Below are 112,464 nucleotides of genomic sequence, written 5' to 3' on the forward strand. Positions count from 1 at the left end.
CACCAGGGCGAGGATCGACAGCCCGTAGGGGATCATCAGGAAGATCTGGTAGGGCACCACGCCCTGCGCCACGTGCTGCAGGCGCAGCTGGTAGGCGTCGAACAGGGCGAAGAGCAGCGCGCCGAGCAGGGCCCGCCCCGGCCGCCAGGACGAGAACACCACCAGGGCGATGCACACCCAGCCGCGGCCCTGGATCATGGTCGGGAAGAAGCTGTTGAAGGCGCAGAGCGTCAGGTAGGCGCCGCCCACGCCCATCAAGGCGCTGCCGAACACCACGGCGCCGATGCGGATCCTGGTGGGATCGATGCCCTGAGCCTCGGCGGCGTGCGGGTTCTCGCCGACCATGCGCACCGCCAGCCCCAGCGGCGTGCGGGCGAGGACATAGGCCAGCACAGCCACCAGGGCGAGGCCGAGATAGGTCGGCGGCGTCTGCGAGAACAGGGCCTCGCCGAGGAAGGGGATGTCGGAGAGGCCGGGAACGGCGATCGGCTTGAACGGCTCGATCGTCGGCGGCGTCGAGATGCCAGGCAGCGCCAGGCGATAGACATAATAGGTCAGGCTGGAGGCGAGCAGGGTGATGCCGAGCCCGGTCACGTGCTGCGACAGGCCGAGCGGCACGGTGAGCACGGCGTGCAGCAGGCCGAACACGGCCCCGCCCAGCGCCGCGGCGACGAGGCCGAGCCAGAGGTCGCCGCCCTGGTAGACCGTCATCCAGCCGACCATGGCGCCGAGCGTCATGATGCCCTCGATGCCGAGGTTGAGCACGCCGGCCCGCTCGCAGATCAGGGCGCCGAGCGTGCCGAACAGCAGCGGCGTGGCGATGCGCAGCACCGCGGCCCAGAGGCTGGCGGAAAGGAAGATCTCCAGCGCGTCGGTCATCGGCGGATCCGGTAGCTCGTGAGGAAGACGGCCAGGAGCATCGACAGGAGCGACAGCGAGACGATGACGTCGGCGATGTAGCTGGGAATGCCGAGCGCGCGGCTCATGCCGTCGGCGCCGACGAAGACCGTGGCGACGAACAGGGCGCTGGCGACGACGCCGATCGGATGCAGGCCGGCCAGCATGGCGATGACCACGCCGGAATAGCCGTAGCCGGGCGACAGATCCGTGGTGACATAGCCCTTGAGGCCCATCACCTCGATCGCGCCGGCCAGCCCGGCGAGCGCGCCGGAGAGGCAGGCGACCTTGAGCAGCGTGCGCGTCATCGGCACGCCGGCGAAGCGCGCCCCCTCCGGGTTGAGGCCGGCGGCCCGCGCCTCGAAGCCGAACACGGTGCGCGCCTGGACCAGCCAGATCGTCAGGGCGGCGCCGACGGCCACCAGCAGGCCGATATGCAGCCGCGTTCGCGGCACCAGCTTGGGCAGCCGCGCCTCCGCCACCACCGGCCGGGATTGCGGCCAGCCGAAGGCCGTCGGATCCTTCAGCGGCCCTTCGATCATCATCGACACGAAGAGCAGGACGATGAAGTTGAGCAGGAGCGTCGTCACCACCTCGTCGACGCCGAAGCGCAGCCGCAGTGCCACCGGCCCCAGCAGCAGCAGCGCGCCCGCCCCGGCGCCGAGCAGCATCACGGCCGGAATCAGCAGCGGCGCGGGCAAGGCCAGGCCGGAGGCCGAGCCGAACGCCGCCGCGGTGATTGCGCCGAGGTAGAACTGGCCCTCGCCGCCGATGTTCCACAGCCGCGCCCGGAAGGCGACCGCGGCGGCCAGGCCGGTGAGGATCAGCGGCGAGCAGCGCGTCAGCGTCTCGGTGATCGACAGCTGCGAGCCGAAGGCGCCGATGAAGAGCCGCCGATAGGCCTCGAGCACGTTGGCGCCGGTCACGGCGATCAGCGCCGAGGCGATCAACAGCGACACGGCGACGGCGGCGAGAGGCGCCGCCAGCGCCACGGCAAGCGGCACGTGGGCGCGGCGTTCAAAGCGCATGGCGGCGCTCCGCCGGTTGGCGACGGCCGGATCGACGGCCCCGCAGGCTCCCACTCCTCATGTCGCCCTCGCCTCCACGCCGTCCCAGACACCCGCCATCATCAGCCCGATCGCCCGCTGGTCGGCCTCCTCGCTGCGCACCGGCGGCGATAGCCGGCCCTTGACGATGGCCTGGATGCGATCGGCCAGGGCCGCGACCTCGTCGAGGTCCTCGGAGATCAGCAGCACGGCGGCGCCGGCTGTGCGCGCCGCCAGGATCTCGCCATGCACCGCGGCAATGGCGCCCTCGTCGAGGCCGCGCGTCGGCTGGTTGGCGATCAGAATCTTCGGTCCCATCGCGAGATTGCGGCCGAGGATGAGCTTCTGCATGTTGCCGCCGGACAGGAGGCGGATGCGCGTCTCCGGCACGGCGCCGCGAACGTCGAAGCGGGCGATGACGTCGCGGGCAAAGGCGATCGCCGCGCCGCGGCGCACGAAGCCCGCGCGGGAGAAGCGCGGCGAGCGCACTCGCTCCAGCACGGCGTTCTCCCAGACCGACAATTCGCCGATCGTGCCCTGGGCGTGACGGTCCTCGGGCACGCGCCCGACGCCGGCGGCGACGAAGCCGCGCGGATCGGCGGCGGCAACGGCCCCGCCGAACATCTCGAAGCGGCCGCCCTCCGGCGCCTCCAGGCCGGCGACCAGGCGGCCGAGCGAGGCCTGGCCGTTGCCGGCGACGCCGACGATGCCGAGCACCTCGCCCTCGTGCAGGGAAAAGCTCGCCTGGTCGAGCGCACCTCGTCCACGGCCGAGGCTGACCTCCTCGGCCCGCATCACCGCCTTGCCCGGCGCCCGGCGCTCGCGCACCGGCCGGGTGACGCGGCGGCCGACCATCAGCTCGGCGAGCTCGCCCCGAGAGGTCTCGGCCGTGCGCCGTTCGGCCACGACCTTGCCGCCGCGCAGCACCACGACCCGGTCGGCGGCCCCCATCACCTCGTGCAGCTTGTGCGAGATGAAGATCACCGACAGGCCCTGGCCGGTCATCACCCGCAGGGTCCGGAACAGCGTCTCGGCTTCCAGCGTGGTCAGCACCGCCGTCGGCTCGTCCAGGATCAGGATGCGCGCATCGCGATAGAGCGACTTCAGGATCTCGACGCGCTGGCGCTCGCCGACCGAGAGATCGGCCACGCGCGCGTCCGGGTCCACGACCAGGCCGAAGCGCCCGGCCAGGGCCGCGAGCTTGGCCCGCCCACCACGCCGATTGGAGGAAAGGCGGCCGAGCGGCTCGGTGCCGAGCATGATGTTGTCGAGCACGGTGAGGTTGCCGGCCAGGGTGAAATGCTGGTGCACCATGCCGATGCCGGCCTCGATCGCCGCACGCGGCCTGCCCGGCGGCAGCACCGTGCCGAAGGCGGTGACCGTGCCGGCATCGGCGGCGTAGTGACCGAACAGGATGTTCATCAGCGTGGTCTTGCCGGCACCGTTCTCGCCGAGCAGCGCCAGCACCTCGCCCTCCGCCAGGGTCAGGCTGATGTCGTCATTGGCAGTGAGCGCCCCGAAGCGCTTGGTGATGCCGGAGAGGTCGAGGACGGTGGCGGCGCTCATAGGGGCATTCCTGCGACCGGATGGGCGAAACTCCAAGGCTCGGCGGCTTCCAGGCCGGCGGCAAGCTGCAGCAGCAGCCCGTCGCTGCCGATCGGACCGAGGAGCTGGACGGGCAACGCGAAGCCGTCGCGGTCGAGCCCGTGCGGCACGGTCAGCGCCGGGAGGCCCGCGACATTGGCAAGGCCCGCATAGGGGGCGAAGCCTTGCATGCGCCGCCAGTGGCCGTCGACGTCGCCGTGGTCGAGCGGGAAGGCGCCGAGCCGCGGCGGCGGGCCGGACAGCATCGGCGTCAGCAGCACGTCGACCTTGTCGAACAGCAGCCATGCCCGGTGCGCCGTCAGCGCCGCCCGGCGATCGGCGGCAAACAGCGCCGTCGCCGGCAGGGCGCGGCCGCGTTCGGCCACGGCACGCGACAGGGGCTCGATCTCGTCGTCGGTCACCGCGGGTTCGAGCGCGTCGAGCCAGACGGCGAGGCCTGCGGACAGGATGGTCGGGATGATCTCGGCCGACGCGGCGAGGAGGCCGGCGAAGAGATCGGGCGCCAGCGGCACGATGCGATGGCCGGCTGCCGCCAGCACCTCGCCGGCCCGGGCGACGGCCGCCTGCCGCTCGTCGGCGACGGTAAGGCCGGGAGCGCCGGTGACGACGCCGATCCGCAGCCGGCCGGGCGGCTCGTCGAACCCCTCCTCCAGATCCGGGTCAGCGAACGGGCCGAAGCCCAGGCCCGCGACCGCCCGCAGCGCCGCGGCGGTGTCGCGCAGCGATCGGCTCACCACCAGTTCGCCCGCAAGGCCCATCAGGTGGTTGCCGAAGGCGGGTCCCCCCGGCGTGGCGCCGCGCGAAGGCTTGAGGCCGACGAGGCCGCAGCAGGCCGCCGGCACCCGGATCGAGCCGGCGGCGTCAGTGGCATGGGCGAGCGCGACCAGGCCGGCGGCGACGGCCGCGGCGGCGCCGCCGGACGAGCCGCCCGGGCTGCGCGCGGGATCGAGCGGGTGCCGGGCGATCGGCCCGACGGCCGGCTCGCTGGAGAGCGCCAGGCCGAATTCCGGTGTGGTGGTCAGGCCGAAGGGCACGAGCCCGCCCGCCTTGAAGCGCCGGGCAAGATCCGAGTCGCCGCCCGGCCCGGCGATGCGCCCGGCGATGGCGCGCGAGCCCGCCGCCGGCGGCAGGCCGGCGGCGGCGTTGCCGAGATCCTTCATCAGGAAGGGCACGCCGGCGAAAGGCTGCAGGGTGAAGCGCCGCGAACGGGCGGCCAGCCCCATGTCGATCATCGCGGCCCGCGAGAGGGCGAGGGCCGGCTCGATGCGGCAGACCGCGCCGAGGCCGTCGGCCGCCACCGCCGCCAGGCTCGCCTCGAGCGTGGCGAGCGCCGAGGTTTCGCCGCGCCGGATCGCATCGGCCAGGGCGGTGGCGTCGGAGCGCGTCGAAGGGAGGGATGCAGCGGCCATGGGCTCACGGGAATCGGGCGACACCCGGGCAGGATACCGGGTGCCGCAGGCACGACGTTCAGAAATCATGCGTCGGCGCAGCGGCTCGGGCACCTGTCCCCGGCCATCCCGCCGACGGGCGCAGCGTCCGTCCGGTGAGCGCGGACGGACGCCGGTTGCGCCTTACTTCGGCTCGTTGTCGTCGATCGGCACGGTGAAGGACCCGTCCTTGATCGCCTTGCGCTTGGCCTCCATCGCCGTCACCGCCTCGGCCGGCACCATGTCCGCCACGAAGGCGATGTCGTTGCCGCCATGCTTCATGAAGGAATAGGGGCTGTAGTCCTTGCCGACCGGCTTACCGGCCGTGACGTCGGCCAGGGCCGCGTCGAGGATCGGGCGATAGTTCCACATCGCATTGGCGAACACGACGCCGGGATAGCGCGGCGAATAGTCGATCAGCGAGCCGATGGCGAGCTTGCCGCGCTCCTTGGCGGCGTCGGCCGTGCCGATGCGCTCGCCGAACAGGATGTCGGCGCCGGCATCGATCTGCGCCAGCCCCGCTTCCTTGGCCTTGGCCGGATCGAACCAGGTGCCGATGAAGCCGATCAGGAACTTCTGGTTCGGCTTGACCTCGCTGACGCCGAGGCGGAAGGCGTTGATCAGCCGGTTGACCTCCGGGATCGGATAGCCGCCGACCGAGCCGTAGACGCCGGTCTTGCTGAGATGGGCGGCCAGCATGCCGGTGAGATAGGCCGCCTCATGGTTCCACGTGCCGACCGTGCCGAGGTTGTCGCCCTGCGGGCCGCCGCTCGAGCCGACCATGAAGGCGGTGTCGGGATAGTCGGCCGCGACCTGGCGCGCCTCCTGCTCGACCGCATAGATCTCGCCGACGATCAGCTTGGCGCCCTGGTCGGCATATTCGCGCATGGCCCGGGCATAGTCGGTGCCCGAGACGTTCTCGGAAAAGACGTACTCGATCTTGCCCTCCTGGGCGGCGTCCTGCAGTGCCTTGTGCAGCCGCGAGTTCCAGGCGTTCTCGACGGGCGAGGCGTGAATGCACGCCACCTTGATCGGCGCGGCGGCGGCGACGCCCGGCAGGCCGAGCGACACCGCGCCCGCGGCGGCCGACCCGGCCAGGAAGCCGCGGCGGGAAAGCTTGAACGACATGATTGGGATCCCCTGCTGTTTTTTGTCCGTCCGATCAAAAAATGACGTCGCAGATTGGAACTTGTCAAGGATGGGACACGCCTCCTACCCCGCGAGGAATGCGGTGGATCCCGCGCGGGACAGGCGCGGCATTGTCTCGCGCCGGCCGGTGAGACTGTGACTGGATGCAAGCCAATCGCATCAGGAGGCCGGCATGACGCGGAGCTTCAGGATCGGCGACCACTTCGAACGATTCATCGACGAGCCGCTGGAAAGCGGCCGCTTCAAGAACGCCGGCGAGGTTGTCCGGGCAGGCCTGCCCCTGCTCGAAGAGCAGAACCGGTTGCATCAGCTGCAGGTCGAAGACATCGAACACTCCATAAGCCGGAGCCGCGCCGAGGGCTCAACCGCTCCTGCAGACCAGGTTTTTGAAAAGGTCGAGGCCAGGATCAGGCGCATGGCCGGCTGACATGGCTGCCTGCAGGTCTTCCGACCTGGCCGAGTCCGATTTGACGGAGATCGTACTCTTCATCGCTTCCGAAAGCCCATCCCTCGCCCTTTAGAAATGACTGAAGCTGCCGGAGGCGAAGCGTCTCTCCCGGCCCGCCCCGTCGCGGAACGAGGCGCCGGCCCGCCCCGCCACGACGGTGCCGATGCGCGTCACCGCAACCCCGGCCGCCCTCGCCTGCTCCTCGAAAGCGGCGCAGCGCTCAGGCGGCACGGCGCAGAGGATCTCGTAGTCGTCGCCCCCGGTGAGCGCCCGTTCGAACAGGCCGGGCTCGCCCGCGATGGCGGTGCGGACCGGCTCGGACAGCGGCACGGCGGCGAGTTCGATCTCGGCGCCGGCTCCCGAGGCGCGCAGCAGCTTCCGGAGGTCGCCGACGAAGCCGTCGGAGACGTCCATCGACGCCGAGGCATGGGCCAGCACGGCCGGCGCCAGCGCCACGCGCGGCTGCGGCAGGCGGTAGCGCAGCACCAGGGCCTCACGCATCGGTTGCGGCAGGGTGGAGACCGCCGCCTCGTTCCGGCGCACCGCCAGGCCGAGCGCCCCGTCGCCGATGGTGCCGGAGACATAGAGCGCGTCGCCGGGCCTGGCGCCGCCGCGGCGCGGGATGCGGGGCGACGGCACCAGCCCGAAAGCGGTGACGGCGATGGTCAGCGGCCCGGACGTCCGCACCGTGTCGCCGCCGAGCAGCGCGAAGCCAAAGGCCTCCACGTCCCGCGCGAGGCCGGCGGCGAAGCCCGCCAGCCAGTCTTCGGTCCAGTCGTCGGGCAGCGCCAGGCTCAGCGTGAAGGCGTACGGCGCGGCGCCCTTGGCCGCCAGATCCGACAGGTTGACGCGCAGGGCCTTGGCCGCCACCGTCTCCGGCGGGTCGTCGGGCAGGAAATGCATGGACGAGACCAGCGCATCCGCCGTCACCACCAGGCTGGCGCCGTCCGGCGGCGTCAGCACCGCCGCGTCGTCGCGCAGTCCATCGGCGCCCGGCAACGTCGCCAGCGGCGCGAAATAGCGTGCGATCAGGTCGTCCTCGGAAGAACGGGTCAAGGCCGCCGCCTCGGTCGAGGCATGGCGGCGGACGCGGTATCAAGCGCGACGCCGGCCGCTCCCCTCCCCCTTGTGGGGAGGGGTAGGGGGTGGGGGTCGTGCAGAAGCAGCCTCATCCTCAACCACTTGGCATCAGCATGGCGCGCCACCGCCCCGAACCGGTGGCGACAGCCGGATGGAACGAGCCTCATCTCGATGGACCCCCACCCCTTACCCCTCCCCACAAGGGGGAGGGGATCGGCCGACGGCGCACCAAGAACACGTCGGCGCCCCTCCGGCCGCCTCACGCCTTGATGAAATCCTCCGGCCGGTCCACCCGGGCGATCCGGTCGAGCACGGCGTTGACCATGCCGGCCTCGTCGCGGTCCAGGAAGGCGTGGGCGACGTCGACATACTCGCTGATCGTCACCCGCGGCGGCACGTCGTGGCGCTCGGCCAGCTCATAGGCGCCGGCGCGCAGGATGGCGCGCAGGATGGCCTCGATGCGCTTCAGCGGCCAGCCTTCGGCCAGCGCCTGGTCGATCTTCGGGTCGATGCTGCGCTGTTCGCGCACGACGCCGCCGACGATGTCGCGGAAGAAGGCGGCCTCGGCCGGCTTGTACTCGTCGCCTTCGACCTCCCGGCCGATCCAGTGCGCCTCGAACTCGGCGAGCACGTCGGCGACGCCGGCGCCGGCGATCTCCATCTGGTAGAGGGCCTGGACGGCCGCCAGGCGCGCGGCGGCCCGCTTCTCGGCGCGGCTCATTCGCTCACCCCATGGAGACGGCGTTTCAGCGCAACCATGTGCAGTGCCGCCTCGGCCGCGCCGCCGCCCTTGTTCATCTCGGAGATGCTGGCGCGCACCCGTGCCTGCTCGTCGTTCTCGACGGTGAGGATGCCGTTGCCGAGCGGCAGGCCGCGCGCCACGGAGATGTCCATCAGCGCCCGGGCGCTCTCCTCCGACACGATCTCGTAATGCGTCGTCTCGCCGCGCACCACGCAGCCGAGCGTCACCACGCCGTCGTAGGGCCGGCCGCGGGCCGCGGCGGCGTCGAGGGCGATCACCACGGCCGCGGGGATCTCCAGGGCGCCGGGCACCGTGACGAGGTCGAAGCTGGCGCCGGCCGCCCGGATGGCGCCGGTTGCGCCGCCCAGCAGGCTGTCGGCGACCTCGTCATAGTAGCGCGCCTCGACCACGAGGATATGCGGGGCGGACGGCCCGCCGAACTCGGCGGTGGCGGTATCGGCGGAACGGCGGGGACCGGCCATGGGAAAACCTCTGTCTCTCCACGCAGCATGTCCGAGCCCCCATGGGAGGGCCCCGGCATGCGGCGACATTTCGAATTCGCGGTTTCAGTAGCCCGCGTCACGCGTGTCCGCAAGCCGTGCGGCATAACGCGCCATGGTGTCGACCTCGATGTTCACCCGGTCGCCCGCCCTGGCCTGCCCCCAGGTGGTGACGGCCAGGGTATGCGGGATCAGCGTCACCGAGAACACGTCGTCCTCGACCCCGTTGACGGTCAGCGACGTGCCGTTCAGCGCCACCGAGCCCTTTTCGGCGATGAACTTGGCCAGGGCCTTCGGCGCCCGGAACAGGAAGCGCGCCGTGCCGTCCTGATCCTCGCGCGAGACGATCTCGGCGACGCCGTCGACATGGCCCGAGACGATGTGGCCGCCGAGCTCGTCGCCGATCCGCAGCGCCCGCTCCAGATTGACCCGCAGGCCCGGCCGCCAGGCGCCGAGCGTGGTGCGATCGATCGTCTCGGACGAGGCGTCGACGGTAAAGAGGGTTGCGGTGTTGCCGCGGGCGGCCAGGGTCGTCACCGTCAGGCAGATGCCGGCATTGGCGATCGAGGCGCCGATCGGGATCGAGTCGATCGGATAGGAACAGGCGATGGCGATGCGCTTGGTCGCGCCCAGATCCTCGATCGAGACCACCTCGCCCACATCGGTGATGATTCCGGTAAACATGGTCAGCTCCTGCGCAGAATGGTGACGGTGTCGCGCCCCGCGGCGCGTCTTTCAAGTCGGGCCAGGCGTGCGGCCAGCGCCGCCCGCGTGTCCGGCGCGAAACCGGCTATGCCCTCGCCGATCGGTTCGGGCGCGGTGAAGAGCACGGCGACGTCGACGTAGTCGGAGGCGATCAGGCTCTGCGCCAGGGTCGGACCGCCTTCGACGAACAGCCGCGTCACGCCGCGTGCGCCGAGCAGCCGCAGGGCGGCGGCGAGATCGAGGCCGTCGGCCTTGCGCGCCACCCGCATCACCTCGACGCCGCGCCCGGCCAGGGCGATCTCCGGCTCCACCGGCGCATTTTCCGCGGCCATGATCCATAAGGGCACCTGCCTGGCGGACTGGACGAGCTTGGAGTCGGGCGGCAGGCGCAGGCCGGCGTCGAACACCAGCCGCACCGGCGAGGCCGCCTCCAGGCCCGGCAGGCGCACGGTCAGCAGCGGATCATCGTTCAGGGCCGTGCCGATGCCGACGGCGATCACGTCCGACTGGGCGCGCATGAGATGCACCCGCGCGCTTGCCTCCGGGCCGGTGATGCGCACCGGCCGGCCGCCCGGCCCGGCGACCTTGCCGTCGCAGGAGAGCGCCGTCTTCAGGATCACCGCCGGCCGGCCGCGGATGACGCGGGAGAAATGGCCGAGATGCGCATCGCGCGCCGCCTCCTCGCACACCCGCTCCGTCACCGCCAGGCCGTAGGAGCGCAGCATGCCGTAGCCGCGCCCCGAGACGCGCGGGTCGGGATCGCGGATCGCGCCGACCACCCGGGCGACGCCGGCCCGGGCCAGGGCGTCGGCGCAGGGGCCGGTCCGGCCGAAATGGGAACACGGCTCCAGCGTGACATAGGCGGTCGCGCCCCTGGCCAGCGCCCCGGCCCGGGCCAGCGCGTGGGTCTCGGCATGAGGCCGCCCACCCGGCTGGGTCCAGCCGCGCGCCACCACATAGGGGCCGCCGCCGTCGTCGCGGACGATGACGCAGCCCACCGCCGGGTTGGGCCAGGTGCTGCCGAGGCCGCGCCGGCCGATGGCCAGCGCCATCTGCATGAAGCGCTGGTCGAGAGCGGGATCGGCACTCATCGGGGCGTTGCCGGGCGGACGGAGCTCCGCCCGAAACGGAAGGAGGCGCAAAAGGCCTTCTCCGCGGAGCGGGGAAGGTGGAGAAGGCTTCCGGCGCCCGATTCTGCTTCGGGCGCGGATGCTGGCGGCGTCGCGGTGAGATCGGAGGCGTGGTGTCCCGCACGACCGCAAGCAAAGCCGACAGGCACAGCCTCGGCCACACCCTCACTCGTCCAGCGAAGCGCCCTTGGCCTCGTCGGTCGACAGATTCCCCAGGAACGCCTCAAAATCCCTTGCCTCGCGAAAATTCCGGTAGACCGACGCGAAGCGGACATAAGCGATGTCGTCGAGGTTTTTGAGCCCCTCCATCACCAATTCACCGATCTGTTCGGAGGTGACCTCGTTCTCGCCCAGGCTCTCGATCTGGCGGACCAGGCCGTTGACCAGCCGCTCGATCCGCTCCTCCGTCACCGGGCGCTTGCGCAGGGCGACCTCGACCGAGCGCTGCAGCTTGTCGCGCTCGAACGGCACCTTGCGCCCCGAGCGCTTGACCACGGTCAGCTCGCGCAGTTGCACCCGCTCGAAGGTGGTGAAGCGGCCGCCGCAATCGGGGCAGACGCGGCGGCGGCGGATCGAGGTCGCGTCTTCGGTCGGGCGGCTGTCCTTGACCTGGGTTTCCAGACCGCCGCAATAGGGGCATTTCATGCCACAACCTCATGCCGATGCCCAAGCAGCTTCTCGTGGCTCTCGCCACGATTGATTTTGCATTTTTCAATGCAAAATCAATGCTGCTCAGGCTCACAAGTGTAAGCGGGTCCGGGAGAACCTGCTCAGGCGCAGCCTCCGGCGCAGGGCTGTGCCGAGGACCGCCTCGACAAAGCGTTACGAGGCTTTCCCGACTCAGTAAATCGGGAAGCGCGCCGTCAGGGCGTTGACCTTGCCGCGCACCGACGCCTCGACCGCGCCGTTGCCGTCCGGGCCGTTCTTGGCCAGGCCTTCCAGCGCCTCGGTGATGAAGTCGCCGACGGCCTGGAACTCCTTGACGCCGAAGCCGCGCGAGGTCGCCGCCGGGCTGCCCAGGCGCACGCCGGAGGTCACCATCGGCTTCTGCGGGTCGTAGGGGATGCCGTTCTTGTTGCAGGTGATGTGCGCCCGCTCCAGGGCCTTCTCGGCGATGTTGCCGGTCAGGCCCTTCGGACGCAGATCCACCAGCATCAGGTGGTTGTCGGTGCCGCCGGTGACGATGTCGAAGCCGTTGGCCTTGAGGTTGGCGGCGAGCGCCTTGGCGTTCTCCACCACGTCCGCGGCGTAGCGCTTGAACTCGGGCCGCAGCGCCTCGCCGAAGGCCACGGCCTTGGCGGCGATCACGTGCATCAGCGGGCCGCCCTGCAGGCCGGGGAACACGGCCGAGTTGATCTTCTTGGCCAGTTCCTCGTCATTGGTCAGGATCAGGCCGCCGCGCGGGCCGCGCAGGGTCTTGTGGGTGGTCGAGGTCGCCACATGCGCGTGCGGGAACGGCGAGGGATGGGCGCCGCCCGCCACGAGCCCGGCGAAATGGGCCATGTCGACGACGAAATAGGCCCCGACCGCATCGGCGATCTGGCGGAAGCGGGCGAAGTCCCAATGGCGCGAATAGCCCGAGCCGCCGGCGATGATGATCTTCGGCTTGTGCTCGTGGGCGAGGCGCTCGACCTCGTCCATGTCGACGCGCTGGTCGTCCGGACGCACGGTGTAGGGCACGACGTTGAACCAGCGGCCCGACATGTTGACGGCCGAGCCGTGGGTGAGATGGCCGCCGGCGTTGAGGTTGAGGCCCATGAAGGTCTCGCCCGGCTTCATCAGCGCCAGGAACACGCCCTGGTTGGCCTGGCTGCCGGAATTGGGCTGGACGTTGGCGAACTTGCAGTCGAACAGCTTGCAGACCCGCTCGATCGCCAGCTTCTCGGCGATGTCGACGAACTCGCAGCCGCCATAGTAGCGCTTGCCCGGATAACCCTCGGCATATTTGTTGGTCATGATCGAGCCCTGCGCCTCCAGCACGGCGCCGGACACGATGTTCTCCGAGGCGATCAGCTCGATATGGTCGCGCAGCCGGCCGAGCTCGAGGTCGATCGCCTTGGCGATCTCCGGGTCGGCGGCGCTCAGCGGCGCGGCGAAGAAGCTGTTCGACAGGGCGGCGGTGGCGCTGGGCATGGGCGGGAAGGCCTCCGGGGGGATCAGGCGCGCGGGATCGGGCGATGCGGTCCCCTCCCCCACGACGAGGACGCATGCAACCCATGCGGCGATAGCATGACGCGCCCCCGCGCGGAAAGGTGCACAACGTCGCGCCCTGTCCGCGGCGCGACGCCTGGACGGCGAAGGCCCGCCGATGCGGGCGGGCCTTCGGGAATCCTTGCAGGCGCAGCGGCCAGCTCTCAGCCTTCGTCGGTCTTGGTCACCACCGACAGCGACTGGTAGCCGTCCTTGTCGTAGACGTCGTCGCGGAACTGGACCATGCCCTCGGGGGTGGCCCAAGCGGTGATGTAGGTCCAGTAGGTCGGCAGCTTCTGCACCGGCTGGGCGTCCTGGCGGGCGCCGGAGCGGATGACCTCGTCGATCTTGTCGCGGGTGTAGGGCGTGCCCTGCAGGATCCAGGCAACGAGATCGCGCACGTTCTGCACGCGGGCGCAGCCGGAGGAGTCGAAGCGGAACTCCGAGCCGAACACCGACTTGTAGGGCGTGTCGTGCATGTAGACGCCATACTCGTTGGCGATGTTGATGCGCACCGTGCCGAGCGAGTTGCCGAAGCCGGGATCCTGGCGGAAGCGCATGCGCGTCGCCTCGTCGGTGTTCCAGTTCACCTGCTCGGACTGGATCTCCTCGCCGGTCGGCGTGAAGATGCGGATGTGGTGATCGCGCAGGTAGTTCGGCTCCGACTGCATCTTCGGGATCAGATCCTTCTTGATGATCGAGAGCGGCACCGTCCAGAACGGGTTGAAGTTGATGTTCTGCACATAGGTCGACATCACCGGCGACTGGCGGTCCGGCTTGCCGATGACGGTGTTGTGGCGGGATTCGACCACCCCGTTGTTGACGGCCTCGAGCTCGGTGGCCGGGATGTTCATCATGATGTAGCGGGAACCGAGGTTGCCGCCCATGGCGCGCAGCCGCACCAGGTTGAGGTCGAGCTGCTTCTGGCGGACCTCGACGGGGATCGCCATGGCGGCGCGGGACGTCGGTCCGATGACGCCGCTGGGCAGGATGCCGTGGCGGGCCTGGAAGCGGCGGACGGCGCCGTCGACATAGCTGTCGAACGTGTCCGAGCCGGCGAGCGAGGGGGCAAGATCGCCGGTGACGATCAGGCGCTGACGCAGCGCCACCACGTCGGGCGAGCGCGAGCCGAGCTTGAGCCGTCCCTTGCCGCTCACCGGCTGCCAGCCGCCGCGGGCGGCGATGTCGGCATATTGCTGGATGGCGTTCTCGGTCGCCTGCACCGTGTAGGGCGAGAAGGTCGGCGAGGCGCTCTTGGCCACCGAGATCGACCGGGCGGCGCTGTCATAGCGCTCGCGCATCTCCATCTGTCCGAGGCCGACGTCCTGCGCCAGCGCTCCGCGCGCGAATGCCGCCCCGGCGGCCCCGGCCGCCAGTCCGGTCAGGAGGGTGCGGCGTGAAATCTCGGACATGGTCGATCGGTTCCTACGGTCGGTCGCGGTTGATCGGAACGCGGCTGGTGCCGTCCCACGCGAAAAGCCAAAGCCTTCGGCTCCGTGCCGACTAGCACGCGCGTGGTTAACGAACAACAAGCGAACATCCCGCGCCTTTCGCGCTCGCAGCATCGTGATCGCAGCGCCTCGGGCCTCATCAGGATCGGCGGAGATCGCGGCAAAAACTGGACGAGGCACTGTCTCCCCTGCCCTGTCGGCAGGAGTTCGGCCACACCGTTGCCGAAAGGCAACGCTCAGGGCCGACGCCAAATGGTATCGAGGCTGTCCTGCAGCAGGCGAAGGAGGTCCCGATCGATGCAGCCGCACGCAACCGAGCTCTTCCTGCACATCCGCGTGGTCCTGGGCATCCTTCTCGGCCTCAGCATCTCACGCCTGCTGACCGGCGTGGCGCGCTTCGTCCAGCATCCGGGCCAGCAGCCGGTCTATCCCGTGCACCTGGCCTGGGTGGCCTCGATCCTGCTGACGCTGCTTCATTTCTGGTGGTGGGAATTCGCGCTCTACCAGCTGAGCTATTGGACCTTCCCGGTCTACGCCTTCCTGATCGTCTACATCATCCTGCTGTTCCTGCTCTGCACGCTGCTGTTCCCCGACAACATCGCAGAGTATACCGGCTACGAGGATTTCTTCATCTCGCGCCGCAAATGGTTCTTCTCCATCCTGGCGCTGACCTATCTGTTCGACTTCATCGACACGCTGCTGAAGGGCCGGGCGCATACTGCCTTGTTCGGTGACGAGTACCTGATCCGCCTGCCCGCCTATATCATCCTCTGCGCCGTGGCGATCTGGACGCCGAACCGGCGCTTCCACGCCGCCTTCGTCATCAGCAGCCTGATCTACCAGATCTCCTGGATCGCGCGCCTGTTCTATACCGTGACCTGAAGCGTCTTGCGATTTGACGGAACCGCGTCAAGCCGCAAGGGCGCGTCGAAACAAGGCGTTCGAACAAAGCGCGTTTCCACCGAAACGCGCTTTGTTCCAGCTGGGGCTGGTCAGCCGCCGCGCCTGCCGGCGAAGCGCAGGCCGACGCCGACGAGAAGGAAGACGCCGCCGAGGGCGCCGGCCAGCCCGGCGAAGAACCAGCGTCCGTGCAGGCCGTCGATGACGGCGTCGGTCGGCCTCAACGGATCATAGACGACACTGACCGCGTCCCCCTGGTGGAAGAACAAGCTGCGCACCAGGCTGGTGAAGCGCACCACCTCGCCCTTCTCCGTGGTGAAGGAGACGCGCGGCCGGTCGCCGGCGTCGATCAGGGTGCCGGAAGCGCTCGCGGTGCGGCTGCTGCGCAGTTCCGTGGCCGCCAGCGCCCCGGCGAGGACCAGCCCGGCAATGCCGAGCACAGAGAACACCCGTCCGATGATGCCGAGGGCCCGAGGCCCGCGCACGCGAGAGAAGGTCGGCATGGTATCGCGGCCCGATATCGTCCTGGGCCGCCTCTATAGCGGCGCCCCGCGGCAAGCGGAAGCCGCCGCACAGGCGAAACCCCGGCGACCTTGCGGTCGCCGGGGTTTCGGGCGGGCTGACATTAGAGCCGATAGCGGATCTGGTCGGTCCAGAAGCGCTCCAGGCGGACGAGCGCCAGGTTCATGCGGCGGAAATCCTCCGAGCCGACGCCGCCGACCGTCTCGATCGACAGGATGTGCTTGTCATAGAGGTCCTGGATGATCTTGTGCACCTCGGCGCCCTTGTCGGTGAGGCTGATGCGCACCGAGCGCCGGTCCATGCGCGAACGGGCGTGGTGCAGGAAGCCCATCTCCACCAGCTTCTTCAGGTTGTAGGAGACGTTGGAGCCGAGGTAATAGCCGCGGGTGCGCAGTTCACCGGCGGTCAACTCGCTGTCGCCGATATTGTAGAGCAGGAGCGCCTGCACCGCGTTGATGTCGGAGCGGCTGCGGCGATCGAATTCGTCCTTGATGACATCGAGCAGCCGGCGATGCAGGCGCTCGACCAGGTGGAGAGACTCCAAGTAGAGGGGACGAACTTCTCCGAGCTTCACCTGTCGATCCGACTGCTCTGCAACCTTCTTCACTGTGTTCATGTCCGACGCCTTCTTTTACTATTTTGTGTCCGCGGCCCTGTTTCCGCGTTACGATGGAAGCATCATATCGACATGTTATAAAAAGCCGCTTAAATCTCAAGATGAACACAAGGTATATTTTTCTAGGTGAATCAAAAGTACCGGAAAGATTCGATTCAGCTTAACAAAATCGGCCCGGATTGCTTCAAATGCCGAATATCCCGCGCCGTGACGGGGCCGGGGACCACCCGGAAAACCGTCGATGCGCCAAGGAGATGGCCGCAACGACCCGGCAGCGGGACAAGGCCGACGCGACAGCGGCGCAACGACCCTGCCCGGGGCATCGAAGGCGCCGGAGGCGCCGGCCCGCGAGCCACGCCGGACCGGCGCGCCCCGCCCGCCGCGAAGCCGCGACGAGCGGGATAGCGGCAAATTGTGTTGACGTGGCGGCCTGCCCGGCCGGTCAGTCCGTCGTCTCGGCGCGCGAGGCCAGATAGGTCAGCCCAAGATAAACCGCCACCAGCACGGCGACCACCACGGCGAAAGCGCGCTGCGGCCCGAACACGTCCGGCATCAGGAGGTCGATCAGCAGATGCGCCAGGGCGGCGATCAGCCAGATCACGCCGCCCCAGGCCGAGGCCATCCACAGCCCGACCGCGGCGACCAGGTCGAACACGGCGAAGAACACCGTGGCGGCCCGCGTCATGGTCGGCATGCCCAGGAACAGCGTCTGCTCGCCCTCGCCGATGCCGAGCACGATCGACCAGTGCATCAGCCCCTTGGCCAGCCACAGCACCGCCAGGGCTCGCATGAACCAGACGAGATATTCGCCGAAGGGAATACCGCCGCCATTCTCGCTCTCTGTCTCGGTCATGGCGAATCCTCCGGCTGGGTAACGCGCTCCCACATAGGACGAGGCCGGGCCCGGTTGCAAAAGCCGCGCCGTGCCGTGCGACACCGCTGCGCATGCGAGTTGGCTGCATGTCTGGAACAGTTCGAATATGCTAAGCTTGGAACTCCGGAAAGTCATGAGGACGGCATGGTCTCGCGCATCACTCCCTTCGAACGCCCCGACGCGAAGTCGAGCCATGCCGAGACCCACCGCCTGTCCCTGACCGAGCGCCCGCGCCGCAATCGCAAGTCCGAATGGGCCCGCCGGCTGGTACGCGAGACCGTGCTCACCGCCGACGACCTGATCTGGCCGATCTTCCTGACCGAGGGCAGCGAACGCATCCCGGTCGGCGCCATGCCCGGCGTCGACCGGCTGACCGTCGACATGGCCGTGGCCGAGGCCGAGCGGGCGGCCGGGCTCGGCATCCCGGTGCTGGCGGTCTTCCCCTATACCGACCCGGCCCTGCGCGACGCCACCGGCAGCGAGGCGCTGAACGCCCAGAACCTGGTCTGCAAGGCCTGCCGGGCGATCAAGGCGGCGGTGCCGGAGATCGGCCTGCTCACCGATGTCGCGCTCGACCCCTACACCTCGCACGGCCATGACGGCCTGCTGCACGAGGGCGTCATCCTCAACGACGAGACCGTGGCGGTGCTGGTGCGCCAGGCCCTGACCCAGGCCGCGGCCGGCGCCGACATCGTCGCGCCCTCGGACATGATGGACGGGCGCGTCGGCGCAATCCGCGAGGCCCTCGACGCCGCCGGCCATGCCGACGTGCAGATCATGGCCTACACCGCCAAATACGCCTCGGCCTTCTACGGCCCGTTCCGCGAGGCGGTAGGCTCGTCGGGCACGCTGAAGGGCGACAAGCGTACCTACCAGATGGACTATGCCAATTCCGACGAGGCGGTCCGCGAGGCCGAGCTGGATCTGGCCGAGGGCGCCGACATGATCATGGTCAAGCCCGGCCTGCCCTATCTCGACATCGTCGCCCGGCTGAAGAGCACCTTCGGCCGGCCGACCTTCGCCTACCAGGTGTCGGGCGAATATTCGATGATCATGGCCGCGGCGCGGAACGGCTGGCTCGACGGCGAGAAGGCGATGGTCGAGAGCCTGCACGCCTTCAAGCGCGCCGGGGCCGACGGCATCCTGACCTATTTCGCCCCGAGGATGGCCGAGCTCCTGAAGAAGGGCTGACGGCAGCCGCCGCCTCACGCCTCCGGCGCGGACCTCGGCCGGTCGATATGGCCGAGGTCGCGGCCGGGATCGAGCCGGTCGCGCACCAGTTGCTTCAGCGCCTTCGAATCCGGGAAGCCGCCGTCGCGCTTGCGCTCCCAGATCGTCTCGCCGTCATAGTCGATGCGGAAGGCCCCGCCGGTGGCGGGGACGAGCGCCACCTCGCCGAGGTCGCCGGCGAAGGTGGAGAGCAGTTCCTGCGCCATCCAGGCCGAGCGCAGCAGCCACTGGCATTGGCAGCAATAAATGATGGCGATGCGAGGCTTGCCGGCCGGCTCGGTCATGATCCCGTCTCCCTGATCGCGGCACGCATAGGCTCTCGCCCGCCTTGCCGGCAAGCGTGGCCGGGCTTCAGTCGACGGAATAGGTCACCCTGCCGTCCGGCAGCTTCCTCCACGTGTACATCACGTAGTCCGCCGTCGTGCGGTCACCCTTCCTGTCATAGGCGATATCGCCCAGCACGGTCTTGAACACCTTGCCCGAATGCATGGCTCTGGCCAGCAGCCTGGGATTGGTCGACTTGGCCGCCTCGGCGGCCTGCGCCATGACCTGCACCGCGGCGTAGGCGTAGAGCGTGTAGCCCTCGGGGTCGATCCCCCTGGCCTCGAAGGCCTTGACCACCTCGGCCGCCGCCGGGTTCCTGCGCGGATCGGGGCCGAAGGACATCAGCGTGCCGACGACGCCGTCGCCGCCGACGGTGGCGAACGTGTCGGAGGTGATGCCGTCGCCCGACATCATCACCGTCTCGAGGCACCTGTCGCGCATCTGGCGGACGATCAGGCCGCCTTCGGTGGAAAGGCCGCCCCACATCAGGAGGTCGGCGCCCGACGCCTTGATCTTCGAGACCAGCGCCGAATAGTCCTTCCCGCCGGGGGCGACGCCCGCATACAGCACCTCCTTCACGCCCGCGGCGCGAAGGGACCACCTGGCAGCGGCGGCGATGCCCTCGCCATACGGGGTCTTGTCGTGAACCACCGCGATCTTCTTGTCCTTGAAATGCGCGATCGCATAGTCCGCCCATACCCGGCCCTGCTGGTCGTCGCGGCTGCAGGTGCGGAAGGCGTTCCACAAGCCGCGCTCCGTGACGAACGGATTGGTCGAGGCCGGAGTGACCAGGAGGATACCGTGCTTGGCATAGACATCGGAGGCCGGGATGGTGACGCCGGAGTTGAAGTGGCCGACCACCAGGGTGACATGGTCGCCGACGAATTTCCTGGCGACCGACAGGCCCTGCTTCGGGTCGAAGGCGTCGTCGCCTGTCTCCAGCACGATCTTGCGACCGAGGATGCCGCCTTCGGTATTGACGTCGGCCACGGCCTGCTCGGCGCCGGTCCTGAGCTGGGCGCCGAAGGCCGCACTGGGACCGGTCATCGGGCCGGCAACCCCCATCCTGATCTGCGCATCGGCGCCACCGGCCGCGCCGAACACCAGGCCAAGCGCGACGGCAATGCCCGCCGCGATATCACGCAGAGACATCAAATAACCCCCATAGATGGAATTGGCGGTTTGCAAGGACAGGACCTTGAGCTACTCAATGACCGGCAATTGGCTTTTTGATGGCTGGCGTAGCGCACCCATGACACAGGCAGCCCCCTCGCGTGCCGGCTCCCTGCCGCTGATCGGCAGCGAGATCGCCTTCGACTTCACCAACACCGCCTCGGCGCGGGGCGACGAGACGCAGCAGGAGCATCTGCGCAGCGCCGCCGACGTCATCGCCTGGGCGCGCCATGCCGGCATCCTCTCCCCGGCCGACGGCGAGGCGGCGGCGCGAATGGTCGCGGCCGACGCCGGCCTCGCCGGGCGCCTGCTCGAGCGCTCGCTCGCCCTGCGCGAGGCGATCCACCGGACGGGAGTGGCCATCTGGTCGGGCCGCGAGCCGACGCCGGCGGATCGCGACGCGCTCACCGCCGCCCATGCCGCCAGCCTGGCGCGCGCCAGGCTGGCGCCGCGCCGCGGCGGCTTCGCCTGGACCTGGGCCGTGGCCGACGCCCCGGTCGAGGCGATCCTCGGGCCGATCGCCCTGTCGGTCCTGACGCTTCTCACCCGATCCGACCTGTCGCGCGTCAAGCAGTGCCAGGGCGAGCATTGCGGCTGGCTGTTCTTCGACGTCACCAAGAACAAGGGCCGCCGCTGGTGCGAGATGGAGGTCTGCGGCAACCGGGCCAAGCAGCGGGCATTGCGGGAACGGACGCGGACGCGGCCGAAAGCCGAGGCCGTGGACTGACCGCCCCTCGCCGCCCCCGCCCTCCGATGCTATCGGGTTGCATGCTGCGCCGCCTCGCCTGCCTGATCCTCGTCCTGATGCTGGGTGGCTGCAGCATGGTGCTCGACGGCGACCAGGTCCGCGTCTGCCGCCAGGCCCTGCCGGCGGTCAACCCCGATGCGACGGCGATCACGCTGCTGCGCATCGACCCGGCGCCGGCGCCCTACGCGATCCGGCTCGACTACCGCGTCGCCGAGGGCGGCGCCGAACGGCGGCGCTTCGTCCTGTGCGGCTTCGCCGGCGACGGCTTCGCCCTCGACCGCAACACGCTGGCCCGCTTCGCCACCGAGGCCGGCCCCTACTCGCCGATCAAGCTGTACATCCTCAACCGCTACTGGCTGCAGAAGACGGCGCTGGCCACCGCGGCCGACCCGGGCCCGGGCCTGTCGGCCACGCCGCTCATCCTCGTTCCGACCGCCCTCGCCTATCTGATCCAGGCGCTCGCCAACAGCCTGCCGAACACGGCGATGATGATGCTGATCGCCACGGCCTACGCCCTGGTCTACGGGCTGGTCGGGCGCATCAACCTCGCCTTCGGCGAGCTGGCGGCGCTCGGGGCCTATGGCGCGGTGATCGGCGCGCTGCTCGTCACCCAGTCCGGCATCGCATCGATCGCCGTCGGCCTCGCGGCGGCCGCCGTCGTCGGCGTCGGCGTGGCCGCCCTGCACGGCTGGGTGATCGAACGGCTGGTCTTCACCCCTCTCGCCTTCGGCCGCGGCCAGAGCATCCTGGTGGCGACGCTGGCGCTCGCCATCGTGCTGCAGGACTACATGCTCCTCACCCAGGGCGCCCAGAGCCGCTGGGTCCCGCCCCTGCTCACCGCCGCCATCGCGCTGGCCGGCGCTCCGGGCTTCACGGCCACCGCCACGCCGATGCAGCTGATCGTCGCCGCGATCGCCGGCGCGCTGGCTCTGGTGCTGGTCATGGCCATGCGCTTCAGCGGGTTCGGCCGCCGCTGGCGCGCCACGGCCGACGACGCGGGCATGGCCGGCCTTCTCGGCATTTCGCCCAGGGCCGTGCTCGGCCAGACCTTCGTGCTGGCCACGGCCCTGGCCGGCGCCGGCGGTTTCATCATGACCGTCTATTACGGCGGCGCCGGCTTTGCCTCGGGCACGATGATCGGGCTCAAGGCGCTGGTGGCCGCGGTGGTCGGCGGCATCGGCTCGATCGGCGGCGCCCTGCTCGGCGGCCTCGCCATCGGCCTGTTCGAGGCGCTCTGGTCGGCCTACCTGCCGATCGAGCAGCGCGACCTCGCCGTGCTCTGCCTGCTCTCCCTGGTGCTGGCGCTAAGGCCGCAAGGCATTTTCGGCCTGGGCGAGGACCGGTCGCGCCAGGCCTAGAAAGGGGTGAGACGGCACGGCCGGCGACCACGTTCCATCTTCCGGCGCAGGGCCAGCGGTGGTAGCTTTGCGCGTCATCGGCGGAGGCTGTTGTTGAGCATCGAGATCCGCGACTCTCCGCAGTTTTACCTGACTGCGCCGACGCCCTGCCCCTACATCAAGGGCAAGCAGGAACGGAAGGTTTTCACCCATCTGGTCGGCGAGCGGGCGGTGCGGCTCAACGACCTGCTCACCCATGGCGGCTTCCGGCGCTCGCAGACCATCGCCTACCGGCCCGCCTGCGAGAGCTGCCGGGCCTGCGTATCGGTGCGGGTGCCGGTGGCGGACTTCGCCTGGGGCCGGACCTTCCGCCGCACCCTGCGCGACAACGCCGACGTGATATCGGAGATGCGGGCGGCGACGCCGACCTCCGAGCAATATTCCACCTTCCGCGCCTATCTCGACGCCCGCCACGCCGATGGCGGCATGGCCGACATGACCGTGCTCGACTACGCCATGATGGTCGAGGACACGCACGTCACCAGCCGCCTGATCGAATACCGCCTCTCCGGGGCCGACTTGGCGCTGAACCGGCGTGGCGAAGGCCCGCTGATCGCCGTCTCGCTGACCGACATCCTCGCCGACGGCCTGTCGATGGTCTACTCCTTCTACGAGCCGGGCGAGGCCGATCGCAGCATCGGCACCTTCATGATCCTCGACCACATCCGCCGGGCGCAGGCCATGGACCTGCCCTATGTCTATCTCGGCTACTGGGTCGATGGCTCGAAGAAGATGGCCTACAAGGCCCGCTTCCTCCCGCAGGAACGCCTGGGCCCGAAGGGCTGGGACCGGGTGGAGAAGTAGGCGCGGGCTGTCGCCGCGGCCGGGAGCCGGTGGCGGGCAAGGCGCCGCCCTCTCGGGCGCGTCGCCCGCGAAACGGTCAGGCGCCCTTCCCCGTCCCTAAAGCGTTTTGCGAGTTGACGGAATCGCGTCAAGTCGCAAAGACGCGTCGAAACAAGGAGTTGGAGCAAAGCGCGTTTCCATCAAAACGCGCTTTGCTCTAGAACCGGTTGTTCTTCGGGAAGCCCTTCGGCGGCAGGCGGCCGGCGTCGGCGCGATTGCCCTTCCAGTCGGTCAGCTCGGTCACCGTCCAGGTGCGGCCGGAGGTGTCGGTCCAGGTCAGGCCCTGGGCCAGCGTGAACACCCGGGCGTCGGAGAGGCCGCCGTCCTTGTACTTCTGCAGGCGGACGCCGCGCCCGCGCGCCATTTCCGGCACCTGGTGCAGCGGGAACACCACCAGCTTGCGGTTCTCGCCGATCACCGCCACCGTGTCTCCCTGGGCCGGCACGATCAGCCGCGCCTCGGCCGGCGGATCGACGTTGAGCACCGCCTTGCCCTTGCGGGTGTTGGCCAGCAGTTCGTCCTCGGGCACGACGAAGCCGCGCCCATCCGTCGCCGCCACCAGGAACTTGCGGCCGCCGGCATAGGGGAAGACGCTGACCACGTCCGCGCCCTCGTCGAGATCGACCATCAGGCGGATCGGCTCGCCGCCGCTGCGCCCGCCCGGCAGCTTGGAAGCCTCCAGCGTGTAGGCCTTGCCGTTGGTGGCGAACACCAGGAGACGTGCCGTCGTCTCGGTGAAGAAGGACAGCTTCAGCCGGTCGTCGCCCTTGAAGGACAGGGTCGACAGGTCGGCCAGATGGCCCTTCATCGCCCGGATCCAGCCCTTCTCCGACACCACGACGGTGACGGGCTCGCGCTCGACCATGGCCTCCGTCACGGTGGCAAGGTCGATCGAGCCGGCCTTGGAGGCATCGATGGTGGTGCGGCGCTTGCCGAGCTTCGTCTCCGGCCCGTAGGCCTTGGCGATCTCGCCGACCTGCCAGGCGACGGTCTTCCACTGCCTGGCCTCGGAGGCCAGCAGCTTCTCGATGTCGTCCTTCTCCTTGGAGAGCGCATCGTGCTCGCGCCGCAGCTCCATCTCCTCCAGCTTGCGCAGATTGCGCAGCCGCATGTTGAGGATGGCCTCGGCCTGGTTCTCGGTGAGCTCGAAGGCCTTCATCAATTCGGCCTTGGGCTCGTCCTCGTAGCGGATGATGCGGATCACCTCGTCGAGGTTGAGATAGGCGATGATGTAGCCGGCCAGCACCTCCAGCCGCTTCTCGATCGCGGCGAGGCGGTGGCGGGAGCGGCGCTGCAGCACCTCGCGGCGATGGTCGAGCCATTGCCGCAGCGCCTCGCCGAGCGAGAGCACCCGCGGCACCGTGCCGCCGACCAGCACGTTCATGTTGAGCGGGATGCGGCTTTCCAGCTCGGAGAGCTTGAACAGGCTCTCCATCATCACCGCCTCGTCGACATTGCGCGACTTCGGCTCGATGACGACGCGCACGTCCTCGGCCGACTCGTCGCGCACGTCGGCGACCAGCGGCAGCTTGCGCTCGTTGAGCAGCTCGGCCAGCTTCTCGATCAGGCGGCTCTTCTGCACGAGGTAGGGGATTTCGGTAACGACCACCACCCAGGTGCCGCGGCCGAGGTCCTCCTTGTGCCAGCGCGCCCTCACGCGGAAGCCGCCGCGGCCGGTCGCGTAGCTCTCCTCGATCGAGGCGGGCGTGTCGATGACGATACCGCCGGTCGGAAAGTCCGGCCCCTGCACGAAGCGCATGAGGTCGGCGGTGGAGGCCTTCGGGTTCTCGATCAGGTGCAGCGCCGCCTGGCACAGCTCATAGGCGTTCTGCGGCGGGATCGAGGTCGCCATGCCGACGGCGATGCCCTGCGAGCCGTTGGCGAGCAGGTTGGGGAAGGCGCCCGGCAGCACCGACGGCTCGCGGGTCTGGCCGTCATAGTTCGGGCGGAAGTCGACGGCGTCCTCGTCGATCCCTTCCAGGATCAGGCCGGAGACGGCCGTCATCCTGGCTTCGGTGTAGCGGTAGGCCGCCGGGTTGTCGCCGTCGATGTTGCCGAAATTGCCCTGGCCGTCGACCAGCGGGTAGCGCGTCGAGAAATCCTGCGCGAGGCGCACCAGCGCGTCGTAGATCGCCTGGTCGCCGTGCGGATGGAACGAGCCCATCACGTCGCCGACGATCTTGGCGCATTTCTTGAAGGCGGCCGTCGGATCGAGCCGCAGCAGCTGCATCCCGTACAGGATGCGCCGGTGCACCGGCTTCAGGCCGTCGCGCGCATCCGGCAGCGCCCGGTGCATGATGGTCGAGAGCGCATAGGCGAGATAGCGCTCTTCCAGCGCCTCGCGCAGGTTGACGCTCTCGATATTGCCGCCAGACGGGGGAGATTCAGCCTCATCCATGGCAGCGGCTTACGGAAAAAGCCGGATCGGGGCAAGGGGATGTGGCCACGCCCTGCCATGCCGCCAGGCGGACTCTCCCGAACCGGGTTGCGCCGCACGGATCGGGGCGGCACCGGATTGGCATTGAAATACAGGTTCGGTCGCCGCGAAGCCGCTCAGGGTCCCTCCGGGCCGGTCCAGCCGAAAGCGTTGTGGCCGAGGCGCGGCAGCGTGCCGTAATAGCTCGGCCGCGCCAGGCCGTAGCCGGAACCGACATAGCTGGGATCGCACAGCGAGTTGGTGGCGCGGATCGGCGCGCCGGGCGGGTTGAGCCGGCGCCATTCCGCCAGGCAGGGGTCGTATTCCGCGCCCCGGCCCCGGCGGCGCCAGGCCTCGAAGTCTTCGCCATACGCCCCCGCATCGTCGCCGCTGCCCGCAGCGGGCAGGTCGGCGGCCGCGGCCGGCACGGTGGCCAGCAGCAGCGCGGCGAGGACGAGGCGGCGGGACATGCTGATTCTCCCCACGGGTGCAAGGAATCTGCTCCGAAAGGGTAAACAGTTCCTTGCCGCCCGTGCCTCGGAGCCTGCTCCGGCGACTACCGGGTCGGCTCTCAGCCCTTCTCCGCCGCGGCGATCAGCGCCTGCCGGCCCGCCGGCATGTCCAGCCCGCGCGGGCCGAACACGTCGCGCTGCAGGAAATGGCCGGTTAGGCGGTAGGCCCCGGCGACGTCGCCCGGCCGCGGCTCGCCCATGCCGCGCAGGAAGGCGGGCAACGGCAGCAGCCGGTCGCCCCAGGCCGCGCCGGCGGTCCGGCTCACCGCCCGGCCGGAGCGCGGCGAGACATAGACGAGCTCCTGCGTCGAGCCGGTGACGGCGCAGGCCGACAGATCCAGCCCGAAGCCGAGTTCGCCCAGCATCTCCAGTTCGAGCCGAGCCACCAGGGCCGGAGCCAGGGCCTCGTCCGCCAGAAGCCCCATCATCTCCTCCAGCGCCTCGTGCAGCGCCGGATGCGGATCGCGCTCGGGCAGCAGGCGCACCAGCGCGGCGACATGGGTCACCGCATAGAGCGCCAGCCGCGAGGACAGGAAACGGGCGGCGTGCAGCGTCAGCCCTTCCACGGCGTAGTGGCCGAGATGCTCGTCGATGCGAGCCCGCCAGACGAGCCGCACCGCATTGCCCGGCTGCAGGACGGGCTGCATGGTCCGCGAGCGCCCGCCGCGCACGACGCCGAGATGGCGGCCATGGTCGCGCGTCATCGCTTCCAGGATCACGCTGGTCTCGCCGTGGCGGCGGACACCGAGCACGAAGCCGTCGTCGGTCCATTCCATGGTCCCGACATAGCGCAGGCCGGCGACGAAGGGGAGCCTGAAGCGAGGCCCTTCCCCTCGCCCGGCGTTGGGGCCACTATGCCGGCAAAGGGAGGACAACCATGCTCAAGGACCTCGAAGGCAAGGGCGTTCTGATCACCGGCGCCAGTTCCGGCATCGGCGCGGCGCTGGCCAAGGGCTTCGCCTGCCACGGCGCCGCGGTCGCCATCCACTACAACAGCGGCGCGGAGGAGGCTCAGGCCGTCGCCGACGCCGTCGCGCACAAGGGCGGCAAGGCGGTGCTGGTGCAGGGCGACCTCAGCCGGCCCGGGGAGGCGCGCCGCGTCGTCGACGAAGCGGCGCAGGCGCTCGGGCGGCTCGACGTGCTCGTCAACAATGCCGGCTCGCTGATCCGGCGCGTGCCCTTCGCCGAGCTCGACGCCGATACTTACGACAAGGCCTTGAATCTGAATGTGAGGGCGGTGATCGAAGGCTCGCAGGCCGCGATCCCCTACCTGGAGGAGCAGGGCGGCGGCACCATCATCAATGTCGGCTCGATCGCCGGCAATGACGGCGGCGGCCCGGGCTCGGGGCACTATGCCGCGGCCAAGGCCTACATCCACAACATCACCCGCTCGATGGCCAAGGAGCTCGCCTCGCGCGGCATCCGCGTCAACGCCCTCGCTCCCGGCGTGATCGCCACGCCCTTCCACGCCGCCACGCCGGCCGAGCGCATGGAAGTGATGCGCAAGGCCGTGCAGCTCGGCCGCATCGGCACGCCGGAGGACTGCGTCGGCCCGGTGCTGTTCCTGGCCTCCTCGACGATGAGCGGCTACGTCACCGGTCAGATCCTGCACGTGAACGGCGGCCAGTTGATGCCGTGAGGCGGAATCGATCCGTCGGCATGTCGCCGCAAGCGGCTGACCTGTGGGACTTTTCCCCTCACCACCTCGCCTGGAGCGCCTCCAGGCCGTGGAAATGATAGGCATCGCGGTAGCGCGGCCGTTCGGCCAGCAGCAGCCCCGGCAGGCGCGCGAACAGGGCCGGCAGCGCCGCCTGCAGCTCCAGGCGCGCCAGCGGCGCGCCGATGCAGAAATGGATGCCGCCGCCGAAGCTGACATGCGGCGGCTTCGGGCGCTCCGGCCAGAGCCGATGAGGATCGGGGAAACGGCTGGGATCGCGGTTGGCTGCGCCGAGCATCAGGCCGACCTTGTCGCCGCGGGCGAGGCGGATGTCGCCGATCTCCAGATCCTCCAGGGCATAGCGCGTGAACAGATGCAGCGGCGCGTCGAAGCGCAGCAGCTCCTCCACCGCCGCCTCGGTCGCCTCCGCGGTGGCGAACACCGTCGCCGGGTCGAGCCCCGCCTCCAGGACGGCCTTCACCCCGTTGCCGATCGCATGCACCGTCGCCTCATGCCCGGCGTTGAGCAGCAGGATGCAGGTGGTGATCAACTCATCCTCGCTGAGCCGGTCGCCCGCCGCTTCGGCTGCGATCAGGTGGCTGATCAGGTCGTCGGCCGGACGCGAGCGGCGCTGTGCGACATAGTCGCGCAGAAAGGCGACGAAGTCCTGCGTCGCAGCCACGGCCGCGTCCTCGTCGGCGCGGGTACGGCCGAACTGGTACATCGCCACCATCCGGTGCGACCAGTCGAGCAGGCTCGGCGCCATGTCGGTCGGCACGCCCAGGAGCTCGGCGATCAGGGTCACCGGGATGGGCGTGGCGAAGGCCTCGATCAGGTCCGCCTCGCCGGCCGCCGCGAAGCCGTCGATCAGCTCGTGCGCCAGCGCCTCGATGCGCGGCCGCAGCCGCTCCACCTGCCGCGACACGAAGGCGCGGTTGACCAGGGTGCGCAGCCGCGTATGCGCCGGCGGCTCCAGCTCGAGCATGGAATGCGCCTCGACCGCATAGAACGGCGCCGTATGCGCCGGCGGCTCGGGCCAGCCGAGCTCGGCCCGCGTCGCCACATGCAGCGCGTCGCGGCCGAAGCGCCGGTCGCGGAACAGCGCCGCGACGTCGTCATGGGCGCTGAAGCACCAGAAGCCGTAATCCTCCCAGAAGAAGACCGGCGCGGCGGCGCGAATGGCGTCATAGGCCGGATAGGGGTCCTGGACGAATCCCGCATCGGTCGGGCTGAGGCGGACCCGGCGGGCGGCGGCGTCGATGGCAAGGGAAACAGGCAGCGGCATGGCAGCTGCATAGGCCGGCGGGGCGGATAAGTCGATGGATCATCGCCGGCCAAGGCGTGGTCCGGCCCCCGCGCCATGCGGAACCGCCGCTCCGCCGACGGATCTTGTTCGATGGACCGTCGGGTCAATAGATTGCCCGGTCCCGAAGGGAGCAAACCCGATGTATCAGGGCCTGGATTCGAACATCGACGTCCGGCTGTTGCGCGCCACCTATCTCCTGCTGCGCGAGCGCAACGTCTCGCGGGTCGCCGCGTTGCTCGGCCACAGCCAGCCGGCGGTCAGCCTCAGCCTCAAGCGGGCCCGCACCGTGTTCGGCGATCCCCTGCTGGTGCGCTCGGGCCAGTGCTGGGTGCCGACCGACCGCGGCCGCGACATCCAGGTGCTGCTCGAGTCCATCCTCGGCCAGCTCTCCGACGCCACCAGGCCGGGCAAGGAATTCGATCCGGCCACCGCGCAGATCGCGATGCGGGTGGCGACCATGAACTGCTTCGGCGCCTTCCTCATCCCGGCGGTCGTCGCCAGCCTGCGGCGCGAGGCCCCGGGCGTCTCGGTCGATTTCTTCGCGCCGAACGACCGGACGGACCTGGCCTGCGAACTGGCGGAGCGGACCGATCTCGTGATCGGCAGCTGGCCGGCGCCGCCCGGCAGCCTGCGGTCCAGCGCCCTGCTGCAATGCGGACTTGCCTGCGTGATGCACAAGCGCCACCCGCTGGCGCGCCTCGCCCGGATCGGCCTCGGCGAATACATGACCCATGACCACGTCTCGCCGACGCCGATCGCCAATGCGGCCTACAGCCCCATCGACGCTCCGCTGGCGCAACTGGGCCTGCGCCGCCGCGTGGCGGTGACCGTGCCCGAATACGCCCAGATCCCGGAGTTGCTGCGCCGGACCGACCTGGTCTTCAGCACCGCCAAGCCCTATGCCGACTACATCGCCGAAACGGCGGGATATGGCGAGCTGACCGTGGTTCCGGCTCCCAGCGAGTTCGGCGAGATGCATCTCTACATGCAATGGCACGAGCGCTCGCACGGCAGCCGGCCCAATCAATGGCTGCGCGGCATGATCCGGCGGGAGGCCCGGCGCTTCGACCACTCGCTGCACGGTCTCGCCCATGAGGGCAATCGCAAGGAGGCCGCCGCCGACACCATAAGCCCGGCGATATACTCACCATAACCCGCCATAAGCTTCCCCTCCGGTCCAGCGCCCCCCATAGTGGCGCCAGCCCGAGATCACGATCCGGAACGGCGGCGGGCAGGGAGGGCACGGCGGCATCCGCAAGGCCGGCTGCCGGCTCGAGCATCGCCACGGCCTCCTGTCCGCCGCCGTTCCCGCCGAGCCGACGATGACCGACACCGGATACCTCACCCTCGAGACCCTGAGCGCCGGCTATGGCGGCGCGCTCGCCGTCGACCGGCTGTCCCTGACGATCGGCAAAGGGGAGCTCCTGTCGCTGCTCGGCCCCTCGGGGTGCGGCAAGTCGACCACGCTGCGCATGATCGCCGGCTTCGTCCCCACGACCGGCGGCCGCGTGCTGCTGAACGGCCGCGACGTGACGCATGCCAAGCCATACCGGCGCAACATCGGCGTGGTGTTCCAGTCCTACGCGCTGTTCCCGCACCTGACGGCGCTGGACAATGTCGGCTTCGGCCTGCGGATGCGCCGTCTGCCGAAGCAGGCCTGGCGCGCCCGGGCCCAAGCGGCGCTGGAGACGGTCGGCCTCGGCGGCCTTGCCACGCGCTATCCCTCGCAGCTCTCCGGCGGCCAGCAGCAGCGCGTGGCGCTCGCCCGGGCGCTGGTGGTCGAGCCGGAGGTGCTGCTGCTCGACGAGCCGCTGTCCAATCTCGACGCCAATCTGCGCGCCGACATGCGCAACGAGATCCGGGCGCTGCAGCAGCGCCTCGGCATCACCACCATCTTCGTGACGCATGACCAGCAGGAGGCGCTGGCGATCTCGGACCGCATCGCGGTAATGGACAAGGGCATCGTCCGCGAGCTCGGCACGCCGCGGCAACTGTGCGACGCTCCGGCCTCGGAATTCTCGGCGGCCTTCCTCGGCGCGCGCACCGTGCTCGAGGGCATGGTCCTCGACGGCGTGTTCCGTGCCCCGGGACTGGTATGCGACCGGGCGCCGGCCGGCGCCAGGCGTCTGGTGCTGCGCGCCTCCCGCCTGCGCCTGTCGGACCAGCAGCAGGGGCCGCTGCGGGTCGCCGGCACGCTGGCGGCCGCCGCCTATCTCGGCGAGACCTTCGAGGTCGACCTGCAATGCGAGGCGGGCCCCATCCGCGTGATCCTGCCGTCGGACACGCCGCCCCCGCCCGTCGGAGCCGCCTGCAACATCGTCGCGCTGCCGGGCGGCGCCACCTTCATCTGACAGGAGTGCAAGCCGTGACCCTATCGCGCAGGACCTTCAACACGCTGGCGCTCGGCGCCGGCCTGGCCGCCCCGATGCATTTCATCCGTCCCGCCTTCGCCCAGCCCAAGCCCGGCGACGAGCTGGTGGTCGGCATCTGGGGCGGCGCGCAGGAGCGCATCGTCCGCGAGCATGTGGAAAAGCCCCTGGTCGAGAAGTACGGCTGCAAGGTCAGCTACGTCCTGGGCAACACGCTGGAGCGGCGCGCGCGGGCCTATGCCGAGCGCGGCCGGCCGAGCTTCGACGTCATCTACCTCAACATCTACGAGAGCCGGGAGGCCATGGCGGCCGGCGTGACCCAGGCGCCGACGCCGGCCGTCGCCCAATACGAGAACCTCTACGACATCGCCAGGATCGGCGGCTACGGCGTGGCCTTCAATCCCTGCACCATCGTCTATGACGGCCGCAAGGCGAAGAAGCCGGTCACCTCCTGGAAGGACATGTGGAACGAGGAGTGGAAGGGCCGCATCAGCTGGCCCGAGGGCCTCGGCACCGAAGGCATCGCCGCCCTGATGATGACGGCGCGCGCCTTCGGCGGCACCGAGAAGGACTTCGACATGGTCATCGAGAAGGTGAAGGAGTTGAAGCCGTTCGCCGCCATCCATTCGAACCAGGCCCAGCTCTACGACATGTTCGACCAGGGCATCTGCGACCTGTCGGTGGAGTTCGCCAGCTTCACCCGCAAATATGCGGAGACCAAGAACTCCAACATCGTCATCGCCGACCCGGTCGAAGGACAGGCCGTCGCCATGAACGTGGCCTGCATCACCGAGGGGACCAAGAACCAGGTCCTGGCGCAGGAATGGATCAACCTGCACCTGTCCGAGCCCTGCATGCTCGCCTTCGCGCGCGAGATCTACTACTCGCCCACCGTGCGCAACATCGCCATTCCCGACGACCTGAAGGGCAAGGTCCTGACCGGCGACGGCATCGGCAAGATGGTCGATTTCGACTGGAACTACATCAACGCCAACCGCTCGGCCTGGCAGCGCAAGGTCGATCGGGAGATCGCGGGATGACGGGCTGGAAGGGGCCGGCGCTGGCGGCGCCGGTAACGCTCTGGCTGCTGCTCACCTTCGCCACGCCGCTCGCGGTGGTCGTCCTGCTCTCGCTGCATGCGGGGGCCGATCCCTTCGCGCCGCTGATCGAGGCGCCGTCGCTGGAGCAGTTCACGCTGATCGCCGACGACGGCTTCTATTTCCGCGTCCTGGCGGAGACGGTCCTGCTCGGCCTGGCCGTCACGGTGATCTCGGCCCTGCTGGGCTATCCCCTCGCCTATTGGCTGGCGCGGATGCCGGTGCGCTGGCGCGCGCTCGCCTTCGCGGTCATCCTCATCCCGCTTTTGACGAACGTCGTCGTCCGCTCGCTCGGCGTCATGCTGCTGCTCTCGCCCGACGGGCTGATCAACGACGTGCTCAAGCTCTTCTGGCTGCCGACGGCCAGGACGATGCTGTTCACACCCGGCGCCGTCATCGTCGGCCTGGCGCAGGTGTTCATGCCCTTCATGGTGATCGCGCTCTACGACAGCATGCAGAGCACCTCGCCGCGCATCCACGAAGCGGCGGAGAGCCTGGGCGCCGGCCCGGCGGTCCGCTTCCTCGCCGTCGACCTGCCGCTCTCGCTGCCGGGGCTGCGGTCCGGCGCCGTCATCGTCTTCCTGATGTCGACCACCGCCTATGTCTCGGCCACGCTGCTGGGCGGCAAGAAGGTGCTGGTCATCGGCATGCTGGTGATGCAGGAGGCAGTCGCCAATCTCAACGCCCCGCTTGCCTCGGCCCTGGCCATCATCGTGACCGCGACGGGCCTCCTGTTCGTCGCCCTCTGCACCTGGGGCCTGAACCGGCTGATGCCATGGCGCTCCGGCGTGCCGAGCGAGCCCGTCACCCTGCCCTCATGGGCGATCACGCTGGTCGAAGCGGTCGGGCCGACGCTGTCGCGGCTGCTGCTGGCAGCCAGCATCGGCCTGCTGCTGCTGCCGCTCGGCCTGGTCCTCGTCCAGAGCTTCAACGACGTGCCGCTGGCGACCGCCGCCGGGTTCCGCGGCTTCACGACGAAGTGGTACGAGCAGGTGCTGTTCGGCGGCACCTACACGGAAGCGTTCCTGGTCTCGGCCGAGCTGGCCCTGGCGTCGGTGGCGGTCGCCCTGCTGCTCGCCCTGCCGGCGGCCTTCGCCCTGGCCCGCTATCCCTTCCCCGGCCGCGGCGTCCTGCTGCTGTTCTGGCTGCTGCCCCTCTCGCTGCCCCAGATCGCCATCGGCGTCGGCATGCTCAAGCTGCTCCAGATCTATTTCGCCGTCCCCGCCTTCCTCGGCCTGGTCGGCATCCACGTCGTCATCATCCTGCCCTTCGTCATCGCCCTGCTGACGACGTCGGTGCAGGCGCTCGACCGGGCCCAGGAGGAGGCGGCGGACAGCCTGGGAGCCGGGCCGATGCGGCGCTTCGCGCTGGTGACGCTGCCGGCGCTCGCTCCCGGCCTGTTCGCGGCCGGCGTCATCGGCTTCCTGATGAGCTTCGGCGAGGTGACGGTGACCAGCTTCCTGACCACCGCGCGCATGACCACCCTGCCCGTCCGGATCTATTCGGAGGCGACCACGATGCTGGAGCCGACGGCGCACGCCATCTCCGCCCTGCTGATCGTCGTCACCGTCGCGACGCTGTGGCTGGTGGGACAGGTGGTGCGGCTGGACAAGCTCTATGCCCGCTAGAGCAAAGCGCGTTTTGGTGGAAACGCTCGTTGCTCTAACTTCTTGTTTCGGCGCGTCTTTGCGACTTGACGCGATTCCGTCAAGTCGCAAAACGCTTTAGCACCGCGCCTCCGACCTCCGCGTCCGATCGCCGTGTCGGGAACGGGGCACAAGACATTGAATCCGCGAGGGGCCGGCCGGATCGCCCCCGACCGCCCATCGTCACGAGGAGAGGACATGAAGCACTTCTGGTCCGACTACACCAGCGAGGCGTTCTCCAGGCTGGACCGCAGCCGGCTGATCGCGGTCCTGCCCGTCGGCGCCACCGAGCAGCACGGCCCGCACCTGCCGCTCTCGGTCGACGCCACGGTGGTCGGCGGCATCGTCGAGCGCATCGCCCGCAAGCTCCCCGACGACAGCCCGGTCCTGTTCCTGCCGCGCCAGTCGATCGGCAAGAGCAACGAGCATGCGCGCTATCCCGGCACGCTGACCCATTCGGCCCAGACCCTGATCGCCATGTGGTGCGAGATCGGCGCCTGCGTCGCCGCCGCCGGCGTGCGCAAGATGGTGCTGCTGAACAGCCATGGCGGCAATGTCAGCACGATGGACGTGGTCGCACGCGAATTGCGCGTGCGCCACGACATGCTGGTCTTCTCCGTCAGCTGGTTCGGGCTCGGCATGCCGGACGGGCTCTACTCCGACTTCGAGCTGCGGCACGGCATCCATGCCGGCGACATGGAGACCTCGGTCATGCTGGCGCTGGACCCGCCCAATGTGGTGATGGAGCGCGCCGAGGACTTCCACCCCGCCATGGCCGATTGGGAAGCGCAGTTCCGGCACGTCTCCCTTGCCGGCGGCGCCAAGCCGGGCTGGCAGGCGCAGGACGTGAACCCTGCCGGCGCCTGCGGCAACGCCACGCTCGCCACCGCCGAGAAAGGCGAGAAGACGCTGGACCACGCCGTCGACCGGTTGATCGAGCTGTTCGCCGAGATCGAGCGCTTCCCCCTGTCGTCGCTGGACAACCGGCCCGCCTGGTAGAGGCAGCCCGTCTTCCCCAACCCCGCTTGCGGCAGCCAGACCATGACACAGTCGATCAACCCCACGACGATCCACCCGCCCTTCGGGCGCTATTCCCACGGCATCAAGGCGGTGGGCCAGGGTGTCCTCGTCACCTCCGGCCAGCTCGGCCTGGCGCCTGACGGCAGCGTGCCGGCCGACGCCGGCGAGCAGGCCCGCCTCTGCCTGGAGAGCATCGCCGCGATCCTGCGCGAGGGCGGCCTGTCGCTCGCCCATGTCGTGCGCCTCAACGCCTTCGTCACCGACCGCAGGCACATGCCGGCCTATATGAAGGCCCGGGACGAGGCCCTGGCGGACTGCCCGGTCAAGCCTGCCTCCACCCTGGTGATCGTCGCCGGCCTGAGCCGTCCGGAATTCGTGGTCGAGGTCGAGGCGACCGCCGTCTACTGATCGCGCGGTCCCAAGGGGTTGCGCGCCGCTCGACGGGAGATTAAGAGCCGACGCACGGCCCCGGAAAGCCTTCTCCGCGCCCTTTCCCGCTCCGGACAGGCGACCGCTCCCCTCGCAACGACCTCCGTTTCGCGTACAAGACCATGCCCGCCATCAACGCCCTTCTCGTCGACACCGCCACCCCGCCTATCCCCGAGGCGCAGGGCTGGGCGCGCGCCTATGGCGGCGGGGCCGGGCCGCTGATCGACCTGTCGCAGGCCGTGCCGGGCTACCCGCCGCATGCGCAGATGCTGGCGCGCCTCGCCGAGGCGGCGGGCAAGGCCGCCAACGCCTCCTACGGTCCGATCGAGGGCGACATGGTGCTGCGCGAGGCCTACGCCGCCCATGTCAACGGACACTACGGCAGCGACGTCGCGCCGGGCGAGGTGGCGATCACCACCGGCTGCAACCAGGCCTTCTTCGTCGCGGCCCTGGCCGTGGCCAAGGCGGGCGAGGCGATCCTGCTGCCGAGCCCCTGGTACTTCAACCACAAGATGACCCTCGACATGCTCGGCATCGAGGCGCGGCCCCTGCCCTGCGCCGCCGATGCCGGCTTCGTGCCGGACCCGGCCGAGGCCGAACGGCTGGTCGACGGACGCACCCGCGCCATCGTCCTGGTCACGCCCAACAACCCCACCGGCGCGGTCTATCCGCCGCAGACCATCGCCGCCTTCGCCGAGCTCTGTCGCCGGCGCGGCCTTGCCCTCATCCTCGACGAGACCTATCGCGACTTCATCGCCGGCCGGCCGCATCAGCTGATGGCCGATCCGTCCTGGCGTGACACGCTGATCGGGCTCTACTCCTTCTCCAAGGCCTATTGCATTCCCGGCCATCGCCTCGGCGCGCTGGTGGCGGAGCCGGCGGCGATGGCGCAGATCTCCAAGATCCTCGACACGCTGCAGATCTGCGCCCCGCGCGTGGCGCAGGCCCCGGTCGCCTGGGCGCTGACCGGCCTCGCCGGCTGGCGGGAGGCCAACCGCATCGAGATCGAGCGCCGCGCCGCCGCCTTCACGGCCGCCTTCGCCGGCGTCAACGGCTGGCGCGTCGATTCCATCGGCAGCTACTTCGCCTTCCTGCGCCACCCCTTCGCCGGCCGCCGCTCGGCCGAGGTGGTCAAGGCGCTGGTCGAGGACGCCGGCGTGCTCTGCCTGCCCGGCCCCTATTTCGGCCCCGGCCTGGAGACGCATATGCGCATCGCCTTCGCCAATGCCGGGGTCGAGGCGCTGCAGCAGCTCAGGGCGCGGTTCGCCGCGGCCTCGGCCTGATTATCCCGACGACCCGCCCGGATCGGGCTCTAATGCCCTGGTTCCGAGCCTTGATAGGACGCAAAATCGATGTGATCGCGCCCGACCTCCGCTCTCAATTCCGGCGGAAGCGATGCGAGCGCCTTCGCGACCAGATCCGGTCCGTCCGGCGTCTCCGCCCAGTCGATCCACCAGGCCGAGTCGTAGTCGGTGCCGATAAAAGCGTTGGTGCTGGTAGAATATACGGCCGGCTCATGGAGCGGCAAATCGGCGGGAACCTTGCTCAACTCAACCTGTTCGCCGGTCTCGATATCATAGGCGGCTGCCGTTCCTCCAAGACTGACGGAGAGATGCTTTCCATCGGCATCATAGGCGGGATGGCTGCCGAATTGCGAGCTCTCGATGACTTTCTTCTTCGTCGCCCTGTTCCATAGCGTCAAGGGGGCTGGAATGCCGATGCTTCGGCCGCCGGAATCGCAGAAAATATTCGTCACGCGTTGATTCGAGAGCGACGCGACGGGCTCGAACTTTGCTTCGGCCAGGTGGAAGACGCCCAGCACGCCCCGGTTGGCCTGCTGGTCGTAGATCGTCATGCAAAGCTCGTTGGACGATCCGAACGTGACACTATAGGTCGTGAACGGCGACATGGCCGTTCCGGAGGCCTTCGAAAGGGCCTTCTGCGATACCGTGGCGGACAGCCGGCCCGTCGACGCATCCAGGATCTTGATGGGATTGCTCCCGCCATCCGGGATGGCAAGATATCGGCCGTCCGCGCTGAAGCTCGGACGCCAGCCCTCGAGATTGGCGGCAGCGCCGAGAACCGTGTTGCTTCGAGCGAGCTTGGTCTGGAAAAGCCTGGCGCCCGTCTGCGCGGCCCATCCCAGCACCGTGCCGTTGTCGTACAGCACAAGCATCGCGCCGTTCGGAGCAAAGGCCATCTTGGCGAACAGGTTGGCGTTGGCCAATGCGGCGATCTTTTCCTGCCGCGAGATCGACCAGAGTTCCAGAGCCCCGTTGCTGCCATCGAGGCTGCGGATGGTCGCGACTGCATCGCCGCGGGAGAAGGCCGCCGATTGAAGAGCCGTCTCCAACGGCAGACGCGCAAACTTGGCCCGCTCGGCCTCATAGAGCGCGAGATAGGCGTCGTGGAACAGCGCCAGGTCATCCCGGCTGGGATTGACGGGCAGCCCCTTGATCGCCGCCGCCATGGCGTTGGCCTTGTCACCCTTTTCGAGGAAATCGGCCGCCCGCTTGGCCCAATTCTGCGACAGGGACCGCGCCTCCTCGGATGTCAGGCCTCCATTGAGCTTGAGCTCCTCCGTCAGGGACGACTTCGTCCAGGGCGTCTGTTCCCACTGCGTCTCCTCGCCCACCGACTTCGTCACGTCGCTCATGACGTGCTGGATCGAGTAGCCAGGCGTCCCGATCACCTTGATGAAAGCCGACGTGAAGGGACTGTGCTCGCCCGTTCCGTCGAGCGCCACGGCGTTCGGAGACGTCGCATAGGCGACGAGGAGGCCATGCACCTGCGGTTTCTGGGGTCCGGCATTCGGCGCCGGCGTATCGACGCGCGCGAGGCCGCGCCCGGTGGACACGGACAACCCCTGCTGACCGTTGCCGGCCATCGGATTGTTGCGACAGGCATCGAGAAAGACGAGGGTGGCCGCGACCCGCTTCTGGGCTTCGGTCACGACCGGCTGGATGGAGACGAGACCCGACTGCAGATCCGTGACCTTGGCGTCGGTCGCGACGAGGAAGTTCTCGTCGTTGATCTGGATGCCGTGACCGGAATAGTAGATCAGGCCGATTGCCGCGCCGCTCATCCCGTCCAACCCCTTCGCCAGGCATTCGGCGAGGGCGCTGCGGCCGGCGTCGGTGATGAGGAATGCCTCGAACCCCAGATCCGACAGGCCCCTGGCCACTGCGACCGCATCGTTCGCAGGATTGGGAAGCGCCGGGATGCCGGCGCCATAGGCCCCGTTGCCGACGATGATCGCGACACGCCTGGTGTTCGAAGGGGCCCCCGGAAGATGCTGGCAGACCCCTTGCCGGGCCGAGGGGGATGGTGTCGCGGCCTGGGCGCTCGTGCCGAGCGGAAGAACCGAGCCCTGTAGCCAGATGACCAGCAAAAACAATACGATCCGAGGGAGTCTGGTCATGGCCGGCCTGTCTGCTCGAGTGCGGTTGGCTCTGGAATGCGACCTCAATTCAGCAGTTCGTCGAAGACGGCGCGGGCCCCCCTATTCCGGCCGGCTGCGGCCTCTCACGCGGCTGCGCTCGAAGCCATCGACCGTTGCGCAGGCCGGAATGGCGAACCGGCTGCCCGCCTCGTCACGCCGCATCGAACAGCCGCCTGCAATGTCGGCAAGGCCCTCGATGCTCTTCGACTCGCAGCTTGTCGCATCGCCTTCGTCGCGTTTCGCCGTTTGCTTTGGCCCGCGGGACGCGAATCCCGTCACCATTCACGTCACGCCGCGTGATGAAGATGTCCGATATCGATGCTTTTTGTAGCTTGCAAAGGATCGATGCACGGCAGGGCGAACGGTTCAATGCGATCTCCACGATGAGAGACGTCAGCGATCGATCCTCGACGGTGCTGCCATTTGCCCAGTTTGCCCGCGACCATGAACGACGCGTGAGCTTCAGCGATCATTCGAACAACTTTGCTATCGCATGGGAAGTTTGTCAACATCACTGTCTCGTGAAGAAACAAACCAGATATACGAGAGCGGTATCATAGTCTTTCCCGAAAGTCGGCGGATCGACTCACCCTGGCTTTCCGCCGCCCGGCGCCTCGCCGCATCGCGTCTCGCCGGGCCCGCCCTGCCGGACAGCGCCCCCCGGGAGCGAGGTCGCGCCGAGGTCCCCGACGGCGGCATGGCCGCCATCGGGCTTTCGACGCACCGGCCGCCCGCGCCGCCAGGATGCGCGCGCCGTGACGGCGGGCCGGCGCGGCAGCGCTGCGGCGTCTCAGGCGCCGATGGCCTCGCCGTCGGTGCGGGTGATCGCCACCACGGCGGGACGGGGCGGCTGGCCCTCCTTGAAGTCCGGCCACAGCGTGGTCAGCTCGGCCATGGTCTTGGAGTCCTCGGCCGGATGCTGGACCGAGACGAACAGGGTCCTGCCGTCCGGGGTGAAGCAAGGGCCGGTCGCCTCGGCGCCGGTCGGGCAGGTGAAGAGCAGCTTGGGCAGGCCGCGCGCCGGGCCCTCGGTGTCGACGCCGTAGATGCCGTCCGGCAGGTCGAAGTCGTTGGCCCCGTCCGTCGCCACCCAGAGCCGGCCCTTGGGATCGAAGCTGATGTTGTCGGGGTTGACGAACCAGCCGTCCTCGGTCGTGTCCGGATGGAACCGGGCACCGGTCTTCGGATCCCTGGGATTGCCGGCGAGGACGAACAGGTCCCACTGATAGGTGTCGGCGGCGTGGTCGGCGTCGGCGCCGCGCCCGCCCGGCGGGATCAGCTCGACGATATGGCCGTAGAGGTTCTCGGGCCGGGTGTTGGCCGGGTTGATCTTCTCGGCCGTGACCTTCTTGTTCTTGGTCATCACCGCATAGACGCGCCCGGTGACCGGGTTGGTCTCCATGTCCTCCGGCCGGTCCATCGGCGTGGCGCCCACCGTTGTGGCGGCGAGGCGGGTCTTGATCAGCACGTCGGCCTGGGAGGCGAAACCGTTCTCGGCGGTCAGCTTGCCCTGGCCCTGAACCAGCGGGATCCAGGTCATGGTGCCGTCGGCGTCGAAGCGGGCGACGGAGAGCACGCCGTCGTCGAGGATGTCGCGGCTGGCTGCCGGGTTGGCGGGGTCGAACCTGGCCGTCGAGACGAAGCGATAGACATGCTCGAAATAGTCGTCGTCACCCATGTAGACGACGACGCGGCCGTCCTTGTTGACCACCACGGTGGCGGCCTCATGCGACAGGCGGCCGAGGGCCGTGCGCTTGATCGGCGTCGACTTCGGATCGTAGGGGTCGATCTCCACCACCCAGTCGAAGCGGTTGGGCTCGTTGGGCTCCTTGTTCATGTCGAAACGCTCGTGGAAGCGAGCCCGGCCATAGATGTCCGAGCCGTCGAAACCGTAGCGCTCCAGCACGTCGGCGATCGGGCTGGCCTTGGCGTCGCCGCCGAAGGTGTCGGAGACGCCCTCCTCGCAGGTCAGCACCGTGCCCCAGGGCGTGACGCCGCCGCCGCAATTGTAGGTGGTGCCGAGCACCTTGCGGCCGCTCGCATCGGTCGAGGTCTTCAGAAGATCGCTGCCGGCGGCCGGGCCGCTCACCGCCATCTCGGTCTCCGCCGTGAAGCGGCGGTTGTACGGGCTGTCGGCCACCACGCTCCAGCGCCCGCCTTCCCGGCGGATCTCGACGATCGAATGGCCCATCGCCGCCATGGCGAGGTCGACCTGCTCGCGGCTCATCCGCTTGCCGGCCTCGTCCTCAGTCATGCCCGGGAACATCACATGCGGCGAGACATATTCGTTGTTGACGCAGAGCAGGCCGTGGTCGGAGGCGTTGGAGCCCTTGGGCAACGGCATGAAGGCGACATAGTCGCAATTGTAGCCGAAGCGCTGGCGCTGACCGGCGGCGTCGAGGGTCTTGGCGTCGAACGGGCCGAGCCCGCCGGCGAGCGCATCGCCCCAGCCGACCAGGACCTGCACGTCATGACCGTCGGCGACGCGGTGGCTCTTGTCGTAGACGCGCTTGAGCTCGGTGAAGCCGAGCGTCGAGGCGGCGCCGGCGGCATGGGCCTCGCCGGCAAAGAGCGAGCCGACGAAGCCTTGGGACGCCATGCCCGCGAAGGCGGCGACGCCGCCCTGCAGCAGCGAGCGGCGCGAGACGCGCTCGGCGATGATGGAACGGATGGGCTGGGACAGGTCGCGGTCGTGGCTCATCGGGGCCTCCCTCATGGTCTGGGGGCTGTCCTAGCGACGTTGCGTGACCTCTTTTTAACAGTTCCAGGCCGGGCCCTCCCAGCCGGGTGCCGTGGCGGTCGGGACCGGCGGCTCAGGCATGGGGCGGCAACGCCGCCCCCTCCAGCCTGGTGGTCACCCAATCGCGCACGCGCCAATACCGCAGGGAGAGCTGCGGCCCGAAGGCCATGTAGAAGGGGGCGCGGTGCAGCGGCTCGATCTTCAGGGAAAGGTCGCGCTCCGGCACGCCCATCGCCCATTCCGACAGGATGCCGCCAAGCATGCTGCCGGTCGGAACGCCCCGGCCGGACAGGCCGGTCAGCGCCACCACGCCCGGTCCCAGCCCGTAGAGACGGGGAACCGTGCGTTCCTGCATGTCGAGTTCGCCGTACCACAGGAACGGCCACTCGACCGGCTCGTCGAGGTCCGGGTGCAGCCATTTCAGCCGGTCCGTCAGGACCCGCCTGGTATAGGCGAGATCCCGTCCCCGCGCGCCCATGGGGAACATCGAGGCGACGATGCGCCCCTCGGCATTGTACTTGTAGACGTAGATGTCGCCGCGCCCGTCATGCACGGTCGTGTTGCGCGGCAGGACGCGCTTGCGCGCCCTTGCCGACAGGGGCTGCGTGGCGGCGACGAACACCCGCATGATCTTGAAGCTGTTCGCCAGGCCGGGCCAGCCCTCCACCGTATAGGCGCCGGTCGCCAGAACGACCTTGTCGGCCAGCACCGAGCCCTTGGCGGTGGAGACGCGCCAGCGCGTGCCCTCCCGACTCATGCCGCCGACCGGCGAGCGGATGTAGAGCGCCCCGCCCTCCTTCAGCACAGCCGCCGCCAGGCCGCGCGCATAGGCCAGGCCGTTGAGGTGACCGCCCTCTTCGTGAAGCCAGGCGCCGTGGAAGCGCGGGCTGCCCGTGATGCGCTCCACCTCGTCGCGATCGATATAGCGCGTCCTCGCACCGACGGCGTTGTAGTCGGCGGCCTTCGCCCGCAACGCCGCAACCGCGCCCGGCCGCGGGGCGGCCTGGACATAACCGTTCTGCTGCCATTCGCAGGCGATGGCATAGTCGCGGATATAGGCCGAGACGACATCGTTGGCCCGGGTCTGGCGGGCGATCAGGCGCTCGCCCCAGGGCTCGCCCAGCAGCGTGCGCAATTGCGGCAGGCTGTAATGCACGAAAGTGGGCGTGCAATGGCCCGCATTGCGGCCGGAGGCGCCGAAGCCGGCCTCCTGCGCCTCCAGCACCACGACCCGCACGCCGCGCTTCGCAAGCTCCAGAGCCGTCGTCAGCCCGGTATAGCCGGCGCCGACAACGCACACATCGGCCTGGACGTCCTCCTCGAGCGGCGTCGCGGCCGGCGCCGCCGGCGCCGTCGCGTACCAGAGGCTGTTCTCGAATGGTGAAAACCTGCCCATGCCGCCCCTCAGTTCAGGTCGCTGCGGGCGTCGAGCGCGTCGCGCAGCCCGTCACCGACGAAATTGAAGCTCGCCACGGCCAGCGTGATCGCCACGCCCGGCACGATGGCCAGCCATGGTGCCTTGTCGAGATATTGCTGGGCGCCGTTCAGCATGTTGCCCCAGCTCGGCAGCGGCGGCTGGATGCCGTAGCCCAGGAAGCTGACATAGGCCTCCAGCAGGATGGCGCGAGCCACCGTCAGCGTCGCCGCGACGATGATCGGCCCCACGGCGTTGGGCAGCAGCTCCCCGAACATGATCTGGCTGTTGCGCAGCCCGACCATGCGCGCCGCCTGCACGAAATCGCGCTCGCGCAGCGAGCGGACCTCCGCCTCGACGATGCGGGCAATCTCCATCCAGCTCGTGACCGCGATGATCACCGTGATCATGAATGGGCTCGGCTTGATCAGGGCGGCCAGCGCCAGCAGCAGGAAGATGCTTGGGAACGCCAGGAAGGCGTCGACGACGCGCATCAGCACCATGCCGACGCGCCCGCCGTAATAGCCGGCGACGATGCCCACCAGCGCGCCGATCACGGTGCTGATCAGCATGGCGAACACGCCGACCAGCAGCGAAATGCGCCCGGCCATGAACAGGCGTGCCGCGATGTCGCGCCCGAGCGGGTCGGTCCCGAAGATATGATAGCCGGTGAGGGGCGGCGCGAAGCGCGCCCGCAGATCGATATAGAGATCGTCATAGGGCAGGAGGTGCGGGCCGATCACGCAGGCCAGCACGAGCAGGACGATCATAAACACGCCGAACATCGCCAGGTGATGCCGGGCGAAGCGGAGGGCCATGCGGCTTCTCCACCAGGAGGACGGCGGCGGCAGGGCTGCGTTTCCCAGTGCATTCATGGCACCTACCCCAGTCTCACGCGCGGATCGACGAACGCCACCAGGAGGTCGGCGATCAGATTGCCGAGGAGCACCAGGATCGCCGAGAACATCAGCAGGCCCATGATGACCGGATAGTCGTTGTAGCCGAGGCTGTCGAGGAAGAGGCGCCCCATGCCGGGCCAGGTGAACACCGTCTCGGTGACGAGGGCGCCGCCGATGATCGTCGGCAGCTGCAGGCCCGCAAGGGTGATCATCGGCAGCAGGGCGTTGCCCATGACGTGCTTGACCAGGACCCGGCGCGGCGTCAGTCCCTTGGCGCGGGCGGTGCGCACGAAATCCTGGTTGATGACGTCCAGCGTGGCGGTGCGCATGTAGCGGCTCCACACCGCCACGTTCACCAGCGCCAGGACCAGGCTCGGCATGATCAGGTGGCGGACATAGTCCCAGAACGATCCGTCGCCGACCGTGTACATGTTGCCCGCGGGCAGCCATTTCAGGCGCAGGGTGAAGAGATAGATCGCCACCAGGCCGAACCAGAAAGTCGGGATCGACAGCGCGACCATCGCCCCCACGGTGGCGAGGGAATCGAAGAAGGAATAGCGCCGCGCCGCGCCGAGCACGCCGATCCAGGTGCCGAGCAGGACCGAGATCAGCGTCGCGGTCCCCATCAGCAGCAGCGTCGCGAACAGATGCTCGTAGATGATGGCCAGCACCGGGCGCGAGTCGCGGTAGGAGCGGCCCCAGTCGCCCTGCACCAGATGCCAGGCCCAGTCGGCATACTGCACCGGCAGCGGCCGGTTGAGGCCCATCTGCTCGGCGACACGGTCGAGCGTTTCCTTGGTCATGCCCGGCGTCAGCGCATATTGCGACAGCGGGCCGCCCGGCATCAGGTTGAGCACGGTGAAGCCGATGATCGACACGAGCACCAGCAAGATGAGCGACTGGCCCAGGCGCCCGAGAAGATAGCGCAGCATGGCGGCAAGTCCCGCGTGGGTTCATCCGGGGGGCCGCCGCCTCCGGCGTGGAAGGCGGCGGAACGGTTCGGGTCGGTCCGGAGCCCGACTTGAAACGCGCTGCGGTGAGCGGGAGCCGGACCGAAGATCGGTCGGCGCCGGGGTGGCGGTGCTTTCGGGACCCGGAACGCAGCGGACTTGCCGTCCGTGAGCACCGGAAGCGCAGAAAGCGCCGTCAGATCGCCGCCGCAGCAGGGTATTCAGACGGGCTCCTCAGCTCTGCCAGTACCAGTCCTTGACGTTCCAGGTGTCGATGCGGTTGTTGATGTTGCCCTTCGGTCCTTCGAACCCGTTCTTGTGGCCGCGCACCGTCGCATACTGGTAGATCGGCAGGAAGGGCAGCTCGCTGCGCATGAACTCCTGCAGCTTCAGGTAGATTTTCTTGCGCTCCTCGGGCACGAAGACGGTGCCGCCCTCGTCCAGCAGCTTGTCGACCTCGGGGAAATTCATCTGCCAGGTGTTCTGGCCGTTGCCGCCCCTGGCCGCGGACGAGGTCGACTTGAAATAGTCCGATGTGTCGGGGTCGGCGCCGGTGATGTAGTTGATGCCGACGACCACGCTGTCGAACTTCGACAGCATCCAGTAATCGCCCCACATCACCGCCGGCGGCAGGTTCGAGATCGTCAGCTCGACGCCGACGTCCTTGAACGACTGCTGCAGGAACTGCTGCATCTGCTCGCGCAGGTGGTTGCCCGCCGTGGTCGAGTTGGTGAAGGACAGGCGCACGCCGTTCTTGGCGCGAATGCCGTCGTCCCCCTTGGCCCAGCCGGCGTCGTCCAGGATCTTGTTGGCCTTCTCCAGGCTGTATTCATGCTTGGGAAGGTCCGGATTATAGTAGAAGGATTGCTGCGGTATATAGGATTCCGTCGGCGTCGGCAGGCCGTAATACAAGGCGTCTATGATCGACTTCTTGTCGACGGCGTAGTACAGCGCCTCGCGGACCGCCTTGTCCGCGAACTGCGGCTTGCCGAGGTTGAAGGCGATGCTCTCGACGGTCGCGTTCGGGACGACCGCCACCGTCTTGCCATCAAGGCTCTTGGCCTCGTCGTAATGGTCGGGCGTGATCCATTGCAGGCCGACGACGTCGATGTCGCCGGACTTGAACTGCGTGTACATCACCTGAAGGTCGGGGATGTACTTGATGATCACCCGCTCCAGATACGGGCCGCCGCCGAAATAATCGGGATTGGCCGCGAGTTGGATGTTGTCGCCGGCGACGCGGCTGACCCATTTGAACGCACCGGTCCCGATCGGCGCATTGTTGAACGGGGCGGTGTTCTTGTCGGCGACGCCGTCGAAGGCGTGCTTGGGCACGATATAGGTGTCGGCAAGGATCGACAGGTAGGGCGCGTAGGGCTTGTCCATCTCCCAGGTGATCTCGGTCGGCGAGACCACGGTGAGATTGCGCACATGCTCATGGCCGGTGCGGCGCCAGCTGCGGAAGTTCGGATCGACGAGCAGCTCCAGCGTGAACTTCACGTCCTCGGCGGTGAAGGGCTTGCCGTCATGCCATTTCACGCCCTCGCGCAGCTTGATGCGCCATTTCCTGCCGTCGGCGGAAATGCCGCCATTCTCCACCGTCGGCACCTCCGCCGCGAGGTCGGCGGTGAACTTGCCTTCCGGGTCGCAGCCGACCAGGGCGTCGAACACGGCGAAATAGATGCCCTCGTCCACCTCGATGTGCAGGAGGTGCGGGTTGAACACCGTCGGCTCCTGCGAGAAGCCGACGATCACCTGCCCCGTCGGCTTGGCGGGCGGCGCGGCGAAAGCCGGTCCGGGGCCCGTCAGTCCCGGCATCACCAGGCCCGATGCCCCGGCGAAGCCGAGCAACGACAATGCCTGGCGCCGGCTGAGCCCGGTGCGATCCTTGTCCTGCGTCATGACTGTTTCCTCCTCGGATGTGGCTGGCCGTCCTCCTGTCCGCCTTCTCCTGTCGAGCGGATCAGAATCCTGAGATGATCTCGATCTTCGAGCCGTCGCTGAAGCGGCTGAAGCGGAAATGATGCGGATCGACCACCGGCGGGCGGCCGGTGACCAGATCGGCCATCAGCTTGCCGGCGCCGGGCCCGATGCCGAAGCCATGTCCGGAGAAGCCCGTGGCGATGAAGAAGCCCGGCAGGCTGTCGACCCCGGAGATCACGGGAACGGCGTCCGGCGTCACGTCGATGAGGCCGGCCCAGTGCTGCGCCACCTCGGCCTTCTCGAAGAGCGGCACCTTCGCGCGCAGATTGGCCAGCGCCTTCTCGGTGTAGCGCGTGGCCGGCACCGGATCGAGCACGCGGCACGCCTCGAACGGACTTTCCGCGTCGAGCCGCCAGCGGGCGGGCGTGCGGGCCTCCTCCAGGAAGCGCTGGCCGAGGCGGAACTGCAGCGAGCGCCATTCGCTGCGCAGCGCCGGGATGAAGTCGCGGGCGAAGCGGAAAGAGTTCGGCACGATGTCGACGACGTTGCCATGGCCGGAGGCGACGGTGTAGCCGCCGTCCTGGCGCTTGCGCACGGCGAAGTCGTCGGCCCAGATGGCCTGGTTCGGCCCGCCCTCCAGCGGCTTGGTGCGCAGCACCGAGTTCAGCACCTTGAGCTGCGGCAGGCGCACACCGAGCGAGCCGGTGAAGAGGCTCGACCACGCCCCCCCCGCCAGCACCACCGCATCGCAGGCGATGGGGCCGCGCTCGGTCACCACGCCGGCGACCTTGCCCGCCGCCATCTCGACGCCGCGCACCGCGCAGCGGGTCAGCACGGCGGCGCCGGCGCGCCGCGCCGCCTCGGCGACCGCGGGCGCGGCCTTCTGCGGCTCGGCGCGGCCGTCCACCGGCGTGTACAGCGCCCCCTTGATCGTCATGCGCGTGCCCGGCACCAGCTTGTCGAACTCCGCGGGACCCAGCATGCGCGTCTCGAGCTGATAGCCCTCGAGATTGCGCATCCAGCGCGCGTGCTGGTCATACTCGGCGTCGGTGGCGCAGGTGAACAGGATGCCGGCCCTGGTATAGCCGGTGTCGACGCCGGTGCGCTGGCCCATCCTCTCCCACAGGCGCAGGGACTCGGCCATCAGCGGCACCTCGCGCGGATCACGCCGCGAAATGCGCACCCAGCCCCAGTTGCGGCTCGACTGCTCCTGGCCGATGCCGCCCTTCTCGCACAGCGCGACCTGCAGCCCGCGCTCGGCCAGCTCCAGCGCCGTCGAGGTGCCGATGATGCCGCCGCCGATGACGACGACATCGACCTTCCTCGGCAGGCTCGCATCCCCCTCGACAGGCACGACCGTGGGCCCAGGCATGTCAGTAGCTCTCTTCCAGCCGGCAATTGATGCAGAATTCCGCAACGCTCGCCTCGTTCGGCAGGTCGAGCAGCATGGCGACGATGCGGGCGAGGTCGGCCGGGCTGGTCATCTCCGCCTCCGGCGTCGTGCTCACGCTGCGCGCCATGTCCGTGGCCACGAAGCCGGGACACACCGCCGTGGCGCGGATGCCGAGGTCGAACCCGGTGTGGCGCAGCGCATGCGCCAGCGCCACCGCCGCGAATTTCGTCACCGAGTAGGAGGACGCCAGGGCGCTCTTGACGCGCTTGCCCGACAGCGAGCCGAGAATGACGACGCGCCCGCGCCCCGAGCGCGCCAGCGCCTCCCAGGCCGCCTGCGCCAGCCGGCGCGGGGCCTTCACATTGACCTCGAGCATGGCGTCGAAATCCGCCTCGCCGATCTCGATCACCGTCTTCGGGATCATGATGCCGGCATTGGCGACGATGGCGTCGATGCGCCCGAACCGGGCGAGCGCCGCCTCCACCCATCGCTGCTCCGCCGCGGCGTCGCCGACGGCATAGGCCTGGAGATGCGCGGCCCCGGCCGCATCCCAGGCCGGGGCCTTCGGCTCGCGCATGCCGAGCGACAGCTGCCAGCCCTCACCGGCCAGGGCCTCGGCCATGGCCGCGCCGATGCCGCGGCTGGCGCCCGAAATCAGCGCGACGCGCCCTTCTCCACCTGCCGCCAAGGTCATGCCAGCCCCGCGATGCGCCCATAGGCGCGCTTGAGAATGCCCATGAGCTGGACCCGTTCCTCTGCCGGAATGAAGCTGAAGAAATCCTCGGACTGCTCCTTCACCAGCGCACGCACATGGGCGGCGAGGTCCCTGCCCTTGGCCGTGATGAAGAGGCTCTGGGCCCGGGAATCGTCGGGCGAGACCTCGCGGGTCAGCAGCCCCTGCCCTTCCATCGTGGCGATCAGCCGGGCGATGGCCGACCGGTCCTTGAGCGTGAGATCGGCGATGATCGACGGCCGGATGCCGGGATGGCTGTCGACGAGCAGCAGGAGGCTGATCTTGCCGGTGCCCTTGGCGACCTCGCATCCGTCGAGGCGGGCATCGAGGTCGCGCGAGCAGGCAATGCCGATGGCGCGGATGTAGAAGGAGAGCAAATCCTCGAAGACGCCGAGATCGACGTCCCGCACGGATCTGATGGGGCTATCCTGCACCAGGCACATCGCCACCCCCGGGGTCGGGCGAGCCCTGTGCCGTTGCCCGGCTTTCATGGCCCCGCCCACGCTTTGTGACAGGAAGCTAACGGCAGATAGTGGACAAACGCAACTAAATTTTCCCCGGCCTCGCATCGACCGGGCCGGGTCGCCGCTCCACCGGAGCCGGCCGAGACCCCGGCCGGCACCGCCGCGCCCTTCCAGGGGCGCTCAGGCGATGGGCTCCCAGTCCGTGCCGGGGATCGATGCCACGAGGCGCCGGGTGTATTCTGCCCCGGGCGTGCGGAAGACACGCGCCGGCGGCCCCTGCTCGACGATCCTGCCGTTGCACATGACGGCCACCTCGTCGCAGATCTGGCTCGCCACCCTCAGGTCATGCGTGATGAACATCATCGTCACATGGGTCTGGGCCCGCACCTCCTCCAGCAGCTTGAGGATCTGCGCTTGGATCGACACGTCCAGCGCCGAGACGGCCTCGTCCGCCACCAGAAGGGCCGGGTCGAACATCAGCGCCCGCGCAATGCCGACACGCTGGCGCTGGCCGCCGGAGAATTCGTGCGGATAGCGGTCGAGGGCTCCCTTGCCCAGCCCGACGAGGTCGAGCAGTTGCAGCGCCTTCTCCCGAGCCTCGGCCGCCGGCATGCCCTGGGCGACGGGGCCGGCGGTCAGGATGCGCCCGATCACGTGCCGCGGATTGAGCGAGGCGAACGGATCCTGGAAGATCATCTGGATACGCCGGCGCAGCGGGCGGAACGCCTCCTGCGACAGCGGCGCGATATCCTGGCCCTCGAACAGGATCTGGCCGGAATCGCTCTCCATCAGCTTGAGGACGAGGCGCCCGAGGGACGACTTGCCCGACCCGGACTCGCCGACGATGCCGAGCGTCCTCCCCTTGGCCAGGGTGAAGCCGACATCGTCGACCGCCTTGACCACCCGCGCCTTCTTGAGGAAGCCGGCGCTGGCGTAGGTCTTGCTCAGATTGCGCACCTCGAGCACGCAGTCCCCTGCCGCCGGGGCTTCCTGCGCGGGCGTGCCGCGCATCCGCGGCACCGCGGCCAGCAGGCGCTGCGTATAGGGATGGACGGGGCGCGTCAGCACGGCACCGGCATCGCCCTGCTCGACCAGCCTGCCCTTCTCCATGACGATGACACGGTCGGCGATCTCGGCCACCACGCCGAAATCATGGGTGATGAAGATCACGCTCATGCCCTTGCGCCGCTGGATCGCGCGGATCAGCTCCAGGATCTGCGCCTGGGTGGTCACGTCGAGCGCGGTCGTCGGCTCGTCGGCGATCAGCACGTCGGGATCGAGCGCGAGCGCCATGGCGATCATGACGCGCTGGCGCTGCCCGCCGGAGAGGCGGAACGGATATTGACGGCGCAGGGCGGGCGGATCGGGCAGGCCCACCTCTTCCAGCAGGCGCAGCACCTTCGCCTCGCGCTCCCGCGGGCTGCCGACCTTGTGCGCCTCCATCACCTCGGCGATCTGGTCGCCGACCGTCATCAGCGGATTGAGCGCCGACAGGGGATCCTGGAAGATCATCGAGATGCGCCGGCCGCGCAGATCCCGCAGCGTCCCGGCGTCGGCACGCAGAAGGTCGAGCCGGTCGAAGCGGATATCCCCGCTCGAGACGAGAAAGGTCGGCGACAGGAGCCCCATGACCGCGTTGGCGGTCACGGACTTGCCCGAGCCGGACTCGCCGATGATGCACAGGATCTCGCCGGGCTGCACCTCGAAGCCGATATCCTCGACCGCGAAGGCGCGCTCCATGTTCGCCGGCAGCCTGATCGAAAGGTTGGCGACGGTCAGCGTCGCATCCCTCGGCGTCGCGCCGGCCTGCTGCGTCGTCATGCCCGCTCCCCCGGATCGTTGTTGTTTCCGGTCAGGGTAAGTGCGTTTTCGCACCGGGACAACTGCCCTCCGGCCGCTTGCCGGGCAAGGGAAGCGCATCCTCGCCCGGCGCCTCGCGCCTTCGCCCTTGATCGTGAAGCGCTGCCAGGGAGCGCGACGCGGGACATTGATCGGCTCGTGTTCCGGATTGGCGGCGCGGCATGAGCCGGCGCCGCCGGGCCGTCAGACCAGCATCGGCGACAGCCGGTCGTCCTCCCATTGCCGGATATAGGCGATCTGCCGCGTCAGCCAGTCGAGCGGGACTGCCTCGCTGCCCCATTCGACGATGCGCTCGGCATAGTTGCCCATCAGCCAGATATGCCGGATCGGCACGAACAGGTGCACCGCCGCAAAATCGGCGGACGCGATCGGGCGAACCGACCGGTAGCCCTCGATGAAGGCGTGCCACGGCGCCAGGCCCTGGCGCTGCAGCGCCGTCGACCACAGGAACACCGCAAGGTCATAGGCGAGATAGCCGTGGCCGCTGTCGTCGAAATCGAAGAACACGGCCGTGCCGGCCTGCGGACCATCCTCGCGGATATGGGCATTGCCGCCATGGCAATCGCCGTGACACCAGACCGCGGCGAGGCCATCCAGCGCAGCAACCCCGGCGGCGAGCCGCGACACCAACGCGCCGAAAGCGGTCGCCGCCTCGGCGTCCAGAAGCCCAAGGCCGAGCACTGCCGCAGCGGGGCGATGCAGCAGATGGTCGAGGTCGAGTCGGTAGGCCGCCGCGGTTCCTCCCGAAAAACTCTCGGCCGCCTCGTGGATGCGGGCCAGCGTCATGCCCTGGGCCCGCGCATCGCGGGTCGACTCGACTGGCGCGGCCCGGCCGTCGGCATGGCGGAACAGCACGGCCGGGCGCTCTCCTTCCGGCATCGGCACGCCCGTGAACAGGCTGCCCTCCGCCGTGGCGATCGGCGCCGCCACCGGCACGCCGGCCGCATCAAGGTGGCCGAGCAGGGCCGTCTCGGTGGCGACGTCGGCAGCACCGCGGCCGCGCCAGCCCGACAGCCGCAGCACGCCGCGCCAGCCATCGCCCGCCCGCACCGCGAAGCTGTCATTGAAGCCGCGACGCAGGAAGCCGACTTCAACCGGCCCCGGCAGGCGGTAGCGATCGGCGAGGAAGCGCGTCAGTCCCTCGATGCGCGGGATCGAATAGCGCACAGGCAACCAGTCTGGCGTCTGCATCGGCATCTCGTCGGTGGGGCGATCAGCCCTGGCATTCGATGGCGCCGCAGCTGCGGGTGGCCTCCACCATGCGCGCCATCACCCTGGCACCGGGATAGCCGGGGATGCCGGCATCGGCAATCACGAAGGAGGGCGTGACGTCGAAGCCGATGCCGGTGGCCATGCGGATGTGGGCGGCGATGTCGCGCTCCAGCCCGGCCTCGGCCATGGCGGCCTCGACGGCCGGGCGCGGCAGCCCCATGGCCGCGACCACGTCGAGAGACCGGGCGCCGTTGGCGACACCCTTCTGCGTCATCATGCGCTTCTGGAAGGCGACGGCCGTCTCGCCGCCATGCAGCTTGCGCACGGCCAGCTCCACCTTGGCCGCCTCGACCGAGAAGGGCGAGAGCACGGGGATGTTGACGAAGGAGAGGCGGATCCGGCGGTCCCGCACCGTCAGCGCCTCGAGCTCCGGTGCCATCCGGCGGCACACAGGGCAGTTGTAGTCGAAGAACTCGACCACCTCGACCGCTCCCCGGGGACCGGCGCCGCGGATCAGCCCGGGCAGGGCCGCGACGCCGGAGATCTGCTCGGCCGACAGATGCAGGTTGGGTACGTCGGCCCCGTCATCTCCGCGGACGGAATACCAGTAGTCCGCCCCGGCGGCCCTGGCCGCGCCATGCAGTGCGAGGCCGGCGAGGCCGGCCAGGAAGCCGCGTCTGAGCATACGTCTCATTCCCGATTGCCATGTCGAAGCAGGCCGGAGCCCGCTCGCCCGGGACAAGGCCCTGCCTTCGTGTCCGCAACATGACCGCAGCGCCGCTCCTGCGATTTCCGTTGCCCTCCCCGCCGGCACGCGATAGCCAAGCGCCCATGCTCGAAGGCCTGCATCCCAACAATCCGACCCATGTCGCCCGCATCGTCACCGACGAGGCCCGGGCCCGCCGCATCGCCGATCTCCTGGGCGAGAGTTTCGATCCGGCCGAGACTGCCGTCGCCGCCTTCGAGCGCGAGGACGGCACGCCCAAGCCGCCTTGGCTGGTCGAGGTCTATTTCCGCACCGAGCCGAACCGGCCGGCGGTGACCGAGCTGATACGCCTGGCTGCCGGCGGCGAGGTCGAGGTCGACTATGACGCGTTCGGCGAGAAGGATTGGGTCGCCGCGTCGCTGGAAGGCCTCGCCCCGGTGGCGGCCGGGCGCTTCACCATCCATGGCAGCCACGACCGGGCGCGGGTCCGCCCCAACAGCATCGGCATTGAGATCGAGGCGGCGCTGGCCTTCGGCACCGGCCATCACGGCACGACCCGCGGCTGCCTGCTGGGCCTCGACGACCTGCTGAAGCGCCGGCGGCCGCGCCACCCGCTCGACATCGGCACCGGCACCGGCGTGCTCGCCATCGCCGCGGCGCGGGCCCTGCACCGTCGCGTGCTGGCCTCGGACATCGACCCGCAGGCGATCGCCACCGCGCGCAACAACATCCGCTTCAACAAGGCCGGCGCCTATGTCAGCGCCATTGTGGCGCGCGGCACCACGGCGCAGCGGATGCAGGCGCAAAAGCCCTACGATCTCGTCTTTGCCAACATCCTGCTCGGGCCTCTGGCTCGCCTCGCCGCGCCGATGGCCCGCCTGCTGGCGCCCGGCGCCACGGTGATCCTCTCCGGCCTGCTGCACGCCCACGCCAACGCCGCCCTCGCCGCCTATCGCGCCCAGGGCCTGCACCTGGTCAGGCGCTACCGGCTCGACGAGTGGACGACGCTGGTGCTGACCCATGGCGGCGCCAAGCCGCGCCGGCTGCGCTAGGCGGCGTCTCGCGGCTCTCGCCACGACAAGCCGCTCGAACTCGCAGGTGTGAGCAGGTTCGAGAGGACCTGCTTGGGCGATTTCCAGTCGCCGGCGAGGCTTGCCCTCCCCTCGGTTTGCGCGCATGTTTCCAGGCGTTGCGCCCCGCCCCGCCGGCAAGGCCGGGCCGAGGAAAGACCGGATTCGGGCTCGCTCCCGGTCCTGTCGGATGGAGGAGCCGCGATGAATCACCTCCCCAACCCGTCGCTTCGTCCGGCCAACGACGATACTAGCCTGATCGCCGCCGGCGTCTATGTCGACGGCCGGCGCGTCGCCGATATCTCCATCGACGAGGCCGGAGCCTGGGCCAAGCGCCCCGGCCACATCGTCTGGATAGGCCTGCTCGAGCCCGACCGCGCCGTGCTGCGGCGCGTCCAGACCCAGTTCCAGCTGCACGACCTCGCCATCGAGGACGCCGAGCATGCGCATCAGCGGCCCAAGATCGAACAGTACGGCGACTCGCTGTTCATCGTCGCCCGCACGGCGCAGCTGATCGACGGCCGCCCCTCCTTCGGCGAGACCCACCTCTTCGTCGGCACCGGCTATGTCGTCTCGGTCCGCCACGGTGCGTCCACCTCCTATTCGGCGGTGCGCGAGCGCTGCGAATCCTGCCCGCGCGCCCTGGCCAAGGGCGAGGACTACATCGCCTATGCCATCCTCGACTTCATCGTCGACAACTATGCTCCCGTGCTGGAGGCCATCCACGACGAGGTCGAGGCGATCGAGGACAAGGTGCTCGCCAACGCCATGCATGCCACCGACATCGAGCGTCTCTACATGCTGCGCCGCGACCTGCTGCGCCTGCGCAATGCGGTCGGCCCGCTGGTCGAGGTCTGCCGGCGCCTCGAGCATGCCGACCTGCCGATGGTGCGGCCGGCGATGCAGCCGCTGTTCCGCGACGTCACCGATCATGTCCGGACCATCCAGGAGCGCATCGATTCGCTGCGCGAGGTGCTGGCCTTCGCCTTCGAGGCGAGCCTCCTGCTCGGCCAGACTCAAGAGACCGCCGTCGCCAAGAAGCTGGCGAGCTGGGCCGCCATCCTGGCCGTGCCGACCGCAGTCGCCGGCATCTATGGCATGAACTTCAAGAACATGCCCGAGCTCGAAATGGCCGACGGCTACTACATCGTCCTCGCCTTCATCCTCGTCGTCTCCGCCACGCTGTACTGGCGTTTCCGCAGGAATGGCTGGCTGTAGGGGGCCTTGCGCCGGCACCTCTCCGGTCCGAGACCGTGCGGCGGACCTTGCCACCCGTTCGGCGACGCATGAACGGTTCGGAGCCGTGTCCACGGCTCGCCCGGCGGCGGACGTCTCGGCGAGCCCCGCGCCCCTGAGAAAGGTGTCAGTCACGGCTGGTCGCCCCACCCTCCGCAGTTGACAGATCGCGTCCCCGGGTATCGAACGGGCGCGACCAACGGGCAGACGGACCATGACAGCTCTGCAATCCTTCGACGAGATCACCAACCCGGCGCAGGGCAAGTCGCGCATCGCCGCCTTGCGCAAGAAGCTGGCCGAGGCCGGGCTCGACGGCTTCGTCGTGCCGCGCTCCGACGAGCACCAGAACGAATATTGCCCGCCCTCCGAGGAGCGGCTGGCCTGGCTGACCGGTTTCGCCGGCTCGGCGGGCGTGGCCGTCGTGCTGCGCAACGAGGCCTCGATCTTCGTCGACGGGCGCTACACCGTGCAGGTGCGCGAGCAGGTCGACACCGGCGTGATCACGCCGCGCCACCTGATCGAGGAGCCGCCTGAGACGTGGCTGGAATCGATGCTGCGGCCCGGCCAGAAGCTCGGCTTCGACCCGCGCCTGCACACCATCGCCGAGGTCGAGCGGCTGAAGGGAGCTTGCGAGCGGGTCGGCGCCGGCCTCATCGCCCTGGCGCAAAACCCGGTCGACGCGATCTGGACCGATCGGCCGGCGCCCCCGCTCGGCATCGTCACGCTGCATGACGAGGCGCTGGCCGGAGAAAGCCCGGCCTCCAAGCTGATGCGCATCCAGGACCGCCTCGGCGAGCTCAAGGCCGATGCGGTCTTCACCAACGACGCCCATGCCGTCGCCTGGGCCTTCAACATCCGCGGCGCCGACGTGACGCACACGCCGCTGCCGCTGTCCTATGTGCTGATCCCGCACAATGGCGAGCCGACCCTGTTCATCGATGGCCGCAAGCTCTCCAATGCCGTGCGCCACGATCTCTCCTCCTTCGCCTCGGTGATCGAGCCCTCGCAGATCGACGCGACGCTGGCGGCGGCGGTGAAGGACAGGACGGTACGGCTCGACCCCAACATGGTGGTCGAGCATTTCGCCCGCATCATCCAGGGCGCCGGCGGCATCGTCCAGCGCGGCGCCGATCCGATCGCCCTGCTGCGGGCGGTCAAGAACGAGGCGGAACGGGCCGGAGCCCGGGCCGCCCAGATCCGCGACGGCGCCGCCGTCACCCGCTTCCTGGCCTGGTTCGCCGAAGCCGCGCCCAAGGGCCGCGAGACCGAGATCTCCGCCGCCGAGGCGCTCGAGGCCTTCCGGGCGGAGAGCGGCGTCCTGAAGGACCTGTCCTTCCCGACGATCTCGGCTGCCGGCCCGAACGCCGCCATCCCGCACTACCGCGTCACGAACCAGTCGAACCGGCGCGTCGAGCCCGGCTTCTTCCTGATCGATTCCGGCGCGCAGTATGTCGACGGCACCACCGACATCACCCGCACGATCAGCGTCGGCGAGCCGTCGGCGCTGATGAAGGATCGCTACACCCGCGTGCTCAAGGGCATGATCGCCATCTCCCTGGCGCGGTTCCCCAAGGGAGCCGCCGGATCGCAGCTCGACAGCTTCGCCCGCCAGGCGTTGTGGGAGATCGGCACCGACTTCGACCATGGCACCGGCCACGGCGTCGGCTCCTATCTCTCGGTGCATGAGGGCCCGCAGCGCATCTCGCGCCTGGGCACCACGCCGCTGGAGGCCGGCATGATCCTGTCCAACGAGCCGGGCTATTATCGCGCCGGGGAGTTCGGCATCCGCATCGAGAATCTCGTGCTGGTCGAGCCGCTGGAGATCGAGGGGGCGGAGCGGCCGATGTTCGGCTTCGAGACGCTGACCCTCGCGCCGATCGACCGGGCTGCGATCGACCCCGCCCTGCTCACGGCGCGCGAGATCGCCTGGCTCGACGCCTATCACGTCCGCGTGCGCGACACCCTGTCGCCGCTGGTGGACGCCAGGACCCGTGCCTGGCTGGAGCAGGCGACGCAGCCGATCGGACAGCTTTCGGACGTAGCGGTGTAAGGGGAGGCCGAACAACCGAAGGGATGAGAAGGCCGGCAGGGACAACCCTTTACCTTGCCGGCTACGAAAAACCTTCACATTACTGCCAAGATCATCGGTGTATAAGCCGTTCAGGGCAAGAACGGAGAACGGCGATGAGAAAATACCCGGCGTTGCGTCCGCGTCTCTATGCCGAGGAAGTCGAGAAGCTGATTCAACGTGTCGCCATCAAGGGTGAACGGATCGACCTGCATGCCGAATCCCGGCGCATCTTCGGCGACAGCGGCGTCTCGATCGACGTCACGATGCAGGAATTGGCGGATGTCGGCGCCCTGATCGACATCCCCGCCGTGCAGGACCACAGCGCCGCCGGCCACTGATATTCAAGGACACGGAACGGATGGGGCCGCCTTCCATACGGGAGGCGGCCCCATCGCTTGCCGCGGTCCCCTCTTGGGGGCGGGCCGCGGCGGATGCGTCCGGATCAGTTGCAGATCTCGATCCGCTGCCAGGCGCCATCGATGCGAGCCCGGGCCCAATGGCAGGCCGCGGCCGGCTGCATGCCCGGGGCAACATAGGCGGGCTGCTGCTGAGGCGGGACGACCACCTCCTGCCGGGGCTCCGCATTGGCCGCCACGGCGCCGACCGTCATGCCGCCGATGCCGGCGGCGACGAGGGCCGGCACCAGCCAGGCCGGATTGGCCGAAGCGGGCGTCGGCAGGGCGAGGGTGTCGGCTGCCAGGGTCAGCGCCGATTCCATCGCGATCAATGCCTTCTTCATGGTGGATCCTCCGAGGTCGTTCGCCGGAAGGGCTCCCCCCTTTCGGCAAGTATCCAGGCCCCGGCCCTGTTCGTCGAAAGCAGCGTGACGGGACCGTCCCGGAACGGACTCGGTTTGGGCGGACTGTGAAGCACCCGCGAATATTCCATGATGATTTCGTGGCGGCCCCGAGCCGTCGGGCCGCCATCCGGAGACGGTGACGACCGCACGCCGATCGATGGATCAGGCGAAGATCTCGGGCGCCACCATGCGATATCCCGCCCGGCAGATGATCCGCAGCGCGTCGGCCTGGCGGGTCACGCCGAGCTTCGCGCAGGCATGCTTGAAATGCGTCCGCGCCGTCTCGCGCGCGATGCCCAGGCTGGCGGCAGCGCCGGTGAGCGTGGCGCCGACGGCCAGCGCCAGCATCACCCGGGCTTCGGCCGGCGTGAACTCGTAGAGCACCCGCAGCATCTCGGCCGAGAGCTGCAGGGGGCTGTCGAGCGCCTCCAGGACCACGAAGACGCGCGGGCCGCCGAAGAACGTCTCCACGGCGCTGCGGCCGGAGGCGATCAGCGTCACGCGCAGCGGGATGCCGTCCCGATCCCGGACGATGTGCGACAGGGTCCGCGGCAGGCGTCGGGCGGCCCAGTGTGGCGCCAGCAGCGCCTCCAGCGCCTCCATTCCCGGCCTGGATTCGATGACGAGCCGCTGCTGCCCGTCGAGCCGCACCCCGCGGCCGGCCGTAGCCAGTGCCTCGCCGAAGCGGTTGCTGCGCACCAGCCGGCGCCCGGCACCGACGACGAAGAGGCCGGTCTGCAGGCTGTCGACCAGCGGCAGCACGGCGCGGAAGGGATCGGCGCCCTCCCGCCGGTAGAGCTCGAAGATCCGGCGCAGGTGCGGCGCAATCCGCCCGAACGTCTCGGCCAGTTCGCGGGTCCTGGCCTCCTCGTCCTCGGCGCCGAGGACGCTGAGGGCGAAAGTACAGCCGTCCTCACGCAGGATCGTCACGCCGACGCCGCTGACGATGTCCTGCGGACGCAGGAAATCGGCATAGTATTCGGTGCGCAGCAGATCCTCGCGCGCCAGCATGCGCTCGGCCGGCGCCCCGAGCCCGACCGGCCGCACCGATGCCTTCGCCATCCACGGGTTCTTCGGAGCGTAGACGCCGTTGTACTTCTCGATCCAGGCCGGATCGAAGCCGGCGCTCAGGCTGAGCGCGCCGGCCCCGGAGGCGATATCGTGGACGAACAGCGACGCATGGCCGTTGGGATGGCAGTCGCGGATATCCGCCAGGAAGGCATGCCAGCGCTCCTCCCCGCCGACGAGCGTGTCATAGATCCTGTCGACCAGATGCATGTCCCGTTCGGGAGCCGAGAGCGTTCTCAGGTCCATGTCGTCCGTCGATCGGCCCGGAGGGCGAAATTTCTTCGAGATGTAGCATTATCCTGTTGGCGAAATTTTGGAAAATGCGCCAATTTGGCCTCAAGCAGCGCCAGGGTGGGCAGGCGCCCCCCGGCCTATCCCCCGATCGGGGGAGGCGCCGGGCGCCCGTCTGCGGCATCATGGTGAGAGCGAGGATGCGCCCGGAGAAGTCCAGACTGTGTCGGCCCTGCGTTCCGATCTGACAAAGACCGCCATCGAGATCAACGAGATCGTCGATGAGGCCGCCTTCGACACTTCCCATTGGCACCGCGTGACGGCCGCCCTCGCCGATGCGGTGCCGGGCAGCAAGCCGTCCTTCGTGCTGCTCGACGACGGGGCGGCGCACACCCTGCCCCTGATCTGGCACGGCTGGGACGATGCGGTGGTCAAGTCGTTCTGCGACCACTTCTCGCACCAGAACCCCTGGGCGCCGGGGATGCATGTCGCGCGCGAGATGGTGCCGATCTCCTCCGAGCGCACGCTGCCGGCCTCACGCTTCCGCCACACCGCCTTCTACACCGACTGGCTGCGGCCGGCCGGCGAGGTGGATGCGGCCACCGGCGTCAAGGTGCTGGAGACCAGCGACCGCAGCGCCTTCTTCTCGCTGCACTACGACGCGACCCGCAGCGACCGGCTGGTCGATTCCTGCGAACGCCTCCTGGCCGCGGTGGCGCCGAACATGCGGCGCTCCCTCGCCGCCGGCCGCGCCCAGGTCACCAGGATCGCCAACCGCACCGACACCGACCTGATCGAGGCGCTGGCCGAACCGGCCCTGCTCGTCGATGCGGCGGGGGTGGTGCTGCACGGCAATGCCGCTGCGGACCGCCTGCTCGCGGACGCGACGCCGCTCGCCATCGGCGAGCGCGGTGTCGCCACCCTGCCCAATCGGGTGCAGCAACGCGAGCTGCAGCGCCGGATCGACGCCGCCTGCACGCTGAAGCGGGTCGCCGACCTGGGCAGCGACGACCTCGTCGTCGGGCCGCAAGGCACCCATGCGCTGGTGATCCTGCCGGTCCGCCAGGAGTTGCGCGCCTTCGACGGCATGGCGCCGCTCTTCGTCTCGCAGGGCCGGGCGATCGTCGTCATCCGTCCCAGGCGCAACCACGGCGCCGTGGCGCGCCACCGCATGATGCACGATTGGGGCCTGACCGAGCGCGAAGCCGCGATCTGCAGCGAGCTGCTCGGCGGCAAGGGCGTCTTGCAGATCGCCGACGCCATGGGCGTCTCCTACGAGACGGTCAGGACCCATCTCAAGCGGGTCTACGCCAAGACCGGCGCGCACCGCCAGGCCGAGTTGGTGACCCTCCTGCAAGGCGGGATATAGCCCGGCCGCCCGCCGGGGCGGCTCCTCAGCCGAGCAGCGCCCGCAGCGCCACGGCCGAGGCCACGCCGACGACGATCGTCACCAGCAGCGGCAGGCGCGTCGCCGCCGCGGCGGTGATCAGCGCGGCCAGGGTCTCGGCCTTCCCGGTCGCCAGCGCCACCGGCGCGATCACGGCGACCAGCACGGCCGGCGGGATGGCGTCGAAGGCCGCCTTGGCCCGGCCGCTCAGGGCAAGGCGCCCGGCCAGGAAGATGCCGGCGATGCGCGTGCCGTAGGTGATGACCGCCATGGCCAGGATCGCGGCCAGGGTCGTGGGGTCGAGGCTCATGCCAGCGCCTCCTCCGGCTCGGCTGCCAGATAGGCCGCCGCGATGCCCGCCGCCGCCCCCGCCGGCACATGCCAGGGCGCGCCGGCGGTGACCTTGACCAGGGCGGCGGTGCCGGCGCTGGCGGCGATGGTCGCGGCCGTGATCCGCCCCTTCCAGAAGCCGGCGATCAGGCCGATGAACAGGGCCGTGAAGGCGAAGTCGGCGCCGAAGCGGGCCGGATCGCCCATCATCGGCCCGATCAGCGCGCCGACGCCGCACCAGATCACCCAGTTCAGGTAGAAGAACACGGTCATGGCGAAATAATAGGCCGGCGTCAGGCGGGTCGCCGCCGCGCGGCGCTCCGACAGCGCCCAGTTCTCGTCGGCCATGGCGAAGAAGCCGAGGAAGCGCTGCGCCGTGGTGAAGGCCGTCGTCTTGGGCGCGAGCGAGGCGCCCATCAGGATATGCCGGGCGTTGATCAGCAGCGTGCCGAAGGCGAGCGCGGCGACGGGTGCCGGCTGCACCCATTGCTCGATCGCCGCGAACTGCGCCCCGCCGGCGAACACGCTGGCCGACATCAGAACGATCTCGAACGGCGACAGGCCCTTGGCCGTGGCGATCGCGCCGAACAGCAGGCCGACGGGAACGGCGGCCAGTGCCGGCGGAGCGATATCGGTGAGACCGGCGCGGACTTCGGAGGCAAGCGACAAGGGCGACTCGCGAAATAGTGACAGGACCCGCGCTGCTACGCCGTCCCGTCGCCGTCGTCTTGGACAAAAGACGCGTCAGGCCCGAAAGGCGCCCGGCGTCACGCCCATGCGCGCCTTGAACACCCGGTTGAGGTGGCTCTGGTCGCAGAAGCCGCAGGTGGCCGCAACGTCGGCCGGCGCCTCGCCGGCTGCCAGCAGGCGCCGCGCCGCGCGGCAGCGCCGGTCGGTCAGGTAGGCGTGCGGCGTGGTGCCGGTCGCCTTGCGGAAGGCCCGCACCAGATGCGCCCGGTTGAGCCCGGCCACGACAGCCAGATCCTCCAGCGTCACGTCCTCGGCAAAATGCTGGTCGAGATAAACCCTGACCCGCGCCACCGGACCGCTCTCCCGGCCGACCGCCGGCATGTCGCCGAACCCGCCCCAGCGCGCCAGCAATTGCGCGAAAAAGCCGGCGAGCAGTTCGTCGCGCTCCAGCAGCGGCCTGTCCGGATCGGCCAGCGTCGCGTGCAGCACCGCCATCCGGGCCGACAGGTCGGCGTCGGCGACCACCGACTGGGCGAAGGCCGGCGTGCCGGTGACCGGCCGGCCGAACACGTCCTCGGCCACGGCGCGCATCAGGTCGACGGAGGGATAGAGCGTGCGATAGACGAAGCCGGCGCCGGCCGGCTCGCCGTCGTGCCATTCGTCCGGACAGACGATGGCCAGCGAGCCGGCCGGGGCATAGCGCCTGGCGCCGCGATGGTTGAAGGTCTCGCATCCCGCCAGGACGGCGGCGACCGCGTAGGTCTCGTGCGTGTGCGGCACATAACGGTGTGTGCGGAAGGTGGCGCTCAGGCCCTCCAGCCCGTCATAACGCGGCTCGCGCCAGAAGCGCACGGCCTCGCCGCGCGCGACGGCGTCCCCCAGCGTGGCGAGGACATTGGACACGAGCATGCCTCCTCCATAGCGCGAAACGCGGCCATGCGCTTGGATGAAAGTTGCGTTCTAGCCCTCCCCGACCCGGCGGAACCACTCGTCCTCGTCGATCACCTCGATGCCGAACTCCTTGGCCTTGTCGAGCTTGGAGCCGGCGCCGGGCCCGGCCACCACCAGGTCGGTCTTCTTGGAGACCGAACCGGAGATCTTGGCCCCGAGCCGGTCGGCCATGGCCTTGGCCTCGTCACGGCTGAGTCGCACCAGCGAGCCGGTGAACACCACGGTCTTGCCCGCCACCGGGCTCTCGGCGCGAGGCTGCTCGGCCGGAAGGACGGTGACCTGTTCGATGAGCCGCTGCAGGATCGCCTGGTTGTGCTCTTCGCCGAAATAGGCGGCGACCGCCGCCACCACGGTCTCGCCGATCTGGTCGATGGCATCCATCTCGGCGCCGGCCTCGGCATCCTTCTCGGCGATGCGCGCCGCCGCCGCGGCGAAGGCCTCCCAGGTGCCATAGGCGCGGGCGAGCTGGCGGGCCGTGGTCTCGCCGACATGGCGCATGCCCAGCGCATAGAGGAAGCGTTCGAAGGCGATCTGGCGCCGTGCCTCGATCGCCGCGAACAGGTTCTTCGACGAGGTCTCGCCAAAGCCTTCCTTGTCCTTGAGCTTCTTGATGTTCCGGGCATCGCGCGCCGCCAGCGTGAAGATGTCGGCGGGCTCGCGGATCGGCAGGTCTCCATCCTCGAAGAAGAAGGCGATCTGCTTCTCGCCGAGCCCCTCGATGTCGAAGGCGCGTCGCGACACGAAATGCCGGAGGTGCTCGACCTTCTGGAACGGGCAGGCGAACTCGCCCGAGCAGCGGCGGACCACGCCTTCCTCGCCGGAGGCCGTGACCTCGCGCACCGTCGGTGTCTGCAGAGAACAGGGACAGGTCTGCGGGAAGGCATAAGGCACCGCGTCCGTCGGCCGCTTTTCCGGGATATGGCCGAGGATCTGCGGGATGACGTCGCCGGCGCGCTGCACGATCACCGTATCGCCGATGCGGATGTCCTTGCGGGCGATCTCGTCCTCGTTGTGCAGCGTCGCATTGGAGACGACCACGCCGCCGACCGTCACCGGCTCCAGCTTGGCCACCGGCGTCAGCGCGCCGGTGCGCCCGACCTGGATCTCGATGCCGCGCAGGATGGTGGTCGCCTTCTCCGCCGGGAACTTGTGCGCCGTGGCCCAGCGGGGCGAGCGCGAGACGAAGCCGAGGCGCTGCTGCAGGTCGAGCCGGTCGACCTTGTAGACCACGCCGTCGATGTCGTAGCCCAGCGTCGCGCGCATCGCCTCGATCTGGCGATAGTGGGCCAGAAGGTCCTCCGCGCCGGCACAGCGCACCATCAGCGGGTTGACCGCAAAGCCCCAGGCGCCGAACACCTGCACCATGTCATATTGGGTGCGGGCCGGCAGCGCGCCGGCTTCGCCCCAAGCATAGGCGAAGAAATGCAGCGGCCGGCTGGCGGTGATGGCCGGATCGAGCTGGCGCAGCGATCCCGCGGCGGCGTTGCGCGGGTTGGCGAAGAGCGGCTTGCCGGCCTCCGCCTGGCGCTGGTTCAGCCCGTTGAAGTCGGCGTGGCGCATATAGACCTCGCCGCGCACCTCGAACACGTCCGGCGCCTCGCCGGCGAGGCTCTTCGGCACGTCGGCGATGGTGCGGACATTGGCGGTAACGTCCTCGCCTTCGGTGCCGTCCCCGCGCGTGGCGGCAACGGCGAGGCGGCCGCGCTCGTAGCGCAGCGAACAGGACAGGCCGTCGATCTTGGGCTCGGCGGTGATGACCAGCGGCTCCCCCTCCGGCCAGGCCAGGAAGCGGCGGATGCGCGCGACGAAGTCGACGACGTCCTCGTCCGCGAAGCTGTTGTCGAGAGAGAGCATCGGCACGCGGTGGCGCACCTTGGCGAATTTCTCCGACGGGGCGGCGCCGACCTTGTTCGACAGGCTGTCGGCGGTCACCAGCGCGGGAAAGCGCGCCTCGATCGCACCGTAGCGGCGGCGCAACGCGTCATAGTCGGCATCGGACAGCGTCGGCGCGTCTTCGCCGTGATAGAGGCGGTCGGCCTCGGCGATGGCCTTGGCGAGCGCGTCATATTCGGCGGCGGCCTCCTCGGCCGTCAGGGTATCGACAGGTTTGGCGGAATTGGGCGTCATGGGCCGGCCGGGCTTGCTCGCGTCCATCGCGGGGAACTGGCTGGAGACGGGCACGGCCGCAGCCTGCCGGGTTTCCGGCACGAACCTAGCACGGCCCGGTGCCGAAAACGATCGCGGGCGGACACGAGGTCCGCCCGCGATGATCAAGCCGGAGGCGCCAGGCGCCCGCCGGCCGCAGACCCGCCGCTCAGGACAGGTGCGCCGCCAGGAACTTGTTCATCTCGAACATGGTCGCGGCCTTCTTGCCGAAGACCTTCTCGAGCTTGGCGTCGGCCAGGATCTCGCGCTTGTTCGCAGGATTCTGCAGCTTGTGGGCCTTGATGTACTCCCAGACCTTGCTGACCACCTCGGGGCGCGGCAGCGCGGCCGAGCCGACGATGGCGGCGAGTTCCGCCGAGGGCTTGAGCGGCTTCATCAGGGCCGGGTTCGGTTTACGCGGGGTCTTTTCAGCTTCGGTCTTGCTCGCAGCTTTCGCCATTCGTAACCTCCTTGAACCAAGGGGGCGAGCCGCTGGGCGACTCACCGCACCGATAGCGCGCCATTGCTCCGTGGAACGGGGGGCGCGTCAATGCTCAATGGCTGCGATTCCGGGCCAAAAATAGGAATCCGGTCGATTTTCCACCAGCAATGCGCATGAAGCCGCGTCTCGACTCCCTCATCGGAGGTATCATCGGAGGACGCAGGACCCCACTTCCCCATCGTCAGGCGTTCCCCCCTCCGACGATGTCCCGCGCCGCCTTTTCGATCAGCATTCGCACCCGTTCGGCCTCCGCCGCCGTCCAGGGACCGCGGCGCATATGCAGCGACTGGCGCAGCGTCCGGAACGCCTCGCGCACCGATTCCGGCGTCGAATGGCTGGCGAAGGCGCTGGCGGCCAGATCCATCCGCGACAGCACGGCCTGCACCGCCGCCTCGTTCTCCCGGAGGAAGGCCTCGCCGGCCGGCGTGACGGTGTAGAGCTTTTTGGCGCTGCCGGCGGTCTCGCCGCGGATAAAGTCCTGCTCCTCCAGGAGCGTCAGCGTCGGGTAGACCGCGCCGGGGCTCGGCGCATAGGCGCCGCCGAACTTGTCCTCGATGGCGCGGATCAGTTCGTAGCCGTGGCTCGGCTTCTCGCCGATCAGCGCCAGCAGCACCAGCTTCAGGTCGCCATGCGCGAAGACCCGCCCGCCGCCGCGGCCGCCGAACCAGCCGCCGCGGGGACCATAGCCGGACGGCCCGTCATCGTCGAAGCCGCCGCCCCTGCCCCAGCGCCCGCCGGGCGCGCAGCCGCGCTCCCACCGCCGCTCGCCCCAGGGGCCGCCATGGGGCCGTTCATGATGTCGTCCAAACATGAGAAATTCTCCGTATCATCTCAAGATATGGTCTTTCGATATATCTAAATCCTGACCGAATCATGGCGGCGGCAACCGGCGAGGCTTCGATCCTGACCACCTGCCGGGTCGGTCCCCGACATCCGCCTGAGCCGGGCAATCAATCCGCTGCACTTTCGGCCGTTGCCGAGGCCGTGGATATCCTCACCCGGCGATCCGCGCTGCTCCTGTGCCGGCCAACCGGCCAGACCTCCTGGATCGCCGCGAACATGAAGGCGGTGGTCAGGCCGAACAGCAGCACACCATTGACGGCTTCCAGCGCCCCCAGCAGCTGCCAGGGCCTGTCGAGATAGAGCCCGGCGTGACCATAGCTGGTAAGGGCGCTCAGGGAATAGAGCACCGCGGACGCAATATCAGGCAATGCTCCCACCGCCAGATAAAGAAGAGCCCAAGCGGCGGCATGAAACGCCAGCAGAATGGTCGCGAGGAGCGTCGTTGTCCCGACGACAAGGCAGAAGATCCACAGAAACTTCCGGCCATGGACAGGACCGGAGAGCGCAGGAACGACTTTCTGCGCCACATACCCAAGAGCGAACACATGGATCACGACCGTCAGGACGATCAGCGGCAGGCTCCACGCCCAATTGAGATCCCAGTTCATCGGTGGGTCCTTAGCTTTCGTTCGCGGATACCTGCCTCAGGCGCGACGCCGGCCGATCCCCAGGTGTCGGGATCGCAAGCATAGGGCGCGTCAAGTCCTGCCCCCACCCTTTATCCCTCCTCGCAAGGTGGAGGAAGGATTCGGGCGTCGCGATGAGGTCGGAACCGAGGCGTCCGGCGCGACCGCAAGCAAAGCGACAGGTGCGGCGTCCAATCGCCCCCCTTTGTTCGGGAAGGCCTCCTTGTGCGCTGGCGGGCGGCCTATGGCCGGAGCGAGGATGCCCTGCAAGCGTCCGTCAAGGCGGATTTGTCTTCCAGACTCGCCTGCTGGTCTTCGCAGTGACCGGCGCCGCCGGCTTCGAAATCGTTTCGACCGACTTCCCCCGATCACCTGATCGAGCTGGTTCACCACCCCTTCCGCCAGCCCCCAGGCCGCCTCCGGCCGCACGGACCGGATCGGCAAGGAGCGGGCCGGCACGCTGCCGGCGCTGGTCGGCCGGCAAAGCGTCAGGGCCGCGGAGCGCTGCGGTCCGCATCATGGCGTCCGGGTCGGACGGCGCCTCGGCCACGGTCGCATCGACCTTGGCCGAAGGATTGCCTCGCAGCGAGGCCAGCGCGCCGGTGCGGGAGTTTCCGGGTTCCGGGTCACCTTGAGATGACAGCCGGTGGGAGGCGGCGCGGCTGCCCCGGAGGGGCAGCCGCGGATGATTCACCGCTCAGGGTATTGCGGTCAGGGTGACGGTCGTCACGCCAGCGGCGAGATTCAGCCCGACTTCGCCCTCGACCGAGAGGGGCTGGAGCGAAAAGGCCCGTCCCGTCCCTCCAACGAGCACGTTTGCTCCCACGCCTGCGCCGACCACGGCGTCAGCACCGACACCGCCGTATTGACCCGCCAACGCACCATGCGGCACGCCCGAGGCCGGCGCGATGACACCCCAAACCAGTCTGCCGGCGCTCACCTCGCCGAGCGCCACGCCATATTCGTCGATCTTGCCGGAATATCGGTCGATCGGGCCTGCCCGGTCCGGCGTGAACGTGCAGGTCATGCTCTGCTTCTGCATGATGATCATGCCGACCCCGGCCGAAACGTCGCAGGCCAGCGTGCCGACCTTGACCGACTCCTCGGCGACGGCGGGCGTTACAAGGGCTACGGCGGCCGCGGCCAACAGCAGTCTTACTGATTTCGTCACATTTGGCTCCATGCTCAAAGTCGGTGCGCCTGTCATTGGGTAATGTCTGCGCTGTGCCTGTCCAGCCCTCTTCAAACAGGACACATGGCTTTCCAGTCCTTTTTCATATCCGCCACCGTCCGGCCGTCGGCGGCCGCCGCATCCGGCGCGAGATCGAGACGGCCGGAACCGGCATCCCGGTCACAGGCCTGTTCGCGGTCAGCATCGGTATGGCGCACGATGCGGACGGGCGGCCGCTGGAGGCCGCCCGTCGTCCGGATCAATTGCCCGGGCCTTTTGCCGCGCCCTCCGCCTCGGACATGCGCTTCTGCATCTCAGCCTTGACCGCGTCGAGATTGAAGCTCGCGCCGCGCTGCATCGGCGGATAATCGATGAAGGTCTGAAGTTCCTTGGCGACGATGTCCTGTACGAACACAAAGCGCCAGAACTGATACTTGAACCAGTCGAAATATTGCTGACCGCCCTCCTTCGTCCCATTGTTGGGCCAGCCGGTGCGCTCGAACGGATCGAGCCGCAGATTGGTGATATAGGGCACGTCGGGATGGGTCTTTTCGCCCAGCCAGCCATTGGGCTGGTCGATGAATCGGAACTTGTAGTCGTCGATGCGCACCGCGCCGACCGTGCTTTCGCCGAGATAGAAGATTTCGTGACGCGCGGACGGACCTTTCCCGGTGATGGCGTCGACCTGGTTGTAGCCGTCGAGATGGTTCTTGTACGTCCGGTCGCCGATCGTCTTGCCCTTCAGCAATTCCTCCGTGATGTTCGGATCGCCGGCCAGGGCGACGAATGTCGGCAGCCAGTCAAGGCCGGAGAAGATGCCGTTCTGCACCGTGTCCGCTGCCACATGTCCGGGCCAGCGCAGGATCGCAGGCACGCGGAAGCCGCCTTCGAGGACCGTCCCCTTGGATTGGGCGAATGGCGTCTGGCCACCGTCCGGCCAGGTGAAGACCTCGGTGCCGTTGTCCGTCGTGAAAAGGACGAGGGTGTTGTCGTCGACGCCCAGGTCGACGAGCTTCTTCATCACGAGGCCGACATCGTCATCGAGCTGGGCCATGCCGGCTTCTTCTTCCGACCAGCCGTTTTCGGAGTTGCGCATCGCCTCGTATTTCGGCGACAGGTGGGTGACGATGTGCATGCGCGTCGGATTGAGCCAGATGAAGAACGGCTTGCCGTCCTTCTTCGCCTTGTCCATGAAGTCGATCGCGAAGTCGCGGATCTCGTTGTCCACCGTCTCCATCCGCTTGGGATAGAGCGGGCCGGCATCCTCGATCCTCTGCTTGCCGACCTTGCCCCAGCGCGGCATGTCGGTCGGGTCGTCGACATCCGTGGCCCAGCTGTGGATCATATTGCGAGGGCCGACCTTGTTCAGAAGATCCTGCGGATAGTTGGGATGGGCCGGGTCTTCCATCGCGTCGAGATGGTAGAGATAGCCGAAGAACTCGTCGAAGCCATGGACGGTCGGCAGGAACTCATTCTTGTCGCCGAGATGGTTCTTACCGAACTGGCCGGTGGCGTAGCCCATCGACTTCAGGACCGTCGCGATCGTCACCGCCTCGGCCGGCAGGCCGACCGATGCCCCGGCTTGACCCACCGTGGTCATGCCGGTGCGGATCGGCAATTGGCCCGTGATGAAATTGGCGCGGCCGGCGGTGCAGCTCGCTTCCGCGTAGTAGTCGGTGAACAGCATGCCCTCCTTGGCGATCTTGTCCAGATTGGGCGTTCGTCCGGCCATCATGCCACGATGATAGGCACCGATATTCCACATGCCGATGTCGTCGCCCATGATGACGACGATGTTGGGTTTCTTGGCCTCCTGGGCCGTGGCGGGGACGGCGGCGCCGAAGGCGGCGAGGGCAAGCCCGCCGGCAAGCAGCCCGCATAGGTGCGACAATCGCGATCGTGTGGTCATCTTGCAAGTCCCTCCTAGATTTGTTGGATACGGACACTGCGCGTCTCGAAAATCCCGCCTTGCAGCCGGATACTGCCCCGATTTCCCTTGAGGACCATACGGATGAGTGGTCGGTCCGGGCGGCCCTGCAATGCAACTCGCCCTTTCTCATGGCCAGGCCTTGCCCGCTGCTCCTGTGGCGGGCGGGGCTGCATCTTGACCGAGTGAGACAGCTCCAACTATTGGACGAACGGGCCGCGCCCATTGCCCCAAAGGGCATGTCCGGATTCCCGTAAGGGCAGCGCCCCACGCGGAGACGCCGCGGGGGCGACGGAGGCTGACAGGGGATTGCCCGGTGCGGGTATGCCCTTTCGCAACGGCTTCGGCACCTTGGTCCGACAGCGCCGGTTCCGGCGCGACCATGGCATCCTGGTTCCAGGTCGTTGCCGATGCGGCCGGTCCCGCTGCTTGCCGGGCCGCTTCTCGATCGACGCCACGTCGATGATGACCGGCGCGGCCCGCCCTTCCCTCGCGGCTGTTCCTATGCGACGCTCTGTCTGGGGCGGTTTGAAACACGACGGTCGATAGGATCGCGGCCGCAAGGGAGACGTGTCATGCTCGTAAAACGCTGTGTCGCTCTCATTCTGTTCGCCGGGGCGCTTGGCGCGATGCCGGGTGGGCTCCGCGCGCAGGACGCCGGCGCCGAACCGCACGTTCCCCTCGCGAAGACCATCGGACAGGTGACCGCGACAGGACCGGTGCCCTCGCTCGCCGTCATCAACGCCGCGGGGGCGACGCTGACGGGCAACACGTTGACCCTGACCGGGGTGTCGGCGAACTCGATCGTGTTCGCCGACCGCCCGGTGCGGGCGGCGGGTCATGTCACCACCGAGCAATTCATCATGCAGTGGGACAAGGACAAAGGCGGTTTTGCCGATGATCCGCCGAACGCCACCGTCTCCATCCTCGGCGGAGACGGCTCGAAGGTGAGCGATGCCGTGGTGACGCTGAAGTCGCCCAAGCTCGAGGGCAGCAATCTGACTTTCGACGTCGCCGTGCTGGAGGGGAACCTGAACGGAGCGAGCGGCCCGGCCGCCCTGTTCATCGACCCGTTCGCGGCGCGCTTCGGCGGTTTTCACGCAGGCGGCTTCGGCGGCTTCCACGGAGGGGCCGTCGCGTTCCGGGGAGGCGACGCCTGGCGCGGCGATGCTTGGCGTGGCGACGCTTGGCACGGTGATGCCTGGCATGGCGGCTATGGCTATTGGCACGCGCCTGTCTATCACGGTGCATGGTACGGGGCGGGCGCCGGCGCGGCGGTCGGCCTTGCCGCCGGCACGGCAATCGGCGCAGCTGCAGCCGCACCGTATTACGGCTACGGGCAGTGCGGATACTATCCGTATCCACCCTGCTACTGAGGATCGAGGTTCTCGGGGCCGACCCGCGATGGTCGGGCGTGCCTGAGGCGATCTTCGGTCCTTCCTGGAGAACAGGACTCGCGAAGCACGACATCAAGGAACGGCCGGCGAATACGCCGGCCGTTTTTGTTCTCTCGCGACGCGTCCTGCAATCACCCCTCGGGTGGCGGCGTCTGGCCCGCACGGTTCCGTGCGCCTCGACCAGCGCATCACCCTGGAACGGCTTCCTGGGATAGGCCCGCCGCGCCGCAGCGTCTGCTCGCCCGGGCCCGGCGGATCATGGGCGGCGCCCCTCATCAGGCGCCAGGGCACGTCACACGCTGTCGTCGCCGTCCACGACAAGGACTGTCAGGCGTGCAGCCATGAGAGGCCGCTCGCCCGGAACGACGTAACGGAGGCGATCCGCGATGTGGCTCAAGAGCCTCACCCTTGCATGGATATGACGCAAGGCATGCTTCTTGTCTGGCGCGGGACCGGGTGCCGTGTATGAATGAGAGTAACGTCGATTGACTATATTGTAGGGAAGAATCGATGGCGGCCGGATTCGTGTCGAAGACTATCGCCGCAGCAATATCTTTGGCCGTCGTCACCGGACTTCAGGCGACCGCCGCCTTCGCCGAGAACGACGAGGCGGATCTGGCGAAAAAGCTCTCCAACCCCGTCGCCGATCTCATCAGCATTCCCTTCCAGTTCAACTACAACGGCGGAATCGGGCCGGCGGAGGACGGTTCGAAATATTATATGAATTTCCAGCCGGTCATTCCGCTGACCATCAATGACGACTGGAACCTCATCTCCAGGACGATCATACCCGTCGTCTACCAGAAGGACATCGCCCCCGGCGCAGGCTCGCAGTTCGGGCTCGGCGACACGACGCAGAGCTTCTTCCTGTCGCCGAGCCGCCCCACCGGCGGCATCATCTGGGGAATCGGTCCGGTGCTCGGCATCCCGACGGGCTCCGGTTCGCTTCTCAGCTCCGAGAAGCTGAGCGTGGGGCCGACCGCCGTGGCGCTGTGGCAGGGCGACGGCTGGACGATCGGCGCCCTGGCCAATCACCTGTGGTCCGTCACCGGCGCGGCCGACAAGCCCGACGTCAACGCGACCTACCTGCAGCCCTTCGTCTCCTACACGACCAGGGACGCCTGGAGCTTCACCCTCAACACCGAGAGCACCTATGACTGGGAGACCGGGGACTGGTCCGTCCCGATCAACTTCCAGGTCGCCAAGATCGTGAAGTTCGACAAGCTGCCGGTGCAGCTCTTTGCGGGCATCCGCTATTGGGCGACATCGCCCGAAGACAGCGGCCCCACCGGCTGGGGCGCGCGATGGGGCATGACCGTCCTCTTGCCGAAGTGAGCCGCCGCGGCCGGCGGGAGGGACGTCGTCCCAAGCGGTGCGGCCCATGGGGCCGGCCGTTCCACGGGCTACCGGACGCGGCGCTCGCGCGGCCCGGTGACGGCCTCCCGCATCCCGCCCCGGAATCGAGGATTCGGTAGCGTCAGCGCACCTGCAGCAGCCGATCGGCCGCGGCGCGCGCCTCGTCGGTGATGTCGGCGCCGGCCAGCATGCGGGCGATCTCCTCGCGCCGCCGCGCCGCATCGAGGGTGGCGACGCGCGTCGCCACCCGCTCGCCCTCGCCGGCGCGATGCGCCTCCTTGGAAATCAGGAAATGCGATGCCGCCCGGGCGGCGACCTGGGGCGCATGGGTGACGTTGATCACCTGCACGCGCCCGGCCAGGCGCGCCAGCCTGAGACCGATGGCATCGGCCACCGCGCCGCCGACACCGGCATCGATCTCGTCGAACACCAGCGTCGGCGCCGAGCCGCGATCGGCCAGCGCCACCTTCAAGGCCAGCATGAAGCGCGAGAGCTCGCCACCGGACGCCACCTTCATCATCGGTCCCGGCCGGGTGCCCGGATTGGTCTGCACCCAGAACTCGACCCGATCGAAGCCTTCGGGCGCCGCGAAGGCCCTGTCGGTCTGCAGCTGGGTGGTGAAGCGGGCGCGTTCGAGCTTCAGCGGCGCCAGCTCGGCATTGACCGCGGCATCGAGAGCCCCGGCCGCGGCATGGCGCCGGACGGACAGCTCCTGCGCCGCCGTCTCATAGCTCTGCCGCGCCGCCTTGTCGGCGACCTCGAGCGCCGCCAGATGGCCCTCGCCCTCGTCCAGGGCGGCGAGATCCGCCGTATAGCGCGCGGCCAGCACCGGCAGGGCGTCGACGGCCACGTCGAACTTGCGGGCCGCCGCACGCAGGGCGAACAGCCGTTCCTCGACCCGCTCCAGCTCGGCCGGGTCGAAATTGGCCTCGCCCAGCGCCGTCTCCAGGGCGATGCGCGCCTCCTCGATGGCGTTCAAGGCCTGGTCGAGGGCGGCGATCGCCGGCTCGACCAGACGCGGCGCCTGGGCCCCGCGCCGCTCGAGCCGCCGGATGATGCTGGCGAGGCCCGGCGTCGGCGAACCCGGACCGGCGACGCCGTCATGCGCCTCCTTGAGATCGACCGCGATCTTCTCGGCCTGCATCATCTGGGCGCGCCGCTCGGCCAGGGCGATCTCCTCGCCCGGCTCGACCGCCAGCTTGGTCAGTTCCTCGACCGAATGGCGCAGCCAGTCGCCTTCGGCACGGGCCTTCTCCATGCGGGCGCGATGCTGTGCCAGGGCCTGCGTCGCCTTGCGCCAGGCGGCGTGCCGGGCGGCGACGTCGAGGGCCTGCGGCTCCAGCCCGCCGAAGGCATCGAGCAAGGCCCGGTGCGAAGCGGCGTCCGTCAGAGCCCGGTCGTCGTGCTGGCCGTGGATCTCGACCAGCGCCGCGCCGGTCTGGCGCAGCACCTGCACGCTCACCGGCTGGTCGTTGATGAAGGCGCGAGTGCGCCCGTCCGCCATCTGCACCCGGCGCAGGATCAGGTCGCCGTCGTCGACGAGGTCGTTGGCGCGCAGCACGGCCCGGGCGGCGTGGCCGGCGGGAAGGTCGAACACCGCCGTCACCTGGCCCTGGGACTGACCATGGCGCACCAGCCCGCCGTCGCCGCGTCCGCCCAGCGCCAGCGAAAAGGCATCGAGAAGGATGGATTTGCCGGCGCCCGTCTCGCCGGTGAGAACGGACAGGCCGGCCGAAAAGCCCAGATCGAGCCGGTCGATCAGGACGATGTCGCGGATGGCGAGCTGGACGAGCATGCCCGGCGTTATAGCGCGACGGGGCCGATTTCCCAGCCCCGTCGCTGCGGATTCACATGGTGATCACACCGCGGAAAGTCTTGCTGATCCACGAGCCTTCGTCCTCGCGCGGCTCCAGGCCGTTCGACTTCACCAGAGTGTAGGAATCCTTGTACCACTGGCTGTCGGGATAGTTGTGGCCGAGGATGGCCGTGGCCGTCTGCGCCTCCGAGGGCACGCCCAGCGCCATGTAGCACTCGGCGAGGCGGGCCAGGGCCTCCTCGATGTGGCGGGTCTGCTGGAACTGCGCCACCACGACCTTGAAGCGGTTCACCGCCGCGGTCGGGTTGTTCTGGTTGAGGTAGAAGCGGCCGATCTCCATCTCCTTGCCGGCGAGCTGGTCGCGCGCCACCTGGATCTTGAACTTGGCGTCTTCGGCATATTCGGAGGTCGGCCAGCGCTTGGTGATCTCGGTGAAGGCGTCGAGCGCCTTCAGCGTGCGCTGCTGGTCGCGGGTGACGTCCGGGATCTGCGCATATTGGGAGCTGGCATAGAGATAGGCGGCATAGGCCGCGTCCGGGCTCTGCGGATAGAGCGTGACATAGCGCTGGGCCGCGGTGATCGCGTCATCGTACTTGCCGGCCTGATAATTCGCGAAGGCCGTCATCAGGATGGCCTTCTTCGACCACTCCGTCTGCGGATATTCGCGGTCGACCTGCTCGAAGCGTTTGACGGCCTTGGAATAGTTGCGCTCGTTCAGGGCCACGAGGCCCTGATTGTACAGGAGGTCGACCGGGTCGGTGGCCTGCGTCTTGTAGGTGTCGTCCTCGTCCCCGAACAGCGAGCAGGCGCCGAGCGGCATCGCCAGGCACATGACCGCGGCGGTGCGAATCGCAAACCGCGCGACGATGGACCGGGAGGTGGATACGGAACGCAGCGGCATCGGACACAATCCCTAGGATTCGGCGCGGCCGGCCAGCGGCCCGAGCCGGATTGAGTGCAGTCTTCTAGCGGATCGATCCGTCGAACGCCACCGCGTCAACCCCGAGCGCCATCGTTTCAGCAACGATGTGGCATAGCAGCAAGACAACGACGGCGAAAACATGGCTGCGCCGCGCCCGCGCGGCGGCCCCGCTTCAATTGGTGTCCGGCGCGAAGGCCGCCACCGCCAGGCCGGCACCGAGCTCGGCGTGGCCGGTCTCGCGCCGCATCGGCTGGTCGAGCATCGTCCAGTTGTCCGCGTCGGCGAACAAGGCTTCCAGCATCATGAAGTTCAGCCGGTGGCCACCGCAATAGGAGCGGAAACGGCCGATCAGCGGCGCGCCGGCGAGGGCAAGATCCCCCACCGCATCCAGCATCTTGTGGCGCACGAACTCGTCGGCGTAGCGCAGCCCTTCCGGGTTGAGCACCCGGTCCTCGCCCAGGGCGATGGAATTGTCGAGCGAAGAGCCGAGGGCGAGGCCGAGCTTCCAGAGCTGCTCCACGTCCTTGACGAAGCCGAAGGTGCGGGCGCCGCTCAACTGCTTGCGGAAGCTCTCCGGCGTCAGGTCGAGCGCCTTGCGCTGGCGGCCGATCAGCGGCGTGTCGAAGTCGATCTCGACATCGAGCTGGAAGCCGCGCTCGGCCGGCACGAGCTCGGCCCAGGCCCGGCCCAGTTCGACCCGCACGGGCTTCAGCACCTTGATCGGGCGGCGGCGGCTGCGCAGCGTCTCCACGCCGACCTGGTCGATCGCCTCGACGAAAGCCCGGGACGAACCGTCCATGATCGGCATTTCCGGGCCGTCGATCTCGACGACGACGTTGTCGACGCCCATGCCGCGCAGCGCGGCCATCAGGTGCTCGATCGTCCCCACCGAGCCCCGGGCCGGATCCCCGATGACCGTGCACAGGCGCGTGTCGACGACGCCGGTGTAGATCGCGGCGATCTCCCGCTCGCGGCCACCTTCGAGGTGCGTGCGCAGGAAGACGATGCCGGTGTCGGGTTCGGCCGGATGGAGAGTGATCGAAACCGGCTTGCCGGAATGCACCCCGACTCCCTTCAGGGAGACGTGGGTGTTCAAAGTCGTCTGCAAGCCATATTTCATGTGCAAATTCCGCAAGCCGCCCCGCCTCTCGGCAGAGAGTTCACATCGAACCCGAACAGCGGCCTGTTACCTGTTGACCCCGGGGCCCCTTGTGTCCCGGCCGAATCCGGCACGGGGTGGGGCCTCTGTGTATTGCACACTATGCAGACTGGCAGGCGAAGCCAAATCACCCTTTGTTACGGTCTGTAACGCCTGACCATTGGTCCGAGACTAGTCAGCTTTCATGAAGAATTTCAAAACAGTGCGGCCCGGACTTGATGTCCGGGCCGCGATCTTCGTTCCGCCGGGACGGGCGCTTCAATTCGACTGGCGGCGCAGGAAGGCGGGGATCTCCAGCTGATCGTCCTCGATCGAGCGAGTCGGCGCCGACGGGCGGCCATGGGCGTCGAGCTGGCCCTGCGCCGGCCGATAGCCGGGGCCGGGCTGGGGCGGCGCCGGGCGGCGGACGGCTTCGGGAGCCGGGCGCGGCTGCGGCGCGGCGGGCGCCGGCGCCATGCGCGGCTCGGCAGCCCGCGGCGCCTCCTCCTGCGGCTCCTGCCGGCCGAGGCCGACGGAGGCGAGGCGCTGCAGCAGCGTCATGCGCTTCCGGTCGGGCTGCGGGGCAACCGGCTGCTCCTCCTCGGCGCGCTGCTGGCGCTGCTGGGCTGCGATCTGGGCCTGGGCCGGGGCCGGCAGGTCCTCGATGCGCGGCATGCGCGGCGGACGCACCACCGCCCGCTCCGGCGCCGGGGGCACGAAGGTCTGCGGTTCCGGCTGATGATACGACTCCGGCGCGACCGGCTCATCATGCGCCGGCTCGATGAACAGGGTCGGCTTCGGCGCCATGGTGCGCAGCGTCACGTCATTGGTCTCGGCCAGGATCGGCTGCGGGGCGAGCGCTTCGTGCACGGCCTCGACGACGGCCACGGGCGCTACGGTCGGGACCGTGCGCGGCACGTGCGGGCGCTCGGCCGGCGCCGCGCTCTGCTGGCGCAGGCGCGAGGTCATCTCGGCCAGCCGCAGGTCGTTCTGCGACGGGGCAGCCTGCGGCAGCAGCGCCGAATCGATGCCGGTGGCGACCACCGACACGCGCATGATGCCTTCCAGGCTCGGATCCTGGGTGGCGCCCAGGATGATGTTGGCCTCCGGGTCGACCTCTTCGCGGATGCGGGTCGCCGCCTCGTCCAGCTCGTAGAGCATCATGTCGGGGCCGCCGGTGATCGAGATCAGCAGGCCGCGCGCGCCCTTCATCGACACGTCGTCGAGCAGCGGGTTGGCGATGGCCGCCTCGGCCGCCAGGATCGAGCGGCGGTCGCCCGAGGCCTCGCCCGTGCCCATCATCGCCTTGCCCATCTCGCGCATCACGGCGCGCACGTCGGCGAAGTCGAGGTTGATCAGGCCCGGCTTGACCATCAGGTCGGTGATCGAGGCGACCCCGGAATAGAGCACCTGGTCGGCCATGGCGAAGGCGTCGGCGAAGGTGGTCTTGTCGTTGGCCACCCGGAACAGGTTCTGGTTCGGGATGACGATCAGGGTATCGACGCTCTTCTGCAGCTCGGCGATGCCGGCTTCGGCGATGCGCATGCGGCGCAGGCCCTCGAAGTGGAAGGGCTTGGTCACCACGCCGACCGTGAGGATGCCGACCTCGCGGGCGACGCGGGCGATCACCGGGGCCGCGCCGGTGCCGGTGCCGCCGCCCATGCCGGCGGTGACGAACACCATGTGCACGCCGTTGAGATGATCGCGGATCTCGTCGATCACCTCCTCGGCCGCCGCGCGCCCGACCTCGGGCTGGGAGCCGGCGCCGAGGCCCTCGGTCACCTGCACGCCCATCTGCACGATGCGCTCGGCCTTGGACAGCGTCAGGGCCTGGGCGTCCGTGTTGGCGACCACGAAATCGACGCCCTGCAGGCCGGCTTCGATCATGTTGTTGACAGCGTTGCCGCCGGCACCGCCGACACCGAACACGGTAATGCGCGGCTTGAGCTCCCGGACGTCCGGCATCTTGAGGTTGATGGTCATGGCTTGCCTCTTGATCGAAAGCGCGAAGCCGCGCCCCCTCCGTTAGATTTTACGCAAGGCCCGAAGGCCGTTACTGCAGCAAAACAGAATCAGAAAGACGCTGATTTGCGAAGCGACTTCAGAAACTATCTTTCAACCAACGCCCGACACGCGACATGTAGCCGTCCGTACCGGTGGCCTGGCCGCGCCCGTAGGACTGCGGCTCGAAATGCTCGATACCGGCGACCTGCGGATAGACCAGGAGCCCGACCGACACGGAGAAGGCCGGCCCCTTGGCCGCTTCCGGCAAGCCGGTGACGCCCAGCGGGCGCCCGACGCGGACCTGCCGGTCCAGGATCTTGCGGGCGAGATCGGGAATGCCGGTGAGCTGGCAGGCCCCGCCGGTCAGCACGACGCGGCGGCCGGCCTCGGCCCAGGCGCCCGACGCCTTCAGGCGATCGCGCACCAGCTCCAGGATCTCCTCGATGCGCGGGCGGATGATCCGCACCAGCTTGGAGCGCGGCACGTGGTGCGGCCCGTCGCGGTCGTCCTCGCTGACCGGAGGCACCGCGATGGTCTCGCGGTCGTCCGACGGGCAGGCGATGGTGGCGCCGTAGAGCACCTTGAGGCGCTCGGCCTCGGAGAGGCGCGTGGACAGGCCGCGGGCGACGTCCATCGTCACATGCGCGCCGCCGACGGCGAGCGCGTCGGCATGCACGAAGTGGCGCTTGGAGAACACGGCGACCGAGGTGGTGCCGGCGCCCATGTCGATCACGGTCGAGCCCATCTCCGCCTCGTCGTCGACCAGGGCGGAGAGCCCGGCGGCATAGGGCGTGGCCACCATCGCCTCGATGGCCAGGTGGCAGCGCTCGATCGCCAGCATCAGGTTGCGGGCCGGCGTGCCCTCGGTCGTCACCACATGCATGTCGACGCCGAGCACGCGTCCCAGCATGCCGCGCGGATCGCGGATGCCGCGCACCCCGTCCAGGGTGTGCTCGATCGGCAGCGAGTGGATCACGGCGCGGCGGTCGCGCACGGAGTGGCTGGCGCCGGCATCGAGCACGCGATGGATGTCGGTGTCGCCGACCTGGTGGGCGGCAACGGGAACGGTGGCCGAATAATGCTCGCTGGCGATACGCCCGCAGGACAGGTTGACGATGACCGAATCGACGCGAACGCCGGCCATGCGCTCGGCGGCATCGACCGCCTGGCGAATCGACAGCTCGGCCAGGTCCATGTCAACGACCGCGCCGGCCTTGACGCCGCGGGCCCGTTGGTGGCCGATGCCGAGGATCTGGGCCTGATGGGTGCGGCCCGGCAGCAGGTCCGCCCCTTCCAGCGGCCGCAGCTTGGCGATCAGGCAGACGACCTTGTTGGTGCCGATGTCGAGAATCGAGAGCACCGCCGTCCGCTTGGGCGGCAACGGCTTCAGCCTCGGGGTGAGCCCGCTGTCGAAGGGACGGTTCATGCTGGATTCCCCTTCTTCTTGGCGGCCTTCTTCAGGTCCTCGGCGCGAGCGGTGGCGGCATCCTCGCTCAGGCGGAAGGCGACGCGGTCGGGCATGCGCATATCGGCGATCAGCACATCCTTCTCCAGCACATGGGCCTGGGCTTCGAGCGTCGCGAGCGCGGCGAGCGCCTTTTCCGGTTCCTCTTCCGGCAGGCGGATCAGCACGCCGTTGTCGAGTGCCAGGTTCCAGCGCCGCTCGGCCACCAGCACGGCGGCACGCACGCGGCTCTTCAGCTCCGGCGCCGCCTCCAGCAACGCCGTGACCTCGGCGGTGCGCAGATTCGCCCCCTCCCCGACCACGAAAGGCAGGCTGCTGAAGCGGCCGTCGCGGACATCGTCGATGGCGGTGCCGTCGGCGGCGATCACCTTGACCGCCCCGTCCTTCTGCCAGAGCCCGTAAGGCTTCCGCTCCTCGATCGAGAGCGAAAGCGTGTCGGGATAGAGCTTGTGCACCGTCGCGGCCTTGACCAGAGGCAGGGCCTGCAGCCGCTCGCGCGACGCCTCGGCGTCGAGAAACAGCAGCGACGAGACGCTGGTGACGCCGGCGGCGGCGAGAATCTCCGAATCGGTCAGGCGCTGCTGGCCGGTGATGGCGACGGTCTCGATGCGGAAGCCGCAGAGATTGGCGATCATGTCGCCGGGCGTGCCATAGGCCGCGACCATGCGGTCCCAGCCGCCGTCCAGGTGGCCGCCGTAATAGCCGGTGGCGCCGAACAAGGCGAGAGTCAGCACCAAGCCGACGCCCCGCGGCGGGCTGGAGAGCCTCCGCCGCAGCCAGGACCGGCGGCGGCGCGCGCGCGGATCGGAGGCCGAATCCGCAGGGCGCGAAGAGGTCAGGAGGGACAGTCTCGGCATGAGGCTTCGGACCAGGCGCTCTCGTCACAGGACGGTTTCAGGGCCCGAAAGCGACAATCCGACCGATTTGCTTCACGACCCATTAACGCTAGCTTTCCGACATGGGGGTAAACAATCAGTTACACTTTCGGGTGTCGGCCCCGAAAATTCGTTAACCAATGTTGAGAAACTCCCCTGTGCCGCCGCAGCCGGGGGCGCCCCGCCGGGAGAGAACTGTCTCAGACAGGCACACCCACCCGTTTGATCTCCCACTCCAGCTCGACGCCCGCGGCCGCCTTGACCCGCCCGCGCACCGTCTCGCCGAGCGTTTCGATATCGGACGCGCTGGCACCGCCGAGATTGACCAGGAAATTGGTGTGCAGCGGCGAGACCTGGGCCGCTCCCACGATGAGGCCGCGGCATCCGGCCTCGTCCACCAGCTTCCAGGCGGACTGGCCGGGCGGGTTCTTGAAAGTGGACCCGCCGGTGCGGGTGTTGACCGGCTGCGTCGTGGTGCGCTGCTCGGTGATCTGCTGCATCTGGGCCAGGATCTCGTCCCGGTCGCCGGCCTCGCCGGCGAAGGTCGCCTCGGTGAAGACGAGGTCGGCCGGCGCGCCGCATTTGCGGTAGGCGAAGGCCATGTCGGCCGTGGACAGCGTCACCACGGCGCCGGCCCGCGTCACCGCCCGGGCCGACACGAACACATCCTTGGTCTCGCCGCCATAGGCGCCGCCGTTCATCCGCAGCGCGCCGCCGACCGCGCCGGGAATGCCGCGCAGGAAGGCAAGGCCCTTGATGCCCGCCTCGGCCGCCACCCGGGCGACCTTGACGTCGGGCGCGCCGGCGCCGGCGCGTACCGTCAGCCCCTCCACCGCGATGCCGGAAAAGCCCTTGCCGAGGCGGATGACGACGCCCGGCACGCCGCCGTCGCGCACCAGGAGGTTCGAGCCGAGGCCGATGACCAGCCAGGGGACATCGTCCGGCAGGGCGGCCATGAACAGCGCCAGGTCGGCCTCGTCGGCCGGCGAGAACAGCGCCTGCGCCGGTCCGCCGGTGCGGAACCAGGACAGCGGCGCCAGCGGCGCATTGGCCTCCAGGCTGCCGCGCAGGCCGGGAGCGGCGGCGCGGATGGAGGCGGTGATGTCGGGGAAGGTCATCTCGGGCAAATCCGCAGGTCGCCTCGGGCCAGGTCTGCGCTCCCTCCCCGCCGGGAAGAGCCGGGGGCGAATCGCACGGGACGAGGCACTCCCGCTCGACGAGCCCGCCCACGTCTTTCCTCACGGAAGGATGAGGAAATTGCGGCGGCCGGCCGGCTTCAGAAGTCCGGCAGCGGCCGCGGGCGCCGATCCTCGCCGATCGCCACGAAGGTGAACACGGCGGCCGTCACCTTGCAGGAGGCATCCTCCTCGCGCCGGCGCCGCCAGGCCTCGATATGGATCTTCATCGAGGTGCGCCCGGTCTCGACGATCCAGCCGTAGACGCTGACCTCGTCGCCGACCAGCACGGGCTTGAGGAAGGACATGCCCTCGACCGCGACGGTGGCGGCGCGGCCGCGGGCGCGGCGGGTGGCGACGTTGCCGGCGGCGAGATCCATGTGCGCCATCAGCCAGCCGCCGAAGATGTCGCCGGCGGGATTGGTGTCCGCCGGCATGGCGATGGTGCGGATGACCGGCTCGCCGGCCGGCAGCACGGCGTCGTCGCGGGCGCTCATCCCAGGGCCGCCAGCTCGCCTGGCAGGGCATAGGCCCACTGGGTGATGTTGCCGGCGCCGAGGAACACGACATAATCGCCGGGACTGGCCTCGCCGGCGATCAGCCCGGCCAGGGAGCCCGGCCGGTCGAGCCCGGTGACGTGGCGGTGGCCGCGGGCGCGGATGCCCGCGACCAGGCTGTCCTTGTCGGCCCCGGGGACCGGCGCCTCGCCGGCGGCGTAGACATCGGCGACGATCACCATGTCGGCGTCGTTGAAGCAGCCGCTGAATTCGTCGAACAGGCTGGCGAGGCGGGAGTAGCGGTGCGGCTGCACCACGGCGATCACCTTGCCCGTGGTCGAGGCCCGCGCCGCCCGCAGCACCGCGGCGATCTCGACGGGATGGTGGCCGTAATCGTCGAACACGGCGACGCCGTTCCATTCGCCGGTGCGGGTGAAGCGGCGCTTGACCCCGCCGAAGCTCTCCAGGCCCTTGCGGATCGCCTCGGCGCTCATGCCGAGCGTGTGGGCCACGGCCACCGCCGCCGTGGCGTTGAGGGCGTTGTGGCCGCCGGGCATCGGCAGGCCGAGATCGGGCAGCTCCGTCACCGCGCCGGTCTTGCGGTCGCGGGCGACGATGCGAAAGCGCGAGCGCCCGCCCGACAGGTCGAGGTCGAGCAGGCGCACATCCGCCTGCGGGTTCTCGCCATAGGTGACGACGCGGCGGTCCTCGATGGTGCCGACCAGGCTCTGCACCACCGGATGGTCGAGGCACATCACGGCGAAGCCGTAGAACGGGATGTTCTCGACGAAGGAGCGGAAGGCCTGCTTGATGGCGTCGAAGGTCTTGAAATGGTCGAGATGCTCGGGGTCGATGTTGGTGACGATGGCGACGTCCGTCGGCAGCTTGAGGAAGGTGCCGTCGCTCTCGTCGGCCTCCACCACCATCCAGTCGCCGCCGCCGAGGCGGGCATTGGTGCCGTAGGCGTTGATGATGCCGCCATTGATCACGGTCGGATCGAAGCCGCCGGCGTCGAGCAGGGTGGCGACCAGCGAGGTGGTCGTGGTCTTGCCGTGCGTGCCGGCGATCGACACGCAGGTCTTGAGCCGCATCAGCTCGGCCAGCATCTCGGCCCGGCGCACCACCGGCAGCCGGCGCTCGCGCGCCGCCTGCAGCTCGGGATTGTCGCGCTTGATCGCGGTGGAGACCACCACCACCTCGGCCTCGCCGAGATTCTCGGCGGCATGGCCGATGAAGGTGCGGACGCCTTTGTCCTTCAGGCGCTTGACGTTGTAGTTGTCGGCCGCGTCCGAGCCCTGCACGGTGTAGCCGAGGTTGACCAGCACCTCCGCGATGCCCGACATGCCGATGCCGCCGATGCCGACGAAGTGGATGGGGCCGATATGGCTGGGCAGCTTCATGGACGGGCGTCTCGATTCGACAGGACGGGATTGCGACTGGGATAGCGGAAGAACGGTCCGGGCGGAACTATGCCGCGCCGCGGCCCGCCGGCGCAGGTCCCCGGGCAAGCTTGACCACCAGATCCGCCAGCGTCTCGGCCGCATCGGCGGAACCGGCGCTGCGCGCCGCCGCGGCCGCGGCGGCCAGCCCGGCCGGATCGCCGAGCAGCTGCGCCAGGTCCGCCGCCAGGGCGTCCGGGGTGAACTGCGGCTGCATCATCAGCCGGGCCCCGCCGGTCGCCGCCAGGGCGCGGGCATTGGCCGCCTGGTCCTGGTCGAGCGCGCCGGGCAGCGGCACCAGGATGGCGGGGCGGCCGATCGCCGCCAGTTCCGCCACGGTCGAGGCGCCGCCGCGGGCGATCACCAGATGCGCCGCCGCCATGCGCGCCGGCAAATCCTTGAAGAAGGGCTCGACCTCGGCGTGGACGCCGAGCCGGGCATAGGCCTGGCGCACCCGCTCCAGATCCTCCTCGCGCGCCTGCTGCACCATCGACAGGCGCGAGCGCAGGCCGGCCTCGAGCCGGCCGACGGCCTCGGGGACGACGTCCGACATCACCCGCGCGCCCTGGCTGCCGCCGAACACCAGGAGATCGATGCGCTCGCCCGGCGCGGCATAGGGCTGCTGCGCCGCCGCGATCACGGCGGCCCGCACGGGATTGCCGGTGTGCACCAGCTTGGCCCGCGCCGCCGCCTCGACCATGGCCACGTCGGGAAAGCCGGTGGCGATGCGGGTGACGCGGCCGGCGAGCATGCGGTTGGCCCGGCCCATCACGGCATTCTGCTCGTGGATCAGCGTCGGGATGCCCCGCCAGGTCGCGGCGAGCAGCGGCGGCACGGTGGGATAGCCGCCGAAGCCGACGACCACGGCCGGCCGGCTCGCGCCCAGCATCCGCCAGGCCGCCAGGGCGCCGGTGCCGAGCTTCCACAGCGTGTTGGCCATGGCCAGCGGCGAGCGCGAGCGCACCGTCTCGGCCGGAATGGCATGGATTTTCCGCGCCGGGAAGGAGCCGGTGTAGGGCGCGCCGCGCTCGTCGGTTGCCAGTTCCACGGCATAGCCGTGCCGCGCCAGCGCCCCGGCGAGGGCCTCGGCCGGGAACAGGTGCCCGCCGGTGCCGCCCGCGCAGAGCAGAACCATCTTCTGTCCGTTCACGCTGCCTCCGCCGACAGGCCGTCCTCGCGGTCGCGGAAGCGCCAGGTCTGCGCCAGCACGTCCGAGCGGGGCCGGCGCCGCGTCAGGGCCAGCACCATGCCCATGGCATAGGCGACGGCGATCAACGAGGAGCCGCCATAGGAGATGAAGGGCAGCGTCATGCCCTTGGCCGGCATCATGTGCAGGTTGACCATCAGGTTGATGGAGGATTGCAGGCCGAACAGCAGCGTCAGCCCGGCGGTGGCGAAGCGGCAGAACGGGTCTTCCAGCTTGTAGGCGTGCCAGAGGCCGCGCAACACCACGAAGGCGAACAGCGCCACCAGCGCCATGCAGAACAGGATGCCGAACTCCTCGGCCGTGACCGCGCCGATGAAGTCGGTATGGCTGTCGGGCAGGATGCGCTTCACCGTGCCCTCGCCTGGTCCCTTGCCGAGCCAGCCGCCGCTCTGGAACGCCTCCATCGCCGTCTCCACCTGGAAGTTGTCGGTGCCGTCCGGGTTGAGGAACTTGTTGATGCGGGCGGTGACGTGCGGGATCAGGAAATAGGCGGCGAAGATGCCGGTGACGCCGGCCCCGCCCAGGCCCAGCACCCAGAACCAGTGCAGGCCGGCCATGAAGAACAGGGCGCACCAGACGATCGAGATCAGCATGGTCTGGCCGAAGTCCGGCTGCAGGATCAGCAGGCCGGCGGAGGAGGCCAGCAGCAGGATCGCCAGGATGTTGCCCGGCACGTCGCGGCGCTTGACGCTTTCGGAGAACAGCCAGGCCGCGAGGACGACGAAGGCCGGCTTGAGGAACTCGGAGGGCTGGATGCCGAAGATCCAGCGCCGCGAGCCCTTGACCTCGGCGCCGAACAGCAGCGTCGCCAGCACCAGGGCGATGGCGATCAGGAACACGCCGAGCGAGACGCGCCGGATCGCCTGCGGCGACAGGAAGGACACACCGATCATCACGGCGATGGCCGGCGGGATGAACAGGGCCTGGCGGTTGACGAAGTGGAAGATGTCGCGGATGCCGATGCGCTCGGCCACGGCGGGGCTGGCCGCCATCAGCAGAACCACGCCGATGAACATCAGCGCCAGCAGCGCCACCAGCAACAGCCGGTCGACCGTCCACCACCATTCATTGAAGGCCGATCGTTCGGCGCGCGAGGCCATGCGGGAGCTTCCGGCGATAGAATTGGATCGGCCTAGTGGTGACTCCGTTAGGGTTTAGGAAGGGTTAAGCCCCGGCCACGGCCGGCCTGCCGCGCGACCGCCCCCCTCGCCGACGCCCCTCCAAGGGCTTGCTGCTGCACCATCTCGACCATCGGCCCTCCCCTCCCCTCCGCGTCCGCGCCGGCGATCGGCCGGGAAATCCCCGGTCCTGAAAGGCGTTGTCGCCATCTTCCGAACCGGCGCCTGAGCCCGGCGCACCGATTGCAGACGGGTCTCGACGAACACCCGCTCGCCGTCGCGGCGGAAGAACAGGGCATCGCCGTTGCGGATGCCGAGCCCATGCCGCAGCCCAGCGGGCAGCACGGCCCGTCCGCCCATCGCCCGCCCTTCCCGGACCTGGACCGCCCTGGACATCGCCGGCCCCTCGCATGACAGACCTGCGGATCATGCCATATCCTCCTCCCGTGCCACTTCAGGATTCTGCGCCATGTCCGTCACCCTGACCATCGCCGACCTCGTCGAGCGCTTCCCGGACTTCCGCGTGGCGGTGCTGGTGGCCGAGGGGCTGGCGGTGCCGTCCGTCCGCCCGGAAGCGCTCGAGGCCGAGGTCGCCCGGCGCGAGGAGGCGTGCCGCCGGCGCCACGCCGGGCTGGAGCTTTCCGCCATTCCGGGCGTGGCGGCCTGGCGCGCAGCCTACAAGGGCTTCGGCATCAAGAAGACCAGCTACCGCTCCTCGGTGGAGCGGCTGGTCAAGCGCGTGCTGGCGGGCGACCGGCTGCCGGCGGTCAACGCCTTCGTCGACGCCTACAACGCCGTCTCGCTGCACCACGTGTTCTGCGTCGGCGCCGACGACCTCGACCGCATCGCCCCGCCGGTCGCTTTCCGCTTCAGCCGGGCCGGCGACAGCTTCCTCGATATGGGCGCCGAGGCCGGCGACGATCCGGACGATCCGCCCAAGCCCGGCGAGGTGGTGCTGGCCGACACGCGCCACGTGCTGTGCCGGCGCTGGAACTGGCGCCAGGACATGCGCTCGGCCATCGGGCCGCAGACGCGGCGCGCGCTGGTGACGATCCAGTCGAACGGCTGGGGCGCGGTGGAGGAGGCCGCGGCGGACCTCGCCGGGCTGGTCGAGGTCCATTGCGGCGGCCGGGTCGTCCAGGCCGTCGCCGACCGCGACCGCCCGGTGGTCGAGATCGGCGCCGGGATTGCGGCCTCATGAAATGGAGCTGAGGGGCGAGCTCGTGAAGATTTGGGTGAATTGGCCAGATGCTCTCTCTCGATGATCCGCGCTGGGGCAAGTTGAGGCATGCTTACGGTCCCGCGACGGACACTCCGCAGTTGCTGCGGATGCTGGCAGCCTCCCCGGAACCAAAAACCGACGACCAGGACGAACCATGGTACAGCCTGTGGTCGAGCTTGTGCCACCAAGGTGATGTCTATTCGGCCTCTTATGCCGCTGTCCCGCACGTCGTGCGGATCGCAAGCGAAACGGCATCACCCATAGATTTTTCATTCTTTCAGCTTCCGGCAGCCATCGAAGTGGCCCGAATGACGGGACATGGACCGAAAATTCCTGGGGACTTGGCGGACGCCTATCATCTTGCGATAGCGGAACTCGGGGAGGCAGTGAGCCTCCATCGGAACGATTCCTGGGATCAGCCGACGCTTCTATCGGCGGCGGCGGCTCAGGCCGTCGCCAAGGGCCATGTCGATGTCGCAGAGGCCCTGCTCAATCCGGACGATGACTGGATTGCCAAGATCAACCGAGGGGAATTTGGCTAGAGTTTCGATCCCCGTCCCGCCAGGACGGCCGGGGCGGCGTCGCCGTCCGCCCTGGCGCGCTCCTCGGCCAGCCACTGCGTCCGCAGCCGGTGGCCCTGGCCGGCAAAGCCGTCGTCGAGCGGCGTGCAGGCGGAGATCCGATCGGCGCGGAAATGGCGGAAGGCCTGCCGCAGCTCGCACCAGGCGGCGATGTTGGTGACCTCGACATAATAGATCATGGCGATCGGCCGGATGACGCGCTCGGTCGCCCGGCCGCCGTCGTCGCGATAGGCGATCGCCAGCTTGCGCTCCTGCCGGATCGCCCGGCGCACCAGGCCGAGATCGATCGCTTCCGGCTCGGGCGTGCCCCAGGCCGAGACGTGCAGGCTCGGCGTCTCGATCGGCTGCCGGGCCTCCTGCGGCAGCACGCTGGCGATCTTGGCCTGGATGGTGCCGGCGGCGGCCTTGAGGCCCTTGTCGCCGGTGCGCGCCAAGAGGCTCAGCGCCACCACCAGCGCCTCGACCTCCTCCACCGACAGCATGAGCGGCGGCAGGTCGTAGCCGGTGCGCATGACGTAGCCGATGCCGGCCTCGCCATGGATCGGCACCGAGATCGCCTGCAGCGAGGCGATGTCGCGATAGACGGTGCGCCGGGCGACCTCGAGCGTCGCGGCGATGGCATCCGCCGTCATCGGCCTGCGGGCGGAGCGCAGCAACTGGATGATCTCGAACAGGCGCGTCGTTCGCCGCATGCCGGCAGCCTCATGCAAATCGCCACCCTGCCCCAGGCCTGCTGCCACCGGAGTGTCAGCAGCCTCGCCTCGGCATCTCCTGGGCCTCCCTCGCCCGGTGATGCAGGGCCCGACACTGCTGACAGAACCATGTCAGCAGGGATCTGCCATTGTCTCCCCTGCCGACGCCGGCAGAGGAGACACCGCCATGCATGTACAGCCTTCGGCCGCCGGGCTCGAGACCGCATCGACCCGGCTCGAACCGCTCCTGCTGGTGACGTTCCAGGCGCCGGCCGAGGAGGTCGACGGCATCCTCGACCGGCTGGCCGAGGTCACGCCGCTCGCCATGGGCGCCTATGACCGCTGCGCCTACCAGTCGGCGCCGGGACTGGAGCATTATCGGCCGCGCGAGGGCGCCATGGCCGGCAGCGAGGAGGCGGAGCGCCGGCGGCCCGGGGTGGTCGAGGTCTCGTTCCAGATCGACCACGACGCGCGGCTGCTCGGCCGTGTCGTGGAGGCCATCGTCGCCGCCCATTCCTACCAGGAGCCCGTCATCACCGCCCGGGAAGTGCTGGCCAGCCGTTCGAAGGGCGGCGATCCGGACAATCCCAATCGCTGGTGGAACAAGGGCGGCGACTGGAAGAGGACGGCGCCATGAGCGTCGCCGCCCTGGCCGACCGCTCCGCCGCCGGGCGCTACCGCCTCGGCCTGGTGCTGGTGACGCTCTCGGCCGTCGCCTGGAGCGCCGCCGGCTTCTTCACCCGCCTGATCCCGCTCGATTCCTGGACCATCCTGTTCTGGCGCGGGCTGTTCGGCGCCCTGACCGGCCTCATCTTCGTCCTGGTCCAGGAGCGCGGCAACACGCTGCGCGCCTTCGCCGCCATCGGCCGGCCGGGCCTCCTGTTCGTCACCCTGTCCGGCATGGGCATGGCCGCCTTCCTCGCCGCGCTCAAGCTGACCACGGTGGCGCATGTGGCGATCATCTATGCGATCGCCCCCTTCGTCGCCGCGGCACTGGCCTTCGTCGTGCTGCGCGAGCGCGCGTCGCGCGCCACCATGCTGGCGAGCGTCGCCGCCCTTGCCGGCGTCGGCATCACGGTGTGGGGCGGCGCCGGCGAAGGCAGCCTGCTCGGCGATGCGCTGGCCCTGGCGATGACGCTGCTGATGGCCGCCATCATCGTCATCAGCCGGGCGAGCGGCGCGGTGCCGCTGGTGCCCGCGGCCTGCCTATCGGCGCTGCTCAGCACCGTGATCAGCCTGCCCTTCGCCAGCCCGCTCTCGGCCGCGCCGGTCGATCTCGTCAACCTCGCCCTGTTCGGCATCAGCAATATGGGCCTCGGCCTGATCCTCTTCGTCATCGGCGCCAGATACATCCCGGCGGCGCAGACGGCGCTGATCGGCGCCCTGGAGACGCCGCTGGCGCCGCTCTGGGTCTGGCTCGCCTTCGCCGAAGCGCCGGGGCGCCAGGCCATCCTCGGCGGCACGGTGGTCTTCCTCGCCATCCTCGCCCACACCGCCTGCGAAAGCCGGCGCGGCCCGGCCGGCGGCAGCTGAGCCGCCGGGTCAGCGCGCCGTCGCAGCCCGCAGGTCGGCCGCGGTGCCGAGCGCCAGGCCGCAGGCCTCGATCGCCCTGCCGGCCGCGGCGACCAGCCCGGCATTGTCGCGCGCGGTCGTGCCGTCCGGCAGCATGAGATTGTTCTCGAACCCGACCCGGGCATGGCCGCCCAGGAGGGCGCCGGCGGCGACGCAGGCCGCCTCGTGCCGGCCGAAGGCGCAGACGCTCCAATGGCCGAAGCGCGGCTGGCCGGGCGCAAGGAACGGCAGGAGGTCGGCCGGCGCCGAGGTCTGGCCGACGGTGTAGCGCCCGAGGACGTAGAGCACGGGGACGTCGTCCCAGGGCACGAGGCCGCGGCGCTGCAGCTCGGCCAGCCGCGCCGCTTCCTCGGCGCTGTAGAGGATGATCTGCGGCGCCACCCGCTCGCGCCTCGCCCAGAGCAGCAGGTCGGCGAAGGCCGCCTCCTCGCCGGCGTCCGGCACCAGCTCGCGCAGGGCCAGCGACACAGCCTCCGGCCTGACCGCCCGCACCACCGCCCGCTGCTCGGCCGGCGAATAGAGGCCGAGCGCCTCGCTGGTGATCTGGATCACCAGCCGGTCGGCCACGGCGCCGCGGATCGCGGCGATGGCGGCGCCATAGGCCTCGGCGTCGAGCAGATGGCTGCCGTCCGGCCGGCGGACATGGGCATGGATCATCGCCGCCCCGGCCTCCAGGCATTCGGCCGCGGTGCGCGCCAGCTCCGCCGGGGTCAGCGGCAGCGCCGGATGGTCGACCTTGGTGCGGCGGCCGCCATTGGGCGCGACCGCGATCGTGACCGGACCGAAGCTCGTCTCCATGCCCATGGCCTCTCCGCCCTGTTGATCCATATGGATCACTAGTATACTATTTGAAACATTCGTTGCAACAGCCATCGGGACCGTCGGCATGGATCAGGGCCCTCTCGCCGGGGAGATCGTCAAGGCGTTCGACGCCATGTCCGCCCAGCTCCAGGCCGCGGCGCGCTACGTGCTCGACCGGCCGCGCGACGTGGCGCTGCTGTCGATGCGCGAGCAGGCGCGCCAGGCCGGCGTGCAGCCGGCGACGATGACGCGCCTCGCCAAGCATCTCGGCCTGGAGGGCTACGAGGACATCCGCGCCCGCTACGCCGCCGCCGTGCGCGACGGCGGGCTCGGCCTCGCCGGCAAGGCGGGCCGGCAGGTCGCCAGCCAGAGGCTGAAGGGCGACCGGGCCCTGGCGGCGGAGATGCTGGCCTCGATCGGCCGCCAGATCGAGGGCCTCGCCGCGCCGGAGGTGCTCGACCGCGTCGTCGCCGCCGCCGAGGCCCTGGCGGCGGCGCGGCGGGTCTACGGGCTCGGCCTGCGCTCCAGCCATCCCGTCGCCTGGCACCTGCACTATGTGCTGTCGCTGATCGGCGAGCGCTCGATCCATCTCGACGGCGTCGCCGCGACCGGCACGGACGCGCTGGCGGGAGCAAGGGCCGGCGACGTGCTGTTCGTCGCCAGCGTCCGGCCCTACACCCGCCTCGCCGTCGACATCGCCGCCTATGCCGCGGGCCGCGGCCTGCCGGTGGTCGCCGTCACCGACAGCGAGGTCTCGCCGCTGGCGCAGCTCGCCAGCCATGCCGTGATCGTGCCGACCGACAGTCCCTCCTTCTTCCACGCCATGGCGCCGGCCTTCGCCATGGCCGAGGTGCTCGGCGCCCTGGTCGCCGGCCGCGGCGGCGAGGACGCCCTGGCGGCGCTGCGCCACACCGACGCGCACCTCGCCGCCCTCGACACCCATCTGACCCCACGCCCAGCCCGGAGATCGCCGTGACCCACCTCCTCCACCGCGCCGCCAATGCGGCGATGCCCGTCGCCGTCGGCGGCAAGGGCGTCGAGCTCGTCGACCGCGACGGCAGGCGCTACATCGACGCCTCCGGCGGCGCCGCGGTGTCCTGCCTCGGCCACGGCCATCCCGACGTGCTGGCCGCCCTGCACCGCCAGCTCGACGCCCTCGCCTACGCCCATACCGGCTTCTTCACCACCGAGGTCGCCGAGGCGCTGGCCGACCGCCTGGTGGCGGACGCGCCGGCCGGCCTCGACCATGTCTATCTCGTCAGCGGCGGCTCCGAGGCGGTCGAGGCCGCCCTGAAGATGGCGCGCCAGTACTTCGTCGAGACGGGCCAGCCGCAGCGCCGGCACATCATCGCCCGGCGCCTGAGCTATCACGGCAACACGCTCGGCGCCCTGGCGGCCGGCGGCAACGAATGGCGCCGGGCGCAGTTCCGGCCGCTGCTGATCGAGACCCACCACATCGACCCCTGCTTCGCCTATCGCTTCCAGGGCGACGGCGAGAGCGATGAGGCCTATGCGGCCCGCGCCGCCGGGGCGCTGGAGGAGCGCATCCTCGCGCTCGGCCCCGAGACCGTCATGGCCTTCGTGGCCGAGACCGTGGTCGGCGCCACCGCCGGCGCCGTGCCGCCGGTGGCCGACTACCTCGAGCGCATCCGCGCCATCTGCGACCGCCACGGCGTGCTGCTGATCCTCGACGAGGTGATGTGCGGCATGGGCCGGACCGGCACGCTGCACGCCTGCGAGCAGGACGGCGTCGCGCCCGACCTCATGACCATCGCCAAGGGCCTGGGCGGCGGCTACCAGCCGATCGGCGCGGTGCTGCTGAGCCGTCGGATCTTCGAGGCCTTCGCCAAGGGCTCCGGCGCCTTCCAGCATGGCCACACCTATATGGGCCATCCGATGGCCGCCGCGGCGGGCCTGGCCGTGCAGGAGGTGATCCGCCGGGACGGCCTGCTCGCCAATGTCCGGGCCATGGGCGAGCTCATGCGCCGCCGCCTCGCGGAGCGCTTCGCCAACCACCACCATGTCGGCGACATTCGCGGCCGCGGCCTGTTCCAGGCCGTGGAGCTGGTCGCCGACCGCGGCTCCAAGGCCCCCTTCGATCCCGGCCTGAAGCTCAACGCCCGCATCAAGCGCGAGGCGATGGCCCGCGGCCTGATGGTCTACCCGATGGGCGGCACCATCGACGGCGTCCAGGGCGACCACGTCCTCATCGCCCCGCCCTTCATCGTCGAGGCGGACCATGTCGACGCGATCGTCGAGCGCCTCGGCGATGCGGTGGACGCGGCGATCGCGACGACCGGCGGCTGATCGGGGCTTGGCGAGCGCCTGCCATCCTTGCCAGGGGCCACCTACGGCGTCCCCTGCGCCTTCTTGCGTTCCTCCACCAGCTTGTCGTCGATTTCGCGGGCGCGAATCGCGGCAGGCCGGTTGGCGATGCGCTGCCAATACTGCGCGAAGGCCGGACGCGCCTCGATGGACTTGAAGGCCAGGCCCCAGCCGATCTGCGAGCCGAAATAGACGTCGGCCGCCGAGAACCGGTCGCCGGCGATGAACTCGTTCCGGGAGACGGCATAGTCGAGCGCGTCCATCACGTCGGCATAGCAGCCATAGCCGACCATGCCCTTGCGTTCGGCGGGAACCTCGACGTTCAGCGCCTTGTTGGTGACGGAGGCCTCGACAGGACCGGCCGCGAAGAACATCCAGCGGTAATAGAGGCCGCGCTCGGGCGTGCCGGGCGCCGGGGCCAGGCCGGCCTGCGGGAAGGCATCGGCGAGATAGGCGCAGACCGCGCCGACCTCGGTCACCACCACGCCGCGATGCGCGACGGCCGGCACCTTGCCCATCGGATTGAGGGCGAGGTAGCCCGGCGACTTCATGCCGGCGCCGAACTCCAGGATCTCGGTGCGATAGGGCTGGCCGATTTCCTCGAGCATCCAGCGGGCGATACGCCCGCGGGACATCGGATTGGTGTAGAAGACGAGTTCGTCGCTCATGGGTGCCTGGTCCGGCTGGTACGGGATGAAGCAGGATAGCTGGATTCGAGCGCGAACGTGACGGCCCCCTTTAGACTGAGGCCCGGGCTTTGCCCATGTTGCCGGGATGGCGATCCTGGAGGGGGCGCCCCCAACCAGATCGTTATGAGCGGCCGGCTCTCCATCGAGCGGCAGGAGCGTTTACCAATTCGGCGAGAAGTTACTCAATTCCACAATTGAGACGCTATGTCCATTTGGGCGGCCCGTTCCGCGGCATGCAACAACGAGGGTTGACCGGCTTTTCGGTCAGAGCCTCATGCATGGGGAACGGGCCATGGACCAAAATACAACGACTTTCGTGGCGATGGATACGCACAAGCGGACGATTTCGGTGGCGATCGCCGAAGGTGGGCGGCGAGGCGAAACACGGTTCCTGGGCGAGATCACGAGCCGTCCGGAGGCGGTCGCCAAGCTGGTGGAGCGGCTCTCGAAGAAGCACGCTCAATTGGCGTTCTGCTATGAGGCCGGGCCTTGCGGCTACGGGCTCTATCGGCAGATCGTCGCGCTCGGCCACGAATGCGTGGTGGTGGCGCCGTCGCTGGTGCCCACTCGGCCCGGCGACCGGGTGAAGACGGATCGCCGCGATGCGGTGACCCAGGCCTCGCTGTTCCGGTCGGGCGAATTGACACCGGTCTGGGTTCCCGACGAGGCGCACGAAGCCATGCGTGACCTATGCCGCGCCAGGCAGGCGGCGGTGGAGACCTTGCGGCGAGCACGCCAACAGGTGACCGGCTTTCTTCTGCGGCACGATCGGGTCTATTCAGACGGCAAACATTGGAGCGGCAAATATCGCAAATGGCTTGCTGGCCAGCGGTTTGATCATCCCGCGCGGCAGATCGCATTCGAGGAGCTTGTACAGGCAATGGAGGAGGCGCTGGCGCGACGCGACCGGCTGGCCAAGCAGATGCAGGAGCTTCTGCCCTCCTGGTCGCTTGCGAAGGTCGTCGCGGCCATTCAAGCCTTGCGCGGCATCGCCGCGATTTCGGCGATGACTTTGGTCGCCGAAATCGGCGACTTCCGCCGCTTCTCCAACCCGAGGCAACTCATGGCTTATCTCGGGCTGTGCCCAAGCGAGCGGTCGTCCGGCGCCAAGACGGCGCGTGGCGGCATAACGAAGGCGGGCAACACGCGCGGGCGGCGCATGCTCGTCGAAGGCGCCTGGACATATCGCTCACCGGCGCGCGTCGGACTCGCGATTTTGGAGCGCAACGAATTCCTGCCGCAGTCTGTCAAGGAAATCGCCTGGAAGGCGCAGGTGCGGCTGTGCGCGAGATATCGTCGACTTGCGAAGGCTGGAAAGCCGATCAATGTCGTCTGCGTCGCCATCGCGCGCGAACTCGCCGCATTTGTTTGGGCCATTGCACGGCTGTCCGGTTGGTTTTGGTAGACAGGTTGCATGGCATTGATTCTACTTGTTTCCAAGCACTTGCCGGTGTTTTGGACACGAGAAGGAGCCAACGCCATGCGTCACCACAATAGCGTATTGCACGGGCTTCTGAAGCATGTGCCGTGGTCGGTGTTCGATCGGCTTGTGGATGAACAGGGAACGGATGCCCGGGTTCGGCGGCTGAGCACCAAGAGTCAGTTTGTGGCGCTGCTTTACGCGCAGCTTTCCGGCGCCGCCTCGCTGCGCGAGATCGAAACGGCGATGTCCAGCCACGCGGGCAGGCTCTATCACCTGGGCGTGCGTCAGGTGTCGCGCTCGACCTTGGCCGACGCCAACGCCCTGAGAACGCACGAGGTCTTCTCGGGCCTGTTCGCCCATATGGCGGCCCAGACCAGCCGGGGCTTTCGTCGGTCGAGCGCCGAGGTGGTGCGCCTGATCGACTCGACGAGCCTGCGGCTGTCGGGGATTGCTGCGGCCTGGGCACGCTTCTCCCGCAGCGCCGTCGGCGCCAAGGCGCACATCATCTACGACCCGGACGCCGACCGGCCGCTCTACCTTGAAGTCACGCCCGCCAAGGTCAACGACATCACGGCCGCGCACGCCATGCCCATCGAGCCCGGCGCCACTTATGTCTTTGATCTCGGCTATTATCATTACGGTTGGTGGGAGCGCCTGAACGCAGCCGGCTGCCGGATCGTCACCCGGCTCAAGAAGAATACGCCCCTGGCTCCGGTCGCCGAACAGCCTCTGCCGCCCGGATCGACCCTGCTCTATGATCGGATCGGCCACCTGCCCGAACGCCTGACGACGACGCGCATCAACCCCTTCCAGGATCCCGTGCGCGAGATCGGCGTCGTTCTCGATGACGGCAAAACACTGCGCATCCTCACCAACGACCTGGACGCCCCAGCCCAGGAGATCGCCGACCTCTACAAGCGCCGCTGGGCCATCGAACTCTTCTTCCGATGGGTCAAGCAGACCCTCCGCATCAAGCACTTCATCGGGCAATCGGAGAACGCCGTGCGCATCCAGATCGCCGTCGCCCTCATCGCCTACCTGCTGCTGCGCATCGCCAACGACGCCGTCAAAATCGTCGACAGCCCACTCGCCTTCGCCAGGCTCGTCCGCGCCAACATCATGCACCGTCGCAGCATCGACCAATTGCTCAAGCCGCCCACCATCCCAAAAAGCGACCCTCGCCAATTCCATCTGGACTTACTCCCAACATGAACCGGACAGCCGTGGGGCCATTGCGACAAATCCCGCCATCACCGCCGCCTGAAAGAAGACAGGCTGCCGAAAAGAGGGAGAACTGTCGAAATCCGTCGTTGAACATCTGCTCATCGCCGGAGGCGGAGGCACGGTAGGGCAATCCTCGCTGTGATTCTGTGGCCGATCGAAAGGTCGACGCCCGGCTTGAGACAGAGGCAGGCCCGAGACGAAAACGCGGTCTTGCGGTAGCCAACCCGCGCATCAGAGTCTGATCAACCGTCGTCTCGAAGCCTTCGCCTCCGGCTATGCGCAGGACAAACTGAATAGGCCGCTGCCGCGGAACAGATCTGCTTGCCAAAGCCTCTTGAAAATGGACATGAGAGAATCATCGCTCCTTTCTCCGCCTCATTCCCGGGATGCACTCCAAGACCACGGCGCGCGGCGACATCGTGCCGTCTGTTTCCCGTGGCTTAACGACGGCAGCCCCATTCAAGAGATGGATCGTCAAAACTCCAGCGAAATGCGGGGTTCATTCTAATCCGAATGCCGTGAGCAGAAAGAACTCGATGTAGCTGATACACCTCCTTTGCCGTAACGCCCTCAGCTATAGGCAGATCATTATCCACGACACGTCGAGATTCTAAAATTCCACAACCCAATTCAACAGAAAGTTGATATATTGTTTGCTTGCGGCTGATGGAATTGCGATCAATGAAAACCGTATACTTCTGGTGGTCAAATCAGGAATGATCATAATTCGTCGTGGCCACGCTCCAGCCACAGTTGTCGAACAGCATAGCAAGACTCAGGTCTTGGGCTCTTGCGGACAATGTCCCTCCACAATCAAAGCAGTGCCCGTCAGATCTCGCAACAGCCATAAGCTTGAATGCCACCCTTTGCGGAAGCGCCAATTAGAACGGTGACTTTGTATCTGATGTCTGCTCCGTCGCACAATGGGGATTTTCGCGACCTATTACGGGGATAGTTTACTCATTTCGTGATCGCGGTCCGCGTCGATGCGGAGCCAGAGCGCGACGGTCGCCGCCTCCAGGCTGGCGAGCCGAGCGGACACCTGGTGGCCCCGCCCGAGCGCAGGGCGTTGGCCGCCGCGCCGTCTTCCGTCGCACCCAGCAGATCGGCCGAAGGGCCACGCCAGCAAACCGGTCAGGATCACCGGCGCACCACGAATGCCACCTCCAAGGCGACACTGCCGCCCCTCATCTCAATCCCTGCGCGCGCCAGGCCGAACAGGCCACCTCGACATCAATGTGTGGTGCGGAAGCATTGTGCGGTTTGCTCTCTCTTGAAGCGGTCCACCGCCCCGGTGACATCGGCTGTGCGCGGATAGGCGTAAGCGGCCGTGACGATCCTCTTGGCGATCGCCTCCGCCTCCGGCCTGAGATTGCGGGTAGCGGCTGTCATGATCTCTGACTGAGGCTCCCCCGCCTGCCGTTTCGCCATGACTACCCCCGCAAGGTTTGCCTCCGCCGTGCAGAGATTTGCCACCAGCATTGGCCGAATATCCTCATTCGCGCGTGGAGCACATGATGCGAGAGCCATCGCCGCGGCGGCAATCGCAAACCTGATCACTTTCATAATGTCACTCACCTGAGCCCGATGGAGGGCTGTCGTAACACGCCGCGACTTCTCCTTCGTGAATTAAGGTTCCGTTGCGGCCCGTCGTCTCCAGTGGATTGGCGACAAGACTTTCATCCGCAAGGTGCGCCCACACTGTCCGCGCAGAAAAAAGGCGACCCCGAAGAACGGCCCAATTGTTATCGTCTATCAGAGAGGAAAAAGCGGGAGACCGTAACAAGAAGATCGAGCGATCTGCGAAACAAACCATTTTGGCGCATAACAATGGAACTGTGCAGATAGCGCGCTAAAGGTTGGCGATGCGGGCTATCCACACACGCTATCCTAATCGCGAAAAAATAGACTGCCCCGCAATTCCTGCAGCCGACGGCGCGGAAAGCATGACGGTCGATCAGCCACCCTTGGACGGCAAGGCATAGACCGTTATAGCAAAAACCAGATAGACCATGATCATGAGCACGCCGGTAAACCACGCAGATCTTCCGCTGTTCGTGGTCAGCGATGCTGCCATCGTCGCGATGAACATGACCACGATGGCTCCAGGCCAGAACTGGAGACTCATGGGGGCCGGTCCGACGACGTAACTGACGAGCACCAGGACCGGGGCCACGAAAAGAGCGATCTGACTGGCACTTCCGAAGGCGATGCCGACACTCAGATCGAGGCGGTTTTTGAGCGCTCCGGAGAACGCGGATGCCATCTCGGCGGCGGCGCCGACCAGGGCCACGACGACAAAGCCGACAAACGCATGCGACATGCCCAGTTTCAGCGCCGCGCCCCCCACCGACTCGACGAACACCTCGCTGACCAAGGCAACCAGAATGGTCGCGACCGCCAGGGTGGCAAGTGCGAGAGAGACCGGCCAATGCTCCTCAGCAGGCTCCGAATGCATCTCGCTGCTGAAAAATGTCCGGTGCGTGCGAAGCGTGAAGACAAGGCCCAGGCAATAGGTAACGATCAGCAGAACTGCCAGGCTGAGGCTGAGGCTCTGCGTCATGCCAGCCGCCTCCCCCTCGCTGACGACCGAAGGCACCAGCATCGCAAAGGTCGACAGGAACAGCATTCCGACCTGCAGCCGCGCATTGGCGCGGTTGAACTCCTGGACGTGGTGCTTCAGTCCGCCGACAAGAAAGGATCCTCCGAGCATGAACAGCGTATTGGTCACGATGGCTCCCGCCAGGGACGCCTTCACAAGCACATACTCTCCGGCCCGCAACGCAGCCACCGCGATGACGAGTTCGGTGAGATTGCCGAGCGTCGCGTTGAGCAGCCCGCCCTTCGCATCGCCGAGTTTCGTCGAAACCGATTCCGTTGCCACGCTGAGAAGCGCCGCGAGCGGCACGATGGCAATGACCGACAAGACAAATAGCGCCGTATGCGACTGGGGAAAGACCGATCGGCCTATCAGCGGGAGGGGCACGAGAACCAGCGGCCAGAGCACCGGGCTGCGGCGAATGGTTCGGATCAGAGGCTCCGCCAGTCTGCCCGTGCCTGAATGAGACGCCGGCGCCATGGGACCGCGACCTCATCGCCAAGGTATCAACCCGTATTTATACCATGAGACGACGCGATCAAGAAAGCTATTGGAGCAGGCGACGACGGCACTTGTGGGCGGGTCGATGGAAATGAGATCAGATTGCGATGAAGCTTTACTTGAATCGCGATTTGGATTCCCCGCTCGGGTCGAGGGCGTGGAGGCGGCGACGGCGCGCGCCAGCGCGGGGCCCTGGTCACGAGTGAATAAGCTGCCCCCGAAATTCCCTGCCGCCGCCCCCAGCCGGGAGAGCCTTCTCTTCCTTTAGGGATTGCCAAGCCGCCCTGCATCGACCGACCGCATGCAAATTTTTTGTGCACACATCTCGCCATCATTGCGCAAATTTTGAATGCGACAAAACAATAAAAGCATCGTAAATTTGCACATGAGGCGCCGACAACGATCGAAGCTGCCTCGCATCAGGGGAGAACAGCCGTCATGCTCGCATTCGGGAAGATCGCCGGCGCCGCGCTCGCAGCCGCCATGCTGCTGGCCCAGCCGGCCGCCGCCAAGGACCTGGTGGTGGCGACCGACACCGCCTTCGTGCCGTTCGAGTTCAAGGAGGGCGACAAGTATGTCGGCTTCGACATCGACCTGTGGGACGCCCTCGCCAAGGACATGGGCGTCACCTACACGCTGCAGCCGATGGACTTCAACGGCATCATCCCGGCGCTGCAGACCAAGCAGGTCGATGTCGGGCTCGCCGGCATCACCATCAAGGAGGAGCGCAAGAAGGTCATCGACTTCTCCGACGGCTACTACGACAGCGGCTTCCTCCTGATGGTGCCGGTCGACAGCCCGATCAAGGGCGCCGAGGACCTCGCCGGCAAGACGCTGGCCATCAAGACCGGCACCTCGGCCGCCGACTACGCCAAGGCGAACTTCAAGGACACCGAGCTTCGGCAGTTCCCCAACAGCGACAACGCCTATCTCGAGGTCATGACCGGGCGCACCGACGCCGCCATGCACGACACGCCGAACGTGCTCTACTACATCAAGATGAACGGCCAGGGGAAAGTGAAGCCGGTCGGCCAGCAGATGATGGCCCAGCAATACGGCATCGCCTTTCCCAAGGGCAGCGACCTCGTCGCCAAGGCCAACGCCTCGCTGGCCAAGCTGAAGGCGGACGGCACCTACACGGCGATCTACAAGAAGTGGTTCGGCACCGAGCCACCGAAGAGCTGATCCCCGCCGCCCGACCGCGCGCCGGCCGCGCCGGCGCGCTCTCCGCCAGGGAGTCGTCCCGATGGAATTCGACTGGTCCGTGATCTGGCAGGCCCTGCCGGAACTGCTGAAGGGCGCCCGCCTCACCGTGCTGATCGCCCTGGCCGGCCTCGTCGGCGGCCTGGTGATCGGCGTCGGCGCCGGCCTGATGCGCGCCTATGGCAACAAGGTGCTCAACGCCCTGGCCCTCGCCTATATCGAGCTGATCCGCGGCACGCCGATCATCGTGCAGGTGATGTTCATCTACTTCGCCTTGCCGCTGCTCGCCGACATCCGCATCAATCCGCTGGCCGCGGCGATCCTCGCCATCGTCATCAATGCCGGCGCCTACATCGCCGAGATCGTGCGCGGCGCCCTGCTCTCGGTGCATCGCGGCCTGAAGGAAGCGGGCCTCGCCCTCGGCCTGCCGTTCTGGAAGGTGCTCGCCTATGTCATCGGCCCCCTCGCCTTCCGCCGCATGATCCCGCCGCTCGGCAACCAGTTCATCGTCAGCCTGAAGGACACCTCGCTGTTCATCGTCATCGGCGTCGGCGAGCTGACGCGCCAGGGCCAGGAGATCATGGCGTCCAACTTCCGTGCCGTGGAAATCTGGACGGCGGTGGCGCTGCTCTACCTCATCATGACCGGCGCGCTGACGCTGGCCCTGCGCATGACCGAGAAGAGGATGCGCATCCTATGAGCATCGTGGAATTCCGCAAGGTCACCAAGCGCTTCGGCCCGCTGACCATTCTCGACGAGGTCGACCTGAAGATCGCTCCCGGCGAGAAGGTCGTGCTGATCGGGCCGTCCGGCTCGGGCAAGTCGACGCTGCTGCGCTGCATCAACGCCCTGGAGGCGATCGACGGCGGCGACCTCGTCGTCGACGGCGTCAGCGTGCTCGGCGGCGCCCGCAAGGTGCGCCTGATCCGCCAGGAAGCCGGCATGGTCTTCCAGCAGTTCAACCTGTTTCCGCAGATGACGGCGCTGCAGAACGTCGCCTTCGGCCCGCGCCGGGTGCGCGGCACGCCGCGGCGCGAGGCCGAGGAACTGGCGCAGTCCCTGCTCGCCAAGGTGGGCCTGGCCGAGCGCGCCGGCCACTATCCCGGCGAATTGTCCGGCGGCCAGCAGCAGCGCGTGGCGATCGCCCGCGCGCTCGCGGTCAAGCCAAAGCTCATGCTGTTCGACGAGCCGACCTCGGCGCTCGACCCGGAGCTGCGCCACGAGGTGCTCCGGGTCATGCAGGCCCTGGCCGAGGACGGCATGACCATGATCGTCGTCACCCATGAGATGGCCTTCGCCCGCAAGGTCGGCACCCGGCTGATCTTCATGGAGAAGGGCAAGATCGCCGTCGACGGACCGCCGGCGGCGCTGCTCGAAGGCTCCGACAATCCCCGCCTCCGGGAGTTCCTCCAGCATGTCCATTGAGTCCGGGCCGAGCCTCGCCCTCCTCCACGCCGCCGGCACGCCGCGCGAGATCGGCGTGCAGCTCGGCCGCTTCGGCGCGGCCGCGGTCCACGACCACCTCACGAAGACGCAGGCCTGGGCCGGCATCGTCGCCCGCCGCGCCGAGCCCCGAGTCCGACGCATGGCCGATCTGGTCGCCGAGCGCTTCCCCGGCCCCTATGCCGAGCTGCAGGGCCTGGCCGAGGGCCTCGGCCTGCCCTTTGCCGATGTGTTCGCCTGGAACTGCCGCGGCGACATCTCGGCCATGGCGCCGGACGGCTGCACCACCGTGCAGGTGCCGGGCACACGGCGCGTCATCGCCCACAACGAGGACGGCGATCCCGGGTTCCGCGGCCATTGCGCCCTGGCCCGCGTCGTCCCGGCCGGCGGACGGGCCTTCACGTCCTTCGTCTATCCCGGCTCGCTGCCGGGGCACACCTTCGCCGCCACGGATTCCGGCCTGGTTCAGACGGTCAACAACATCCGCGCCCGCGAGGCTGGCGACGGCCTGCCGCGCATGGTGCTGACGCGGGCCGTGCTCGATTGCGCCAGCCTCGACGCCGCCCTGGCGCTGCTGGGCGGCGCCGACCGGGCCGGCGCCTTCCACCTGACCCTGGCGCAGGCCGGCGACCCGCGCCTCCTCAGCGTCGAGTTCGCGCATGCGGCCTGCTCGGTCGTCGAGGTCGCCGCGCCGAGCGTCCACGCCAACCACCTCGTCCATGCCGGCACCGTGGGCATCCCGCAGCTCGTCACCGCCTCCTCCGCCGCCCGCCAGCGCCGGGGCGACGCGCTGGCGGCGGACGGCACCGCCGGGCGCGATCCGCTGGCGGTGCTGCGCGACCGGGCCGGGCCGGGCCTGCCGATCCGCCGCGACGATCCGGCGGATCCGGACGACGAGAACACGCTGGCGACCGCTGTTTTCCTTCTCGACGGCGACGGGCTAGACTGGAGCGTCTATGACAGGGCCGGCGGACCCGCATGCTTCCATGGTCGTGAGGGAGTGGTGACGGCCGGGTGAGGGAGCCGCGCCGATGGAAACCGAAGCCAGCCTTTCCGGCGACGCCGTCCCCCGCACGATCGAGGCGCTGCGTGACCTCGCGCTGCGGATCGGCCGCGAGGACGCCGCCGTCTCGCTCGGCGCCAAGGCCCATGACGTGCTGGCCCGGCTGGTCGACATGCCCGAGCAGGCGGCGGTGCGCTCGATCTCCGAGCTCGCCGGCCTGCTCGGCGTCAACGCCTCGACCCTGACGCGGCTGGCCAAGCGCCTGGGTTATGCCGGGTTCAGCGACTTCCAGGGGGTGTTCCGCGAGACCATCGCCGACGACCGGCGCTATTTCTACAGCCGCCAAGTCGGCCGCCTGCTCCGCACCCGCTCCGGCTCGCAGGCGGATACGGGCGTGTTCGAACGGCTGGCCCGCGAGACCGCCGCCAATGTCGAGGGCTGCATCGCCCAGCTCGACCCTGAGGCGCTGCGCGGCGCCGCGCGCCTCCTGGCGATCGCGCCGCGCGTCCGCCTCCACGGCGTGCGCCAGTTCCACGCGCTGGCGAGCTTCCTGACCTATGGCCTCGGCATGCTGCGCAGCGATGTCGGCCTGCTCGACGCGCCGCGCCTCGGCGTCGCCGAGGCGATCTCCCAGCTCTCCCCGGGCGATGCGATCGTGGTCGCCAGCTGCGCGCCCTACACGCGCAGCGTCGCCCGCGTCGCCGAGGTCGCCGGGCGCAACGGCCTCGACGTGATCGCCGTCACCGACACCCGCTCCTCCCCGCTTGCCGGCCCGTCCCGCTACGCCTTCTTCGTGCCGCATGCGAGCAGCTTCTACTCCAACAGCATGGGCGCCTATGTCGTGTTCTGCGAGGGCCTGCTCAACCTCGTCGCCCGCGAGCTGGGCGAGAAGGCCGCCCTGGCCATGGCCGAGCGCGAGCGGCTGATCGCCGACATGGCCGTCGAGATCTGAGCCCGACGCCGCGCAGATCGCGGTTCTGCGGCACCGGCGCGGTCAGCGGTCGATGGCGGCGCAAGGCCCCGCTCTCCGCCGGGAGGGGGGTTCTACGCCTCTTCTTTCACGACCGCCGGCCTGCGGCGCATATCCGCCCTCAGGCGGCGGCCTTCTCCACCTTCGGTCTGAGGCCGAGGAGATGGCAGATGGCGTAGACCAGGTCCGCCTTGTTCATGGTGTAGAAGTGAAAGTCGGTGACGCCGCGGTCGACCAGGTCGAACACCTGCTCGGCCGCCACCGCCGCCGCCACGAGCTTGCGCGTCGCCACGTCGTCGTCGAGGCCCTCGAAGCGGTCGGCCAGGCGGCGCGGCACCGCGGTGCCGCAGCGCTCGGCGAAGCTGCGCACCTGCTTGAAGTTCTGCACCGGCACGATGCCCGGCACGATCGGGATGTCGATGCCCGCCTCGCGCACCCGGTCGACGTAGCGCAGGTAATGCTCGTTCTCGAAGAAGAACTGGGTGATCGCCCGGCCCGCGCCGGCGTCGACCTTGCGCTTGAGGATGTCGATGTCGAAGTCGAGCGAGGGGCTCTCCGGGTGCTTTTCCGGATAGGCCGAGACCGAGACCTCGAAATCGCCGATGGCGCGGATGCCGGCGACGAGGTCGGCGGAATGGGCATAGCCGCCCGGCGTCGGCTCGTAGCGCTGGCCGACGCCGCCCTGCGGGTCGCCGCGTAGCGCCACGATATGGCGCACGCCCGCCTCGTGATAGCCGCGGATGACTTCGTCGACCTGGCTCCTGGTGGCGCTGACGCAGGTCAGGTGCGCCGCCGGCCTCAGCTCGGTCTCGCGCACCATGCGCGCCACCGTGCCGTGGGTGCGCTCGCGCGTCGAGCCGCCGGCGCCGTAGGTGACGGAGACGAACTCCGGCCCGAGCGGCGCCAGCCGGTAGACCGCGTCCCACAGCGCCGCCTCGGCCTCGTCGTTCTTCGGCGGGAAGAACTCGAAGGAGACGCGGATGCCGCCGCTCGAAGGCAAGGCATGGCCGGCCATCACGCAACCTCCCTGCCCAGCGGCAGCACGTCGGACTGCAGGCGCGGGTCGCGCCCCACCCAGATCGACACGGTGAGCCGCGAGGCCCCGCCATCCGCCACGACGGTGCGGTAGAGCTGCGGCTGCAGCCGCGCCGCCTCCAGCCAGTGGTCGATGGTCTCCTGCGGGAAGCCCAGGCGGCGATGGGCGAAGTCCTCGCGTAGGAACTCCAGATCGTGCGGGGCGAAATCGACGATCACCAGCCGCCCGCCCGGCCGCAGCGCCCGCGCCGCCTCGCGCAGGGCCCGCCCGCCATCGTCGAGATAATGCAGCACCTGGTGGATGATCACCAGGTCGTAGGCGCCCGGCTCGACCGAGAGGGCGAAGAGATCGCCCTGGCGCACCACGGCGTTGCGGACGCCGGCCCGCTCCAGATTGGCGCGCGCGACGCTCAGCATCTCGGCGCTGGCGTCGATGCCGACGGCCCGCGCCGCCAGCGGCGCGAACAGTTCGAGCATCCGCCCGGTGCCGGTGCCGATGTCGAGCAGGGACTGGATCGGCCTGTCGCCGATCACCTCGCGCAGGGCCGCCTCGACCGCCTCGTCGGGCGCGTGCAGGGCGCGGATCTGGTCCCAGTCCTCGGCGTGCTTGCGGAAATAGTCCGCCGCCTCGGCGGCGCGGGCCCGGCGCACCTCGACCAGCCGCGTCCGGTCGCGGGCCAGATCCCGGTCGCTGCGGTCGAGCCGGTCGAGGATCGAGGCGAGGATGTCAGCCTTGAGCGAGCCCTCGGCCAGGCGGAAGAACGCCCAGGCCCCCTCGCGGATGCGTTCCACCAGCCCGGCTTCCATCAGCAGCTTGAGATGGCGGGAGATGCGCGGCTGCGACTGGCCGAGGATCTCGGTCAGGTCGGACACGTTCAGTTCCCCCTCCGCCAGGATCGCCAGCAGGCGCAGGCGCGTCGGCTCACCCGCGGCCTTGAGCACGCCGAGCACGGTATCGAAAGGCGCCACGTCGCGCATGCACGCACCCCTTGATGTTCACACATAAAGATATGTTTATGCGAGTTCTGGATAGATGCAAGGGTTTTGTCGCATAGCCTTCTTCGGGCTGTACGCCAATTCCTTCGGCCGCAAACCGTCCTCCCACCGATCGCGCTCACTCCAGTCGCCAGCGTTTGGCACAGCTGCAAACGGCATGTCATTGGCGAGCAGGTAAAATACTACTGGCGCAACAGCAACCATTGGCAGAAAGAGCCATTTCATCCTAAATGACGCAGGGGATTTCGCAGGATTCGATCGCGTGAGAGAAGCTGAATTCAAAGCGTGGTTTCAATCACAGGGCTACTCTGTGAACACTAGCAACACCCAGATGAGCAAGGTCAGAAAAATCGAGAGGCATTTCGGTGAGCTCGATGAGCTATGCCGCCGCGGTGAATTCGACAAGGTCGAAGCAATCCTTAAATCCGGGGAAGGAATTCCAGAGGGATTGGGCAATGATGGCGAACGTCGCCATCTGCCGACGAGTCTGCGATACTACAAGAGATTTTTGGAGGATAATAATACCTCTTCAAGTGTTTCTCTCGGCTTGACTCCACCTGACATTCTCGCGGCAATTGATCGCTGCGAGGCCGCCGGCTCGATCGAGGCCTTCATCGCCAGGCATGAGGGGCTCGGCAATCCGAAGAAATTCTGGCTGCTCCATCGCGGCAAGCGTTATCCCAGCAAGGCGATCGTTCGCGATGCGCTGGGCCATGTCGGAAGCGACGCGCTTCCGGGCGGCGCGCAGTGCAAGGCCGCGCTCGATGCCCTCGGCTTCGTTGTCATCGACTGGCCCGCCTTCAATATCCTGCGCGATACCTTTCTTGCCCGAATGGCGGGGTTTGAGGATTTCCGCCGCCAGGATGGAGATTATTGGACCGTCGAGCGCCGCTACAAGGATCGAGTGATCGACAAGGTCCGCGCCATCGCGGAGTCGCCTGCCGATGATCGTACAGCCGGCGAGCAGATCTATCGCGCGCTCAGCGTAGAGGGGCAGGGAGGACCGCTCAGTTGGCGCACACTCGAGGAGGTGCAGAGGGCCGACACAAGCTTGCGCGACCGGTTCTATGAGGCCGTCGCGCGAATGGCGCGCAGCGACGAAGACCCGCTCGTCACGATCGCCGATGGCGCTAGAGCACTCGAGCAATTGAAGGCGGATGGCCTCGTCGGCCTCCGGCGCGGAGAGGTGCTGGCAATCGCCATCAGCGTGGTCGGTACCCTCCACCCTGAGGCTGCGAGCTGGTTCAAGATCAGCAGGATCGAGGCGATGGGCCAGCGCCTCTTCGGCCGTAAGCTCTTCGAGCACAACGATTTCACGCTGGCTGATCTTGACGAATTCCTTCAGCTCATGCGCGCACTATTCGCGCTGTTTGCAGGCGAAGTCGGCTGGGACCCCGCCGATCTGTTCGACGTGCAGGGCTTCGTCTGGGTTGCGCTTGAGGACAAGAGGGATGGCGAAGAAGGCGCTGCAACCACGGAATCGCAGCCTACCGCGGAGGAAGACCAGGTTTTGGAAAACGGGCCTTACTGGCTCGTAGGCGCGTCCTTCGGTCGTACAAGCGATCAGTTCGATCGCTTCATCGCCGAGGGTATCTGGGAGATCAGCAGTCCCAGCGACCGGCATCGCGAACAAGTGCGGCGGATGCAGCCAGGCGAGCGGATCGCGATCAAGGCGACCTATGTGCGCAAGAATGGCTTGCCGTTCGATAATCACGGTCGCTCGGTATCGGTGATGTCGATCAAAGCGATCGGCACGATCACGGCAAATGCCGGTGATGGGGAGCGGATATCGGTTGACTGGGAGTCGGGCTTCAAATCCCGCGAGTGGTATCATTACACCTACCAGCCAGCGATCTGGGAGGTGTACCCCACCAACGAGATGGCGCAGCGGCTGATCCGCTTCGCATTCCATGGCGAAGCCCAGGACTATGCGTGGTTTCTGCAGAACCTGTCGCATTGGGGCGGCCTGCCGGCGGATGAGGCATCTCCGCCCGACCCGGTGAAGCGCTCGCCGCTCAACCTGATCCTCTATGGCCCTCCCGGAACGGGCAAGACCTACCGTACGATGGCCGAGGCGGTGCGGCTATGTCGCGGTTTGGCCGACGACGATCCGCTGCTGAACGATCCGACGCGGCGGCGGGAACTGCGCCAAGCCTACGAAGAATTGAAAGGCCAGGGACAGATCGGCTTCGTCACCTTCCATCAGAATTACGCATATGAGGACTTCGTCGAGGGCCTGCGCCCACAGCCGCTTGCGGACGGTGTCGGCTTCACCCTCAAGGCGGAGCCGGGGATACTGCGGCAGATGACGGAGGCAGCTGAGATCAGCGCCGAGGAGCATGTCCTCGTCATCGACGAGATCAATCGCGCCAACATCTCCAAGGTGTTCGGCGAGCTCATCACGCTGATCGAGCCGGACAAGCGCCTCGGCATGGACGAGGGCATGCGGCTCACCCTGCCGTACAGCAACGCGCGGTTCGGCATACCTGCCAACCTCCACATCATCGGCACCATGAACACGGCCGACCGCTCTATCGCGCTGCTCGACACTGCGCTTCGTCGCCGGTTCGAGTTTCGCGAGTTGATGCCGGATGCATCGCTGCTAGGGACGGTCGATGGGATCAATCTCGCCGCGCTGCTCACCACCCTCAACGAGCGGATCGAGTATCTCTTCGATCGCGAGCATCAGATCGGCCATGCCTATTTTATCCGCTGCGAAACCCGGAGCGACGTGGACGAGGTGATGCGGCACAAGGTGATCCCGCTGCTCGCCGAGTATTTCTACGAGGAGTGGGCGAAAGTCGCAGCCGTGTTGGGCGACGGGGACGACGGCGAGGGAGATCGTGAGGGTTGCTTCATCGTCCGCCGCCGTCTCAGGGCGCCCAAGGGCATGGGCGGCAATGAAGATGCCACGCCACGCTATCGCTGGAGCGTCCGCGACACCTTCTCCTACGACGGCTTCGCAGCGTGATCGGCCGCACGATCCTCGAATGGGAGACGATCCGTTACGGCGATGCGGCGGACGAAATCCCGGCGCATGCAGCCGACCGCATTGCTGCGGTCGCGGCGGCGTCGCCGCTTGCCGGACGCGGCGGCGGGGTTATCGAGCACGGCCGCAAGGGACTTCGCGCACGTGGTGTCGTCGGCGTCATCGCTGCCGACGGTTGCGCACTCGAAATCCTGCCGAAGATCGACATTCCCGGCGAGGACAGCGCTCGGGCGACGGAGGGCATCCGCCGCCGCCTCGTCCATATGCTCGCCGTCGCGCTCGACCTCAAGATCGACGCCGGGCAGATCACCGCGCTTGACTGGCAGCGCGAGACGCTGCTCGAAATCTTGATCCGCCTGTTTTCCGAGAAGCTGGTCGACGCCGTGCGGCAGGGCATGCCCCGCCGTTACGTCGAGCATTCCGACGATCTGCCGACGCTTCGGGGCCGGCTGAACGTGACGCGGCAATTCACCGCTCTCGCCGTCGAGCCGTCCCGGCTGGCCTGCCGCTACGATGCCCTGACCCAGGACATCGCGCTGAACCGGATCATGAAGGCGGCGGTCATGCGGCTCTCCCGCATCGCGCGCACCATGGACAATCAGCGGCGGCTTCGCGAACTGGCGTTCGCCTATGCCGATATCGCCGACGCGCCCGTTTCGGCGCTGCGGTGGGACGCAGTCGTTCTGGACCGCACCAATAGCCGCTGGCGCGAGTTGCTCGACCTCGTGCGCCTGCTGCTCGGCGAACGGTTCCAGACCACGTCGGCCGGTGGCAGTAATGGTTTTTCGCTGCTGTTCGAGATGAACACGCTGTTCGAGGAATATGTCGCACGGATGCTGAAGCTTGCGCTGGCAGATACCGACCTGCGCGTCGTAAGCCAAGGCGGGCGGCTCTATTGCCTCGAAAGCGCGGACAACCGCGGCATCTTTCGGACACGGCCGGATATTCTGGTGAAACGCGACGACGCCGTGGTGCGGGTGATCGACACCAAGTGGAAGCGCATCGCCGCACGGATCGACGATCCGAAGCAGGGCGTCTCACAAGCCGACGTCTATCAGATGATGGCATATGGCCGTCTCTATCAATGCAACAAGCTCACCTTGCTTTATCCGCATCACCATATGCTCCGACGTGATGACGGGCTGATCCATGATTACGCCGTCAAATCAAGCCAAGATCGCCTGGAGATATTTTCAGTCGATATTTCGCGGAGCAACAAGGAAATCAAAGAACGCTTGGCTCGTGCATATTCGTCTGGCAAGCACGCTGCCCCTGACGCATAAATCGCGCCACCGATGGCGGAGCGACGACACATGCAGCCAGGCCGGCGCAACAGCGAGGAAAGGGTCCGCGTGCCGGCGGGCGCCGGTGCAATCGTCGCCGAGGTCGCGGCGAGGGGCGCGCTTTCGCGGCGCGCGATCCTGTCGTCGTCCGGCCTTGCCCGCGCCACGGTCGTGGATCGGCTCGACAAGCTGTTCCGCGCCGGCATCCTGCTGGAAACCACGCCTGCCGCCACCGGCCGAGGGCGGCCCGCCGCGCTGATCGGCCTGGACGCGGCGTGCGCGACGATCCTGGCGGCGGATGTGGGCGAAACCTTCATCCACATCGCGATCACCGACCTGGAGCCACGGCTGTTGCGGGAACAGGTGGTGGAGCACGACGTCGAGGCCGGCCCCTACTCCGCGCTGGAACGGATCGCGAGCGCCTTCGAAGCCATGGTCGCCCATGCGGGCCTGGACGCCTCCAAGGTGCTGGGGGCCTGCGTGGGGCTGCCTGCGCCGGTGGATTTCGCGGCCGGCACGGCGGCCGGCCCATCGGTCATCCGTCACTGGGAGGGATTGCCGCTGCGGGACTGGCTCGCCGACCGCCTCGGCGTGCCGGCTTACGTGGAAAACGACGTCAACCTGCTCACGCTCGCGGAGCAGCGCCGCTCCGGGCGTGATTCCGACCATTTCCTGTTCGTGAAGGCCGGCACCGGCATCGGCAGCGGCATTCTTTCGCATGGCGTCCTGTATCGCGGCCACAAGGGCGTCGCCGGCGACATCGGCCATATCCAGTTCGGCTCTCCGCCGCTGCATCGGTGCCGGTGCGGCAAGATCGGCTGTGTCGAAGCGAGGGCCAGCGGCTGGGCCATCGCGCGGGACTTGCGGGCGGCAGGGTTCTCCGCGCGCAATGCCGCGGACGTTCTGGACCTGGTCAGGTCGGCCGAACCCGAGGCGATCCGAGGCGTCGTCGCCGCCGGCGAAGTGCTGGGCGAAGTCATCGCCGATGCCGTCAGCATCCTCAATCCGGACACCATCGCGGTGGGCGGAACGCTGGCCGGCGCCGGGGACTTTCTGCTTTCGGGCCTGCGCGCGGCCGTGTTCCAGAGGACCTTGCCGATCGCGAATGCCGAATTGCGCATCGTTCAGGTGGATCATACGCCCCAGCTCGGCCTGATCGGGGCGTCCCTGCTGGTGCGCGAGATGGAATTTTCCCACGCGCGCGTCGAGGCGACCGTCCAGAGGCTGGCCGGGCGGGCGGCGCGAAGCGCGTCGCGGCGGCCGACTCGCCCC

103 protein-coding genes (1 of these 103 only partly in view) are annotated in these 112,464 nt (G+C 68.6%); 37 read left to right on the forward strand and 66 right to left on the reverse strand.

Translation table 11 applies throughout. The annotated features are described in order from the left end of the window. The 5 genes from AC27L4_RS09825 to AC27L4_RS09845 all read right to left on the reverse strand — a co-directional run. The coding region (locus AC27L4_RS09825) for an ABC transporter permease (protein ID WP_487141939.1) at positions 1–879 on the reverse strand (879 nt) is incomplete at its 3' end. Further along, positions 876–1,925: an ABC transporter permease gene (locus AC27L4_RS09830; RefSeq protein WP_487141940.1), complete on the reverse strand. Its 1,050-nt coding sequence runs from the start codon at positions 1,923–1,925 to the stop codon at positions 876–878. The genes AC27L4_RS09830 and AC27L4_RS09825, both read right to left, overlap by 4 nt. Before the next feature lie 57 nt (positions 1,926–1,982). After that, positions 1,983–3,509: an ABC transporter ATP-binding protein gene (locus tag AC27L4_RS09835; protein WP_487141941.1), complete on the reverse strand. Its 1,527-nt coding sequence runs from the start codon at positions 3,507–3,509 to the stop codon at positions 1,983–1,985. Beyond that, entirely contained in the window at positions 3,506–4,957 is a 1,452-nt protein-coding gene (locus AC27L4_RS09840) for an amidase (protein ID WP_487141942.1), read from the reverse strand. Before AC27L4_RS09840 ends, AC27L4_RS09835 begins: the two co-directional genes overlap by 4 nt. A gap of 162 nt (positions 4,958–5,119) precedes the next feature. After that, complete coding sequence (locus AC27L4_RS09845) at positions 5,120–6,103, reverse strand: BMP family protein (RefSeq protein WP_487141943.1); 984 nt, start codon at positions 6,101–6,103, stop codon at positions 5,120–5,122. Between the two features lie 193 nt (positions 6,104–6,296). Here AC27L4_RS09845 and AC27L4_RS09850 point away from each other — a divergent pair, with 193 nt between their 5' ends. Further along, a complete protein-coding gene (locus AC27L4_RS09850) occupies positions 6,297–6,551 on the forward strand; it encodes a type II toxin-antitoxin system ParD family antitoxin (protein ID WP_487141944.1) in 255 nt (84 codons plus the stop codon). A gap of 90 nt (positions 6,552–6,641) precedes the next feature. Here the strand turns inward: AC27L4_RS09850 and thiL are convergent, their stop codons facing one another. The 8 genes from thiL to AC27L4_RS09890 all read right to left on the reverse strand — a co-directional run bounded on the left by thiL (position 6,642) and on the right by AC27L4_RS09890 (position 14,331). Next, positions 6,642–7,628, reverse strand: coding sequence for a thiamine-phosphate kinase (thiL, locus tag AC27L4_RS09855; protein ID WP_487141945.1), 987 nt, complete (start codon positions 7,626–7,628; stop codon positions 6,642–6,644). 283 nt (positions 7,629–7,911) lie between these two features. Further along, on the reverse strand, positions 7,912–8,373 hold the full coding sequence (nusB, locus tag AC27L4_RS09860) for a transcription antitermination factor NusB (RefSeq protein ID WP_487141946.1): 462 nt from the start codon (positions 8,371–8,373) through the stop codon (positions 7,912–7,914). Further along, positions 8,370–8,876 carry a 6,7-dimethyl-8-ribityllumazine synthase gene (locus AC27L4_RS09865; protein WP_487141947.1) on the reverse strand — a complete coding sequence of 169 codons (507 nt, stop codon included), beginning with the start codon at positions 8,874–8,876 and terminating at the stop codon, positions 8,370–8,372. Before AC27L4_RS09865 ends, nusB begins: the two co-directional genes overlap by 4 nt. A gap of 84 nt (positions 8,877–8,960) precedes the next feature. After that, positions 8,961–9,578, reverse strand: coding sequence for a riboflavin synthase (locus AC27L4_RS09870; protein ID WP_487141948.1), 618 nt, complete (start codon positions 9,576–9,578; stop codon positions 8,961–8,963). A 2-nt stretch (positions 9,579–9,580) separates the two neighbouring features. Then, complete coding sequence (gene ribD, locus AC27L4_RS09875) at positions 9,581–10,690, reverse strand: bifunctional diaminohydroxyphosphoribosylaminopyrimidine deaminase/5-amino-6-(5-phosphoribosylamino)uracil reductase RibD (protein ID WP_487141949.1); 1,110 nt, start codon at positions 10,688–10,690, stop codon at positions 9,581–9,583. Positions 10,691–10,894: 204 nt separating this feature from the next. Continuing rightward, positions 10,895–11,374 carry a transcriptional regulator NrdR gene (gene nrdR / locus AC27L4_RS09880; RefSeq protein ID WP_487141950.1) on the reverse strand — a complete coding sequence of 160 codons (480 nt, stop codon included), beginning with the start codon at positions 11,372–11,374 and terminating at the stop codon, positions 10,895–10,897. Positions 11,375–11,569: 195 nt separating this feature from the next. Then, on the reverse strand, positions 11,570–12,862 hold the full coding sequence (gene glyA / locus AC27L4_RS09885; protein ID WP_487141951.1) for a serine hydroxymethyltransferase: 1,293 nt from the start codon (positions 12,860–12,862) through the stop codon (positions 11,570–11,572). 221 nt (positions 12,863–13,083) lie between these two features. Continuing rightward, positions 13,084–14,331 (reverse strand): L,D-transpeptidase family protein, encoded by a 1,248-nt coding sequence (locus AC27L4_RS09890; RefSeq protein ID WP_487141952.1) that lies wholly within the window; start codon positions 14,329–14,331, stop codon positions 13,084–13,086. A 336-nt stretch (positions 14,332–14,667) separates the two neighbouring features. Here AC27L4_RS09890 and AC27L4_RS09895 point away from each other — a divergent pair, with 336 nt between their 5' ends. Continuing rightward, a complete protein-coding gene (locus tag AC27L4_RS09895; protein WP_487141953.1) occupies positions 14,668–15,252 on the forward strand; it encodes a hypothetical protein in 585 nt (194 codons plus the stop codon). Between the two features lie 110 nt (positions 15,253–15,362). On the opposite strand, the gene AC27L4_RS09900 is transcribed toward AC27L4_RS09895, so the two are convergent. The 3 genes from AC27L4_RS09900 to AC27L4_RS09910 all read right to left on the reverse strand — a co-directional run bounded on the left by AC27L4_RS09900 (position 15,363) and on the right by AC27L4_RS09910 (position 17,261). Further along, positions 15,363–15,773 carry a DUF3592 domain-containing protein gene (locus tag AC27L4_RS09900; protein ID WP_487141954.1) on the reverse strand — a complete coding sequence of 137 codons (411 nt, stop codon included), beginning with the start codon at positions 15,771–15,773 and terminating at the stop codon, positions 15,363–15,365. Positions 15,774–15,895: 122 nt separating this feature from the next. Continuing rightward, entirely contained in the window at positions 15,896–16,408 is a 513-nt protein-coding gene (ldtR, locus tag AC27L4_RS09905) for a transcriptional regulator LdtR (protein WP_487141955.1), read from the reverse strand. 442 nt (positions 16,409–16,850) lie between these two features. After that, positions 16,851–17,261 carry a DUF6163 family protein gene (locus AC27L4_RS09910; protein WP_487141956.1) on the reverse strand — a complete coding sequence of 137 codons (411 nt, stop codon included), beginning with the start codon at positions 17,259–17,261 and terminating at the stop codon, positions 16,851–16,853. 165 nt (positions 17,262–17,426) lie between these two features. Between AC27L4_RS09910 and hemB the strand changes: the two genes are divergently transcribed. Further along, the gene (gene hemB / locus AC27L4_RS09915; protein WP_487141957.1) at positions 17,427–18,473 is read left to right on the forward strand and encodes a porphobilinogen synthase; all 1,047 of its coding nucleotides are present in this window, start codon (positions 17,427–17,429) and stop codon (positions 18,471–18,473) included. A 14-nt stretch (positions 18,474–18,487) separates the two neighbouring features. Here the strand turns inward: hemB and AC27L4_RS09920 are convergent, their stop codons facing one another. Then, the gene (locus AC27L4_RS09920) at positions 18,488–18,796 is read right to left on the reverse strand and encodes an Rdx family protein (protein WP_487141958.1); all 309 of its coding nucleotides are present in this window, start codon (positions 18,794–18,796) and stop codon (positions 18,488–18,490) included. Positions 18,797–18,863: 67 nt separating this feature from the next. Continuing rightward, positions 18,864–19,988 carry a branched-chain amino acid ABC transporter substrate-binding protein gene (locus tag AC27L4_RS09925; protein ID WP_487141959.1) on the reverse strand — a complete coding sequence of 375 codons (1,125 nt, stop codon included), beginning with the start codon at positions 19,986–19,988 and terminating at the stop codon, positions 18,864–18,866. A gap of 100 nt (positions 19,989–20,088) precedes the next feature. Here AC27L4_RS09925 and AC27L4_RS09930 point away from each other — a divergent pair, with 100 nt between their 5' ends. The 3 genes from AC27L4_RS09930 to AC27L4_RS09940 all read left to right on the forward strand — a co-directional run bounded on the left by AC27L4_RS09930 (position 20,089) and on the right by AC27L4_RS09940 (position 22,958). After that, the gene (locus tag AC27L4_RS09930; RefSeq protein ID WP_487141960.1) at positions 20,089–20,736 is read left to right on the forward strand and encodes a CGNR zinc finger domain-containing protein; all 648 of its coding nucleotides are present in this window, start codon (positions 20,089–20,091) and stop codon (positions 20,734–20,736) included. A gap of 41 nt (positions 20,737–20,777) precedes the next feature. After that, a complete protein-coding gene (locus tag AC27L4_RS09935; RefSeq protein ID WP_487141961.1) occupies positions 20,778–22,115 on the forward strand; it encodes a branched-chain amino acid ABC transporter permease in 1,338 nt (445 codons plus the stop codon). A gap of 93 nt (positions 22,116–22,208) precedes the next feature. Next, positions 22,209–22,958 (forward strand): arginyltransferase, encoded by a 750-nt coding sequence (locus AC27L4_RS09940; protein WP_487141962.1) that lies wholly within the window; start codon positions 22,209–22,211, stop codon positions 22,956–22,958. A 196-nt stretch (positions 22,959–23,154) separates the two neighbouring features. Here the strand turns inward: AC27L4_RS09940 and parC are convergent, their stop codons facing one another. From parC to recO, 3 genes are all read right to left on the reverse strand, one after another. After that, positions 23,155–25,395, reverse strand: a complete 2,241-nt coding sequence (gene parC, locus AC27L4_RS09945) for a DNA topoisomerase IV subunit A (protein WP_487141963.1) — start codon at positions 25,393–25,395, stop codon at positions 23,155–23,157. Positions 25,396–25,550: 155 nt separating this feature from the next. Then, complete coding sequence (locus AC27L4_RS09950; RefSeq protein ID WP_487141964.1) at positions 25,551–25,883, reverse strand: hypothetical protein; 333 nt, start codon at positions 25,881–25,883, stop codon at positions 25,551–25,553. Positions 25,884–25,984: 101 nt separating this feature from the next. Further along, a complete protein-coding gene (gene recO, locus AC27L4_RS09955; protein ID WP_487141965.1) occupies positions 25,985–26,701 on the reverse strand; it encodes a DNA repair protein RecO in 717 nt (238 codons plus the stop codon). Positions 26,702–26,802: 101 nt separating this feature from the next. Here recO and AC27L4_RS09960 point away from each other — a divergent pair, with 101 nt between their 5' ends. Beyond that, a complete protein-coding gene (locus AC27L4_RS09960; RefSeq protein WP_487141966.1) occupies positions 26,803–27,564 on the forward strand; it encodes an SDR family NAD(P)-dependent oxidoreductase in 762 nt (253 codons plus the stop codon). Between the two features lie 58 nt (positions 27,565–27,622). Here the strand turns inward: AC27L4_RS09960 and AC27L4_RS09965 are convergent, their stop codons facing one another. After that, positions 27,623–28,867, reverse strand: coding sequence for a cytochrome P450 (locus AC27L4_RS09965; protein WP_487141967.1), 1,245 nt, complete (start codon positions 28,865–28,867; stop codon positions 27,623–27,625). Positions 28,868–29,027: 160 nt separating this feature from the next. On the opposite strand from AC27L4_RS09965, the gene AC27L4_RS09970 reads away from it, so the two are divergent. The 7 genes from AC27L4_RS09970 (at position 29,028) to AC27L4_RS10000 (ending at position 36,732) form a co-directional block, all read left to right on the forward strand. Continuing rightward, a complete protein-coding gene (locus AC27L4_RS09970) occupies positions 29,028–30,041 on the forward strand; it encodes a LysR family transcriptional regulator (protein ID WP_487141968.1) in 1,014 nt (337 codons plus the stop codon). 169 nt (positions 30,042–30,210) lie between these two features. Then, the gene (locus tag AC27L4_RS09975) at positions 30,211–31,239 is read left to right on the forward strand and encodes an ABC transporter ATP-binding protein (RefSeq protein WP_487141969.1); all 1,029 of its coding nucleotides are present in this window, start codon (positions 30,211–30,213) and stop codon (positions 31,237–31,239) included. 14 nt (positions 31,240–31,253) lie between these two features. Continuing rightward, complete coding sequence (locus tag AC27L4_RS09980; protein ID WP_487141970.1) at positions 31,254–32,297, forward strand: ABC transporter substrate-binding protein; 1,044 nt, start codon at positions 31,254–31,256, stop codon at positions 32,295–32,297. Next, positions 32,294–33,982, forward strand: a complete 1,689-nt coding sequence (locus tag AC27L4_RS09985) for an ABC transporter permease subunit (protein ID WP_487141971.1) — start codon at positions 32,294–32,296, stop codon at positions 33,980–33,982. The genes AC27L4_RS09980 and AC27L4_RS09985 overlap by 4 nt, the downstream gene beginning before the upstream one ends. Before the next feature lie 216 nt (positions 33,983–34,198). Further along, positions 34,199–34,999 carry a creatininase family protein gene (locus tag AC27L4_RS09990; protein ID WP_487141972.1) on the forward strand — a complete coding sequence of 267 codons (801 nt, stop codon included), beginning with the start codon at positions 34,199–34,201 and terminating at the stop codon, positions 34,997–34,999. A 42-nt stretch (positions 35,000–35,041) separates the two neighbouring features. Next, positions 35,042–35,428, forward strand: coding sequence for a RidA family protein (locus AC27L4_RS09995; protein ID WP_487141973.1), 387 nt, complete (start codon positions 35,042–35,044; stop codon positions 35,426–35,428). Positions 35,429–35,571: 143 nt separating this feature from the next. Beyond that, positions 35,572–36,732: an aminotransferase gene (locus AC27L4_RS10000; RefSeq protein WP_487141974.1), complete on the forward strand. Its 1,161-nt coding sequence runs from the start codon at positions 35,572–35,574 to the stop codon at positions 36,730–36,732. Positions 36,733–36,761: 29 nt separating this feature from the next. Here AC27L4_RS10000 and AC27L4_RS10005 read toward each other — a convergent pair whose 3' ends face one another. The 14 genes from AC27L4_RS10005 to AC27L4_RS10070 all read right to left on the reverse strand — a co-directional run bounded on the left by AC27L4_RS10005 (position 36,762) and on the right by AC27L4_RS10070 (position 53,164). After that, positions 36,762–38,870, reverse strand: coding sequence for a caspase family protein (locus AC27L4_RS10005; RefSeq protein WP_487141975.1), 2,109 nt, complete (start codon positions 38,868–38,870; stop codon positions 36,762–36,764). Positions 38,871–38,951: 81 nt separating this feature from the next. Further along, positions 38,952–39,173, reverse strand: a complete 222-nt coding sequence (locus AC27L4_RS10010; protein ID WP_487141976.1) for a hypothetical protein — start codon at positions 39,171–39,173, stop codon at positions 38,952–38,954. Between the two features lie 5 nt (positions 39,174–39,178). Next, a complete protein-coding gene (locus tag AC27L4_RS10015) occupies positions 39,179–39,403 on the reverse strand; it encodes a hypothetical protein (RefSeq protein ID WP_487141977.1) in 225 nt (74 codons plus the stop codon). Between the two features lie 278 nt (positions 39,404–39,681). Further along, positions 39,682–41,592, reverse strand: coding sequence for a PhoX family protein (locus AC27L4_RS10020; RefSeq protein WP_487141978.1), 1,911 nt, complete (start codon positions 41,590–41,592; stop codon positions 39,682–39,684). Positions 41,593–41,704: 112 nt separating this feature from the next. Then, complete coding sequence (locus AC27L4_RS10025; RefSeq protein ID WP_487141979.1) at positions 41,705–43,027, reverse strand: NAD(P)/FAD-dependent oxidoreductase; 1,323 nt, start codon at positions 43,025–43,027, stop codon at positions 41,705–41,707. An 8-nt stretch (positions 43,028–43,035) separates the two neighbouring features. Further along, the gene (locus tag AC27L4_RS10030; protein WP_487141980.1) at positions 43,036–43,920 is read right to left on the reverse strand and encodes an ABC transporter permease; all 885 of its coding nucleotides are present in this window, start codon (positions 43,918–43,920) and stop codon (positions 43,036–43,038) included. A gap of 5 nt (positions 43,921–43,925) precedes the next feature. Beyond that, positions 43,926–44,876 (reverse strand): ABC transporter permease, encoded by a 951-nt coding sequence (locus AC27L4_RS10035; protein WP_487141981.1) that lies wholly within the window; start codon positions 44,874–44,876, stop codon positions 43,926–43,928. 252 nt (positions 44,877–45,128) lie between these two features. Continuing rightward, positions 45,129–46,796, reverse strand: coding sequence for a peptide ABC transporter substrate-binding protein (locus AC27L4_RS10040; RefSeq protein WP_487141982.1), 1,668 nt, complete (start codon positions 46,794–46,796; stop codon positions 45,129–45,131). 61 nt (positions 46,797–46,857) lie between these two features. Next, complete coding sequence (locus tag AC27L4_RS10045) at positions 46,858–48,189, reverse strand: NAD(P)/FAD-dependent oxidoreductase (protein WP_487141983.1); 1,332 nt, start codon at positions 48,187–48,189, stop codon at positions 46,858–46,860. A 1-nt stretch (position 48,190) separates the two neighbouring features. Beyond that, positions 48,191–48,904 (reverse strand): SDR family NAD(P)-dependent oxidoreductase, encoded by a 714-nt coding sequence (locus AC27L4_RS10050; protein ID WP_487141984.1) that lies wholly within the window; start codon positions 48,902–48,904, stop codon positions 48,191–48,193. Beyond that, complete coding sequence (locus AC27L4_RS10055; protein ID WP_487141985.1) at positions 48,901–49,353, reverse strand: MarR family winged helix-turn-helix transcriptional regulator; 453 nt, start codon at positions 49,351–49,353, stop codon at positions 48,901–48,903. The genes AC27L4_RS10050 and AC27L4_RS10055 overlap by 4 nt, the downstream gene beginning before the upstream one ends. A gap of 234 nt (positions 49,354–49,587) precedes the next feature. Then, entirely contained in the window at positions 49,588–51,228 is a 1,641-nt protein-coding gene (locus AC27L4_RS10060) for an ABC transporter ATP-binding protein (RefSeq protein ID WP_487141986.1), read from the reverse strand. Positions 51,229–51,450: 222 nt separating this feature from the next. After that, positions 51,451–52,458, reverse strand: coding sequence for a phosphotransferase enzyme family protein (locus tag AC27L4_RS10065; protein ID WP_487141987.1), 1,008 nt, complete (start codon positions 52,456–52,458; stop codon positions 51,451–51,453). 22 nt (positions 52,459–52,480) lie between these two features. Then, positions 52,481–53,164, reverse strand: coding sequence for a thioredoxin domain-containing protein (locus tag AC27L4_RS10070; RefSeq protein ID WP_487141988.1), 684 nt, complete (start codon positions 53,162–53,164; stop codon positions 52,481–52,483). A 146-nt stretch (positions 53,165–53,310) separates the two neighbouring features. Here AC27L4_RS10070 and AC27L4_RS10075 point away from each other — a divergent pair, with 146 nt between their 5' ends. The 4 genes from AC27L4_RS10075 (at position 53,311) to AC27L4_RS10090 (ending at position 57,900) form a co-directional block, all read left to right on the forward strand. Then, positions 53,311–54,237 (forward strand): 50S ribosomal protein L11 methyltransferase, encoded by a 927-nt coding sequence (locus tag AC27L4_RS10075; protein ID WP_487141989.1) that lies wholly within the window; start codon positions 53,311–53,313, stop codon positions 54,235–54,237. A gap of 222 nt (positions 54,238–54,459) precedes the next feature. Then, positions 54,460–55,473: a magnesium and cobalt transport protein CorA gene (locus AC27L4_RS10080; protein ID WP_487141990.1), complete on the forward strand. Its 1,014-nt coding sequence runs from the start codon at positions 54,460–54,462 to the stop codon at positions 55,471–55,473. 232 nt (positions 55,474–55,705) lie between these two features. Continuing rightward, complete coding sequence (locus AC27L4_RS10085; protein WP_487141991.1) at positions 55,706–57,541, forward strand: aminopeptidase P family protein; 1,836 nt, start codon at positions 55,706–55,708, stop codon at positions 57,539–57,541. Positions 57,542–57,675: 134 nt separating this feature from the next. After that, the gene (locus tag AC27L4_RS10090) at positions 57,676–57,900 is read left to right on the forward strand and encodes a hypothetical protein (RefSeq protein WP_487141992.1); all 225 of its coding nucleotides are present in this window, start codon (positions 57,676–57,678) and stop codon (positions 57,898–57,900) included. A gap of 104 nt (positions 57,901–58,004) precedes the next feature. On the opposite strand, the gene AC27L4_RS10095 is transcribed toward AC27L4_RS10090, so the two are convergent. Together AC27L4_RS10095 and AC27L4_RS10100 are read right to left on the reverse strand one after the other, a co-directional pair. Beyond that, a complete protein-coding gene (locus tag AC27L4_RS10095) occupies positions 58,005–58,301 on the reverse strand; it encodes a hypothetical protein (protein WP_487141993.1) in 297 nt (98 codons plus the stop codon). Between the two features lie 222 nt (positions 58,302–58,523). Beyond that, positions 58,524–59,675 (reverse strand): helix-turn-helix transcriptional regulator, encoded by a 1,152-nt coding sequence (locus tag AC27L4_RS10100; protein WP_487141994.1) that lies wholly within the window; start codon positions 59,673–59,675, stop codon positions 58,524–58,526. 208 nt (positions 59,676–59,883) lie between these two features. Here AC27L4_RS10100 and AC27L4_RS10105 point away from each other — a divergent pair, with 208 nt between their 5' ends. Continuing rightward, entirely contained in the window at positions 59,884–61,029 is a 1,146-nt protein-coding gene (locus tag AC27L4_RS10105) for a helix-turn-helix transcriptional regulator (protein WP_487141995.1), read from the forward strand. Positions 61,030–61,054: 25 nt separating this feature from the next. On the opposite strand, the gene AC27L4_RS10110 is transcribed toward AC27L4_RS10105, so the two are convergent. The 10 genes from AC27L4_RS10110 to AC27L4_RS10155 all read right to left on the reverse strand — a co-directional run bounded on the left by AC27L4_RS10110 (position 61,055) and on the right by AC27L4_RS10155 (position 70,214). Next, on the reverse strand, positions 61,055–61,357 hold the full coding sequence (locus AC27L4_RS10110; RefSeq protein WP_487141996.1) for an AzlD family protein: 303 nt from the start codon (positions 61,355–61,357) through the stop codon (positions 61,055–61,057). Beyond that, a complete protein-coding gene (locus AC27L4_RS10115; RefSeq protein WP_487141997.1) occupies positions 61,354–62,046 on the reverse strand; it encodes an AzlC family ABC transporter permease in 693 nt (230 codons plus the stop codon). Before AC27L4_RS10115 ends, AC27L4_RS10110 begins: the two co-directional genes overlap by 4 nt. Positions 62,047–62,121: 75 nt before the next feature. Beyond that, a complete protein-coding gene (locus tag AC27L4_RS10120; protein ID WP_487141998.1) occupies positions 62,122–62,976 on the reverse strand; it encodes an AraC family transcriptional regulator in 855 nt (284 codons plus the stop codon). Positions 62,977–63,027: 51 nt separating this feature from the next. After that, a complete protein-coding gene (ligA, locus tag AC27L4_RS10125; RefSeq protein WP_487142913.1) occupies positions 63,028–65,172 on the reverse strand; it encodes an NAD-dependent DNA ligase LigA in 2,145 nt (714 codons plus the stop codon). Positions 65,173–65,332: 160 nt separating this feature from the next. Next, on the reverse strand, positions 65,333–65,623 hold the full coding sequence (locus AC27L4_RS10130) for an SWIB/MDM2 domain-containing protein (protein ID WP_487141999.1): 291 nt from the start codon (positions 65,621–65,623) through the stop codon (positions 65,333–65,335). A 223-nt stretch (positions 65,624–65,846) separates the two neighbouring features. Then, positions 65,847–66,476, reverse strand: coding sequence for a PadR family transcriptional regulator (locus AC27L4_RS10135; protein ID WP_487142000.1), 630 nt, complete (start codon positions 66,474–66,476; stop codon positions 65,847–65,849). A 139-nt stretch (positions 66,477–66,615) separates the two neighbouring features. Continuing rightward, a complete protein-coding gene (locus tag AC27L4_RS10140; RefSeq protein WP_487142001.1) occupies positions 66,616–67,116 on the reverse strand; it encodes a hypothetical protein in 501 nt (166 codons plus the stop codon). A 715-nt stretch (positions 67,117–67,831) separates the two neighbouring features. Next, positions 67,832–68,317, reverse strand: a complete 486-nt coding sequence (locus AC27L4_RS10145; RefSeq protein WP_487142002.1) for a DUF992 domain-containing protein — start codon at positions 68,315–68,317, stop codon at positions 67,832–67,834. Between the two features lie 59 nt (positions 68,318–68,376). After that, complete coding sequence (locus tag AC27L4_RS10150) at positions 68,377–68,568, reverse strand: hypothetical protein (protein WP_487142003.1); 192 nt, start codon at positions 68,566–68,568, stop codon at positions 68,377–68,379. Then, positions 68,565–70,214 carry an arylsulfatase gene (locus AC27L4_RS10155; protein ID WP_487142004.1) on the reverse strand — a complete coding sequence of 550 codons (1,650 nt, stop codon included), beginning with the start codon at positions 70,212–70,214 and terminating at the stop codon, positions 68,565–68,567. Before AC27L4_RS10155 ends, AC27L4_RS10150 begins: the two co-directional genes overlap by 4 nt. A 593-nt stretch (positions 70,215–70,807) precedes the next feature. Here AC27L4_RS10155 and AC27L4_RS10160 point away from each other — a divergent pair. Together AC27L4_RS10160 and AC27L4_RS10165 are read left to right on the forward strand one after the other, a co-directional pair. Further along, the gene (locus AC27L4_RS10160) at positions 70,808–71,608 is read left to right on the forward strand and encodes a hypothetical protein (RefSeq protein WP_487142005.1); all 801 of its coding nucleotides are present in this window, start codon (positions 70,808–70,810) and stop codon (positions 71,606–71,608) included. Between the two features lie 531 nt (positions 71,609–72,139). After that, the gene (locus tag AC27L4_RS10165; RefSeq protein ID WP_487142006.1) at positions 72,140–72,964 is read left to right on the forward strand and encodes a transporter; all 825 of its coding nucleotides are present in this window, start codon (positions 72,140–72,142) and stop codon (positions 72,962–72,964) included. Between the two features lie 142 nt (positions 72,965–73,106). Here AC27L4_RS10165 and recN read toward each other — a convergent pair whose 3' ends face one another. From recN to AC27L4_RS10220, 11 genes are all read right to left on the reverse strand, one after another. After that, entirely contained in the window at positions 73,107–74,780 is a 1,674-nt protein-coding gene (recN, locus tag AC27L4_RS10170) for a DNA repair protein RecN (RefSeq protein ID WP_487142007.1), read from the reverse strand. A gap of 52 nt (positions 74,781–74,832) precedes the next feature. After that, complete coding sequence (locus AC27L4_RS10175) at positions 74,833–75,702, reverse strand: outer membrane protein assembly factor BamD (protein ID WP_487142008.1); 870 nt, start codon at positions 75,700–75,702, stop codon at positions 74,833–74,835. Between the two features lie 193 nt (positions 75,703–75,895). Then, the gene (gene lpxC, locus AC27L4_RS10180) at positions 75,896–76,843 is read right to left on the reverse strand and encodes a UDP-3-O-acyl-N-acetylglucosamine deacetylase (protein ID WP_487142009.1); all 948 of its coding nucleotides are present in this window, start codon (positions 76,841–76,843) and stop codon (positions 75,896–75,898) included. A 297-nt stretch (positions 76,844–77,140) separates the two neighbouring features. Further along, complete coding sequence (ftsZ, locus tag AC27L4_RS10185; protein ID WP_487142010.1) at positions 77,141–78,844, reverse strand: cell division protein FtsZ; 1,704 nt, start codon at positions 78,842–78,844, stop codon at positions 77,141–77,143. A gap of 118 nt (positions 78,845–78,962) precedes the next feature. After that, positions 78,963–80,291, reverse strand: coding sequence for a cell division protein FtsA (ftsA, locus tag AC27L4_RS10190; protein WP_487142011.1), 1,329 nt, complete (start codon positions 80,289–80,291; stop codon positions 78,963–78,965). Continuing rightward, entirely contained in the window at positions 80,288–81,064 is a 777-nt protein-coding gene (locus AC27L4_RS10195; protein ID WP_487142914.1) for a cell division protein FtsQ/DivIB, read from the reverse strand. The genes ftsA and AC27L4_RS10195 overlap by 4 nt, the downstream gene beginning before the upstream one ends. A 341-nt stretch (positions 81,065–81,405) precedes the next feature. After that, positions 81,406–82,323 carry a UDP-N-acetylmuramate dehydrogenase gene (gene murB / locus AC27L4_RS10200; RefSeq protein WP_487142012.1) on the reverse strand — a complete coding sequence of 306 codons (918 nt, stop codon included), beginning with the start codon at positions 82,321–82,323 and terminating at the stop codon, positions 81,406–81,408. A 158-nt stretch (positions 82,324–82,481) separates the two neighbouring features. Further along, positions 82,482–82,877 (reverse strand): acyl-CoA thioesterase, encoded by a 396-nt coding sequence (locus tag AC27L4_RS10205; protein ID WP_487142013.1) that lies wholly within the window; start codon positions 82,875–82,877, stop codon positions 82,482–82,484. Beyond that, positions 82,874–84,277 (reverse strand): UDP-N-acetylmuramate--L-alanine ligase, encoded by a 1,404-nt coding sequence (gene murC, locus AC27L4_RS10210; protein ID WP_487142014.1) that lies wholly within the window; start codon positions 84,275–84,277, stop codon positions 82,874–82,876. The genes AC27L4_RS10205 and murC overlap by 4 nt, the downstream gene beginning before the upstream one ends. Positions 84,278–84,344: 67 nt before the next feature. Then, positions 84,345–85,451, reverse strand: a complete 1,107-nt coding sequence (gene murG, locus AC27L4_RS10215; RefSeq protein WP_487142915.1) for an undecaprenyldiphospho-muramoylpentapeptide beta-N-acetylglucosaminyltransferase — start codon at positions 85,449–85,451, stop codon at positions 84,345–84,347. An 11-nt stretch (positions 85,452–85,462) separates the two neighbouring features. Continuing rightward, entirely contained in the window at positions 85,463–86,623 is a 1,161-nt protein-coding gene (locus tag AC27L4_RS10220; RefSeq protein WP_487142015.1) for an FtsW/RodA/SpoVE family cell cycle protein, read from the reverse strand. Positions 86,624–87,110: 487 nt separating this feature from the next. Between AC27L4_RS10220 and AC27L4_RS10225 the strand changes: the two genes are divergently transcribed. Continuing rightward, positions 87,111–87,842: a B3/B4 domain-containing protein gene (locus AC27L4_RS10225; protein ID WP_487142016.1), complete on the forward strand. Its 732-nt coding sequence runs from the start codon at positions 87,111–87,113 to the stop codon at positions 87,840–87,842. A gap of 47 nt (positions 87,843–87,889) precedes the next feature. Then, positions 87,890–88,405, forward strand: a complete 516-nt coding sequence (locus AC27L4_RS10230; protein WP_487142017.1) for a hypothetical protein — start codon at positions 87,890–87,892, stop codon at positions 88,403–88,405. Here the strand turns inward: AC27L4_RS10230 and AC27L4_RS10235 are convergent. Then, positions 88,402–89,136, reverse strand: a complete 735-nt coding sequence (locus AC27L4_RS10235) for a helix-turn-helix transcriptional regulator (RefSeq protein ID WP_487142018.1) — start codon at positions 89,134–89,136, stop codon at positions 88,402–88,404. The genes AC27L4_RS10230 and AC27L4_RS10235 overlap by 4 nt on opposite strands. Positions 89,137–89,323: 187 nt before the next feature. On the opposite strand from AC27L4_RS10235, the gene AC27L4_RS10240 reads away from it, so the two are divergent. Both AC27L4_RS10240 and AC27L4_RS10245 read left to right on the forward strand, forming a co-directional pair. Then, positions 89,324–89,773 (forward strand): YqfO family protein, encoded by a 450-nt coding sequence (locus AC27L4_RS10240; protein ID WP_487142019.1) that lies wholly within the window; start codon positions 89,324–89,326, stop codon positions 89,771–89,773. Then, positions 89,770–90,669 (forward strand): DMT family transporter, encoded by a 900-nt coding sequence (locus AC27L4_RS10245; protein WP_487142020.1) that lies wholly within the window; start codon positions 89,770–89,772, stop codon positions 90,667–90,669. The genes AC27L4_RS10240 and AC27L4_RS10245 overlap by 4 nt, the downstream gene beginning before the upstream one ends. Positions 90,670–90,678: 9 nt before the next feature. Here the strand turns inward: AC27L4_RS10245 and AC27L4_RS10250 are convergent, their stop codons facing one another. After that, on the reverse strand, positions 90,679–91,512 hold the full coding sequence (locus AC27L4_RS10250; RefSeq protein WP_487142021.1) for a beta-keto acid cleavage family enzyme: 834 nt from the start codon (positions 91,510–91,512) through the stop codon (positions 90,679–90,681). Positions 91,513–91,594: 82 nt separating this feature from the next. Here AC27L4_RS10250 and AC27L4_RS10255 point away from each other — a divergent pair, with 82 nt between their 5' ends. Together AC27L4_RS10255 and AC27L4_RS10260 are read left to right on the forward strand one after the other, a co-directional pair. Continuing rightward, the gene (locus AC27L4_RS10255) at positions 91,595–92,485 is read left to right on the forward strand and encodes a MurR/RpiR family transcriptional regulator (protein WP_487142022.1); all 891 of its coding nucleotides are present in this window, start codon (positions 91,595–91,597) and stop codon (positions 92,483–92,485) included. Further along, entirely contained in the window at positions 92,482–93,816 is a 1,335-nt protein-coding gene (locus AC27L4_RS10260; RefSeq protein WP_487142023.1) for an aspartate aminotransferase family protein, read from the forward strand. The genes AC27L4_RS10255 and AC27L4_RS10260 overlap by 4 nt, the downstream gene beginning before the upstream one ends. Before the next feature lie 41 nt (positions 93,817–93,857). Here the strand turns inward: AC27L4_RS10260 and AC27L4_RS10265 are convergent, their stop codons facing one another. Next, positions 93,858–94,502: a glutathione S-transferase family protein gene (locus AC27L4_RS10265; protein WP_487142024.1), complete on the reverse strand. Its 645-nt coding sequence runs from the start codon at positions 94,500–94,502 to the stop codon at positions 93,858–93,860. A 313-nt stretch (positions 94,503–94,815) separates the two neighbouring features. On the opposite strand from AC27L4_RS10265, the gene AC27L4_RS10270 reads away from it, so the two are divergent. Continuing rightward, positions 94,816–95,928: an IS110 family RNA-guided transposase gene (locus AC27L4_RS10270; protein WP_487142025.1), complete on the forward strand. Its 1,113-nt coding sequence runs from the start codon at positions 94,816–94,818 to the stop codon at positions 95,926–95,928. A gap of 75 nt (positions 95,929–96,003) precedes the next feature. Beyond that, positions 96,004–97,158 (forward strand): IS4 family transposase, encoded by a 1,155-nt coding sequence (locus AC27L4_RS10275; RefSeq protein ID WP_487142026.1) that lies wholly within the window; start codon positions 96,004–96,006, stop codon positions 97,156–97,158. 1,245 nt (positions 97,159–98,403) lie between these two features. On the opposite strand, the gene AC27L4_RS10280 is transcribed toward AC27L4_RS10275, so the two are convergent. Further along, the gene (locus tag AC27L4_RS10280) at positions 98,404–98,736 is read right to left on the reverse strand and encodes a hypothetical protein (RefSeq protein WP_487142027.1); all 333 of its coding nucleotides are present in this window, start codon (positions 98,734–98,736) and stop codon (positions 98,404–98,406) included. A 391-nt stretch (positions 98,737–99,127) separates the two neighbouring features. Continuing rightward, positions 99,128–100,249: a calcium/proton exchanger gene (gene cax / locus AC27L4_RS10285; protein ID WP_487142028.1), complete on the reverse strand. Its 1,122-nt coding sequence runs from the start codon at positions 100,247–100,249 to the stop codon at positions 99,128–99,130. A 459-nt stretch (positions 100,250–100,708) separates the two neighbouring features. Here cax and glnH point away from each other — a divergent pair, with 459 nt between their 5' ends. From glnH to AC27L4_RS10310, 5 genes are all read left to right on the forward strand, one after another. Next, positions 100,709–101,455, forward strand: coding sequence for a glutamine ABC transporter substrate-binding protein GlnH (gene glnH / locus AC27L4_RS10290; RefSeq protein ID WP_487142029.1), 747 nt, complete (start codon positions 100,709–100,711; stop codon positions 101,453–101,455). Positions 101,456–101,516: 61 nt separating this feature from the next. Continuing rightward, the gene (gene glnP / locus AC27L4_RS10295) at positions 101,517–102,173 is read left to right on the forward strand and encodes a glutamine ABC transporter permease GlnP (protein WP_487142030.1); all 657 of its coding nucleotides are present in this window, start codon (positions 101,517–101,519) and stop codon (positions 102,171–102,173) included. Further along, positions 102,170–102,898, forward strand: coding sequence for a glutamine ABC transporter ATP-binding protein GlnQ (gene glnQ, locus AC27L4_RS10300; RefSeq protein ID WP_487142031.1), 729 nt, complete (start codon positions 102,170–102,172; stop codon positions 102,896–102,898). The genes glnP and glnQ overlap by 4 nt, the downstream gene beginning before the upstream one ends. Continuing rightward, on the forward strand, positions 102,888–103,934 hold the full coding sequence (locus AC27L4_RS10305) for a C45 family autoproteolytic acyltransferase/hydrolase (RefSeq protein WP_487142032.1): 1,047 nt from the start codon (positions 102,888–102,890) through the stop codon (positions 103,932–103,934). Before glnQ ends, AC27L4_RS10305 begins: the two co-directional genes overlap by 11 nt. A gap of 13 nt (positions 103,935–103,947) precedes the next feature. Further along, positions 103,948–104,871, forward strand: a complete 924-nt coding sequence (locus AC27L4_RS10310; RefSeq protein WP_487142033.1) for a MurR/RpiR family transcriptional regulator — start codon at positions 103,948–103,950, stop codon at positions 104,869–104,871. 139 nt (positions 104,872–105,010) lie between these two features. On the opposite strand, the gene metF is transcribed toward AC27L4_RS10310, so the two are convergent. Together metF and AC27L4_RS10320 are read right to left on the reverse strand one after the other, a co-directional pair. Next, a complete protein-coding gene (gene metF, locus AC27L4_RS10315) occupies positions 105,011–105,904 on the reverse strand; it encodes a methylenetetrahydrofolate reductase [NAD(P)H] (protein WP_487142034.1) in 894 nt (297 codons plus the stop codon). After that, positions 105,904–106,902 (reverse strand): ArsR/SmtB family transcription factor, encoded by a 999-nt coding sequence (locus AC27L4_RS10320; RefSeq protein ID WP_487142035.1) that lies wholly within the window; start codon positions 106,900–106,902, stop codon positions 105,904–105,906. The genes metF and AC27L4_RS10320 overlap by 1 nt, the downstream gene beginning before the upstream one ends. A gap of 349 nt (positions 106,903–107,251) precedes the next feature. Between AC27L4_RS10320 and AC27L4_RS10325 the strand changes: the two genes are divergently transcribed. The 3 genes in view from AC27L4_RS10325 to AC27L4_RS10335 are tightly spaced (at most 30 nt apart) and all read left to right on the forward strand, a layout consistent with a single transcriptional unit that may run on beyond the window. Further along, complete coding sequence (locus AC27L4_RS10325) at positions 107,252–109,891, forward strand: McrB family protein (RefSeq protein WP_487142036.1); 2,640 nt, start codon at positions 107,252–107,254, stop codon at positions 109,889–109,891. Beyond that, positions 109,888–111,192, forward strand: coding sequence for an McrC family protein (locus AC27L4_RS10330; protein ID WP_487142037.1), 1,305 nt, complete (start codon positions 109,888–109,890; stop codon positions 111,190–111,192). Before AC27L4_RS10325 ends, AC27L4_RS10330 begins: the two co-directional genes overlap by 4 nt. Before the next feature lie 30 nt (positions 111,193–111,222). Beyond that, positions 111,223–112,464: the 5' portion of an ROK family protein gene (locus tag AC27L4_RS10335; protein ID WP_487142038.1), read on the forward strand. It continues 33 nt past the right edge of the window; only the first 1,242 of its 1,275 coding nucleotides appear in the window; the start codon lies at positions 111,223–111,225; its stop codon lies beyond the right edge, outside the window.

Source organism: Labrys sp. Lb11, assembly GCF_057554225.1.

Excerpts from the sequence above, each read along its gene's own strand:
- AC27L4_RS09830 (WP_487141940.1), bottom strand. The coding sequence starts at position 1,925 with ATGCGCTTTGAACGCCGCGCCCACGTGCCGCTTGCCGTGGCGCTGGCG.
- AC27L4_RS09835 (WP_487141941.1), bottom strand. The coding sequence starts at position 3,509 with ATGAGCGCCGCCACCGTCCTCGACCTCTCCGGCATCACCAAGCGCTTC.
- AC27L4_RS09840 (WP_487141942.1), bottom strand. The coding sequence starts at position 4,957 with ATGGCCGCTGCATCCCTCCCTTCGACGCGCTCCGACGCCACCGCCCTG.
- AC27L4_RS09845 (WP_487141943.1), bottom strand. The coding sequence starts at position 6,103 with ATGTCGTTCAAGCTTTCCCGCCGCGGCTTCCTGGCCGGGTCGGCCGCC.
- AC27L4_RS09850 (WP_487141944.1), top strand. The coding sequence starts at position 6,297 with ATGACGCGGAGCTTCAGGATCGGCGACCACTTCGAACGATTCATCGAC.
- nusB (WP_487141946.1), bottom strand. The coding sequence starts at position 8,373 with ATGAGCCGCGCCGAGAAGCGGGCCGCCGCGCGCCTGGCGGCCGTCCAG.
- AC27L4_RS09865 (WP_487141947.1), bottom strand. The coding sequence starts at position 8,876 with ATGGCCGGTCCCCGCCGTTCCGCCGATACCGCCACCGCCGAGTTCGGC.
- AC27L4_RS09870 (WP_487141948.1), bottom strand. The coding sequence starts at position 9,578 with ATGTTTACCGGAATCATCACCGATGTGGGCGAGGTGGTCTCGATCGAG.
- ribD (WP_487141949.1), bottom strand. The coding sequence starts at position 10,690 with ATGAGTGCCGATCCCGCTCTCGACCAGCGCTTCATGCAGATGGCGCTG.
- nrdR (WP_487141950.1), bottom strand. The coding sequence starts at position 11,374 with ATGAAATGCCCCTATTGCGGCGGTCTGGAAACCCAGGTCAAGGACAGC.
- glyA (WP_487141951.1), bottom strand. The coding sequence starts at position 12,862 with ATGCCCAGCGCCACCGCCGCCCTGTCGAACAGCTTCTTCGCCGCGCCG.
- AC27L4_RS09890 (WP_487141952.1), bottom strand. The coding sequence starts at position 14,331 with ATGTCCGAGATTTCACGCCGCACCCTCCTGACCGGACTGGCGGCCGGG.
- AC27L4_RS09895 (WP_487141953.1), top strand. The coding sequence starts at position 14,668 with ATGCAGCCGCACGCAACCGAGCTCTTCCTGCACATCCGCGTGGTCCTG.
- AC27L4_RS09900 (WP_487141954.1), bottom strand. The coding sequence starts at position 15,773 with ATGCCGACCTTCTCTCGCGTGCGCGGGCCTCGGGCCCTCGGCATCATC.
- ldtR (WP_487141955.1), bottom strand. The coding sequence starts at position 16,408 with ATGAACACAGTGAAGAAGGTTGCAGAGCAGTCGGATCGACAGGTGAAG.
- AC27L4_RS09910 (WP_487141956.1), bottom strand. The coding sequence starts at position 17,261 with ATGACCGAGACAGAGAGCGAGAATGGCGGCGGTATTCCCTTCGGCGAA.
- hemB (WP_487141957.1), top strand. The coding sequence starts at position 17,427 with ATGGTCTCGCGCATCACTCCCTTCGAACGCCCCGACGCGAAGTCGAGC.
- AC27L4_RS09920 (WP_487141958.1), bottom strand. The coding sequence starts at position 18,796 with ATGACCGAGCCGGCCGGCAAGCCTCGCATCGCCATCATTTATTGCTGC.
- AC27L4_RS09925 (WP_487141959.1), bottom strand. The coding sequence starts at position 19,988 with ATGTCTCTGCGTGATATCGCGGCGGGCATTGCCGTCGCGCTTGGCCTG.
- AC27L4_RS09930 (WP_487141960.1), top strand. The coding sequence starts at position 20,089 with ATGACACAGGCAGCCCCCTCGCGTGCCGGCTCCCTGCCGCTGATCGGC.
- AC27L4_RS09935 (WP_487141961.1), top strand. The coding sequence starts at position 20,778 with ATGCTGCGCCGCCTCGCCTGCCTGATCCTCGTCCTGATGCTGGGTGGC.
- parC (WP_487141963.1), bottom strand. The coding sequence starts at position 25,395 with ATGGATGAGGCTGAATCTCCCCCGTCTGGCGGCAATATCGAGAGCGTC.
- AC27L4_RS09950 (WP_487141964.1), bottom strand. The coding sequence starts at position 25,883 with ATGTCCCGCCGCCTCGTCCTCGCCGCGCTGCTGCTGGCCACCGTGCCG.
- recO (WP_487141965.1), bottom strand. The coding sequence starts at position 26,701 with ATGGAATGGACCGACGACGGCTTCGTGCTCGGTGTCCGCCGCCACGGC.
- AC27L4_RS09960 (WP_487141966.1), top strand. The coding sequence starts at position 26,803 with ATGCTCAAGGACCTCGAAGGCAAGGGCGTTCTGATCACCGGCGCCAGT.
- AC27L4_RS09965 (WP_487141967.1), bottom strand. The coding sequence starts at position 28,867 with ATGCCGCTGCCTGTTTCCCTTGCCATCGACGCCGCCGCCCGCCGGGTC.
- AC27L4_RS09970 (WP_487141968.1), top strand. The coding sequence starts at position 29,028 with ATGTATCAGGGCCTGGATTCGAACATCGACGTCCGGCTGTTGCGCGCC.
- AC27L4_RS09975 (WP_487141969.1), top strand. The coding sequence starts at position 30,211 with ATGACCGACACCGGATACCTCACCCTCGAGACCCTGAGCGCCGGCTAT.
- AC27L4_RS09985 (WP_487141971.1), top strand. The coding sequence starts at position 32,294 with ATGACGGGCTGGAAGGGGCCGGCGCTGGCGGCGCCGGTAACGCTCTGG.
- AC27L4_RS09990 (WP_487141972.1), top strand. The coding sequence starts at position 34,199 with ATGAAGCACTTCTGGTCCGACTACACCAGCGAGGCGTTCTCCAGGCTG.
- AC27L4_RS09995 (WP_487141973.1), top strand. The coding sequence starts at position 35,042 with ATGACACAGTCGATCAACCCCACGACGATCCACCCGCCCTTCGGGCGC.
- AC27L4_RS10000 (WP_487141974.1), top strand. The coding sequence starts at position 35,572 with ATGCCCGCCATCAACGCCCTTCTCGTCGACACCGCCACCCCGCCTATC.
- AC27L4_RS10005 (WP_487141975.1), bottom strand. The coding sequence starts at position 38,870 with ATGACCAGACTCCCTCGGATCGTATTGTTTTTGCTGGTCATCTGGCTA.
- AC27L4_RS10010 (WP_487141976.1), bottom strand. The coding sequence starts at position 39,173 with ATGGTGACGGGATTCGCGTCCCGCGGGCCAAAGCAAACGGCGAAACGC.
- AC27L4_RS10015 (WP_487141977.1), bottom strand. The coding sequence starts at position 39,403 with ATGTTGACAAACTTCCCATGCGATAGCAAAGTTGTTCGAATGATCGCT.
- AC27L4_RS10020 (WP_487141978.1), bottom strand. The coding sequence starts at position 41,592 with ATGAGCCACGACCGCGACCTGTCCCAGCCCATCCGTTCCATCATCGCC.
- AC27L4_RS10025 (WP_487141979.1), bottom strand. The coding sequence starts at position 43,027 with ATGGGCAGGTTTTCACCATTCGAGAACAGCCTCTGGTACGCGACGGCG.
- AC27L4_RS10030 (WP_487141980.1), bottom strand. The coding sequence starts at position 43,920 with ATGAATGCACTGGGAAACGCAGCCCTGCCGCCGCCGTCCTCCTGGTGG.
- AC27L4_RS10035 (WP_487141981.1), bottom strand. The coding sequence starts at position 44,876 with ATGCTGCGCTATCTTCTCGGGCGCCTGGGCCAGTCGCTCATCTTGCTG.
- AC27L4_RS10040 (WP_487141982.1), bottom strand. The coding sequence starts at position 46,796 with ATGACGCAGGACAAGGATCGCACCGGGCTCAGCCGGCGCCAGGCATTG.
- AC27L4_RS10045 (WP_487141983.1), bottom strand. The coding sequence starts at position 48,189 with ATGCCTGGGCCCACGGTCGTGCCTGTCGAGGGGGATGCGAGCCTGCCG.
- AC27L4_RS10050 (WP_487141984.1), bottom strand. The coding sequence starts at position 48,904 with ATGACCTTGGCGGCAGGTGGAGAAGGGCGCGTCGCGCTGATTTCGGGC.
- AC27L4_RS10060 (WP_487141986.1), bottom strand. The coding sequence starts at position 51,228 with ATGACGACGCAGCAGGCCGGCGCGACGCCGAGGGATGCGACGCTGACC.
- AC27L4_RS10065 (WP_487141987.1), bottom strand. The coding sequence starts at position 52,458 with ATGCAGACGCCAGACTGGTTGCCTGTGCGCTATTCGATCCCGCGCATC.
- AC27L4_RS10070 (WP_487141988.1), bottom strand. The coding sequence starts at position 53,164 with ATGCTCAGACGCGGCTTCCTGGCCGGCCTCGCCGGCCTCGCACTGCAT.
- AC27L4_RS10075 (WP_487141989.1), top strand. The coding sequence starts at position 53,311 with ATGCTCGAAGGCCTGCATCCCAACAATCCGACCCATGTCGCCCGCATC.
- AC27L4_RS10080 (WP_487141990.1), top strand. The coding sequence starts at position 54,460 with ATGAATCACCTCCCCAACCCGTCGCTTCGTCCGGCCAACGACGATACT.
- AC27L4_RS10085 (WP_487141991.1), top strand. The coding sequence starts at position 55,706 with ATGACAGCTCTGCAATCCTTCGACGAGATCACCAACCCGGCGCAGGGC.
- AC27L4_RS10090 (WP_487141992.1), top strand. The coding sequence starts at position 57,676 with ATGAGAAAATACCCGGCGTTGCGTCCGCGTCTCTATGCCGAGGAAGTC.
- AC27L4_RS10095 (WP_487141993.1), bottom strand. The coding sequence starts at position 58,301 with ATGAAGAAGGCATTGATCGCGATGGAATCGGCGCTGACCCTGGCAGCC.
- AC27L4_RS10100 (WP_487141994.1), bottom strand. The coding sequence starts at position 59,675 with ATGGACCTGAGAACGCTCTCGGCTCCCGAACGGGACATGCATCTGGTC.
- AC27L4_RS10110 (WP_487141996.1), bottom strand. The coding sequence starts at position 61,357 with ATGAGCCTCGACCCCACGACCCTGGCCGCGATCCTGGCCATGGCGGTC.
- AC27L4_RS10120 (WP_487141998.1), bottom strand. The coding sequence starts at position 62,976 with ATGCTCGTGTCCAATGTCCTCGCCACGCTGGGGGACGCCGTCGCGCGC.
- ligA (WP_487142913.1), bottom strand. The coding sequence starts at position 65,172 with ATGGACGCGAGCAAGCCCGGCCGGCCCATGACGCCCAATTCCGCCAAA.
- AC27L4_RS10130 (WP_487141999.1), bottom strand. The coding sequence starts at position 65,623 with ATGGCGAAAGCTGCGAGCAAGACCGAAGCTGAAAAGACCCCGCGTAAA.
- AC27L4_RS10135 (WP_487142000.1), bottom strand. The coding sequence starts at position 66,476 with ATGTTTGGACGACATCATGAACGGCCCCATGGCGGCCCCTGGGGCGAG.
- AC27L4_RS10140 (WP_487142001.1), bottom strand. The coding sequence starts at position 67,116 with ATGAACTGGGATCTCAATTGGGCGTGGAGCCTGCCGCTGATCGTCCTG.
- AC27L4_RS10145 (WP_487142002.1), bottom strand. The coding sequence starts at position 68,317 with ATGGAGCCAAATGTGACGAAATCAGTAAGACTGCTGTTGGCCGCGGCC.
- AC27L4_RS10155 (WP_487142004.1), bottom strand. The coding sequence starts at position 70,214 with ATGACCACACGATCGCGATTGTCGCACCTATGCGGGCTGCTTGCCGGC.
- AC27L4_RS10160 (WP_487142005.1), top strand. The coding sequence starts at position 70,808 with ATGCTCGTAAAACGCTGTGTCGCTCTCATTCTGTTCGCCGGGGCGCTT.
- AC27L4_RS10165 (WP_487142006.1), top strand. The coding sequence starts at position 72,140 with ATGGCGGCCGGATTCGTGTCGAAGACTATCGCCGCAGCAATATCTTTG.
- recN (WP_487142007.1), bottom strand. The coding sequence starts at position 74,780 with ATGCTCGTCCAGCTCGCCATCCGCGACATCGTCCTGATCGACCGGCTC.
- AC27L4_RS10175 (WP_487142008.1), bottom strand. The coding sequence starts at position 75,702 with ATGCCGCTGCGTTCCGTATCCACCTCCCGGTCCATCGTCGCGCGGTTT.
- lpxC (WP_487142009.1), bottom strand. The coding sequence starts at position 76,843 with ATGAAATATGGCTTGCAGACGACTTTGAACACCCACGTCTCCCTGAAG.
- ftsZ (WP_487142010.1), bottom strand. The coding sequence starts at position 78,844 with ATGACCATCAACCTCAAGATGCCGGACGTCCGGGAGCTCAAGCCGCGC.
- ftsA (WP_487142011.1), bottom strand. The coding sequence starts at position 80,291 with ATGAACCGTCCCTTCGACAGCGGGCTCACCCCGAGGCTGAAGCCGTTG.
- murB (WP_487142012.1), bottom strand. The coding sequence starts at position 82,323 with ATGACCTTCCCCGACATCACCGCCTCCATCCGCGCCGCCGCTCCCGGC.
- AC27L4_RS10205 (WP_487142013.1), bottom strand. The coding sequence starts at position 82,877 with ATGAGCGCCCGCGACGACGCCGTGCTGCCGGCCGGCGAGCCGGTCATC.
- murC (WP_487142014.1), bottom strand. The coding sequence starts at position 84,277 with ATGAAGCTGCCCAGCCATATCGGCCCCATCCACTTCGTCGGCATCGGC.
- murG (WP_487142915.1), bottom strand. The coding sequence starts at position 85,451 with ATGGTTCTGCTCTGCGCGGGCGGCACCGGCGGGCACCTGTTCCCGGCC.
- AC27L4_RS10220 (WP_487142015.1), bottom strand. The coding sequence starts at position 86,623 with ATGGCCTCGCGCGCCGAACGATCGGCCTTCAATGAATGGTGGTGGACG.
- AC27L4_RS10225 (WP_487142016.1), top strand. The coding sequence starts at position 87,111 with ATGTCCGTCACCCTGACCATCGCCGACCTCGTCGAGCGCTTCCCGGAC.
- AC27L4_RS10230 (WP_487142017.1), top strand. The coding sequence starts at position 87,890 with ATGCTCTCTCTCGATGATCCGCGCTGGGGCAAGTTGAGGCATGCTTAC.
- AC27L4_RS10235 (WP_487142018.1), bottom strand. The coding sequence starts at position 89,136 with ATGCGGCGAACGACGCGCCTGTTCGAGATCATCCAGTTGCTGCGCTCC.
- AC27L4_RS10240 (WP_487142019.1), top strand. The coding sequence starts at position 89,324 with ATGCATGTACAGCCTTCGGCCGCCGGGCTCGAGACCGCATCGACCCGG.
- AC27L4_RS10245 (WP_487142020.1), top strand. The coding sequence starts at position 89,770 with ATGAGCGTCGCCGCCCTGGCCGACCGCTCCGCCGCCGGGCGCTACCGC.
- AC27L4_RS10250 (WP_487142021.1), bottom strand. The coding sequence starts at position 91,512 with ATGGGCATGGAGACGAGCTTCGGTCCGGTCACGATCGCGGTCGCGCCC.
- AC27L4_RS10255 (WP_487142022.1), top strand. The coding sequence starts at position 91,595 with ATGGATCAGGGCCCTCTCGCCGGGGAGATCGTCAAGGCGTTCGACGCC.
- AC27L4_RS10265 (WP_487142024.1), bottom strand. The coding sequence starts at position 94,502 with ATGAGCGACGAACTCGTCTTCTACACCAATCCGATGTCCCGCGGGCGT.
- AC27L4_RS10270 (WP_487142025.1), top strand. The coding sequence starts at position 94,816 with ATGGACCAAAATACAACGACTTTCGTGGCGATGGATACGCACAAGCGG.
- AC27L4_RS10275 (WP_487142026.1), top strand. The coding sequence starts at position 96,004 with ATGCGTCACCACAATAGCGTATTGCACGGGCTTCTGAAGCATGTGCCG.
- AC27L4_RS10280 (WP_487142027.1), bottom strand. The coding sequence starts at position 98,736 with ATGAAAGTGATCAGGTTTGCGATTGCCGCCGCGGCGATGGCTCTCGCA.
- cax (WP_487142028.1), bottom strand. The coding sequence starts at position 100,249 with ATGGCGCCGGCGTCTCATTCAGGCACGGGCAGACTGGCGGAGCCTCTG.
- glnH (WP_487142029.1), top strand. The coding sequence starts at position 100,709 with ATGCTCGCATTCGGGAAGATCGCCGGCGCCGCGCTCGCAGCCGCCATG.
- glnP (WP_487142030.1), top strand. The coding sequence starts at position 101,517 with ATGGAATTCGACTGGTCCGTGATCTGGCAGGCCCTGCCGGAACTGCTG.
- glnQ (WP_487142031.1), top strand. The coding sequence starts at position 102,170 with ATGAGCATCGTGGAATTCCGCAAGGTCACCAAGCGCTTCGGCCCGCTG.
- AC27L4_RS10305 (WP_487142032.1), top strand. The coding sequence starts at position 102,888 with ATGTCCATTGAGTCCGGGCCGAGCCTCGCCCTCCTCCACGCCGCCGGC.
- AC27L4_RS10310 (WP_487142033.1), top strand. The coding sequence starts at position 103,948 with ATGGAAACCGAAGCCAGCCTTTCCGGCGACGCCGTCCCCCGCACGATC.
- metF (WP_487142034.1), bottom strand. The coding sequence starts at position 105,904 with ATGGCCGGCCATGCCTTGCCTTCGAGCGGCGGCATCCGCGTCTCCTTC.
- AC27L4_RS10320 (WP_487142035.1), bottom strand. The coding sequence starts at position 106,902 with ATGCGCGACGTGGCGCCTTTCGATACCGTGCTCGGCGTGCTCAAGGCC.
- AC27L4_RS10325 (WP_487142036.1), top strand. The coding sequence starts at position 107,252 with ATGAGCAAGGTCAGAAAAATCGAGAGGCATTTCGGTGAGCTCGATGAG.